91 protein-coding genes and 1 riboswitch (2 of these 92 running past the window's edge) are annotated in these 115,343 nt (G+C 69.8%); of the genes, 52 read left to right on the top strand and 39 right to left on the bottom strand.

Annotation, left to right across the window (positions count from 1 at the left end):
* A protein-coding gene (locus DKM19_RS26120) for an RNA polymerase sigma factor (RefSeq protein ID WP_204358227.1) crosses the window boundary here: on the top strand, nt 1-109 show its 3' end. It extends 857 nt beyond the left edge of the window; only the last 109 of its 966 coding nucleotides appear in the window; its start codon lies beyond the left edge, outside the window; it ends in the stop codon at nt 107-109.
* Between the two features lie 189 nt (nt 110-298).
* Here DKM19_RS26120 and DKM19_RS26125 read toward each other — a convergent pair whose 3' ends face one another.
* Nucleotides 299-955 (bottom strand): NAD(P)-dependent oxidoreductase, encoded by a 657-nt coding sequence (locus DKM19_RS26125; RefSeq protein WP_110699029.1) that lies wholly within the window; start codon nt 953-955, stop codon nt 299-301.
* A gap of 185 nt (nt 956-1,140) precedes the next feature.
* On the opposite strand from DKM19_RS26125, the gene DKM19_RS26130 reads away from it, so the two are divergent.
* The 4 genes from DKM19_RS26130 (at nt 1,141) to DKM19_RS26140 (ending at nt 5,893) form a co-directional block, all read left to right on the top strand.
* Nucleotides 1,141-1,530 (top strand): helix-turn-helix domain-containing protein, encoded by a 390-nt coding sequence (locus DKM19_RS26130; protein ID WP_110699030.1) that lies wholly within the window; start codon nt 1,141-1,143, stop codon nt 1,528-1,530.
* Between the two features lie 136 nt (nt 1,531-1,666).
* The gene (locus DKM19_RS53085; RefSeq protein WP_369986510.1) at nt 1,667-1,807 is read left to right on the top strand and encodes a hypothetical protein; all 141 of its coding nucleotides are present in this window, start codon (nt 1,667-1,669) and stop codon (nt 1,805-1,807) included.
* A gap of 391 nt (nt 1,808-2,198) precedes the next feature.
* On the top strand, nt 2,199-4,496 hold the full coding sequence (locus tag DKM19_RS26135) for a catalase (RefSeq protein WP_110699031.1): 2,298 nt from the start codon (nt 2,199-2,201) through the stop codon (nt 4,494-4,496).
* A 152-nt stretch (nt 4,497-4,648) separates the two neighbouring features.
* Nucleotides 4,649-5,893, top strand: coding sequence for an iron-containing redox enzyme family protein (locus tag DKM19_RS26140; protein WP_239513594.1), 1,245 nt, complete (start codon nt 4,649-4,651; stop codon nt 5,891-5,893).
* A gap of 141 nt (nt 5,894-6,034) precedes the next feature.
* Here the strand turns inward: DKM19_RS26140 and DKM19_RS26145 are convergent, their stop codons facing one another.
* From DKM19_RS26145 to DKM19_RS26155, 3 genes are all read right to left on the bottom strand, one after another.
* Nucleotides 6,035-7,387 carry a serine protease gene (locus tag DKM19_RS26145; RefSeq protein WP_110699032.1) on the bottom strand — a complete coding sequence of 451 codons (1,353 nt, stop codon included), beginning with the start codon at nt 7,385-7,387 and terminating at the stop codon, nt 6,035-6,037.
* A gap of 110 nt (nt 7,388-7,497) precedes the next feature.
* Nucleotides 7,498-8,910 carry an LCP family protein gene (locus tag DKM19_RS26150; protein ID WP_239513595.1) on the bottom strand — a complete coding sequence of 471 codons (1,413 nt, stop codon included), beginning with the start codon at nt 8,908-8,910 and terminating at the stop codon, nt 7,498-7,500.
* 398 nt (nt 8,911-9,308) lie between these two features.
* Nucleotides 9,309-10,028, bottom strand: coding sequence for a transglutaminase family protein (locus DKM19_RS26155; RefSeq protein ID WP_204358228.1), 720 nt, complete (start codon nt 10,026-10,028; stop codon nt 9,309-9,311).
* Between the two features lie 351 nt (nt 10,029-10,379).
* Between DKM19_RS26155 and DKM19_RS26160 the strand changes: the two genes are divergently transcribed.
* The 4 genes from DKM19_RS26160 (at nt 10,380) to DKM19_RS26180 (ending at nt 16,318) form a co-directional block, all read left to right on the top strand.
* On the top strand, nt 10,380-13,223 hold the full coding sequence (locus DKM19_RS26160; protein WP_204358229.1) for a M14 family zinc carboxypeptidase: 2,844 nt from the start codon (nt 10,380-10,382) through the stop codon (nt 13,221-13,223).
* A gap of 237 nt (nt 13,224-13,460) precedes the next feature.
* Nucleotides 13,461-14,465 carry a YihY/virulence factor BrkB family protein gene (locus tag DKM19_RS26165; RefSeq protein WP_110699033.1) on the top strand — a complete coding sequence of 335 codons (1,005 nt, stop codon included), beginning with the start codon at nt 13,461-13,463 and terminating at the stop codon, nt 14,463-14,465.
* A gap of 182 nt (nt 14,466-14,647) precedes the next feature.
* A complete protein-coding gene (locus DKM19_RS26170) occupies nt 14,648-15,175 on the top strand; it encodes a DinB family protein (RefSeq protein ID WP_110699034.1) in 528 nt (175 codons plus the stop codon).
* 306 nt (nt 15,176-15,481) lie between these two features.
* Entirely contained in the window at nt 15,482-16,318 is an 837-nt protein-coding gene (locus DKM19_RS26180; RefSeq protein ID WP_110699035.1) for a trans-aconitate 2-methyltransferase, read from the top strand.
* 21 nt (nt 16,319-16,339) lie between these two features.
* Here DKM19_RS26180 and DKM19_RS26185 read toward each other — a convergent pair whose 3' ends face one another.
* Nucleotides 16,340-17,431, bottom strand: coding sequence for a cation diffusion facilitator family transporter (locus tag DKM19_RS26185; protein WP_239513596.1), 1,092 nt, complete (start codon nt 17,429-17,431; stop codon nt 16,340-16,342).
* Between the two features lie 75 nt (nt 17,432-17,506).
* Here DKM19_RS26185 and DKM19_RS26190 point away from each other — a divergent pair, with 75 nt between their 5' ends.
* Nucleotides 17,507-17,866, top strand: a complete 360-nt coding sequence (locus DKM19_RS26190; RefSeq protein ID WP_110699037.1) for a metalloregulator ArsR/SmtB family transcription factor — start codon at nt 17,507-17,509, stop codon at nt 17,864-17,866.
* A gap of 247 nt (nt 17,867-18,113) precedes the next feature.
* On the opposite strand, the gene DKM19_RS26195 is transcribed toward DKM19_RS26190, so the two are convergent.
* Together DKM19_RS26195 and DKM19_RS26200 are read right to left on the bottom strand one after the other, a co-directional pair.
* Nucleotides 18,114-18,767 carry a flavin reductase family protein gene (locus DKM19_RS26195; protein WP_110699038.1) on the bottom strand — a complete coding sequence of 218 codons (654 nt, stop codon included), beginning with the start codon at nt 18,765-18,767 and terminating at the stop codon, nt 18,114-18,116.
* A 149-nt stretch (nt 18,768-18,916) separates the two neighbouring features.
* Nucleotides 18,917-19,540 (bottom strand): TetR/AcrR family transcriptional regulator, encoded by a 624-nt coding sequence (locus tag DKM19_RS26200; protein ID WP_110699039.1) that lies wholly within the window; start codon nt 19,538-19,540, stop codon nt 18,917-18,919.
* 131 nt (nt 19,541-19,671) lie between these two features.
* On the opposite strand from DKM19_RS26200, the gene DKM19_RS26205 reads away from it, so the two are divergent.
* The 6 genes from DKM19_RS26205 (at nt 19,672) to DKM19_RS26230 (ending at nt 26,752) form a co-directional block, all read left to right on the top strand.
* Nucleotides 19,672-20,646 (top strand): aldo/keto reductase, encoded by a 975-nt coding sequence (locus DKM19_RS26205; protein WP_110699040.1) that lies wholly within the window; start codon nt 19,672-19,674, stop codon nt 20,644-20,646.
* Nucleotides 20,647-20,776: 130 nt separating this feature from the next.
* On the top strand, nt 20,777-22,210 hold the full coding sequence (locus DKM19_RS26210; RefSeq protein ID WP_239513597.1) for a cell wall metabolism sensor histidine kinase WalK: 1,434 nt from the start codon (nt 20,777-20,779) through the stop codon (nt 22,208-22,210).
* 192 nt (nt 22,211-22,402) lie between these two features.
* Entirely contained in the window at nt 22,403-22,531 is a 129-nt protein-coding gene (locus tag DKM19_RS52570) for a hypothetical protein (RefSeq protein ID WP_255415437.1), read from the top strand.
* Between the two features lie 4 nt (nt 22,532-22,535).
* A complete protein-coding gene (locus tag DKM19_RS26220; protein ID WP_110699042.1) occupies nt 22,536-23,771 on the top strand; it encodes an NAD(P)/FAD-dependent oxidoreductase in 1,236 nt (411 codons plus the stop codon).
* 183 nt (nt 23,772-23,954) lie between these two features.
* The gene (locus DKM19_RS26225; RefSeq protein ID WP_239513598.1) at nt 23,955-24,416 is read left to right on the top strand and encodes a (2Fe-2S)-binding protein; all 462 of its coding nucleotides are present in this window, start codon (nt 23,955-23,957) and stop codon (nt 24,414-24,416) included.
* Nucleotides 24,413-26,752 carry a molybdopterin cofactor-binding domain-containing protein gene (locus tag DKM19_RS26230; protein WP_204358230.1) on the top strand — a complete coding sequence of 780 codons (2,340 nt, stop codon included), beginning with the start codon at nt 24,413-24,415 and terminating at the stop codon, nt 26,750-26,752. The genes DKM19_RS26225 and DKM19_RS26230 overlap by 4 nt, the downstream gene beginning before the upstream one ends.
* Nucleotides 26,753-26,805: 53 nt before the next feature.
* On the opposite strand, the gene DKM19_RS26235 is transcribed toward DKM19_RS26230, so the two are convergent.
* The 7 genes from DKM19_RS26235 to DKM19_RS26265 all read right to left on the bottom strand — a co-directional run bounded on the left by DKM19_RS26235 (nt 26,806) and on the right by DKM19_RS26265 (nt 38,843).
* Entirely contained in the window at nt 26,806-31,398 is a 4,593-nt protein-coding gene (locus DKM19_RS26235; protein WP_204358231.1) for a ThuA domain-containing protein, read from the bottom strand.
* A 580-nt stretch (nt 31,399-31,978) separates the two neighbouring features.
* Nucleotides 31,979-33,430: an NAD-dependent succinate-semialdehyde dehydrogenase gene (locus tag DKM19_RS26240; RefSeq protein ID WP_110699045.1), complete on the bottom strand. Its 1,452-nt coding sequence runs from the start codon at nt 33,428-33,430 to the stop codon at nt 31,979-31,981.
* Entirely contained in the window at nt 33,430-34,404 is a 975-nt protein-coding gene (locus tag DKM19_RS26245; protein ID WP_110699046.1) for an alpha-ketoacid dehydrogenase subunit beta, read from the bottom strand. The genes DKM19_RS26240 and DKM19_RS26245 overlap by 1 nt, the downstream gene beginning before the upstream one ends.
* 43 nt (nt 34,405-34,447) lie before the next feature.
* A complete protein-coding gene (locus DKM19_RS26250) occupies nt 34,448-35,479 on the bottom strand; it encodes a thiamine pyrophosphate-dependent dehydrogenase E1 component subunit alpha (RefSeq protein ID WP_204358232.1) in 1,032 nt (343 codons plus the stop codon).
* Nucleotides 35,463-36,713 (bottom strand): Xaa-Pro peptidase family protein, encoded by a 1,251-nt coding sequence (locus DKM19_RS26255; RefSeq protein WP_110699047.1) that lies wholly within the window; start codon nt 36,711-36,713, stop codon nt 35,463-35,465. The genes DKM19_RS26250 and DKM19_RS26255 overlap by 17 nt, the downstream gene beginning before the upstream one ends.
* A gap of 58 nt (nt 36,714-36,771) precedes the next feature.
* Nucleotides 36,772-37,719, bottom strand: coding sequence for an NAD(P)-dependent oxidoreductase (locus DKM19_RS26260; protein WP_110699048.1), 948 nt, complete (start codon nt 37,717-37,719; stop codon nt 36,772-36,774).
* A 59-nt stretch (nt 37,720-37,778) separates the two neighbouring features.
* Nucleotides 37,779-38,843, bottom strand: a complete 1,065-nt coding sequence (locus DKM19_RS26265; RefSeq protein WP_204358233.1) for a S9 family peptidase — start codon at nt 38,841-38,843, stop codon at nt 37,779-37,781.
* Nucleotides 38,844-38,894: 51 nt separating this feature from the next.
* Between DKM19_RS26265 and DKM19_RS26270 the strand changes: the two genes are divergently transcribed.
* The gene (locus DKM19_RS26270) at nt 38,895-40,097 is read left to right on the top strand and encodes a Xaa-Pro peptidase family protein (protein WP_110699052.1); all 1,203 of its coding nucleotides are present in this window, start codon (nt 38,895-38,897) and stop codon (nt 40,095-40,097) included.
* A gap of 213 nt (nt 40,098-40,310) precedes the next feature.
* Here DKM19_RS26270 and DKM19_RS26275 read toward each other — a convergent pair whose 3' ends face one another.
* The gene (locus DKM19_RS26275; protein WP_110699054.1) at nt 40,311-43,970 is read right to left on the bottom strand and encodes a LuxR C-terminal-related transcriptional regulator; all 3,660 of its coding nucleotides are present in this window, start codon (nt 43,968-43,970) and stop codon (nt 40,311-40,313) included.
* 1,168 nt (nt 43,971-45,138) lie between these two features.
* On the opposite strand from DKM19_RS26275, the gene DKM19_RS26280 reads away from it, so the two are divergent.
* Complete coding sequence (locus DKM19_RS26280) at nt 45,139-46,707, top strand: NAD(P)/FAD-dependent oxidoreductase (RefSeq protein WP_162641766.1); 1,569 nt, start codon at nt 45,139-45,141, stop codon at nt 46,705-46,707.
* Nucleotides 46,708-46,993: 286 nt separating this feature from the next.
* Nucleotides 46,994-48,853, top strand: coding sequence for an asparagine synthase (glutamine-hydrolyzing) (asnB, locus tag DKM19_RS26285; protein WP_110699059.1), 1,860 nt, complete (start codon nt 46,994-46,996; stop codon nt 48,851-48,853).
* A 2-nt stretch (nt 48,854-48,855) separates the two neighbouring features.
* Here asnB and DKM19_RS26290 read toward each other — a convergent pair whose 3' ends face one another.
* Together DKM19_RS26290 and DKM19_RS26295 are read right to left on the bottom strand one after the other, a co-directional pair.
* Nucleotides 48,856-49,281 carry a MarR family winged helix-turn-helix transcriptional regulator gene (locus tag DKM19_RS26290; RefSeq protein WP_110699061.1) on the bottom strand — a complete coding sequence of 142 codons (426 nt, stop codon included), beginning with the start codon at nt 49,279-49,281 and terminating at the stop codon, nt 48,856-48,858.
* A gap of 105 nt (nt 49,282-49,386) precedes the next feature.
* Entirely contained in the window at nt 49,387-50,229 is an 843-nt protein-coding gene (locus DKM19_RS26295) for an NAD(P)H-binding protein (RefSeq protein ID WP_110699063.1), read from the bottom strand.
* 99 nt (nt 50,230-50,328) lie between these two features.
* On the opposite strand from DKM19_RS26295, the gene DKM19_RS26300 reads away from it, so the two are divergent.
* On the top strand, nt 50,329-50,826 hold the full coding sequence (locus tag DKM19_RS26300) for a MarR family winged helix-turn-helix transcriptional regulator (RefSeq protein ID WP_110699065.1): 498 nt from the start codon (nt 50,329-50,331) through the stop codon (nt 50,824-50,826).
* 149 nt (nt 50,827-50,975) lie between these two features.
* On the opposite strand, the gene DKM19_RS26305 is transcribed toward DKM19_RS26300, so the two are convergent.
* Genes DKM19_RS26305 through DKM19_RS26320 form a run of 4 tightly spaced genes read right to left on the bottom strand, consistent with a single transcriptional unit; the run spans nt 50,976 to nt 55,054 of the window.
* Entirely contained in the window at nt 50,976-52,145 is a 1,170-nt protein-coding gene (locus DKM19_RS26305) for an LVIVD repeat-containing protein (RefSeq protein WP_110699067.1), read from the bottom strand.
* A 3-nt stretch (nt 52,146-52,148) separates the two neighbouring features.
* Entirely contained in the window at nt 52,149-53,267 is a 1,119-nt protein-coding gene (locus tag DKM19_RS26310; protein ID WP_162641767.1) for an ABC transporter substrate-binding protein, read from the bottom strand.
* Between the two features lie 60 nt (nt 53,268-53,327).
* Nucleotides 53,328-54,167, bottom strand: coding sequence for an ABC transporter permease (locus DKM19_RS26315; RefSeq protein WP_110699071.1), 840 nt, complete (start codon nt 54,165-54,167; stop codon nt 53,328-53,330).
* Nucleotides 54,164-55,054 carry an ABC transporter ATP-binding protein gene (locus tag DKM19_RS26320; RefSeq protein ID WP_110699073.1) on the bottom strand — a complete coding sequence of 297 codons (891 nt, stop codon included), beginning with the start codon at nt 55,052-55,054 and terminating at the stop codon, nt 54,164-54,166. The genes DKM19_RS26315 and DKM19_RS26320 overlap by 4 nt, the downstream gene beginning before the upstream one ends.
* A gap of 339 nt (nt 55,055-55,393) precedes the next feature.
* Here DKM19_RS26320 and DKM19_RS26325 point away from each other — a divergent pair, with 339 nt between their 5' ends.
* Together DKM19_RS26325 and DKM19_RS26330 are read left to right on the top strand one after the other, a co-directional pair.
* Entirely contained in the window at nt 55,394-56,308 is a 915-nt protein-coding gene (locus DKM19_RS26325; RefSeq protein WP_110699075.1) for an ABC transporter substrate-binding protein, read from the top strand.
* Nucleotides 56,305-57,381 carry a LacI family DNA-binding transcriptional regulator gene (locus tag DKM19_RS26330; protein ID WP_110699077.1) on the top strand — a complete coding sequence of 359 codons (1,077 nt, stop codon included), beginning with the start codon at nt 56,305-56,307 and terminating at the stop codon, nt 57,379-57,381. Before DKM19_RS26325 ends, DKM19_RS26330 begins: the two co-directional genes overlap by 4 nt.
* 97 nt (nt 57,382-57,478) lie before the next feature.
* Here the strand turns inward: DKM19_RS26330 and DKM19_RS26335 are convergent, their stop codons facing one another.
* The 3 genes from DKM19_RS26335 to DKM19_RS52795 all read right to left on the bottom strand — a co-directional run bounded on the left by DKM19_RS26335 (nt 57,479) and on the right by DKM19_RS52795 (nt 63,686).
* On the bottom strand, nt 57,479-58,609 hold the full coding sequence (locus tag DKM19_RS26335; RefSeq protein WP_110699078.1) for an FAD-dependent oxidoreductase: 1,131 nt from the start codon (nt 58,607-58,609) through the stop codon (nt 57,479-57,481).
* A gap of 428 nt (nt 58,610-59,037) precedes the next feature.
* Nucleotides 59,038-59,535, bottom strand: a complete 498-nt coding sequence (locus DKM19_RS26340) for an inorganic diphosphatase (protein WP_110699080.1) — start codon at nt 59,533-59,535, stop codon at nt 59,038-59,040.
* Between the two features lie 440 nt (nt 59,536-59,975).
* Nucleotides 59,976-63,686: a S8 family serine peptidase gene (locus tag DKM19_RS52795; protein WP_110705992.1), complete on the bottom strand. Its 3,711-nt coding sequence runs from the start codon at nt 63,684-63,686 to the stop codon at nt 59,976-59,978.
* A 500-nt stretch (nt 63,687-64,186) separates the two neighbouring features.
* On the opposite strand from DKM19_RS52795, the gene DKM19_RS49760 reads away from it, so the two are divergent.
* The 6 genes from DKM19_RS49760 (at nt 64,187) to DKM19_RS49770 (ending at nt 73,852) form a co-directional block, all read left to right on the top strand.
* Nucleotides 64,187-66,550 carry a CehA/McbA family metallohydrolase gene (locus DKM19_RS49760; RefSeq protein ID WP_162641769.1) on the top strand — a complete coding sequence of 788 codons (2,364 nt, stop codon included), beginning with the start codon at nt 64,187-64,189 and terminating at the stop codon, nt 66,548-66,550.
* 488 nt (nt 66,551-67,038) lie between these two features.
* The gene (locus tag DKM19_RS26355) at nt 67,039-67,812 is read left to right on the top strand and encodes a carotenoid biosynthesis protein (protein ID WP_239513599.1); all 774 of its coding nucleotides are present in this window, start codon (nt 67,039-67,041) and stop codon (nt 67,810-67,812) included.
* Between the two features lie 205 nt (nt 67,813-68,017).
* Nucleotides 68,018-68,527, top strand: a complete 510-nt coding sequence (locus DKM19_RS49765; RefSeq protein WP_162641770.1) for a hypothetical protein — start codon at nt 68,018-68,020, stop codon at nt 68,525-68,527.
* 78 nt (nt 68,528-68,605) lie between these two features.
* Nucleotides 68,606-71,323, top strand: a complete 2,718-nt coding sequence (locus tag DKM19_RS26365; protein WP_110699086.1) for an AAA family ATPase — start codon at nt 68,606-68,608, stop codon at nt 71,321-71,323.
* A gap of 106 nt (nt 71,324-71,429) precedes the next feature.
* Nucleotides 71,430-73,511, top strand: a complete 2,082-nt coding sequence (locus DKM19_RS26370; protein WP_110699088.1) for a prolyl oligopeptidase family serine peptidase — start codon at nt 71,430-71,432, stop codon at nt 73,509-73,511.
* Nucleotides 73,512-73,702: 191 nt separating this feature from the next.
* Entirely contained in the window at nt 73,703-73,852 is a 150-nt protein-coding gene (locus tag DKM19_RS49770) for a hypothetical protein (protein ID WP_162641772.1), read from the top strand.
* Nucleotides 73,853-74,064: 212 nt separating this feature from the next.
* Here DKM19_RS49770 and DKM19_RS49775 read toward each other — a convergent pair whose 3' ends face one another.
* Nucleotides 74,065-74,808: a DUF6461 domain-containing protein gene (locus tag DKM19_RS49775; protein ID WP_162641773.1), complete on the bottom strand. Its 744-nt coding sequence runs from the start codon at nt 74,806-74,808 to the stop codon at nt 74,065-74,067.
* 603 nt (nt 74,809-75,411) lie between these two features.
* On the opposite strand from DKM19_RS49775, the gene DKM19_RS26385 reads away from it, so the two are divergent.
* Nucleotides 75,412-75,825 (top strand): spore-associated protein A, encoded by a 414-nt coding sequence (locus DKM19_RS26385; protein ID WP_204358235.1) that lies wholly within the window; start codon nt 75,412-75,414, stop codon nt 75,823-75,825.
* A 275-nt stretch (nt 75,826-76,100) separates the two neighbouring features.
* Here the strand turns inward: DKM19_RS26385 and DKM19_RS26390 are convergent, their stop codons facing one another.
* A complete protein-coding gene (locus DKM19_RS26390; protein WP_110699095.1) occupies nt 76,101-77,387 on the bottom strand; it encodes an esterase-like activity of phytase family protein in 1,287 nt (428 codons plus the stop codon).
* A 348-nt stretch (nt 77,388-77,735) separates the two neighbouring features.
* On the opposite strand from DKM19_RS26390, the gene DKM19_RS26395 reads away from it, so the two are divergent.
* Nucleotides 77,736-79,163, top strand: coding sequence for an NAD(P)/FAD-dependent oxidoreductase (locus DKM19_RS26395; RefSeq protein ID WP_162641775.1), 1,428 nt, complete (start codon nt 77,736-77,738; stop codon nt 79,161-79,163).
* The gene (locus DKM19_RS26400) at nt 79,160-80,554 is read left to right on the top strand and encodes a glycosyltransferase family 2 protein (protein ID WP_239513600.1); all 1,395 of its coding nucleotides are present in this window, start codon (nt 79,160-79,162) and stop codon (nt 80,552-80,554) included. Before DKM19_RS26395 ends, DKM19_RS26400 begins: the two co-directional genes overlap by 4 nt.
* Here the strand turns inward: DKM19_RS26400 and DKM19_RS26405 are convergent.
* Nucleotides 80,487-81,101, bottom strand: a complete 615-nt coding sequence (locus tag DKM19_RS26405; RefSeq protein WP_110699097.1) for a glycerol-3-phosphate acyltransferase — start codon at nt 81,099-81,101, stop codon at nt 80,487-80,489. The two genes, DKM19_RS26400 and DKM19_RS26405, sit on opposite strands and share 68 nt — an antisense overlap.
* 40 nt (nt 81,102-81,141) lie before the next feature.
* Here DKM19_RS26405 and DKM19_RS26410 point away from each other — a divergent pair, with 40 nt between their 5' ends.
* Complete coding sequence (locus tag DKM19_RS26410; protein ID WP_239513601.1) at nt 81,142-81,786, top strand: spheroidene monooxygenase; 645 nt, start codon at nt 81,142-81,144, stop codon at nt 81,784-81,786.
* 23 nt (nt 81,787-81,809) lie between these two features.
* On the opposite strand, the gene DKM19_RS26415 is transcribed toward DKM19_RS26410, so the two are convergent.
* The 3 genes from DKM19_RS26415 to DKM19_RS26425 form a co-directional block, all read right to left on the bottom strand.
* Nucleotides 81,810-82,871, bottom strand: coding sequence for a phytoene/squalene synthase family protein (locus DKM19_RS26415; RefSeq protein ID WP_110699101.1), 1,062 nt, complete (start codon nt 82,869-82,871; stop codon nt 81,810-81,812).
* A gap of 37 nt (nt 82,872-82,908) precedes the next feature.
* A complete protein-coding gene (locus DKM19_RS26420; RefSeq protein WP_110699103.1) occupies nt 82,909-84,372 on the bottom strand; it encodes an NAD(P)/FAD-dependent oxidoreductase in 1,464 nt (487 codons plus the stop codon).
* A gap of 429 nt (nt 84,373-84,801) precedes the next feature.
* Complete coding sequence (locus tag DKM19_RS26425) at nt 84,802-85,572, bottom strand: hypothetical protein (protein WP_110699105.1); 771 nt, start codon at nt 85,570-85,572, stop codon at nt 84,802-84,804.
* A 263-nt stretch (nt 85,573-85,835) separates the two neighbouring features.
* Between DKM19_RS26425 and DKM19_RS26430 the strand changes: the two genes are divergently transcribed.
* The 4 genes from DKM19_RS26430 to DKM19_RS26445 all read left to right on the top strand — a co-directional run bounded on the left by DKM19_RS26430 (nt 85,836) and on the right by DKM19_RS26445 (nt 89,022).
* Entirely contained in the window at nt 85,836-86,243 is a 408-nt protein-coding gene (locus DKM19_RS26430; RefSeq protein ID WP_110699107.1) for a helix-turn-helix transcriptional regulator, read from the top strand.
* The gene (locus DKM19_RS26435; protein ID WP_110699109.1) at nt 86,240-86,884 is read left to right on the top strand and encodes an SRPBCC domain-containing protein; all 645 of its coding nucleotides are present in this window, start codon (nt 86,240-86,242) and stop codon (nt 86,882-86,884) included. The genes DKM19_RS26430 and DKM19_RS26435 overlap by 4 nt, the downstream gene beginning before the upstream one ends.
* A 95-nt stretch (nt 86,885-86,979) precedes the next feature.
* The gene (locus DKM19_RS26440) at nt 86,980-87,471 is read left to right on the top strand and encodes an SRPBCC family protein (RefSeq protein WP_110699111.1); all 492 of its coding nucleotides are present in this window, start codon (nt 86,980-86,982) and stop codon (nt 87,469-87,471) included.
* Between the two features lie 471 nt (nt 87,472-87,942).
* Nucleotides 87,943-89,022, top strand: coding sequence for an enolase C-terminal domain-like protein (locus tag DKM19_RS26445; protein WP_110699114.1), 1,080 nt, complete (start codon nt 87,943-87,945; stop codon nt 89,020-89,022).
* 153 nt (nt 89,023-89,175) lie between these two features.
* On the opposite strand, the gene DKM19_RS26450 is transcribed toward DKM19_RS26445, so the two are convergent.
* Nucleotides 89,176-89,673 carry a helix-turn-helix domain-containing protein gene (locus DKM19_RS26450; protein WP_204358236.1) on the bottom strand — a complete coding sequence of 166 codons (498 nt, stop codon included), beginning with the start codon at nt 89,671-89,673 and terminating at the stop codon, nt 89,176-89,178.
* 291 nt (nt 89,674-89,964) lie between these two features.
* Here DKM19_RS26450 and DKM19_RS26455 point away from each other — a divergent pair, with 291 nt between their 5' ends.
* The 7 genes from DKM19_RS26455 (at nt 89,965) to DKM19_RS52575 (ending at nt 96,929) form a co-directional block, all read left to right on the top strand.
* Nucleotides 89,965-90,816, top strand: a complete 852-nt coding sequence (locus DKM19_RS26455; protein WP_110699118.1) for an enoyl-CoA hydratase/isomerase family protein — start codon at nt 89,965-89,967, stop codon at nt 90,814-90,816.
* Nucleotides 90,817-90,818: 2 nt separating this feature from the next.
* Nucleotides 90,819-92,198, top strand: coding sequence for a CaiB/BaiF CoA-transferase family protein (locus DKM19_RS26460; protein ID WP_110705994.1), 1,380 nt, complete (start codon nt 90,819-90,821; stop codon nt 92,196-92,198).
* Nucleotides 92,195-92,749: a DUF302 domain-containing protein gene (locus DKM19_RS26465; RefSeq protein ID WP_204358237.1), complete on the top strand. Its 555-nt coding sequence runs from the start codon at nt 92,195-92,197 to the stop codon at nt 92,747-92,749. Before DKM19_RS26460 ends, DKM19_RS26465 begins: the two co-directional genes overlap by 4 nt.
* A gap of 78 nt (nt 92,750-92,827) precedes the next feature.
* Nucleotides 92,828-93,811 (top strand): ketopantoate reductase family protein, encoded by a 984-nt coding sequence (locus tag DKM19_RS26470; RefSeq protein WP_110699120.1) that lies wholly within the window; start codon nt 92,828-92,830, stop codon nt 93,809-93,811.
* Nucleotides 93,812-93,902: 91 nt separating this feature from the next.
* Nucleotides 93,903-95,090: an alpha-hydroxy-acid oxidizing protein gene (locus DKM19_RS26475; protein WP_110699122.1), complete on the top strand. Its 1,188-nt coding sequence runs from the start codon at nt 93,903-93,905 to the stop codon at nt 95,088-95,090.
* Between the two features lie 207 nt (nt 95,091-95,297).
* Nucleotides 95,298-96,647 carry a penicillin-binding transpeptidase domain-containing protein gene (locus DKM19_RS26480; RefSeq protein WP_110699124.1) on the top strand — a complete coding sequence of 450 codons (1,350 nt, stop codon included), beginning with the start codon at nt 95,298-95,300 and terminating at the stop codon, nt 96,645-96,647.
* Between the two features lie 150 nt (nt 96,648-96,797).
* Nucleotides 96,798-96,929, top strand: a complete 132-nt coding sequence (locus DKM19_RS52575) for a hypothetical protein (protein ID WP_255415438.1) — start codon at nt 96,798-96,800, stop codon at nt 96,927-96,929.
* Between the two features lie 50 nt (nt 96,930-96,979).
* Here DKM19_RS52575 and DKM19_RS26485 read toward each other — a convergent pair whose 3' ends face one another.
* On the bottom strand, nt 96,980-98,137 hold the full coding sequence (locus DKM19_RS26485; RefSeq protein ID WP_110699126.1) for a phosphoribosylaminoimidazolecarboxamide formyltransferase: 1,158 nt from the start codon (nt 98,135-98,137) through the stop codon (nt 96,980-96,982).
* 34 nt (nt 98,138-98,171) lie between these two features.
* A riboswitch (ZMP/ZTP riboswitch) is annotated at nt 98,172-98,256 on the bottom strand.
* Between the two features lie 165 nt (nt 98,257-98,421).
* Here DKM19_RS26485 and DKM19_RS26490 point away from each other — a divergent pair.
* Nucleotides 98,422-98,574, top strand: coding sequence for a hypothetical protein (locus tag DKM19_RS26490; RefSeq protein ID WP_162641776.1), 153 nt, complete (start codon nt 98,422-98,424; stop codon nt 98,572-98,574).
* A 17-nt stretch (nt 98,575-98,591) separates the two neighbouring features.
* On the opposite strand, the gene DKM19_RS26495 is transcribed toward DKM19_RS26490, so the two are convergent.
* Nucleotides 98,592-99,059 (bottom strand): MarR family winged helix-turn-helix transcriptional regulator, encoded by a 468-nt coding sequence (locus DKM19_RS26495; RefSeq protein WP_204358238.1) that lies wholly within the window; start codon nt 99,057-99,059, stop codon nt 98,592-98,594.
* 83 nt (nt 99,060-99,142) lie between these two features.
* Between DKM19_RS26495 and DKM19_RS26500 the strand changes: the two genes are divergently transcribed.
* Nucleotides 99,143-101,239 carry an MMPL family transporter gene (locus tag DKM19_RS26500; protein WP_110699132.1) on the top strand — a complete coding sequence of 699 codons (2,097 nt, stop codon included), beginning with the start codon at nt 99,143-99,145 and terminating at the stop codon, nt 101,237-101,239.
* Between the two features lie 125 nt (nt 101,240-101,364).
* Here DKM19_RS26500 and DKM19_RS26505 read toward each other — a convergent pair whose 3' ends face one another.
* Nucleotides 101,365-102,864, bottom strand: coding sequence for a phosphoesterase (locus DKM19_RS26505; protein ID WP_239513602.1), 1,500 nt, complete (start codon nt 102,862-102,864; stop codon nt 101,365-101,367).
* Nucleotides 102,865-103,205: 341 nt separating this feature from the next.
* Between DKM19_RS26505 and DKM19_RS26510 the strand changes: the two genes are divergently transcribed.
* Complete coding sequence (locus tag DKM19_RS26510; protein WP_110699136.1) at nt 103,206-104,138, top strand: SDR family oxidoreductase; 933 nt, start codon at nt 103,206-103,208, stop codon at nt 104,136-104,138.
* 232 nt (nt 104,139-104,370) lie between these two features.
* Here the strand turns inward: DKM19_RS26510 and DKM19_RS26515 are convergent, their stop codons facing one another.
* Nucleotides 104,371-105,192, bottom strand: coding sequence for a helix-turn-helix domain-containing protein (locus tag DKM19_RS26515; RefSeq protein WP_204358239.1), 822 nt, complete (start codon nt 105,190-105,192; stop codon nt 104,371-104,373).
* Nucleotides 105,193-105,269: 77 nt separating this feature from the next.
* Here DKM19_RS26515 and DKM19_RS26520 point away from each other — a divergent pair, with 77 nt between their 5' ends.
* Complete coding sequence (locus DKM19_RS26520; RefSeq protein WP_204358240.1) at nt 105,270-106,019, top strand: dienelactone hydrolase family protein; 750 nt, start codon at nt 105,270-105,272, stop codon at nt 106,017-106,019.
* A 158-nt stretch (nt 106,020-106,177) separates the two neighbouring features.
* Here DKM19_RS26520 and DKM19_RS26525 read toward each other — a convergent pair whose 3' ends face one another.
* Nucleotides 106,178-106,615 (bottom strand): cupin domain-containing protein, encoded by a 438-nt coding sequence (locus tag DKM19_RS26525; RefSeq protein WP_110699140.1) that lies wholly within the window; start codon nt 106,613-106,615, stop codon nt 106,178-106,180.
* A gap of 41 nt (nt 106,616-106,656) precedes the next feature.
* Between DKM19_RS26525 and DKM19_RS49780 the strand changes: the two genes are divergently transcribed.
* Entirely contained in the window at nt 106,657-106,806 is a 150-nt protein-coding gene (locus DKM19_RS49780; RefSeq protein WP_162641778.1) for a hypothetical protein, read from the top strand.
* 257 nt (nt 106,807-107,063) lie between these two features.
* Here DKM19_RS49780 and DKM19_RS26530 read toward each other — a convergent pair whose 3' ends face one another.
* From DKM19_RS26530 to DKM19_RS26540, 3 genes are all read right to left on the bottom strand, one after another.
* On the bottom strand, nt 107,064-108,134 hold the full coding sequence (locus DKM19_RS26530; protein ID WP_110699142.1) for a ferritin-like protein: 1,071 nt from the start codon (nt 108,132-108,134) through the stop codon (nt 107,064-107,066).
* 326 nt (nt 108,135-108,460) lie between these two features.
* Nucleotides 108,461-108,871, bottom strand: a complete 411-nt coding sequence (locus DKM19_RS26535; protein ID WP_110699144.1) for a cupin domain-containing protein — start codon at nt 108,869-108,871, stop codon at nt 108,461-108,463.
* 19 nt (nt 108,872-108,890) lie between these two features.
* Entirely contained in the window at nt 108,891-109,646 is a 756-nt protein-coding gene (locus DKM19_RS26540) for an SDR family oxidoreductase (RefSeq protein ID WP_110699146.1), read from the bottom strand.
* A gap of 657 nt (nt 109,647-110,303) precedes the next feature.
* Between DKM19_RS26540 and DKM19_RS26545 the strand changes: the two genes are divergently transcribed.
* The 4 genes from DKM19_RS26545 to DKM19_RS26560 form a co-directional block, all read left to right on the top strand.
* Entirely contained in the window at nt 110,304-110,969 is a 666-nt protein-coding gene (locus DKM19_RS26545) for a HAMP domain-containing sensor histidine kinase (protein ID WP_162641779.1), read from the top strand.
* Between the two features lie 28 nt (nt 110,970-110,997).
* Nucleotides 110,998-112,227 carry a PAS domain-containing sensor histidine kinase gene (locus DKM19_RS26550; RefSeq protein ID WP_162641780.1) on the top strand — a complete coding sequence of 410 codons (1,230 nt, stop codon included), beginning with the start codon at nt 110,998-111,000 and terminating at the stop codon, nt 112,225-112,227.
* Between the two features lie 218 nt (nt 112,228-112,445).
* Nucleotides 112,446-114,485 carry a cellulose binding domain-containing protein gene (locus DKM19_RS26555; protein ID WP_110699152.1) on the top strand — a complete coding sequence of 680 codons (2,040 nt, stop codon included), beginning with the start codon at nt 112,446-112,448 and terminating at the stop codon, nt 114,483-114,485.
* A 343-nt stretch (nt 114,486-114,828) separates the two neighbouring features.
* Nucleotides 114,829-115,343: the 5' end (the start) of a DPP IV N-terminal domain-containing protein gene (locus tag DKM19_RS26560; protein ID WP_110699154.1), read on the top strand. The gene runs 1,702 nt beyond the window's last position; only the first 515 of its 2,217 coding nucleotides appear in the window; it begins with the start codon at nt 114,829-114,831; the stop codon falls past the right edge of the window.

Below are 115,343 nucleotides of genomic sequence, written 5' to 3' on the forward strand. Positions count from 1 at the left end.
CAAGGTCTACGGGGTGACGCGTGAGCGCATCCGGCAGATCGAGTCCAAGACGATGACCAAGCTGCGCCACCCGTCGCGGTCCCGGGCGCTGCGCGACTATCTGACCTGACGGCTCCCCGCCTCCTCGCCGGGAAGCCGGCCGGATCGTTCGGCTCACCGGGCGGCCGGCTCACACCGGCTGCCGCCACCGCGCGTCGCCCGGGCCGCGGAACCGGTGTGCGAGCGACGGGCCACTCAGGTGAGGGCCGCGGAGCCGGTGTGCGGGCTTCAGGTGGGCAAGAGCGTCTCCGGCGGACGGTCAGTAGCCGACGGTGAAGCGCCGGTTGTGGTGCCTGGGCGTTTCGATCTCGTCGAGCAAGGCGATGGCGTAGTCCTCCCCGCTGATGGAGGAGTCACCCTGCTCATCGGTGATCAGCACGTCCGTGCCGACGCGGTACCGGCCCAGCCGCTTGCCCGGCACGTGCGAGCCGAACCCGATCGGCGGGCTGAGGTAGAACCAGTCGACGTCCGCGGGAGTCCGCCGCAGAACGTCGAGGAACTCCATGTGGAGCGTGACCTCCGGGAGAAACTCCGGCGGGATGGTGGGTTCCTGCTGGACGAACACCTGCTCGCCCCCCTCGGCGCGCAGGAGGCTGCTCGCCCCGCCGACGACGGCGATGCGCACCTTGTTCTGCCGCGCGACGTCGACGAGGGTCGGTACCGTGTCCAGCAGGGACCTCCCGTCGTTCGTCGGACGGCTGCGGATGGCGCTGATCAGCACGTCGGCGTCCACGGTGAGCTCGTGGACGCGCTCCGCGTCGTAGAGCGAGCCGGTGACCGCCCGGACGTTCTCGTGCTCCGGGACCGCGTCCACGTTCCGGGCGACCGCGGTGACCTGGTGTCCGCGACGGACCGCCTCATCCAGGATCCTGCTGCCCGCGTATCCCGTCGCGCCGAAAAGTACCAGCCTGACCATATGGGTCTCCCTGAGGTGTCGAGCGGTGTCAGCGGGCTGTCGCGCCCGCGTCGTGGTGGGGGCGTACGTGTCCCGGGCGGGAACGCCTCGATGGGTGGGGGCGCTCATCGGGCGTTCCAATGGTTACTTCTTGTGTGTAACACCATCATGCGGAAGCATGGAGGAAACCGGAAGGAGGCACTTTGATGTCAGTCACGCACACGGATGTGCCCAAGAGCATCGAGCTGATCGACGACTGCCCGGTCCGCGAGGTGCTCGACAGGGTCGGCGACAAATGGAGCGTGCTGATCGTTGTCCTCCTCGGCCGGCGCACGCACCGCTTCAGCGAGCTGCATCGCGCCATCGAGGGCATCAGCCAGCGCATGCTCACCCTGACGCTGCGCGCGCTGACCCGCGACGGGCTGGTCACCCGCACCGCGTACGCGACCGTGCCTCCCCGGGTCGACTACGAGCTGACCGAGCTCGGCCGGACCCTGCTCGTTCCCCTCACCGTGCTGGACGAGTGGGCCAACACGCACCGCGACCACATCCGGGCCGCCCGCGAGCACCACGACCGCGCCGCCGCTCCCCGGTAAAGGAGCGCCCCTCTCCCCGCGGCACGGGCCCGGCAGGGACGAACATCCTGTTGGGGATCCGCGAGCAGGTCTCCGCAGGGGGCCTGATCCCCTGCGTCCCCGCACCCCGCAGAACCGGTAGCCGTAGTTTCTCGCCGTGCCGTCGATGGTCGTGCTGTCGATCTATCGGCGCCGGCGCTGCTTCCCGGAGTCCAAACCCGTCGGCGCCCCGCACAGGCCCCCCGACGTGGAAGGCGGACCCGGCCGTGGCCTTCGCCTGTTCATCGCCGAACGGTAAAGCGCAAACCTGCTCCGGTTTGATGTTTGCCCACCATGAGGCGGGTAAGGGCCTGGCCGCATCTGGAAAGGAGCGCCGATCGTGGAGTGTGGGAGTTCCAGGCACGGTGCGCCTGGACGAGTAATGCCCACGCGACGGTGACGGATCCGTTGCGGCCCGCACCGGTCGTTGACGACGGCCATGACGTCGTCGGTCACGGTCGGCGCAGGCCTCCCTCACATCCTGTGGACGGCGGCCGCCCAGCCAGGTGCCGAAGCAGAGGGGTCGCGTAGCGCTATTGCTGGTTGCTGGTGGTCTGACCTGCGTCATCAGCACGTCAGCGTGTTGACGGCCCAACTCGATTCTCGATAACGGTGACAGTCTCCTGTCGCCATAGCTCAAGGGGGAAACGATGGAAGAGTCTCACCCGGTGAAGGAAACGGTCGACAAGGTCATCGACACGGTGGCCGGTGCCGTGTCCGGCGGTGGACCGTCCGGCACGGTTCCCGGTCGGCCGGGCAGTGAATCGCCGTCGCTGGATGAGCCGACCGAGCCCCGGGAGCCTCCGGCGCCCAAGCCCGACCAGAGCGGGCCGCAGGCGTTCACCGCCACGGGGCAGGCCGCCGACGTGCCACCGGCGGCGCGGGCACAGGGAGGCGAGTATCTGACGACGGCTCAGGGCCTGCGACTGGTGGACACCGATCATTCGCTCAAGGCCGGTCCCCGGGGACCGGTGCTGCTGCAGGACCATCACCTGCGCGAGAAGATCATGCATTTCGATCACGAGCGCATTCCCGAGCGCGTCGTGCACGCTCGTGGAGCCGCCGCACACGGCGTCTTTCGCGCGTACGGCACGGCCTCGACGGTGACCAAGGCGGCGTTCCTCGCCAAGGACGTCGAAACCCCGATCTTCCTGCGTTTCTCATCGGTGCTGGGGTCGCGGGGTTCGGCCGACACCGTGCGTGACACACGTGGGTTCGCGACGAAGTTCTACACCGGCGAGGGCGTCTTCGACCTGGTGGGCAACAACATACCGGTGTTCTTCATCCAGGACGCGATCAAGTTCCCCGACGTCATCCACGCGGGCAAGCCACACCCGGACCGGGAGATCCCCCAGGCCCAAAGCGCCCACGACACATTCTGGGACTTCGTCTCCCTGCACACCGAGGCCACCCACCACACGTTGTGGAACATGTCCGATCGCGGCATTCCCCGCTCCTATCGGACGATGGAGGGCTTCGGTGTCCACACCTTCCGGTTGGTCGACGCCGCGGGGGCGACGACGCTGGTGAAGTTCCATTGGAAGCCCAAGGCCGGGGTGCATTCGCTGCTGTGGGAGGAGGCCCAGCTGATCAACGGCATGGATCCGGACTTTCACCGGCGTGACCTCGCCGACGCGATCGAGGCCGGTGCCTATCCGCAGTGGGAGCTGGGCATCCAGGTCTTTCCCGACACCCCCGAGCAGACCTTCGAGGGTATCGACCTACTGGATCCGACGAAGATCGTGCCCGAGGAGCTGGCACCGGTCCAGCCGGTCGGCCTGCTCACCCTCAATGCCAACCCGGTCAACTATTTCGCCGAGACCGAGCAGGTCGCCTTCCACCCGGGCCACCTGGTGCCCGGCATCGACGTCACCGACGACCCGCTGCTCGCAGGACGCCTGTTCTCCTATCTGGACACCCAGATCACCCGCCTGGGCGGCCCCAACTTCGCGCAGATCCCGATCAACCGCACGCACGCCCCGGTCAACGACATGCTGCGTGACGGGTTCCACCAGACGGCGGTGCACTCCGGTGTCGCACCCTATAAGCCCAATTCGCTGGACGGCGGTTGCCCCTTCTTCGCCGGGCAGCAGGAGGGCGGATACCGGGAGACGCCCGTGCAGGTGCCCGCGGCAGGGAAGGTGCGTGAGGCCCCGGCGTCGTTCGCCGACCACTTCAGTCAGCCTCGCCAGTTCTGGTTGAGCCTGACCCCGGTGGAACGCGAGCACGTCATCGCCGCATACACCTTCGAGCTCGGCAAGGTCTACGAACAGGCGATCAAGGAGCGTACCCTGAGGGTGCTCGCCGAGATCGACCCCTACCTGTGCGAGCAGGTGGCCCAGGGCCTGGGCCTGCCCGCTCCCAAGTCGGCGGGTCCGCTGCCATCCGTCGAGCCCAGCCCCGCGCTCTCCCAGCTCGGGCGGACCTGGCCCACCACGGGGCGGATCATCGGCATCGTCGCCGACGACAGCAGCGATCTGCAGGCGGTCCGCGCCGTCCGCCAGCAGGTCCTGGACGGCGGCATGGTGCCGCTGGTCATCTCTGCGGCGGGCGGCCTGCTCGGGGCCGACAGCAGTGATCCTGTCACCGTGCAGCGCACATTCGCCACAGCCCGCTCCGTCGAGTTCGACGCCCTGCTGCTGGCCGGCGCGCCCGCACCGGGCAAGGACGCCTACGGCGCCCGGGACGCCAAGGCCGGCAACGGCACGCCCGCCGGAGCGCTCACCGACCCGCGAGTGCTGCTGATGCTCAGCGAGGCGTTCCGCCACGCCAAGCCGCTCGGCGGCTGGGCGAACGCCGAGCAGGCGCTCACCGCCGCGGGGATCGACACGGCGGCACCCGGCGTGCTCGTCGCAGACAGTGGCGAGGCAGCGCTGCAGGAGGTCGTCCGGCTGCTGGGACAGCACCGGGTCTGGGAACGCTTCCCCACCGCGGCCGACATCGTCTGACCGCTGCGCAGCACGGGTCCCGGCCTCCTCTCTGCTGGAGGCCGGGACCCACGGCTTATGGATCCCGGCAAAGGATTCGGGGCCCTCTCCTCTCACGTCGGCGCTCATCGGCCTCGATGTGGAGAAGGCCCCGAGCGGGCTGATCATCGAAGATGAACCACACCGGATCCGGCGAGGAGTACCGGCCGGGGAGCGAAATCCTCGTCGAGAAAACCCAAGCGCGATCATTGCCCCTTCTCGCAATCACCCGTATGGGAGATCACGCTTTTGAGCGTTCTCACCATTCGTCCCATGGGCGGGTTAGCTTCCAGGAGGCGAGGGCAGAGGGGCGCGCGGTACAGGTGTTCGACGAGGGGAAGATCGTGATGCGGCTGCCCATGCCTCGAGGTCCCGTCAGCGGCGCACTCTTCGAAAGGCTGACCCGCCCGCCTCACCGTTTCGATCTGCCGCCGGTGCCCGCCGGAAAATCGTCCCTTGAGAACGAGGATCTCCAACTCGCGCTTTTCGTCTGCTACGAGCTGCATTACCAGGGCTTCGACGAGGTGGACGAGGGGTGGGAATGGGATCCGTCGCTGCTGGCGGCCAGGCAGATACTAGAGCGGCGGCTGGAGGACGATCTCACGCAGGCCGTATCACACCCGTTTCCGGTTCCGTCCGCGCGTCCGCTCCTCACGCTGCCCATGCGCATGCGCCGCACCCTGGTCGACCTGGTGTCCGCCGCCGACGACGGCTCCTGCCTCGCGACCTTCCTGGAAAAGAAGGCCGACCTGGAGCAGTTCCGGGAGTTCGTCACTCATCGGTCGATCTACCACCTGAAAGAGGGCGACCCACACACCTGGGCGATTCCCCGGCTGCGCGGCCGCGCCAAAGCCGCCCTGGTGGAGATCCAGGCCGACGAGTACGGCGGCGGCCGGCTGGAGCGGATGCATTCGGAGCTGTTCCGTGCCACCATGCGCGCACTGGACCTGGACGATTCCTACGGCGCCTACCTCGACCGGGTACCGGCGATCACGCTGGCGCTCTCCAACGTCATGTCGTTGTTCGGCCTCCACCGGCGTCACCGCGGCGCCCTGCTGGGCCATCTGGCGGCATTCGAGATGACCTCCTCGATCCCCAATCGCCGCTACTCCAGGGGGCTGCGGCGGCTGGGCGGGGACGCGGCGGCCCGCCGCTTCTACGACGAGCATGTGCGGGCCGACGCCGTCCACGAGCAGATCGCCGCCCACGACATGTGCGGCGGGTTCGCCGCCTCCCATCCCGCCCTGTCGGGAGACGTGCTGTACGGAGCCGCCTGCGCCCTCGCACTAGACCGGCTCTTCGCCGAGCACGTCCTGCGGCGCTGGACGCACGGGGCCACGTCACTACGCGAGGCGGACCTGATGGTGGGCAGCCGATGACGGACCTCGACCACGTGCCGCCGTCGCGCTGGGACGACGATTCGGCTCCGGAGGCGCTGACCGCCTCCCTGCGCCGGCTCGGCGGCAACGTGCGGATCTTCGTCGTCGACGGCTCACCGGCTACGCTCTTCGACCGGCGACCTAGGCCTTGGCCTTCGGTGTCCTGTCCTTGCCCGCGGTGATGGCCCGCTTCGTGTCGCCGATGTAGGAGGCGACGTAGGGGTGCTGGGGATAGAGCCGCTGCGCCTTACGGAACTTGGGCAGGGCCGCCTTGAACCGCTGGGCGAAGAAGTCGTCGAGCGCGTCGTTGTAGACCAGGGAGGTCTGGGACCGGGACGCGTCGACGCCCGCGGCCGCGAGCCTCTTCTTGATGATGCTCACGGGCAGGATGAAGCTGTGGTTCTCGGCCGACTCCCCCGTCGCCGGATCGACCGATCCCGCGATCAGCGTTCCGATGACCTTGCCCTCCTGGCTGAGCACCGGCCCACCGGAGTTGCCCCGGTACGAGGGCGCCTGGGCCTGGATGTACGGCACGCCCAGAACGGTCGTCCGTTTGGCGTTGTAGGCCCCCTCGGTCAGCGCCGGGTACAGCCTGGACCGCAGGTCGAAGATCTGCGTGCTGATGCTGACCAGTCCCGGAAACCCGTTGATGTAGAGCGTGTCGCCCACCCGCACGTCGACGTCGTCACCCAGCGGCACGGTCGGCAGGTTCTTCGCACCTGCCAGCTTCAGCAGGGCGAAGTCCTCCCCGGGGTAGCTCCGGCCACGGGCGACCAGGGCCACGGGCGTGACCTTGACGCTCCTGTCCATGCCACCGCCGGGCAGGGCGCCGGCGACACCGACGCTCTGCCTGAGCCCGGTCACCCGCATCGTCTCGGTGTTGAAGCGGGTGAACACCGCCGTGGCCAGCCTGACCAGCTCGTCGTCGGGCTGGGCGATTCCCATGATCTGCTTCAGGAAGCCCTTGACGTCCCCGTTGTTGATCTTGGGAAGGGCCTGGGCGGCGAAGGTCTTTCTCAGCTCGGCCTTGGTCGCCCCGACGCAGTGCGCGGCGGTCACCATGTGCCCCTGCGGCGTCACCCACCATCCGGTACACAGCCCGAGGCTGCTCACCTTGACGGTCCTGGCCGGCCCGGCCGGCGCGAAATAGCGGCCGACGTTCGACCGGGCCGTCCGCAGCACCCATTTCACCTGGCTCTGGTGGTCGGACGGGATACGCCCGGCCTTCGCGTGCTGCCTCGCCTTGGCGAACAGCGCGGTGAACGACGTCCTCGCGCTCGCGGTGGGTACGGTCACCCTCGCCGCGTACTCCGTCTGGACCAGCTGGACCGCGGGATCGGTCTGCGCCGCCAGCCGCGTGCCGATCGCCACCCCGTGCGGGGCCTGCTGCCGCAGCCCGGGCGGGGCCTCTGCCAGCGCGCTTCCCTGCGTGATCGTGACCCCCGCCAGAACCACCCCTGCCGCCGCCAGCGCCCGCCGCGTTGATCTGTTCATGGGTTCCACCCCCTGTAGCGTGTGCGGGGAGTGTCCGACGGTCCGCTTTATCGTGACTTGCCAGGCGCTATCACGATCTATGAAAGGCGCCGACAAACTCGGCGGGGACGCTACCGGCAGGGATTGGTGTTGCTGTCGACGACCTGATCCTTCAGTGAGACAGGAATCTTGTTGAGGACCCGGACCCCCGGCCAGTCGGTGCCGATGACCAGCTGGATGATCGGGCCGGTGGGGGCCTCGGCGACCGGCTTGGCCGGCACGTACGCCTCCACGCTCAGCGGCTTCATCTTGCCGGCGACCGGGACGCGCTTGTCGCCGGAGAGCCTGGCGGCCACCACGTCTCCGTAGGCGGTGCCCTCGGCGTCGTTCTTGGCGTAGCGCAGTGTGGTGACGGGCACGTTCCCGGTCGCCGGGCGGGCGCCACCGACGTGGGTCACCACGAACCCCTGCTCCGCCAGCCCGTCGGCCGCCTCTTTGGCCCTGCCGTCGGTGTCGGTGCCGTTGAAGACCTGGACCCGGACCTGCTCGTTCTTGACGGCCGGTTTGGCGGGGGCGTTGGGGGCGGCGGTGGGGAGCACCTCGGTGTCGCTGCGGATCGCCTCGAACAACCGGTCCGCGTCGGGCTGTCGCCACTCGATCTGCGCGGGCCTGGGCTCATAGGGCTTCCAGGGCACGGTGACCGACTCCAGCCCCTTCTCGGTCAGGGATTTCGCGCTCCTCGCGATCTCGCCGAGCCGGGCGATGCTGAGCTCGCTGTCCATCGTCACCGAGGCCGTGGCGGCCGTGAGGAAGTTGCCCAGCTTGCCGAGATCGGTGAGCAGGGAGGTGCTGGTGGCCTTTTTCATCACCTGGGTGAGGAAGACCTGCTGGCGCTTGATCCGGTCGGTGTCGCTGCCGTCGCCGAGCGCGTAGCGGGCGCGGACGTAGGCGAGGGCGGTCTCGCCCATCACGGTCTGCTCGCCCTTCTTCAGGTCGAGCTTGGCCTTCTTGTCGAACACATCCTTGGGCAGGCAGATGTCGATGCCGCCGAGGGCGTCCACGATGCCCTTGAAGCCGGAGAAGTCAACCTTGACGAAGTGGTTGATGCGGATCTGGGTGAGCGACTCGATCGTCGCCCACGTGCAGGCGATACCGCCCTCGTTGAAGGCCGCGTTGATCTGCTTCAGGCCGGCGGGAACCATCACGCCGGTCTTGGGGTGCTTGCAGGCGGGCACCTGGACCATCGAGTCGCGGGGAAAGCTGAGCAGGGTCGCCTTGTCGCGGTTCGGGGAGAGGTGGAGCAGGATGATCGTGTCGGTCCGCTCGCCCAGCGTCGTCTGGCCGTACTTCTTGTTCTCCGCGCTCTCCCGGCTGTCGGAGCCGACGACGAGCACGTTGAGCGCTCCGGTCTCGGGCGGACGGTCCGGGCCGAGCTCGATCTTCTCGCGCCCGATGCCGCTGTCGAGATCGTGGTAGATCTTGTAACCGCCCAGAGTGACGGTGACCATGACGCCGGTCAGCGCGATACCGATCCACGCGCCCACGCTCAGCCGGTTCTTCGTACGACCCTGATCGGGGGACGGATCGCCGCCCGGCGCGCCGTCCTCCGGAGGCGGTCCGCCGTCATCGGCAACGCGCCGGGCCCGGCGACCCTTTGCCGCGGCCCGGCGGCCTTCTGCTTCTGGCCGGTGGTCACTCATGCGGTCCCCTAGCTTCGCGGTGACGTCCGGCACTGCTCCAGCCTGCTCATCACGCCCGAAGGGTCAAGAGATTCGCACCGGAAGCTGTGATGACACGAATTCGCTCGAGACCGTCCCTGCCATCGCCATGATCATACTCAAATAACGATATTTCCTGGAACGTTATAGAAATTAGGTTTATTTGCGACCAAAGCGGAGGAGTTTTTCCGCAACGTCGCTACGGTGCCGGGCCCGGCAGCGGGTCATGCGGATCGGCGGCTCATGAGCGGGTTCGCGACGGTCCGGGCCGGTCGGCACAGGGTCTGACCATGCGCCTCGAACAGTTCGTCGCGGGAGTCGAAGTAGCCCAGGTCGGCCAGCACCTGGGCCGACAGATCGCACGATGAGCAGGTCACGCCGTCCCAGTCGACCGCGGTGCGGGCGATCGCGTCGAAGAGGGTCTCTCCACCGGCGTTGGTGAACCCCTCCCCCGTCTGCAACGCCGCCAGATCACCGTAGAGCCCGGAGGCGGAGATCCACCGTCCGTCAAGGTGGAACTCCGGCCAGGCGAGCACCACCCGGCGAGGGATCAGCGCGTGCATCCGGGGGAAGCGGGGATACCAGAACCGGCCGTCCACCAGCAGACCCCTGACCCTGGTCTCGATCCCGCAGGCGCGTGCCACGGCTTCCAGCACCGCCATCCGCTGGCTGCACGAGCCCCGGCCCAGCGCGAGCGTCACGGAGACCGGCTGCCGGTCGTCCATCCCGTAGACCGGACGGACCCGCGCGGCGACAAGGCGATGGGCCGCGATCAGCAGGTCCCGCTCATCAGCGATGCCGGCGGTTCGGATCTCGGCGATCAGGTCCAGCACTCGAAGGTCTTCCCAGTCGAGGATCGGCGTGGCCTCTCGACCGCCATCGACCGCCTCGCGGCGCGAGACGGTCAGGGGACGTCGCCATGGTTCCAGAAGCCGTGAGGTCACCCCTTGATTATGTCTGCTTGATCACAAGTTAGGCCTGATTGGTCACGATTTCGGGGAGTTCGAGAAAGGTCGAGACACCACGACCCCCTGCCGGCCAGCACGAGAGAGAAGAGGCTTCGTGCCAGGTCCCCGGCATCGTCTCCGCCTTTCACGCGACACCGTCCCCGGTTCCCAAATGGGCTATTACGCGGAAAAACAGGATAGTTCAGACGCTTAGGGCGATCTTGACCACTTTATTGCGATTTTATACCATCCGCATCGTCTACCTCTGGCGCCACAGTGGCGTCGTTTCCAAGGGTGGTCCCACTCCGGGCAAGGGGTGGGCCGCCCATGCCCCCTTGAGGAGTCGACATGCCGCCCAGCACAGCGAGGCGCGGAAAACCTTCCTACAGGAAGGTGGCAGGGGCCGCGGTCGTCGCACTGACCGCGCTCATGTTGCCGTTGAGCCAGGCCGCGAACGCGGATCGGGACAACCACTCGCACCCGGATCGTGACCACACGCAATGTAGCTCCGACCTGAACGCCCACCTTGGTTCCGTACCGAGCCCCGAGAAGTTCTTCGGTTTCCCCCTCGGCAAGGGCCAGCCCCGAGTGGTCACCTCCGACGAGATCCGCAAGTACGTCGACGCCGTGGGGCGCGCGTCCGACCGCGTGATCACCGGCACGATGGCGCACAGCGTCTCCGGCCAGGCGCTGCCCTACGCCATCGTGTCCGACAAGCAGAACGTGACGCCGGGCCAGCTGAAGAAGATCGCTGAGCAGATTCAGTCGCTGCGTGACCCGCGGTCGCTGCGGGCGGACAAGGCCGCGCGCATCGCCAAGGACACCCCTGCCATCGTGTGGGTGGCGGGCAACGTCCACGGCGGCGAGACGAGCGGCGCCGACGCCTCGCTCAAGACCCTGTACGAGCTGGCCGGCGGACTGTCCTGCGACGTTGAGAAGCGCAACGACAACACCGTCACGGTCATCGTGCCGACCCAGAACCCCGACGGCCGCAACGCGAACCGCCGGCAGAACGACTACGGCTTCGACCTCAACCGCGACTGGTTCGCCCGCACCCAGCCGGAGACCGACGGCAAGCTCGAGATGCTGCGGAACTACCCGCCGCAGATCTTCGTCGACGCGCACGAGATGGGCGGGCAGCAGTACTTCTTCCCGCCGAACGCCGACCCGATCCACCACGAGATCGCCGACCAGCCGGTGGACTGGATCAACCGCATCGGTGAGGCCAACAAGGCGGCCTTCGGCTTCAACGGCGCCTGCACCGACCTGGTCACCGTGGAGTGCTACTTCAACTACGCGCGATACGACCTCTTCTACATGGGGTACGGCGACACGGTGCCGGCCACCGGGTTCGGCGCGGCCGGCATGACCTTCGAGAAGGGCAGCGCCTCGTCGGTCGAGGACCGCGTGCAGCAGCAGTTCAACACGCAGTGGGCGACCACCGGCTGGGCGGCCGACAACAAGAACGAGATCCTGAACGGCTACTACAAGATCTGGCAGACCGCGCTCGCCGAGGGTGCCTCGGGCGCGCTTGAGCCCAACGAGGTCGTGCAGCCGACCAACACCGTCCAGTTCCCGGTTCCCGACGTCAAGATCCGCTCGTACTTCCTGATGCCCGACCGCCAGATCGGCGACGTCCGCAAGCTGGTCGAGAGACTGCGCGGCATGGACGTCGAGGTCTACGAGGTCAAGAAGGCGCTCACGGTTCCCAACGCCCAGATCTTCGGCGGCCGTAGCGCCAAGAACCTCAGGGTTCCCGAGGGTGCCTACTGGATCCCGATGGACCAGCCGCAGAAGCACTGGATCCAGGCGCTGATCGGGGAGAACCCCTACGCCCCCTTCCCGTACTTCTACGACGTCTCCTCGTGGAGCAACCCGCTGCTGATGGGCATCAACACCATCTACACCGGTGACAAGCTCTCGCCGAAGACCGACCGGGTGAAGAGCCTCGAAGGCGGCATCGACTCGTCGGCCTCGTCGAGGGGCTCGTACTCCTACCCGCTGGACTCGGCCGCCGCGTCGGAGCTCACGTTCAAGCTTCTCAGCTCGGGTGTGCCGCTCTCGCGTGACCTCAAGACCGGCGTGATCAGCCTGTCCGCCCGCGCGGTGAAGCAGAACGACCTGGACAAGCTCGCCGGATCGCTCGGCGTCACCGTCAAGGGCAGCTCCAGGTCGGCCTCCGGCACCGCGCTTCGCCTGCCCGACACCGGCCTGTTCGCCGGCACCGGCATCTCGACGACCTCCGGGTCGCACGGCGAGGCACGCTACGTGCTCGGCAGCCAGTGGGGTCTCGACCTCAAGCCGGTGACGACCGCCGACATCAACGGCAACACCCCGGCGTTCACCGAGCGCACCGCGCTGATCGTCCCGGACGGCAGCAGCTCGAACGGTGGCCTGGACGCGCAGGGCCTGGCGAACCTCAAGGCCTGGGTGTCCGCGGGCGGCACGTACGTCGGACTGCGGAACGAGGGCACCCGCGTCGCGCGCGCCGCGGGTCTGACCTCCACCACGGAGAAGCCCAAGCCGACCGGCTACCAGGTCGTCGGCTCGCACTTCCGGGTGGACGTGGCCAATGAGAACCCGGTGGGAATCGGCCGTCCGGCTGAGGACTTCCAGTTCAACAACGGCGACCCGATCCTGAACCCGACCCAGACGGGTACGAACATCCTCACCTACCCGTCGGACGACACCTTCTGGGCCAACGGCTACACCGTGAAGTCCGACGCCCTCATGGGCACGACGGCGCTGGTCGACGAGCCGACCGGTGCGGGTCACGCCGTGCTCTTCGCCTACAACCCGCTGTTCCGCGCCTACAACGACAACGGCCTTCACCTGGTCGCGAACGCGCTGCTCTACCCGGAGACGGCGACCGCCTCGGCGCAGCAGCGGACGGTGGCGCCGCCGACCGACGTGGACGCTCTCCGTACCGCGGCGCAGAAGGTCGAGGAGCCGGCCAACATCGGCGGCGAATGGCGTCCCATCACCATCCAGGTCGCCGACGCCGACCAGGCGCGGACCGAGGCCATCGTCCGGAAGTACACCGACACGGCGACCTCGGCCAAGGCCGACGGTTCGACCTACATCACCATTCCCAACCCCGAGGGCCTGGCGGCGGACGAGCACCCGTTCCTCCGCGAGCTGATCCAGTCACTGGAGAGCACCGGCGTCCCGCTGCGTTCGGTCGTGGGCTGATCACCCTCCTCCTTTAGCGGCAGATGAGTTCCGGCCGGGTCATCACCCGGCCGGAACTTTCTCGTTGGGGCCGCAGGAGATGAGACCCAGGACCGGGAAGCGTCGACCCGGCCGTCATCCCAACCCGAACGAGCAAGCTCGGCCGCGTCGCCGCCAAGCGCGTGACCCGAGAAGGGCATGCGAGTGGCCTGACGGGGTAGCGACGGCGAAGTCGAGGCACGGCCTGGGAGGGCGTCGATGAGCGATCAGCCGTCGAGAACCGGAGCCCGCCCGCCTGCGGGATCGGGCGACGCCGTCGCCGAGAGGGCGCCCGACCGCCCGACCGAGCTGTCCAGACGGTCGTGGTGGGGTGTGCTCAAGCGCACCGTGAGGGAGTTCCAGGAGGACAACCTCACCGACTGGGCCGCCTCGCTGACCTACTACGCCGTACTGTCGATCTTCCCGGCGCTGCTGGCCGTGGTCTCCCTTCTGGGACTGTTCGGCCAGTCGGCCACCAAACCCCTCACGGACAACCTCAGCGCCCTGGCTCCCGGCCCCGCTCAGCAGATCATCGACACGGTGCTCAGCGCCCTGCAGAGCAGCCAGCGCGCCGCCGGAATCGCGACCGTCATCGGCGTCGCCGTCGCCCTGTGGTCGGCGTCGAGCTACGTGGCGGCGTTCATGCGAGCGGCCAACGTCATGTACGAGATGCCGGAGGGCCGCCCGATCTGGAAGACCCTCCCGCTCCGGCTGGCGATCACCACCATCCTGGTGATCCTGATGGCCGCCGGCGCGGTCGCGGTCGTGTTCACCGGCGGCCTGGCCGACCAGGCCGGAAAACTCCTCGGCATCGGCCAGACGGCGCTCACCGTCTGGAGCATCGCCAAGTGGCCCGTCCTGGTGGTCATGGTGACGCTGGTCCTGGCCCTGCTCTACTGGGCCGCCCCCAACGTCGCGCACCCCGGCTTCCGCTGGATCACCCCCGGCAGCATCCTGGCGGTGGCGACCTGGATCATCGCCTCCGCGGGCTTCGGCTTCTACGTCGCCAACTTCGGTTCGTACAGCAAGACCTATGCCGCCATGGCGGGTGTCATCGTCTTCCTGATCTGGCTCTGGATCACCAACGTCGCCGTCCTGCTCGGCGTGGAGTTCGACGCCGAACTCGCCCGCGGCCGTGCCATCGAAGCCGGACACCCTCCCACCGAGGAGCCGTACGTCGAACCCCGAGACACCACCAAGATCGACAAGGGCGATCCGTCCTGAGACCGGGACCGCGACATGCGGCCATGACGCCGGACGGTTACCGTCCACCAGTGGACCTCCGATCCCGGCGTCGATCCCGCAGGTGGCTCCGTAGCCGAGTAGCGCCGGACCATTGGATGACGACCCGGCCCATCCCGGATAATCGTTTTCCAGGTGGAGCGACGGCCTGCCAGGATCAGCCGATGCACGTATCCCGATGCGAGCTGCTGCGCTGGCAGTTCGACCTGACCTGGTCCCTGTTCGACTACCACCTGGAGCGACTGGAGCCCGAGGACTTCCTGTGGGAGCCCGCGTCCCACTGCTGGACCGTACGTCCCGACGTCGACGGGACATGGGTGCCGGACTGGGCGGAGATCGAACCCGATCCCATCCCGGTTCCCACGATCGGCTGGGTGAGCTGGCATATCGGCTGGTGGTGGAGCGTGACCATCGATCATGCTCAGGGACGGACCCCGCGAGAGAGGGCCGAGATCACGTGGCCGGGTGACGGAAGGACCGCCGTCGCGTGGTTGCGCGACCTCCGTACGCACTGGCTGGCGGTGCTGGATCGCCTCACCGACGCCGACCTGGACGCCACCGCCCCGTTCCCCTGGCCGAAGGACTCCGAGCACACCGTCGCCCACATGGTCGCCTGGGTGAATTCCGAGCTGATGAAAAACGCCGCGGAAATCGGCCAACTCCGGCTGCTGCGTGCCGCGTCCTCGGTGTGAGCGGTTCACTGAGACATCACCCGGTGAGCGCGAGTTGATACTCGATGGTCCGATGGATGGGCCGGTAGCCGAGCTCGTCGTTGATCGCACGCATCCACGTGTTGCCGTCGGCGGTGTCGGCCGGGCTCGGGACGGCGCTGCCGCGCCGGCCGGATCGCCTCGTACTTCATCCAGCGCCCGGGGACATCAGCCGGCTCAGCGGGCTTTCCGCAACGGGTTGCCGTCCGGCGCCGGGCATGTCGCGCCGGCGTGGGCGGCCGGAGAAAACTCCTGACCGAGCGCTGAGGCAGTCGATAGCCTGCGGTCATGACAGGGAGTGATCGTGAGCGGTTACGCGCGTCCTTCACCGAGGACGCCGAGCTGTACGACCAGGCGCGTCCGGGTTATCCGCCGGAGCTGTTCGACGACCTGGCTGAGCTGACCGGGATCGGACCGGGCTGCCGGGTGCTGGAGGTCGGCCCCGGGACGGGGCAGGCCACCGTGCCGCTGGCCGAGCGCGGCTGCCACATCGTCGCGGTGGAACTGGGGGCGGAGATGGCGGCGCTGGCCCGCCGCAACCTGGCCCGCTTCCCGTCGGTCCAGGTCGTGACCGCGGCGTTCGAGGACTGGCCGCCGCCGGCCGAACCGTTCGACGTGGTGGTCTCCGCGACCGCGTTCCACTGGATCGATCCGGCCGTGCGCATGGTGAGAGCGGCGGATTCCCTGCGCGCCGGGGGCGCGCTGGCCACGATCGCCACGCACCACATCAAGGGAGGGAGCACTGACTTCTTCGCCGAGGCGCAGACCTGCTACGAACGCTTCGACCCGGCGACGCCCCCGGACCTGCGTCTCCAGCCCGCGGCTGAGATCCCCTACGACGACGGCGACGAACCGGAGCCGTCGGGCCCGTTCGGACCGCCGGTCTTCCGCCGGCACGAATGGGAGCAGACATATTCGACCGCCGAATACCTGAACCTGCTGCGCACCTACTCGAACCACCGGACGCTCGAACCGGTTTCCCTGGTCGGCCTGCTGGACTGCCTCACGCGCCTGATCAACGACCGCCACGGCGGGCAGATCACCAAGCGCTACCTGTCCGAGTTGCGCGTGGCGCGTCGAGGTCCTGCCCACGACCTGCCGGACGCGCTCAACCGGAGGGGATGATCCGCACAGCGAACTCTCCAACTATCGGTGGACGGTCAGAAGGGTGTGGTGGTCGGTGCCGTCGGAACCGTCCGGGTCGGCGTGTACGGTGGCCGCGCTCAGGCGAGGCAGATTGTGGATCAGCTCGTGCTCGGCCCGCACCGCCACGGCGTGCGCCTGGACCAGCGACAGGTCGTGGTCCACCACGATGTCCACCTCGGCGCGGAGCGCGTGACCGATCCAGCGGAGCCGTACCGACCCCACGTGCCGGACGCCCGGTGTCGAGGTGAGGATCCGTTCGGCCTGGTCGACCAGGGCGGGGTCGACGGCGTCCATCAGCCGGTGGTAGATCTCCCGGGCCGCGTCCCGCAGCACGAAGCAGATCGCGACGGTGATCAGCAGGCCGACGATCGGGTCGGCGATCGGCCATCCCAGCGCCGCGCCGCCCGCGCTGAGCAGTACGGCCAGGGAGGTGAAGCCGTCGGTGCGGGCGTGTAGCCCGTCGGCGACCAGCGCGGCCGAGCCGATCTGGCGGCCGACCCTGATCCGGTAGCGGGCCACCCACTCGTTGCCGAGGAAACCGGCCACTCCGGCGGCGGCGACCCAGCCGAGCGCCTGCACGTCCTGGGGGTTGATCAGGCGCTTGATCGCCTCGTATCCGGCGAACGCGGCCGAGGCCGCGATGACGGCCACGATGATGATCCCCGCCAGGTCCTCGGCTCTGCCGTAGCCGTAGGTGAAGCGCCGGGTGGCCATCCGCCGCCCCAGGGAGAACGCGATCGCCAGCGGCACCGCCGTCAGGGCGTCGGCGAAGTTGTGCAACGTGTCGCCCAGCAGCGCCACCGAGCCGGAGAACGCCACGATCACCGCCTGGATGAGCGCGGTGGCCGTGAGTACGACGAAGGAGATGGCCAGCACGCGCATGCCGCGACTGCTGGATTCCAGGGCCGTGTCGGTCTTGTCGGCGCTGTCATGGCTGTGCGGCGTGAGGGCGTGACCGGCTCGCGTCATCAATCGCCCGAACCGGCCGCCTCCGATCGGCTCTCCGTGCCCGTGCCCATGGCCGTGCCCGTGCCCGTGCCCGTGGTCGTGCCCGTGGTCGTGGTCGTGGTCGTCGTGTCCATGAGGGGACAAAGAACCGGCATCCTGCTGGTCGGACATCGCTACCCCACTTGCGATCGGTGGCCTTTGCCCGGAGTATATGTAGTCATGTATGCACGCGACAACGAATCAGGTGCCAACCTGTTGCAGGAGCAACCCACTGGTGCCCAGGTGGAGGCCGCCGTCGAGGCCTTCCGGATGCTCAGCGACGCCACCCGGCTGCGCCTGATGTGGCTGCTGGCCTCCGGCGAGTACGACGTGGGTTCGCTCGCCGAGGCCATCGCCGTCGCACGCCCCTCGGTCTCCCAACACCTGGCCAAACTCCGTCTCGCCGGTCTGGTCCATGCCCGGAGGGACGGCCGCCGCGTGCTGTACCGCGCTCGCGACTCCCACGTGCGCAACCTCATCGGTGAGGCGCTCTTTCACGCCGATCACGAGGTCTCCGGCATCCCCCGTCACGAGGACTGAGATGGTTCCGGCCGGGACCGTTCGCGACAATGACTGGACAGGCCTTTTCAGGCTGAGGGTGTGGATGAAGGGAATCGTCGTGATCGACTACAGGACCGCCCAGCAGGCCTGGTCCCGGACCGGCGCACCCCGGTAGATCGTCGGTGAGCCGTTTCAGATAACGGACCCGTCAGGATGTCCTGCCGCGTTCGAGGCGGAAGAGGGCGTGGGCGGCCCTGACGACCGTACCGACCCGCGGCGGAGGGGTTCATCGGCCCGGCCTTGGCGTCTGGGAGCGGAAGCTCTGGCCGAGCTCGGGGCCGAGCCCGAAATAGTGGCGGAAATTGTAGATCAGCGGGCTCCACAGGGCCGGGTCGACGTGCTGGGTGCCGGGCACGACAATGCGCGGGTCGGCGTGGACCTTGAGCACGTGGGCTTCCACGATGAGGAAATCGTCGGAGGCGTCGGGCTGGACCCGTACGGCGCGGGCCTCCATCTGGATCGGGCATTCGGCGACCCGGGGCGGGCGAACCAGATCGGAAGGCTCAGGTCGCAGGCCGGCGGCCCCGAACTTGTCCGGCTCGAAGCGGAACGCGCCCTGCTTGTGCGCCGGGACCGGGTCGCGCCCCGTCAGCGGGGCGAGGCGTTCCACCGCCGGCCACTGCCGCGGCTGCGGCAGGTTGATCACCAGGTCGGGCCGGGCGGTCAGGTTCTGCCCGGTCCGGCCTTCGGCCCCCAGTCCCAGGACGACCACCTGCCCGAGCGCCCAGGCGGAGGACATCGGGGCGAGGTTGAACGAGCCGTCCTCGTTCTCGGTCGACAGCAGCACGACCGGTGTCCCGAAGTACAGAATGCTCGGCGTGATGGTCATGTGGTCGGCCGATATGTCAGTGGTGGTGCCACAGCGTGTCGCGATGTTCATGGGCTCGACCGTACGAGCGGATTACTTCGACGGCCGACGAAAGATCATGGGTCTTAGACCGATTTTCGAGGGGCCGGCCCCGGGAGCGCTGCGGAGATTTCCTTCGGCGCCGGAATTCGATCTTCAGCCGCCCTTGATCCGCCTTTCCATCACCGGCGCAGGCGCAGGAGATGGCCGGTGATGTGGTCGCGGGCGGCGGTGGCGGCGCGGGCGGCGAGGCTGTCGGTGTCCCGGGGCGGGCGGGCGCCTCTCGGGAGCAGGGTGGCGTAGCCGTGCGTGGTGGACAGGTGAACGTAGACGAAGTCCGCGGTGTCGGCCCAGGAGGTGTCGTCGGGCAGGACGGCCGAGGCCAGGGCCATGAGGGTGTCCATGAAGCGGCGGCTCTGCTCCTGGACGGTCTGGTGGTGGGGGCCGGTGAAGTCGTGGACGTAGACGAGGTCGATGCCGGCGCGGTGGTCCAGGACGTAGCGGGTGTAGGCGCCCGCGGTGGCGGCGAGCCGGTCGACCGGGTCTGGCCCCGCCTCCTCCGCCGCCCGGGCGAAGACGTCGGTGATGGCGGCGATGACGGCGGCCGCGCAGGCGGCCAGCAGCGCCTCACGATCGGGAAAGTGGCGGTAGGGCGCGGCCGACGACACACCCGCGCGGGCGGCGACCTTGGCCACGGAGAAACCCTCGACGCCCGTCTCCGCCAGGAGCGCGATGCCTTCGCGGATCAACTCGGCACGCAGGTCGCCGTGGTGGTAGCCGCGTCGCGGTGTCGTGGGGCTGCTCACGACGGACGATTCTCCCCGATGTTAGAGTATTCTTACTTAATGTAAGAGAACTCTAACATCAATGAAAGCGTAGGTCGGAGCCCGTTTCATTGACGAGGGCGGGCCCCGGCCGCGGAGAAAGAGGAAGCATCATGCAGCAGCGGGACCTCGGGCGGCAGGGCCTGACGGCGTCGGCGCTGGGATACGGCGCGATGGGAATCTCCCTGGCATACGGCCCCTCGGACAAGAAGGAGGGGGCCGCGACGATCCGCCGGGCCCACGAGCTGGGTGTGACGTTCTTCGACACGGCCGAGCTGTACGGGCAGGGCGAGAACGAGCGGATCGTCGGGGCCGCGCTCGCACCGGTCCGGGACGAGGTCGTCATCGCCACCAAATTCGGGTTCGACCTGACCGGCACCCGGCAGAGCGGTGTCGACAGCCGCCCCGAGCACATCCGCGAGGTCGTCGACAACAGCCTGCGCTACCTCGGCGTCGACGTCATCGACGTGCTCTACCAGCACCGCGTCGACCCCGACGTGCCGATCGAGGACGTGGCCGGGACGGTCAAGGAGTTCATCGACGCCGGCAAGGTCCGCTACTTCGGCCTGAGCGAGGCGGGCGAGAACACCATCCGCCGCGCGCACGCCGTCCAGCCCGTCTCGGTCCTGCAGACCGAGTACTCCCTGTTCGAGCGCGAGGCCGAGATCCTCTTCCCCGCCCTGCGCGAACTCGGGATCGGGTTCGTCCCCTACTCGCCGCTCGGCCGGGGCTTCCTCACCGGCCAGGCCAAGCCCGGCGCCGAATACGACTCCACCGACATGCGCCGCCGGGACGCCCGCTTCCAGCCCGGCAACTACGAGAAGAACCTTGAGGCCACCCACCGGCTCGCCGAGCTGGGCGTCGTCAAGGGCGCCACCGTCGCCCAGCTCGCCCTGGCCTGGCTTCTCGCCCAGGGAGACGACATCGTCCCCATCCCCGGCACCCGCAGTTCCCAGCGACTGGAGGAGAACGTCGCCGCCACCGGCCTCACCCTCGACGACGCCGACCTGAAGCTCATCGCCGAGATCCTCCCGTCCGGCGGCTTCGGCGCCCGCTACGCCGAGGCGCATCTCCCCACCTGGGACTGATCCACCACGACAACCGCGCCACCGGCCCGGGCGGCGAAAGGCGGAGGACAACCCCGCCCGAGGCCAATGCTCCCCCCCTTCGCAGCGTCATGTGACCCATGTGGTCCACTGGCCAAGGGGGGGTCGGAGGATGAACGCGAGACGCCGAATCTCGATTACAACCCGTATCACTCTGTTCACCGGAGTGGTGGCGGCCCTGTTGTGCGCGCTGATGGCCACGGTGCTCATGGTCGCCATCCACCGCTTCGCCACGGCGTCCCTCACCGAGGAGATCGTCGCGGACGGCGGCCGCATAGCCATCCAGGTGGAGCGGGGCCGGGTGGACTACCCGCTTGCGCGGCGCCAGTCCCGCAGGCTCCAAATCGTCGACGCACAGGGCCGGGTCATCGCCTCGACCCAGATACTTCAGGGCAAGCCGCCCATGGCGACGTTCACCCCCGGTGACGAGAAAGTCGCCACCTCCATCGTGTGCGGCGGGGTCTTTCCCGCCCACGAATGCAACATCGTGGCCGCGCAGCGGGCCCACCGGCCGGACGGGGAGTGGATCGTCTACAGCGCCTCCCCGGTAATTCCTTTCTGGATCGATCCGTGGCTGGCCTCGGTGATATGCGGGGGCGCGCTGGCGCTCGCCGTGGCCATCACCTACCTCGGCCGCCGGATCGCCACCGCCTCTCTCAGGCCGGTGACCGCCATCCGGGCGGAACTCGACGAGATCAACGCGACCTCCCTGGGCCGCCGGGTGCCCGTACCGTCCAGCGATGACGAGATCCACGATCTGGCCGAGAGCGTCAACCACACGCTGGGCCGCCTGGAGGCCGCGGTGGAACAGCAGCGCCAGTTCGCCTCGGACGCCTCCCACGACCTGCGCAGCCCCATCGCCGCCATGCGCGCCGAGGTGGAGAACGCCCTGCAGGCACCCCGGGAAACCAGTGTGACCCAGGTGGGACACGCCATCCTGGGCAGCCTGGAGCGGCTCCAGGCGATCGTGCAGGACCTGCTGACCATCGCCCGGCTGGACGCGGGAAGTCCGGGCGCCCGCGACCCGATCGACCTGGCCGAGCTCGTCACCGCGGAGTGCCGGATGCGCCACCACATCGCCAAGGGGTACGAATGCCTGCTCGAACCCGGCCTCGTGGTGATCGGCGACCGGTTGCGGCTGGGTCGTCTCCTCACCAACCTCCTCGACAACGCCGAACGGCACGCCGACAGCATGATCACTATCAGCGTGCGGCGCGCGCCGGGCGACGAGTACGACGGTCAGCGCTTCCCGCACGGTATGGCGGTGCTGGAGGTGATCGACGACGGACAGGGCATCGACCCGGACAAGCGTGAACTGGTGTTCCAGCGCTTCGCCCGGCTGGACGCCTCCCGCAACAGGGACGCCGGGGGCACCGGGCTGGGCCTGCCGATCGCCCGGCAGATCGCCGAGACCAGCGGCGGCACCCTCCAGATCGAGGACAGCCCCCGCGGCGCGCGTTTTGTCCTCCGGCTCCCGCTTCACGTACCCGACCCCGTCTCCGCCCCGGCCCTGCAGCCGGACGGAATGGACGGTTCCCGCCAGTGAACGGAACGGATGATTCCGCCGTCGACGCGGATGTGCCGCGGTCGGCGTTCAACCCGCGGGCCGTGGAGATCACCCGCGCCTCAATCGAGCGGCACGTCGGCCGGCATCGGACGGACCTCCTGCCCGATGCGGGGCGGATGAGTGCCACGAACCGCTCCTGTCCCTCATTGCGGGCGCTGGATGATGCGTAAGGTGATCGGCACCACCGCGCTCGCCGGAGCCGATCCCACCCTGCTCGCCGGCCGGATCGAAGCCCTGTTCCGGCTGCTCATCGAACCGGACACCGACCACGAGGCACCCACGAACCCGACAGGAGCATGACGTCATGTCCGCACCCGCTACATTCGTGATCGCAGGCGGCGGCCTCGCCGCGGCCAAAACCGCCGAGGCCCTGCGCGAGCAGGGCTTCGACGGCCGGATCCTGCTGATCGGCGACGAGTCCCACCTGCCGTACGAGCGCCCGCCGCTGTCCAAGGACTACCTGCAGGGAAAGTCCGGACGAGAGAAGTTCATCGTCCACGACGGCGCCTGGTATCGCGATCATGACATCGAACTGCGCTCCGGCACCGCGGTGACCGGCATCGACCGGGGCGGCCATCAGGTCACCCTGTCCGACGGCGAGCGAATCGGCTACGACAAGCTGCTGCTGGCCACCGGTGCCACGCCCCGCCGCCTGACCATCCCGGGTGCGGACCTGGACGGCGTGCTGTACCTGCGTACCGTGCAGGACAGCGAGCGCATCCGCGACACCCTGGCCACCGCGTCCCGGGTCGCGATCATCGGAGCGGGCTGGATCGGCCTGGAGGTCGCCGCCGCGGCCCGGGCCGCCGATGTGCGGGTGAGCGTCCTGGAGGTCGAGCGGCAGCCGCTGCTGCGCGTGCTCGGCTCCCAGATCGCCTCCGTCTTCGCCGACCTGCACCGCGCCCACGACGTGGACCTGCGGCTGGGCGTGCAGGTCTCCGAGATCACGGGCGAGCACGGGAAGGTGCGAGGGGTACGGCTGGCGGACGGCACCCACCTCGAGGTTGACGCGGTCATCGTCGGCATCGGCGCGGCCCCCAACACCGATCTCGCCGTCGCCGCCGGGCTGGAGGTCGAGGACGGCGTACGGGTCGACGCCGGCCTGCGCACCTCGGATCCCGACATCTTCGCCGCCGGTGACGTCGCCAGCGCCTACCATCCGCTGCTGGGCGCCCACATCCGGGTCGAGCACTGGGCCAACGCCCTCAACCAGCCCGCCGTCGCCGCCCGCGCCATGCTCGGGCAGGAGGCCGCCTACGACAGGCTGCCCTACTTCTACACCGACCAGTACGACCTCGGCATGGAGTACACCGGCTACATTCCGCCCGACCACAACAACGACGTCGTCGTCCGGGGCGATCTCGGCTCCCGCCACTTCATCGCGTTCTGGCTCGACGACGGCAAGGTGGCGGCCGGCATGAACGTCAACGTCTGGGATGTCACGGACCAGATCAAGGCCCTGATCGGCTCGGGCGGCACCGTCGACCGCGACAAGCTCGCCGATCCCGACGTCCCGCTGCACGAGGCGGTCATCGGCTGACGCCCTCCGGCTCCCGCGCCCGTCCCGGGGAACGACCACGGCCCCGCGGGTTCGTCTACCGTGAGGAGATGCGGCAATCGAGTGGTGTTCGCAGGCCCCTTGACGGGTGGCGTCCTTCCGCGACATCGTTAGCAATCGTTTGCATAAATGTGCCAAGGCGCTTGAAGAGGGGTCCGGGACGACGTGACGCATGAGATGACCGTCAACGGGGTCAAGCGTTCGGTCGGCGCCGACGCGGAGACGAGCCTTCTCCATGTCCTCCGGGAGGATCTCGGCCTGAAGGGGCCGCGATTCGGGTGCGGTGCCGGGCTGTGCGGCGCGTGCTTCGTGCTGCTCGACGGGTATCCGACGCCGTCCTGCGACACCCCGCTCTGGGCGGCCGAGGGCAAGGACGTCGTCACCGTCGAGGGCCTCGGCGATCTCGACTCCCCCCACCCGCTGCAGCAGGCCTTCCTCGACGAGCAGGCCGGCCAGTGCGGATACTGCCTGTCGGGAATTCTGATCAGCGCCGCCGCGCTCCTCACCCGCAACCCCGCGCCGGACGAGCTGGAGGTGGCCGAGGCGCTGGACCGCAACCTCTGCCGCTGCGGCGCCCAGCGGCGCATGATCCGTGCCGTGATGCGGGCCGCGAAGGAGCTCCGATGACGTCCATGTCCGCCAGACCGGCCGTGACGGACCACGGCGCCCACGGCGCGGGGAACAACGCGGCCGGCCGTCATCCTGAGCCGTCAGGGGCCGCCGTCTCCCTGCCACGAGGCGTCACGGCGAACCCCCGGGTGTCGCAGTGGCTCGCGATCCACGGCGACGGGACCGTCCACGTGTTCAGCGGCAAGGCCGAGCTCGGGCAGGGCATCCTGACCGCCCTGGGCCAGATCGCGGCCGACGAGCTCGGTGTCGCACCGCATCGCGTCCTGGTCCTGGCGGCCACGACCGCCTCCGGGCCGGATCAGGGCTTCACCGCCGGAAGCATGTCGGTCGCCGACGCCGAGGCGCTGCGCATGGCGTGCGCCGAGGCCCGCGCCCTGTTTCTCCGGGAGGCCGCGGCGAGACTCGGGGTCGACGCGGACGAGATGGTCGTGGCGGACGGCGTCCTGCGGGACCGCGACGGCACCTGCAAAACCTCCTACTGGGACCTGGCGGCGCGCGTCGACCTCGACCGGGAGATCCTGGGCCTCGCGTCACCGAGGCCCGTGGCCGGACGCGCCGTGGTGGGCACGAGCGCAGCCCGCGTCGACCTGCCGGACAAGATGACCGGGCGGCCGCGCTTCATCCACGATCTCTCCCTGCCCGGCCGGCTCGCCGGCCGTGTCGTACGGCCGCCGTCTCCGGCCGCGCGACTGCTCGGGGCCGACCTCGCGCCCGTGGAGCGGCTGCCCGGGGTCGTCGCGGTCGTCCGGGACGGAGACTTCCTGGGGGTCGTGGCCGAGACGGAGACCGGGGCGGAGAGGGCGGCCGTCGCGCTGCGCCAGGCCTGCCGGTGGCGGGAGGAGGAGTCCCTGCCCCCGGAGGAGTCGATGCAGGCGGTGCTGCGCGGCGCGGAGACCGAGACGACCGTGGTCCGTGACGACGGTGCCGGGCCCGGGCCGGCCGCGACGCGCGGGAGCGGCGCCGAATCCGCGGCGGCCACGGCACCCGCCGGCACCACCGACACCGGAGACCCTGGCGACATCACCGACATCACTGACGCCGACAGCGACGGCGAGGCCCCGGTGGCGACCACCTCGATGGCGGCGACCTACACGCGCGGTTTCCTCGCCCACGCCTCCATCGCACCGAGCTGCGGCGCCGCGCTCTGGGACGAGGACGGGCTCACCGTCTGGTCGCACAGCCAGGGCGTCCACCCGCTGCGCCGCGCCATCGCCCAGGCGGCGGGCGTCGACATCGCCACCGTGACCGTTCACCATGTCGAGGGTGCCGGCGCCTACGGGCACAACGGCGCCGACGACGCCGCCTACGACGCCGTGCTCCTCGCCCGGGCGGTCCCCGGCAGGCCGGTGCACGTGGTGTGGAGCCGGGCGGACGAGCTGACCTGGAGTCCCCTGGGGTCCGCGATGGTCGCGGACGTCGCCGCGGGCCTGGCCCCTGACGGGCGGCTCCTGTCGTGGTCCTACGACGTGTGGAGCTACGGGCACACGGCACGTCCGGGGTACGCGGGATCCCCGGGGCTACTCGCCGCGGCGCACACCGAGCGGCCCCACCTTCTGCCCCCGTCCGCCGACCCGGCGCTCGCGGGCGGCGGCGGCACCGGGCGCAACGCCGTTCCCCTCTACGTGATCCCGCGCCGCTCCATCAGGGCGCATCGCGCCCTGACGACGCCGATCCGCACGTCCGCGCTGCGGACCCTGGGCGCCTACCTCAACGTCTTCGCGATCGAGTCCTTCATCGACGAGATCGCCGCCGCGGCCGGACGCGACGCGCTCGAATACCGTCTGGCGCACCTCACCGATCCGCGAGCGCGGGAGGTCGTGGAGCGGGCCGCCCGGGCCGCCGGCTGGCCGGGACAATCCACGGAGGACGGCGTCGCCCTCGGGATCGGCTTCGCGAGATACAAGGACAGGGGCGCGTACTGCGCGGTGGTCGCCGAGGTGGAGGCGGTGCACGACATCCGCGTGCGCCGCCTCACGATCGCCGTCGACGTCGGCCGCGTGGTCAACCCCGACGGCGTCGCGAACCAGATCGAGGGCGGGGCCGTGCAGTCCACGAGCTGGACCCTCAAGGAGCAGGTACGGTTCGACCGCACGCGGATCACCAGCGACGACTGGGAGAGCTACCCCATCCTCAGGTTCACCGAGGTGCCGGAGGTCGTGGTCGAGGTGATCGACCGGCCGGACGAGCCGTCGGTGGGCTCCGGCGAGGCGGCGCAGGGCCCCACCGCGGCCGCCATCGGCAACGCGGTGGCCGCCGCCGTCGGCGTGCGGGTCCGGGATCTGCCGATCACCGCCGAGCGCATCGTCGCCGCCATGGACGACTGGCGGGAATAGTTCTCCGCCTCCGGGGGGAACGGACTTCATCCCCCCCGGAGGCGGAGAACTACTTAGGAGGCGTAGACCTCGAACTCGGAGAGCTGGCCGGCGGGCCAGCCGCTGTTGGCGGTGAAGGTCAGGCGCAGGTAACGCCTGCTGGTGGCCGGGAAGGTGACGGTGGCCGTGTTACCGGAGGCGGGGTTGAAGGTGTAGGTCGCCGAGCCGACGACGCCGGTGAAGTTCGATCCGTCGGTGCTGCCCAGAACGGTGACCGCCTGGGTACGGGTGGCCCAGGCGGTGGCCGGGGGCAGCTTGAGAACGATGCGGCCGACGCTCACCGACGAGCCGAGGTCGACGGTGACCGACTGCGGGAAGGCGTTGTTGGCCGACTCCCAGTAGGTGCCGGCGTTGCCGTCCACGATGTTGGCCGAGCCGTAGGTCTGGGAGTGGCTGGTCTCCGTGGTCGCCCTGCCCTGGGCCAGGTTGGTGACGGGCGCCGAGCCGCCGGTGCCGGTCAGGGCCACGGTCAGCGGCCCGTTCGGGTCGTTGCTGGCCACGCTCAGGGTGCCGGTACGGGTGCCGGTCGCGGTGGGGGTGAAGGTGACATTGACGGTGCAGGAGGCTCCGGCGGCCAGGGTGGTGGCGCAGGTCTTGGTCTGCGCGTAGTCACCGGTGGTGGCGATGGTGCCGAGCGTCGCCGACGCGGTGCCGTTGTTGGTGATCGTTACGGTCTGCGCGGGGCTGGTGCTGGCGACCGTTCTGGCGGCGAACGCCAGGGTGGTCGGGGAGGCCGACAGCGACACGGTCTGGACGGGGCCCCCGCCGCCGGGGAAGATCTGGAATTCTGCGAGCTGGGCCGCGCTCCAGCCGGTGTTGGCGGTGAAGTTCAGCCGGATCTGGCGCGCGGTGGAGGAGGTCAGGGGGATCGTGACGCTGTTGCCGCTGGAGGGGTTGAAGGTGTAGCCGGCCGAGGCCTTGAGGGTGGTCCAGGTGGAGCCGTTGGTGCTGGCCTCGACGGACAGGGTCTGCGTCCTGGTCGCCCACGCGGCCGGCGGCGGCAGTTTCAGGGTGATGGAGCCGATGCTCTGGGTGGAGCCGAGGTCGGCCTGCAGCCACTGCGGGAAGGCGCCGCCGGCCTCCCAGTAGGTGGCGGTGTTGTCGTCGTTGGTGTTGCCGGCCGGGAATCCGCCGTTGGAGCTGCCGGCGGTCATCGTCGCGCCGAGCGCGAGGTTGGTGGTCGAGGTGACGCCGCTGCCGGTCAGGCCGACCGACAGAGGGCCGTTCACGTCGTTGCTCGCCACGTTGAGCGTGCCCGGACGGCTGCCCGAGGCGGTCGGAGCGAAGGTGACGTTGACCGTGCAGGAGGCTCCGGCGGCGAGGGTGGTGCCGCAGGTCTTGGTCTGCGCGTAGTCACCGGTGACGGTGACGCCGCTCAGGGCCGCCGCCGCGCTGCCGGTGTTGGTGACCGTGACGGCCTGCGCCGGACTGGTCGTGCCGGTGTTGCGCGTGCCGAAGGACAGGCTGGTGGGGTTGGCGCTCAGGGTGACGCCGTTGACGCTCCTGGCGATGAAGTCGGTCCAGTTGACGTTGATCAGCGCGCCGTTGTTGTCGCTGCCCGCCGGCTTGCGGACGACGAAGTACAGCGGCCCGCTGGAGGTCGGCGGGTTGGTCAGCGTCACCGGGAAGTTCTGGTAGGTCTGCCAGCCGCCGGTGCCGGTCACCGTGACCTTCCCGACCAGCGGACCGTCCACCGCGCCCGCCCGGACCTCGATCGTGCCGCCGGTGGAGCCGGAGGCCGCGCGGAAGCTCAGGCGTTCGATCCCCGACAGGTTGACCGGGTCGTGGCTCCAGTAGTCGCCATCCTCGATGAAGGCGATGTTGTTGAAGCCGCCCTGCGGATCGGAGGTCGTCTCCACCCGCACACCGGGGTCGCCGGTACCGGTGCCGCCGGAGGCGCGCCCGGTCGCGGTGAAGAACTCGGCCTGCTTGTGCTTGGGCTGCAGGAGCGTCTGGGCCCTGCCGGTCAGCGGCCCCGAGGAGCCGGCGCCGCCCCTGTCGGTGTAGCTGGCCTCCAGCACGTAGAAGACGTTGTCGCCCTCGCTGTGCCCGGAGGACAGGGTGGTCTGGACGGTGCCGGAGCAGCCGGTGTACTGGTCGAGCGGGTGACCGTGCGTGTCATGGCCCAGGATCGCCTGGATCTTCACGTTCGCGCAGTCGATCGTGCCGTCCTCGGGGTCGGTGACCGTGACGGTGAAGTTGACCCGGTCGCCGAAGGTGAACAGGCTGCCGTTGGGCGGCAGGTTGATCGTCACGGTGGGCGCGGTGTTGCCGACCACGATCGGCACGTTGGCGGTGGCGGTCTTGCCGCCCGCGTCCTTCACGGTCAGCACGGCGGAGAAGTTACCCGCCGCGGTGTAGGTGCGGGAGGGGTTCGCCTCGGTGGAGTCGACGCTGCCGTTGCCGTCGAAGTCCCAGGCGTAGGTGAGCGGCGTGCCGTCGGGGTCGGCGGATCCGGCGCTGGAGAACTTCACGGTCAGTGGCGCGGGGCCGGAGGTCTTGTCGGCCTTGGCCTGGGCGACCGGCGCCCGGTTGCCCTGCGTGTAGTCGATCCGATAGATGCCGGAGTCGGTGTTGTTGCCGCCGAAGCCCGAGCCCCACTCGATGAGGTAGAGCGCCCCATCAGGGCCGAACTTCATGTCCATCGGCTTCTTGAAGCTCATCGAGCCCAGCATCGGGTTGATGTCGGCCAGTTGTGAGCCGTCGGCGCTGAGCTGGAAGGAGTACAGGTGATTCTGGTTCCACTCACCGAAGACGGCCTTGCCGTCCCAGTAGGCGGGCCACTTGCGGTCCGACACCAGCGCCGGGTCGAAGCGGTAGGCGGGCCCGGCCATGGGCGCGCCGCCGCCGCCCAGTTCGGGGAACGCGGGGTCGGCGGCGTAGTGGTAGTAGACCGTGGCGGCCTTGACCGCGGGCAGGTCGGTGATGCCGGTGTTGTTGGGCGAGTCGTTCTTCGGCGCCGCGCAGTTGTACGCCTGCTTGGAGGTGTTCGTCGCGAAGTCGAAGTCGATGTAGGGCTTGTTGTTGCCGACGCAGTACGGCCAGCCGTAGAAGCCCGGGCCGTTGATGAGGTTCCACTCGACGGTGTTCTCCGGGCCACGCGTGGGGCTGGCGTTGCCCGCGTCCGGCCCGTAGTCGGCGACCAACGGCTTGTGCGTCTTCGGGTCGATGCCGATCCTGAACGGGTTGCGGAAGCCCATCCCGTAGATCTCCGGGCGGGTCTTGGCCGTGCCCGGCGGGAACAGGTTGCCCGCGGGGACGGTGTACGTGCCGCCGGGCTCGGGGTGGATGCGCAGCAGCTTGCCGCGAAGGTCATTGGAGTTCGCCGAGCTGCGCTGCGCGTCCCAGCTGTCCCGGCCCGCGCGCTCGTCGATCGGGGCGTACCCGTCGGAGGCGAAGGGGTTGGTGTTGTCGCCCACGGCCAGCCACAGGTCGCCCGTGGCCTTGTCGAACACCATGCCGCCGCCGTGGTGGCAGCACTCGGCCCGCTGCACCGGCACCTCCAGCACGACCTTCTCGCTGGTGGGGTCGAGTGTCAGGTCCGACCTGATGGTGAAGCGCGACAGCCGGTCCACGACCTTGTCCTGCGGGGAGTAGTACAGGTACGCCCAGCGGTTGGTGGCGAACGCCGGGTCGAGTGCCAGGCCGAGCAGGCCGCCTTCGTTGGCGGTGAAGACATTCAGGTGACCGGAGGTGACCACACCGCCGCCCGGCTTGACCGCCTTGAGATCCCCGACCAGGTCGATGTAGAAGACGGTGCCGTCCGCGGCGACGTCCAGCATCATCGGGTTGGAGGTGTTGTCGTCGAGCGTGACCTTGGCGAACGCCGAGTCCAGGCTGGCCGAGCAGTCGGCCGGCACCACGCCGGCCGCGGTCTGCAGGCCGCCCAGCAGCATCTTCAGGAAGTTCGGCTCGGCGAAAGACGCGTCGTCGTGGCCCAGCGCGGTGTACCACGAGCGGCCGCCGTCGTAGTTCTGGCACCAGCTGTTGGGGTGGTCGGCGCCCATCGTGCCGCCGCTGTAGCTGGTCTCGTCCATGGAGGTCAGGACGTGGACCGTGCCCCGCGGGTCGGTGCGGAAGTCGTACCACTCGTCGTTGCGGGTCCAGCGGGCGGGCAGCCCCGCGGTGGAGGGGTGAGTGGGATCCTCGACCTTGACGACGGCCTGCTGGGGCGTGGGGTGCTGCTTGAAGTACGCGCCGATCAGCTTGCCGTACCAGGGCCAGTCGTACTCGGTGTCGGAGGCCGCGTGCACGCCCGCGAACCCGCCGCCGCCCTTGATGTAGCTCTCGAAAGCGGTCTGCTGAGCGGCGTTCAGCACGTCACCCGTGGTGGACAGGAAGAGCACGACCTGGTACTTGGCCAGGTTCCCCACGGTGAAGGCGCCGGCGTCCTCGGTGGCGTCGACGGTGAAGCCATGTTCCTGTCCCAGTTGCTTGATCGCGGCGATGCCCGCCGGGATGGAGGTGTGCCGGAAGCCGGCGGTCTTGGAGAAGACCAGCGCGGAGAACGGTGCGTCCGCGGCGGCCGAGGCTTGCGCGGGGACTGCGAGAGAGGGGACTACGACGGTGGAGAGGAGCAGCAACAGGGTTGCGAGCATTCTTCTCATGCCGCACCTCGCACGCTGCGTAGGTGAACTCCGGTATGCATGTGCATTTCGACCTGACCTCATGCCTCAGTCAGGCAAAGCGCGCGCCGCCGCGTGTTGCCGGGGGGTGACGTGGGGGAACCGGAGGGATACCGCCTCCGTCGTGCTGTCGAACGGGATGGAAAAGCGCCAGTCACAAGCCTTTTCATAGCTCGACGATTAATTAATTTGGTTTTAACACGCTTACATCCCGCATGCATAGACACGAAATGATCACGAAATTCAGAGCCCCGAAGGTGAATATTTGCACCTGTTCTTCGCAAGCGGCTTGCGCGACGGCATGTGCATGATCCCGCTCGTGGGATGACGCGCTGGATCCGCCGCAAATACACGGGCAAGGCCCGTCCCGTCATGCCCGAGTCTCGGCGTCGCTTCTGCGGTATCGGCTGGAGGATCGCCCATCAGGGAGTCGCCTCCATGGGCGCATCCAGCGTCGAAGTGACCCGCTGTCGCTATTGCGGCAGCACCATCGCGACCCCCTGGACCCCGACACCGGCAGCCGCCACCGGCCCGGCACCCACGTCGCGGTCCAGGAGGCGGTTCACCACTGCACCGCGACGTACTTGGACTCCAGGTAGTCGAGCAGGCCGTCGTGGCCGCCCTCGCGGCCGATGCCGCTCTGCTTCACCCCGCCGAACGGCGCGGCGGGGTCGCTCACCACGCCCCGGTTCAGGCCGATCATTCCCGCCTCGAGCGCCTCGCTCACCCGCAGCCCGCGCGCCAGGTCGCCGGTGTAGACGTATGACACCAGGCCGTACTCGGTGTCGTTGGCGAGCCGGATGGCCTCGTCGAGGTCGTCGAAGACCACGATCGGGGCGACCGGGCCGAAGATCTCCTCCCGGAGGATCGCCGAGGACGGGTCGACGTTGCCGAGGACGGTGGGCCGGTAGAACCATCCCCGCCGGTCCACGGAGCCGCCTCCGGCCAGGGGCCGGGCGCCGCCGTCGATCGCGCCCTCGACCAGTTCGCTCACCTTGTCGACGGCGGCCTGGTTGATCAGCGGTCCGACCTGCGTCCCGGGTTCTAGTCCGGGCCCGACGACGAGGGCGTCCATCGCGGTGGCGAGACCCTTCGAGAACTCGCCCGCGACCCGGCTGTGCACGTAGAAGCGATTGGCCGACGTGCACGCCTCGCCGCCGTTGCGCATCTTGGCGATCATCGCGCCGGCGACGGCCTCCTCCACGTCCGCGTCGTCGAGCACGAGGAACGGCGCGTTGCCGCCCAGCTCCATCGAGGTGTTCACCACGCAGTCCGACGCCTCGCGCAGCAGGACCCGGCCCACCTCGGTGCTTCCGGTGAAGGAGAGCTTGCGCACCCTGGGGTCGTGCAGCATCGCCGACACCACCGCCCCGGAGCGCCGCGACGGCACGACGTTGACGACGCCGTCGGGCACCCCGGCCTCGGAAAGGATCGCGCCGATCGCGAGGGCGGTCAGGGGCGTGTCACTGGCGGGCTTGAGCACCATGGAGCATCCCGCGGCGAGGGCGGGCGCGATCTTGCGGGTCGCCATCGCGGCCGGGAAGTTCCACGGGGTGACGAGGACGCACACTCCCACCGGCTGCTGGAGCACGAGGATGCGGTTGGCCCCCGCCGGGGCCGTGGAGAGGGAGCCCGCCGCGCGCACGGCCTCCTCGGCGTACCACCGGAAGAACTCCGCGGCGTAGGCGACCTCGCCCCGTGCGTCCGGCAGGGCCTTGCCGTTCTCGAGCACGATCAGCGCGGCGAGGAGCTCCGCGCGTTCGGTCATCAGGGTGAACGCCCGCCTGAGCACCTCGGCCCGCAGGCGTGGCGGGGTGGCGGCCCAGGCGGGGCCGGCGGCCGCGGCGGCGCCCACCGCGGCCATCGCGTCCTCGACCGTGCCGTCGGCCACCCGGGCGAGGACCTCGGTGGTGGACGGGTCGTGCACGTCCATCGTCGAGCCGGTGCTCGCCGGTCGCCACTCGCCGCCGACCAGCAGGTCCGTGGGGGCGAGGGCGAGTGCTTCGGCGCTCATCACTCCATCACCTTCCGTACGGTGTCCACGATGCGCGTGACCGAGGGGATCGTCGCGTCCTCGAGCGTGTCCGAGGACGGGAGCGGGACGTGCGGGGTGGTGATCCGGATCGGGGCCCCGTCGAGGTCGTCCCAGATCTCCTCGACGACCACCGAGACGATCTCGGCGCCCCAGCCGCACAGGCGCGGGTTCTCCTCCACGGTGAACAGCTGCCCGGTCCTGGCGACGGCGTCGAGGATCGTCGCGGTGTCGAGCGGGACCAGCGAGCGGACGTCCACGACCGTCGCGCTGATGCCCGCCGCGGCGAGCACGTCGGCGGCCTTCAGTGCCCGGGGCACCATCGCGGCCAGCGCGAGGATGGTGCAGTCGGTTCCCTGCCGCCGCACCTTCGCGGTGCCCAGGGTGTCGACGATCTCACCGTCGGGGACCTCGCCCTTCATGGAGTAGAGCCCCTTGTGCTCGAAGAACATCACGGGGTCGGGGTCGCGGACCGCGGCCGCGAGCAGGCCGACGACGTCCTCGGGGGTGGACGGAGCCACCACCTTCAGTCCGGGAACGGCCATGGCCCAGTTCTCGAGGCTCTGCGAATGCTGGGCGCCGAACCGCAGCCCGCCGCCGTTTCCGGTCCTGATGACCAGCGGAAGCGAGATCTGCCCGTTGGTCATGTAGCGGGTCTTGGCGATCTCGTTCGCGATCAGGTCCCAGCACACGGCGAGGAAGTCGGAGAACATGATCTCGGCGATCGGGCGCAGCCCGGTCATCGCCGCGCCCATCGCGGCGCCGAGGATGGCCTGTTCGGAGATGGGCGTGTCGGCGACGCGCAGCGGCCCGAACCTTTCGAGCAGCCCTCCGGTCGCCTTGAACACGCCGCCCGCCGCGCCGATGTCCTCGCCGAGGAAGACCACGCTGTCGTCACGTTCGAGCTCTTGCGCGATGCCCCGTGCCACGGCGTCGCGGTAGGTCATCAGTGTCATGCCGGGCTTCCTTCGGGGCGGGTGTCGCGGTCGATGGGGGTCGTCAGTTGCGCCATGCCGAGCTCCCGTCAGCCCACACGTCGCGCTCGATGAGGGTCAGGTCCGGCTGCGGCGCGTTCTTCGCCGACTCGGTCGCGTCGTCCACCTCGCGCAGGACCTCCTCGTCGATCGCCTTCAGCACCCCCTCGTCCACGCCCTTGCGCACCAGGTGCGCCCGGTAGGTCACGAGCGGATCCCGCAGGAGCCACGGCTCGACCTCCTCGGCGGGACGGTACTTCGCGGGATCGGCCCGCGAGTGCCCGCCGTGCCGGTAGGTCAGCGCCTCCATCAGCACCGGCCCCCGGCCCGAGCGCGCGTGCCGGAGGGCGTCCTGCGCGGCGCCGTACATCTCGGTCGCGTCGTTGCCGTCGACGACGATCGGCTCGAGGCCGTACGCCGACGCGCGGTCGGCGGCCGGACGGGGTACGGCGGTGACGCTGCCGATCGGGGTGTACTCCATCCACTGGTTGTTCTCGCAGACGAAGACGACCGGGAGCTTCCAGGTCGCCGCGAGGTTGAGGGCCTCGTGGAACGCCCCGATGTTGGTCGTGCCGTCACCGAAGAAGCAGACCGCGACCTGGTCGGTGCCGCGCAGCTTCGCCGACCAGGCGGCGCCGTTGGCGATGGTCAGGTGGGCGCCGATGATGGCGTAGGAGCCCATGACGCCGTGCTCGACGCTGGTCAGGTGCATCGAGCCGCCCTTGCCTGCCATCAGGCCGGTGCCGCGTCCGAGCAGCTCGGCCATGATGGGCGCCATCGCGACCCCCCGGGCGAGGGTGTGCGCGTGCCCGCGGTAGGTCGCGAACGTCCAGTCGCCGGGGCGCATGCTCGCTCCGAACGCCGCCGCGATCGCCTCCTGCCCGAGGGACAGGTGGCTGGTGCCTTTGACGAGGCTCTGCAGGAACAGGTCGTAGGCACGCTTCTCGAACCTGCGCAGCCGTTCCATGGACCGGTAGAGCTCGAGCTCGGTCTCCGCGTCGACCTCGTGTCGGAAGGCGGGCGTCTCGGGCAGGCCTAGATCAGTAGGGGTTGGCAACGAACAGCTCCTCTGCCGGGAAGAGAGTGATGACCCGCGGGCCGTCCTCCGTGACGACGATTTCTTCCTCGATCCGCGCCGCGGAGTAGCCGTCGGAGGCAGGACAGTAGGTTTCGAGGGCGAAGACCATGCCCGCCTGGAGCTCGACCGGGTTCTCCAGCGAGTTCAGGCGGCTGATGATCGGTCGCTCGTGCAGCGCGAGGCCGAGACCGTGGCCGAACTGCAGGCCGAAGGCCGACATCTCGTCCTCGAACCCGAAGTCCTTGGCCTGCGGCCACAGTCGCGCTATCTCGTCGGTTCCGACGCCGGGCTTCACGGTGGCGATCGCGATGTCGATCCACTCCCGTGCCCGCTTGTAGGCGTCGCGCTGGGCGGGGGTGGAGCGGCCGACGGCGAAGGTGCGGTAGTAGCAGGTCCGGTAACCGTTGAACGACTGGATGATGTCGAAGTAGACCTGGTCGCCGGGCCGGATGATGCGGTCGGTGAAGTTGTGCGGGTGGGGGCTGCAGCGCTCGCCCGAGACCGCGTTGATGGCCTCCACGTCGTCGGAGCCCATGTCGTACAGGCGCTTGTTCGCCAGCGCGACGACCTCGTTCTCCCGGATTCCGGGCTTGAGCGCGTCGACGATCGTCTGGTAGGTGCCGTCGACCATCGCGGCCGCCGTGGACAGCAGCGCGATCTCGTCGGCGGACTTGATCTGGCGCGCGTCGAGCATCACCTGCTGGCCGTCGCGGATGTCGAGGCCGAGGCGTTGCAGCGCGAAGAGCATGGGGGGCTCGACGACGTCGACGCCGACAGGCAGGTGGGCGACGCCGGCGTCCTGGAGCATGCCCTTGATCTCGCGGGCGGCCCGGTCGAACAGTCCCGCCTCCGGTGCGACGGAGCCGCGCAGACCGAGCATCCCGGCGCGTGAGTTCTCCGGCCGCAGCCAGGGCGCGTACAGCTGGTGGTGTTTGGCCGCGGAGCCGAAGTCCCACAGGATCGGCTCGGCGTCACGGGGCAGCAGGGCGTAGCGGGCCATCTTGTCCCGCGCCCACTCACCGATCATCGTCGAGGTGATGTAGCGGATGTTGTTGATGTCGAACACGAGCATCGCGCCGAGTTCGGAGGCGTCCAGCGCGGCGCGCGCGCGGGCCAGGCGGTAGTCGCGGAGCCGGCCGAAGTCGACCCGCTGCTCGAAGTCCACGCCCATCCGTCCGGGGGCCGGCACGAGTGGCCCTGTGTTACTGCTCATCGCGTCTCCTCATGTGCCCGGGTCACCTGTCCGAGCGCGGCCCGGGCGCCCGCGCCGGTCATGTGCCCGAGCCGAGGCCGTCGTCGACCTCGGCGGTTTCTGGCTTCAGCTCCAGGCCCGCGGCGGCGGCCATCTGGTCGAGCAGGACGGAGAAGTCCTCCTCGCTCCGGCCGCCCCCGATGGTGGCCTGCACCAGCTGCTGGGTCAGGGCCGCCACGGGCATCGACACGCCCAGCTCGCGCGCCGCCTTGAGCCCGAGGTCGAAGTCCTTGCGCAGTAGAACGGGCGTGAAGGTGGGGGTGTAGTCGAGCTTCACGAGTGCCGGCGTCTTGTAGCGGGTGAACGCCGAGCCCATGACGCTGTTGTTGAGGAAGTCGAGGAAGGCCGCCCGGGAGACGCCGCCCTTCTCGGCGAGCACGGTGATCTCGGCGAGCGACTGTGCCACGACGCCGAGCAGCAGGTTGTGGCAGATCTTCACCAGCCTGGCCGCCTCCCCCTCCCCCACGTAGGAGGCCGAACGGCCGATCGCGCCGAGCAGCGGCGCGACCCTGTTGTAGACCTCTTCGGGACCGGAGACGACAAAGCTGAGCTTTCCCGACGCCACGACCTTGCCGTTGCCGCTCACCGGGCAGGCGAGAAACTCGGCCCCGTGCCGCTGAGCGGCCGCCCGCATGGCCGCCGACGCCTCCGTCGACACCGTGGAGCAGTCGACGATGATCGAGGGAACGGAGCCGCCTGCGGTGAGGAGGCCGCCCTCGCCGACCAGCACCTGCTCGAGGTCCTCCGATGAGGACACCATCGTGAAGACCACGTCGCGGTCGGCGAGATCGGCGATCGACTCGGCCACCGACGCGCCGTCGGCCACGAGTGCCTCGGCCTTCGACGACGTCCGGTTCCACACCGCCACGTCGACACCGGCCTGCGCGAGCCGGCGTGCCATGGCCGCCCCCATCCGGCCGGCTCCGATCCACCCGACGCGCAGCAGCGGGAGTGGTTCAAGGCTCATGCGGGCTCCTTGCAATCGATTGCTATGAATTTACTGAGAGGCTGATCGGGTGTCAAGGTTCACTCACCCGCTCCGAGCTGGGCCGCCATCCAGTCCGCCGTCTTCTGGCGGTGCTGTGCGGCGACGTTCATGCACCCGTGGTTGCCCTCGTCGAGGAGCAGCAGCCGGGTCTCTCCCCCCGCCTCCTCCGCGAGGCGGGCGGCGTCCTGCCACGGGATGAGCCGGTCGCGCCTGCCGGTGACCACGAGCAGCGGGCAGGTGATGGAGGCGGTCCGCCCCTTGAGGCTGAGTGTGTGCGCGATCTCGCGCGCGTGCTCGTCGCTCTCCGCCCTGGAGCGGGCGCGGAACGCCGCTCGCGTGAGGGCCGGCAGCTGCTCCCAGCAGCCGCCGAAGTCGTAGGGCCCGGCGAGCGCGACGCAGGCGCGCACCCGGCTGTCGCCGCTGGCGATGCGGGGGGCGTAGTAGCCGCCGAGGCTGACCCCCCAGACCCCGAGCCGGTCCGGATCGACGTCCGGCTCCGCCGAGACGGCGTCGAGGATCGCGGCGCCGGGAACCTCCCAGTCACCACGAATCGCCAGGTCATACTCGGCTTCGCCCTGCCCGGGGCCGTCGACGCTGAAGGTTCCCACGCCCCGCTCGAGGAAGAGCGCCTCGGTCGATCGGAACTCCTCCTTCGTCGAGTCCAGGCCCGGGACCATGACCGTCACCGGGTGCGGGCCGGGGCCGTGGGGCAGGCGGAGAACACCGACGAGGTGTGATCCGTCGAACGGGATCTCGATCCGCCGGCCCGGCGGGTCGAGGTGCGGGAGCGCGGCGTCGAGGCAGCGCACCGCGGCCAGGTGCGCCTCGCGCATCTGGCCCGGATCCTGGACGAAGAGGAACTTGCCGAAGTGATAACAGACGGCGGCCTGGACGTAGTGCTGGCCCGCCGATCGGAGGCGGCCCTCCCCCATGGCCTCGGCGCCGAGAGCCTCGTACTCCGCTCCCACCTCCGACCACGCGGAGCACCAGCCGTCCCAGTCCTTCAGACCGGACGTCACGCGCTCGAAGTCCGCGACCGCGACTCCGTTCGTCGTGAACCTCGGAGCCCAGTGCGAGACCGCCGAGGCGACAAGCTCGTCCATGATCTTCTCCTCTCATTGCAATCGGTTGCATACTGCTCGATGATGTGAGCCATGTCAACGCTGCTCTCTGGATCACCACTCATCGCCCCAGCCCCTTTCAGCACCGGGGAGCTGCATTCCCGGCGCGCGCTCATCCGCGCCGCCGCCGCGGCGCACGGCGCGGACGTCGTCCTCGCGTACGGTGCGAACCGGACCGGCAGTGCCATCCCCTGGCTCACCACCTGGCCGGTCACCCGCGAGGCTCTTCTTGTGCTGCCGCCGGACGGAGCGGGGCATCTGCTCGTGGGATTCCACAACCACGTGCCCGACGCCCGGCGCACCGTTCTCGGCTCCGGCCTCGACGACGAGGTCGGCCCGATCGGCGACGACCCGGCGCAGGCCGCACTGCAGGCTCTGCGGCGGCTCGGTCCCGCGTGCCGGGTCGGCCTCGTCGGTCCGGTCCCGGCCCGGATACGCGACGCCGTCGGCGAGTGGGCGAGCGCCGTCGTGGTGCTGGACGAGCACTACACCCGCCTTCGCATGGTCAAGTCCGACGAGGAGCTCCGGTGGCTGGAGCACGCGGCGGCGCTGACCGACCTGGCCGCCGCCGCCCTGCTCGACGCCGCCGGGCGGGGGGCGAGCGAGCGGGAGATGGTCGCCGCCGCGGAGCACGCCTACCGCGCGGAAGGAGGCACGCACCACATCTGCTACGTCACGACGACCTCGATGAGCGCACCCGACCGCTGCGTTCCGGCCCAGTGGCCGGGCGAGCGCGTAACGCGGCCCGGTTCCGTCGTGGTGTTCGAGCTCAGCGCCGGATGGGGTCAGGACCACCCCGCCCAACTGCTGCGCACCGCGGTGGTCGGCGCCGAGCCGACCGCGCTCTACCGTCGCCTGCACACCGTCGCCGAGACGGTCCGCGACGAGGTCATGGGCCGCCTGCGCGCGGGTGTCCTGCCCGCCGAGCTGCTGTCGAGCCTGCGGCACGTCCGCGCCGAAGGGCTGTCGACCGTCGACGACCTCCTTCATGGACTCGGCGGCGGCTACCTGCCCCCAGTGCTGAGCGGGCGCGATCTCACCCCGAGTGGCCTGCACGCCGAGCCGCTGCGCGCGGGGACGACGCTCGTGGTGCAGCCCAACGTCTGCACTCCCGACTTCACCGCCGGCGTGCAGACCGGCGAGATGGTCGTGGTCACCGACACCGGCTGCCGCTCCCTGCACCGGTTCCCGCCCGGCCTGCTCACTCTTCCCTTCGACGGTCATCAGCCCATTTGACGGTTGTTCGGTGGCCGGAGTCTCCGCCGGCCCCGGCTGAAGACATCCCGTCAGGCCGGTTACCCCCGGAAAAGCGGCGTCTCCGCATCCCGTGAACCGCTGGGAGATTCGATGAACGCCGCCCTCTTGGACTCGCCCTGACGTAGCGGTGGGGGCCGACGGGGCGCCGACGTCTCGGGCCGGTGTCCGGCCGTTCGGCCCGGGCCGCGGCGCTTACAGCTCGCCGGGCTTCAGCTGGCGCCGTGACGTCACGCCCAGCTTGCGGAACACCTTCTTGAGGTGATAGTCGACCGTGCTGGGTCTGATGAACAACTCCTCCGCGATCTCCTGATTGGTGGCGCGCCCGGCGGCCAGCTGGGCGATCCGCCTCTCCTGCGGGGTGAGGTCGCCGGGCTCCCCGGCCGCTCCACCGGAAACGCGCTCGCCCGTCGCGATCAGTTCCATCCGGGATCGTTCGGCGAACGCCTCCGCGCCCATCTCCACGAACATCTCATAAGCCGTACGGAGGCTGAGGCGGGCGTCGTTGCGGCGCTTTCGCCGCCGCAGCCACTCGCCGTGCACCAGATGAGCACGGGCCAGATCCGCCGTCATGCGCGTTCTTTCGAGATGCCGTACGGCCCGCAGATGAAGTTCCTCAGCGCCCGCCTGCTCCCCGACCAGGGCCTGCGACCTTGCCAGGAGTCCCAGTGCCCACGGCGTCCCGGCCACGACGGCCTTCGCCTCCAGCAGCCCCAGCGCCTCCAGCGCCCGTTCGCGCTCTCCGCAACGGACGCCGGCCTCGATGAGATCGGGAAGCAGATGATGGTCCAGGTTGAGCACGTCCTGCTCGCAGAACCGGCGGGCCGCCTCGAAGGCGTCACGATAGCGGCCGCGGCCGAGCGCCAGAACGGTGCGGGCGCTCTGCGCCAGGCCGGCCGCGGCTCCGGCGAACTCCTCGGCCATGCGGTCGAGGTGCTCCGCCGCCTTGAGAGCCTGGTCGTCGCCCTGCCAGGCGAGTATCTCCGCCATACCCAGGGAGTCCCAGGCCACGCCATCCCCCGACGGCCTGCCCGGAGCCGGGACATTCGCCGCCTGTTCCGTCATGAGCGCCGCGCGGAGCCGGTCGAGTGCGCCGTCCCTGCCCGCGCCGGAGGACACCCGCCGCGACCACTCGTGCAGGGCGCCGTCGTCCCACACGATCCGGGCCGCGACGGCGCCGAGCGCGTACCACTCGGGAACGCCGTTCTCGAGCACGCGGGGGTGTGCCAGGGCCTCAAGTGCCGCGCGCAGGAGGGGAACGGCCTCGGCGTAACCGACCGCGATGAGCGTGGCGCAGCCCCTGAGCAGCAGGTCCGCGGCCGTCTCCGCGCCGGGCGCGGGAGGCTCGAGGGTGAGCGCCTCCCGCGCTAATTCCTGCGGGCTCACCCCACGCGTGACGTGGCGCGTGAGGAAGAGCGTTTCCATGGCTGTGAGGAGCTTGTCGCGGCGTCGCCGGACGTCGAGGTGCTCGTAGGAGCGGGCGCTCGCCAGCAGCAGCGCCGGCAGGCCGGCCGTCGAGCCGCCCGCCTGCGCCTGAGCCGTTTCCTGTATCTCCGCGACCAGAGCGCGAAGAAGGGAATCGCTCGCCTCCGGCTCCGCCGCGTCCACCAGCGAGCGGGCCATCGCGGACGCTCCCCGGGTCTGGATGCCGAGGCCGATTCTCACCGTGGCCATGACGGCGAGAGTGTCCGCGACGGCCTGCGGCCCACCTATCAGGCTGGTGATCTGATCTTCGTCGTAGCCCAGGAGGTAGGTGTCCCACCGATCGTGAAGCTCGCGCGCCCGCTCGCGGTTCCCGCTTGCCAGATGGGCCAGCGCCAGATCGGGCACCAGCCCGAACTCCAGAAGGAACTCCGTGTGGTCACCGAGCAGGTGCAGGGCCCGCTCTCCCGCCTCTACGGCCTCACCGAACCGGTGGAGCGGGACCAGCGCACCGCTGAGCTCGGACAACAGGTATATCTGGTAGTACGTCATGCCTCTGGCCTCGGCGATGACAAGCCCACGCTCGGCCTCGGCGACCGCCTCGGCCATCCGATCCAGCCCATACAACGTGTGCGACTTCTCCGCCAGGACCGGAACCAGCAACTGGGGCCGCCCTGCGCGCTCGGACACCGCGATCGCCTGGTCGAGATACCCAATAGACCCGCCAAAATTACCGGAAAATTGGGCATTCTTGGACATTGAGCGCAGGGTGTTGCTCTCCCCCTCCGGATCCCCAGCGGACCGGAACAACTCCAGTGCCCGCATGAAGTGCGACTCGGCGGCGGCGGCATTCCCCATTCGCGCCCGCATGGCCCCGACAGTCCGCTCCAACTCGGCGATCAGGACGACTTCCCCAGTGCGCACAGCCGCCTCCAGGGCCGCCAGGGAGTGCGGAAGACCGTCTGCCGCGATGTCGGAACCCGCGCTCATCGGACGCGAGTCCAGGACGATCAGCGCGACGGCACGGTCCAGACCCGCAGCCGCGGCCTGACGCAGCACCGCGGTCAGTGTGCCGCGCTCGCGCCGGTACCAGACCCCAGCGGCCGCGATCGTCTCGAACGCCTCCGGGGTGATCCCCTCCCCCGGGGCCTCCAGCTCGGCGATGGGCGGCCGCCCGTACAGCAGGTAGGCGTTGCGGGCCGAGTGTCCGTAATGCTCGGTCAGGCGCTGCCGCGCCAGGGCGGACTCTCCCGCCTGCTCCAGCAGTTCGGCGGCGAAAACACGGATGAGGTCGTGCACGACATAGCGGCCGGCGGCGTGCTCGGTGAGCAGGCTCGCCGTGCACAGCTCGCGCGACGCCGCCCGGGCCTTGGCGTGCGGCACCCCCAGGAGGGAGGCCGCCGAGGCCAGAGAGATCTCCGGCCCCGGGTGAATCGCCAGCAGCCGCAGCAGACGTGCAGCCTCGGGGCTGAGCACGCGGTAGGAGGCGGTGAACACCGCCCGCACATCTGCCTGCGGTTCACCCAGATCCAATGCGTGCAGTCGTTCACCGGCCGACGACAACTCGGCCGCGATGTCGGCCAGGGACAGGTGCGGGGCGATGCCGGCGCGCGCGGCCACGATCGACACGGCCAGCGGCAGCCGCCCGCACAGCTCGATGATCTCGGCCACCGCCTCCGGCTCGGCCGCCACCCGACGCTCACCCAGACGGCGTACCAGCGCCTCCCGCGCCTCGGCGCCCGGCCACACCTCAAGGCTCATCAGATGAGCGCCTTCGCTCGCGACCAGACCGCCCAGTTGGTTACGGCTGGTCACGATCGTCAGACAGTCCGGGCCGCCGGGCAGCAACGGGCGGACCTGCTCGCTGTCGCGCGCGTTGTCCAGCAACACCAGCATCCGGCGCCCGGCCAGCAGGCTACGGAACAACGCCGACCGCGCTTCCACCGACTCGGGCACCCGCTGAACGCCCAGCGCCTCCAGAAAACCGCTCAACGCCGCCGAAGGGTCCAGCACGCTACCGCTCTGGTCGAACCCGTGCAGGTTCACATACAGCTGTCCGTCCGGGAAGCGGCCGGCCACCCGATGCGCCCAGTGCACCGCCAGCGTCGTCTTGCCCACTCCGGCCATCCCGCCGATCGCGCTGATCGCAACCGTGGCTCCCCCTTCGGTCCGCTCATCCAGCAGCCGCAACGCCTCGGCCAGTTCCCGATGACGGCCCGCGAACACCGGCAGGTCCGGCGGCAACTGCGCCGGACCCGGTTGCCGGACCACCCGTTCGGATCCGGCGGCGGCCACCAAGGCGGCCTCATCCGCCTGCGACAGCCCCGGCGCGGCCGGTGTCCGCCGCTGAGGCAGACGGCTGTGGCCCCGCTCCAGGTCACCGATCAGCTGTGCGCCGGCCCCCGACGCCTCGGCGAGCTCCTCCGTCGTCATCCCCGCCCGCGTCCACAGATCACCCGGCAACGCGTCAGAAGACCGAGTCTCCGCCACCCCACGTCACGCCTTTCCCGCCATCGCCAACATTCTCCTGCAGATGATGAGGCAGTGATCACCAGAACGGATAACGCCGGGGCGTATCTCAGCTGAACACCTGGCAGCGCAGCGCCGGATGGCACGCGATGACCCCTTCTCCCAAGGTCCGCAGGACATGTCGGACGGCGAACCCCATGAAACGTGTAGTCCTCGAGCTCCCCCTCCCGCGGGCGTCCGGCCCCTGACGACCTTCGGACAGGCCCGCGCGCACGAATCGAGGCGCCCCGGGCACGACCGGTCGTGCGGGCGGCCCGGTCGGACTATGAGCTTCACATGATTCCCGACGCGAACGCTCGGGTTTAGCGTCTCCGGTGAACGCCGACCGCCTCGGTGGCGGGGAGGGCCGTCGCGACGCGAGGGGGTGCGCATGCCCGACCCGGCGAACCGGCGGCCGGTTCGGCCTGTCCGTCCCGCGTGGCCGAGCCAGAAGCGAGCGCCGATCGAACTGCGCTCATCAGCGTCAGGACGAACCACCCGATGACCCGCAAATCGGTACCATGCTACCGTATTTACATGCCGATTCCGTGGTGGCCGGCGTGGGCAAGCCCTTTGCGGGCGGCCGCGCCGGCACTCGCCGACATCGTGACCATGGCGCCCTTCGCACGCGTGGCTTCCATTGCCAATGATCCGACCGAACCGGGCGCCACCGGGCGCGCCATCGGGCGTCGCCGTCGTCACCGACCAGGACTGGAAACCAGCGCGCAGGCGAATCCTTCTGATCTCAACTCCGCACAGGCATTGGCGCCGCCTTCCTCAACGGAGGCAACAAATACAAGGTGGAGAACCCGAGTCCATTGGGGACCTCCTTTTTCTCCCCCGAGCCGGCGAATATCCGCGCCTCCGATGAGAAACGGTGCAATAGGCATGGACAACCTCCTTCCAATAGTCAGTTGAATTCTCCGACAATGTGGCTCTGATTTTCGGGCACCGAGTCTTCACCATGAAGTCATCCGTCCCCTTTGGCATGCCCTGAATTTGATATGTCTAAATTCCGAAAACCTTTATTTGATAGTACGGAGATATGTCTTCTTCTTCGATAGGTGCGTCTTCATCGCAGCGCTCTTTCGACGTGGTCTTCGTCGGAGCCGGGCACAACGCCCTCGTCGCGGCGGCCTACCTCGCCAGGGCCGGTCGCAGCGTGGCTCTGCTGGAACGTGCCACTGAGCCCGGCGGCTTCGTACGCACCGAGGAACTGACCCTGCCCGGCTTCCTGCACGACACCTATTCCGCGTTGCATCCCCTCCTGGCCAACGGGCCGGTCTTCGCCGAACTCGGCGGCGAGCTTTCCGAGCTGGGCCTGCGCTACGTGCAGGGCGGGGTGTCCACCGGGGCGTCGCTGCCCGACGGCCGCAGCGCGGTCATCGCCACCGATCCCGGCGAGCTGGCCGCGGAACTGGACCGCTTGGGCGAAGGGGAGGCATGGAACGGGCTGCTCGCCGATCTCGCTCCCCACCTTGACTCGCTCCTCCCCCTGCTGGGCATGGAGCTGACCACGCCCGCGGCGACCTCGTTGCTGGACACGCTGTACGCGGACGGCACCATGAGCGCGCTGCCCTTTCAGGAGCTTGTCGCCGGCAGCGCGTACGACCTGATCACCGACCGGTTCCGCTCCGAGGAACTGCGCTCGGCATTCCTTCCGTGGCTCTCGCACGTGGGCCTCGGGCCACACGACGCCGCGGGTGCGCTGTGGGCCTCGGTGTTCGCCGCCACGCTGACCGCGGGCAATCCGGTGCCCGAGGGCGGCAGCGGCCGCTTGGTCGCCGCACTCGTCGCACTCGTCGAACGCCATGGCGGGGTGGTGGTGACCGGAGCCGAGGTGGATGAGATCCTGGTCGGCGAGGGACGCGCCACCGGGGTACGCACCACGGACGGTGCGACGTACACCGCCGCTCAGGCCGTCGTCGCCACGACCGCCCCCGGCCGGCTTTACGGCCGGCTTCTGCGCGACGCCCCCGGCATTCCGGTAGGCGTGCGCAGTCAGGCAGCGCGGTTCCGCTATCGGCGCGGCTGTTTCCAGATCAACCTGGCCCTGTCCGGCAAGCCGCACTTCGGCGATCCCCGCCTCGACCTGGGTGGCGCCGTCAACCTCGGCCGTGGCATCGCGGAGCTGATCACGTCCGCGCGCCAGGCCGAGGACGGTCTGCTGCCCGCTCACCCCTCCATCTCCTGGCACGAGCCCAGCGCGGTCGATCCCGGACGGGCGCCGGCCGGTTCGGCCGTCGTCCGTCTCCAGGTCATGGACCTGCCGTTGCACCCGGTGGGTGACGCCGCTCATGACATCACCGTCGAGGGAGAGTGGACGCACGCGGTGGCCGAGCGATTCGCCGACCGTGTGATCGCGGAAGCGGCCCAGCACGTGGCCGGGCTGGAGGAGATGATCCTGGCCCGCCATCTGCTCAGTCCCGCGGACATCGCGGCGGCGAACCCCAATGCCGGGCCAGGCGACGGCAACGCCGGGCACAACGCCCTGTCCCAGGGCTTCACTCAGCGCCCCATGGCGGCCCATCGCGGCGGATACGCCACCGCCGTACCGGGGCTCTACCTGATCGGCGCTGCCACCTGGCCTGGTCCGGGCGTGACCGGCGCGTCGGGCCGTGCCGTCGCCCGCACCCTCCTCTCCCCTTACCGACCCAGATGAACGAGTCCGATGTCCTCGGTGGTCCCGACCGATGCCCCGGCGGCCGCACGGCTGATCAGAGCCGCACGGAACCCGTCGGGCCGGTTTCCTCCAGAGAACTTCGACACATAAAAGCGCCTTCTTACAGGTAGCCGAATATTCCGAAATCCCGATTTCCGGTTAACAGCTGAGCGCGTACTTTTACGCGAAGTTCAGCGCGTTCCTCCGTATACGCTGCCGCGCGACCTTCAGGTCGACGACGCGCCGCTGTGCCTATGAGCATGACAACCAACGCGTGGAGATAAATATGTGTGGAATTGTCGGTTGGGTGGACTTTGCCCGAGACCTTCGGCAGGAAGCCGCAACCGTCCGTGCGATGACGGCCACCATGGCGCTTCGCGGCCCGGACGCCGAGGGAATCTGGCTTGACCGGAACGTCGGCCTCGGCCACCGCCGACTGGCCGTCATCGACCTGGCGCACGGCGCGCAGCCGATGACCGTCGAGCGGGATGGCAAGGTCGTCGCCACGATCACCTACAGCGGCGAGGTCTACAACTTCGCGGAGTTACGCGAGGAGTTGCGGGGACACGGGCACCGGTTCCGGACGACCAGCGACACGGAGGTGGTCCTGAACGCCTACCTGCAGTGGGGCGAGTCCTTCGTCGACCATCTCATCGGCATGTTCGCCTTCGGGCTCTGGGACGCCGTCGAGCACAGGCTCCTGCTGGTGCGCGACCGGCTCGGCGTCAAGCCGCTCTACTACCGACCCACGCCGGACGGCGTGATGTTCGCCTCCGAGCTCAAGGGGATCCTCGCCCATCCGGCGGCGCCGGCGGAGGTGGACAGCGAGGGGCTGCGCGAGCTGATGTCGTTCGCCGGCACGCCCGGCCACGGAATCTATCGAGGCGTGTACGAGGTGCTGCCGGGAGAGCTGATCCGGGTCGACGACCGTGGGCTGCGCAGACGGCGATACTGGCAGCTCACCACCGTTGAGCACGAGGACGACCTGCCGACCACGATCCGCACCGTCCGCGGTCTGCTCGAGGAGATCACCGCGCAGCAGCTCGTGGCGGACGTACCTCTCTGCGTGCTGCTCTCCGGCGGGCTGGACTCGTCCGCGCTGACCGCTCTCGCCCAGCACGTGTCCGGCGGCGCCGGTGCGCTGCGCACCTTCGCCGTCGACTTCGTCGGGCAGGCGGACAACTTCCACTCCGACGACCTGCGCTCGGCCCACGACATGCCCTTCGTCCGGGACATGGTCGCGCACACCGGCACCGTACACACCGACATCGTGCTCAGCGCCGGCGACCTGATGGACTCGATCAACCGCAGCCGCACCTTCGTCGCCGGCGACCTGCCGTCTGCCTTCGGCGACATGACCGTGTCGCTGTACCTGCTGTTCCGCGCCGTCCGCGAGCACTCCACGGTGGCGCTGTCCGGCGAGTCGGCCGACGAGGTGTTCGGCGGCTACCGGTGGTTCCACGATCCCGCCCTCGTCAACGCCGGCACGTTTCCCTGGATGGCCGCGCTCAACCCGAGCGACGAGGGCGGCAGCCAGAGTTCCATGAGTCTCTTCGAGCCGGGTCTGACCAAGTCTCTCGACCTGGTCGGCTATCGCGACGCCGCCTACCGTCAGGCGCTGGCGGAGGTCGAGCATCTCCCGGGCGCCGACGCGACCGAGCGCCGGATGCGGGAGATCTCCTATCTGAACCTGACCCGGTTCCTGAGGGGGATGCTGGACCGCAAGGACCGCACCAGTATGGCGAACGGGCTGGAGGTCCGGGTACCGTTCTGCGATCACCGGCTGGTCCAGTACATGTACAACGTGCCGTGGGCGATGAAGACGTTCGACGGCCGGGAGAAGAGCCTGCTGCGCGCCGCCGTCGCCGATCTGCTGCCGGCCTCCGTGCTGGAGCGCCGCAAGAGCGCCTATCCGACGGTGCAGGACCCGGCGTACGACCCCGCCCTGCGGGTCCGCCTCAACGAGGCGCTCGACGACCGGGACTCGCCGCTCCTGCCGCTCCTCGACACCGGGATGACCCGGATGCTGGGCTCCTTCGCGTACGAGGAGACCGAGCTCGCGACGATCGCCCGACGCGGCGTCGAGCTGGTGCTCAGCCTCGACGAATGGCTGCGCCGGAACCCGGTGCGCATCATCCTGGACTGAGTTCAGCCGGCCGCGTCTCCTGTCCGGTGGGCCTCGATGTTGTGGGTCATGCGCTCGAGGACGCCCACGGCCGTGAGGTACTCGTTCGTGGATATGCCAGACATCGACAGCTCGCGAAACGCGTTGACGCGTTCGGCGACCTTGGCCAGACGCCGACGGCCGTCGGAGGTGAGGGTGAGCCGATCCGAGGTGGGGCGGGTCACCCAACCGTCGGCGAGCACGGTTTCGATGACGGCGGTCAGGGTGGGGACATCGGCGTTGGCTGCGAGGGCCGACAGGACGTCGGTGTCCGAGATCTGAGCGGTGTCTTCGACGACGTTGAGGACTTGCCAGGCGATCCGGGTGAGGCCGAACTCGTCCAGCATGCCGTTCATGTGGTGGGTGAGGGCTTCGTCGGTGCGGTTGAGCCAGTAGCCGATGGGTTTCATGATCGGTGCTCCTCAGTGATGCGGCGGCACGGCAGCCAGGAGGGTGGACATGGGGAGGCCTCAAGGGAAGGAAGGGGCGCTCGCCTGAACGGAGGACCGGCGGGGTCAGCGCTGGGTGAAGGCGGCGGCGTTCTCACGTGCCCACTGCTGGAAGCTGCGGGCGGGCTTGCCGAGGAGGGTCTGGGTGGTGTCGGCGATGGCGGCGGGACGAGCGGACGCGGCGGACCAGAGGGCGAGCAGGGAAGCGGCCACCGGGGCGGGCATGTACCGGCTCATCTGCTGCTCGGCCTCGGCGTGAGTGATCTTCACGACGGGGATGTCACGTTCGAGGACCTCGGACAGAACGGCGAGCTGCTCGCGAAAGGTGAGCGACTGCGCGCCGGTGAGGGTGACCGAGCGGCCCTTGAGGGAGCCGCCGCTCAGGGCCTCGACGGCGATGTCCGCGAGGTCCTCGGAGTGGATGGGCGTGATGTCCGCGTCCGGGTAGGCGAGCCGGATCGGCAGGTTCCGGCCGATGAAGTAGGCCCAGCCGAGCGCGTTGCTGGCGAAGGCGTCCGGGCGCAGGAACGTGCAGGCGAGGTCGGAGGAGGCGAGGGCCTGCTCGACCCTGAGGCTGCGTGAGGCCAGCGGGTCGGTCTCGGCGCCGGGGTCGAGGACCGAGGAGGAGGACAGCAGGACGACGTGCTCGACGCCCGCGGCCTCCGCGGCCTTGATGAAGGCGTCGATGCCCTCGGGCTCGGGGTAGAGGAACACCTGGCGGACGCCGCGGAGCGCGGCTTCGAAGGTCTCCGGCCGGTTGAGCCCGAGCTCGGCGACCTCGACGCCGGCGGGAACGGTCAGTTCAGCGGGATTGGCGCTGGCGGCGCGGACGGAAACATCTGCGGAGTGGAGGCGGCAAATGATCGCTTGGCCGACCTTGCCACGGGCACCGGTGATGAGGATGGTCATGATCTTCTCCGTTCATGGTTTTACGCATATGCATGCTGACATGCATATATTTTCGCGTCAACACATGTCTTCGAAGGTTCACGGATATACGATGGGCACATGACGACGAGCGAGCCACGAACGGCCGACGAGCTGCTGGACGCCGTGGGCACCGCGTTCTCCAAGCTGCGCCGCACGTCACTGCTGGAGGTCGAAAACCCGATCTCGGCCAAGGACCTGAGCCGGACCCTCGTGCTCAACATCGTCATGGAGCACACCCAGGACTCCGGCAAGGAGATCACCGTCGGGGCGGTGGCCGAACTCCTGGCCGTGGATCCTTCGGTGGCCAGCCGAATGGTCACCGACAACATCAAGGCCGGCTACCTGATCCGCGCCGCCTCCCAACAGGACGGCCGCCGCACCGTCCTGCGGCTCAGCCCCGAAGGCGCCGAGCTCATGGCCCGCTTCCGTCGCCACCAGCGCTCGGCGTTCGAATACATCACCGCCGACTGGTCGGAACACGACCGCCTGGAGCTCGCCCGTCTGATGCTCAAGTACGTCGGCTCTCTGGCCCATCTCCGCAACCGAGGCCTGGCCGAAGACGCAAAGAGCTCTTAGTACGCCTTCGGCGCAGGCGCGGATGGACCACCCGGGACAGCCTCGCCGACCGAAACACCCTCTGATCCGCGGCTCAGTCGTTAGCGCTGATTCTCGGCCGGACAGTCCCGGGACCCCGATCCCGCGGATCGGCTCGGACAGGAGCACGTCTACATCAAGGCGGCGAGTTCGCCCCCGGGCTCCAGGACGAACAGCCCTCCGTTCGTGCGGTCGGTCACCCAGACGAGGCCGTCGCGATCGACGAACAGGTCGTTCGCCTGCGGGGCGGCCTGACCGGGCGGTGTCTGCGAGACCCAGTGCGCGATCTCGCGTGGATGGCCGGGATCCTCCAGGTCGTAGACCCGGACACCCGCGCTGAAATACGTCGCGAAGATCAGACGCCCGCTCTGGAACGACCCCTCACGGTTCTCGTGCAGGCAGTGCGGCCCGTAGCGCATGGGCAGCCCGGCGAAGTCGCCCTTCGGCTCCGGAAGGGCAGAGAGATACCGCGGGTTCGCCGGGTCGAGGACGTCGATCAGGTGGATGCGCCGTTCCGGAGCGTGTGGTCCGTCGTGTTGCTGCTCGTCGGTGACGACGAGCAGGTTCCGGCCGGGCAGAGGAAGGCACGTGTGCGTGGCACCGCCCTCCCACCGGCAGAACCCGATCGCCCGGGGACGGGAGGGGTCCTCGATGTCGAGGACCACGAGATTCGCGTCGTCGTAGCCGAGGTAGGCGAGGTCGCCGTCGAGGAGCGCGTGATGTGCGGCGTGCCGCTGTCCTTCCGGCCACGCCGGCTGTTCGCCCCCCGCCGTCCACTGACCGGGCCACCACCACCGGCCGGCCTCCACCGGATGGCGAGGGTCCGACATGTCGAGCATCATCCAGATCCGGTCGGTGAAGCCGTCCGGTGTGACGGAGAGGTGGGCGAACCGCCCGCCCTGCCACACGATCCGGTGAACGCCCTTGCCGGAGGACTCCCAGAACCCGATCTGCCGCGGCGCCGACGGATCGGCGAGGTCGTACACCGCGAGGCCCGCCGAGTGCGGCCCCAGCGGCCCGGTGGGCCGGTACGGAAAACGCTCGTGGTTGACCAGGAGCAGGCCGTCGGCGACCTGCACCTTGTGCGTGTGCGTGTTGTCCGGCGCCGGCCACTGGTCGATGAGCTTCGGATGCCGGGGGTCCGAGACGTCGAGGATCGAGGTGCCCGCCCTCGACGTCCCCGCGTGGCCGACGTACACGACGTCCTCGTGCCGCATCACCTGCATCCCGTCGCCCTTGCCGCCGAGATCGTGGTGTGCGAGCAGCCGGAGGTTCTTCGCCTCAGCCGTTTTCACGCGCATCGGTCACATGTCCGCGAGCGCTGGGTTGAGCGGCAGGCCCAGAGCCTTCTGCGCGCGCCAGAGCGGGAGGAGATAGGTGTACTGGCGCCAGTCCGTGCCATCGGGAACCGTCTTGTACGTGATCTGGTCACTGATGAACTTGTCCATGTCCGCCGGCTTGAACCCGCCGTCGCTCACGTGGTAGTCCGGCGCGTTCTCCGCCGCGTACGCGTCCGCGTACTCGGTCGGGATCTCGAACTTCTTGTCGCGCATGATGGTGAGCACTTCGTCTTTGTTGGCCTGGTCGGTGATGAACTGACGGGCCTTGAGCGTGGCGGCGAGGAACGCGGTCACGGTCTCCGGGCTCTCCTGGAGGAGCTTGTTCGCCGACCAGCCGCTCTGCGGCACCTCGCGAGTCTCCTCGAACAGGACCTTGCCGCCCGCCTTCTCCAGCACCGTGCGGTGGCGCAGCTGGATGCTGGCTCCGTCGACGGTGCCGGCGATCACCGACTGCAGGCGCTCGTTCGACTGCCCGCCGGTGCTGACGATCTTGACGTCCCTGTCGGGCTCGACGCCGTTGTCCCGGAGCAGCTGACGGATGATCGCGTCGTTGCGGCTGCCGAACTGGCCGCCGGTGATGGTCTTGCCCTTCAGGTCGGCGCCGGTGTTGATCCCCTTGCCCACCCCCAGGACGTTCGCCTCGCCACCGAGGTAGACCGAGAGGAACCGCAGGCCCTGACCGCTCTTCTTGGCGGCGGCGATCGCCGTGTCGGTGTCGTACAGGGCCAGGTCGAGCGAGCCGCCGATGAGCGGCGGCAGAGGGTCCTCGATCGTCTTGATGTCGACCGAGTCGATGCCGAACTCCTTGAAGTAGCCCTTGGCGAGCGCGACGTCGATGTCATGGTGGAAGAGGTAGTACGGGTTGTCCACCCCGACCACGAGGTTCTTCTTGACCTTGGTCTTGTCGATCGTCCCGCTGATGTCGTCGGCGCTCTTCGGCAGGCCGGCCTTGGTGGCGTCCATGGGCCCGCTGCTCGCGCCGCCGGCGCCGCCGCTGTCACCGCCGCTACCGCATCCGGCCAGCGAACCCGCGAGGAGGAGCAGCACGCCGACCGCTCCGATGCGTCTGGTGAATCTGTTCATTCGCTTGACTCCTGCTCTGCCGATGCGAGGTCTGGGTCTGTGGCTGGGGGGCGGCATCGTTTACGTGCGTGCGGTGTCCCTCCACGGCGCGGCGCGTTGCTCGAGCCAGCGCATGGACTGGATGAGGCCCACGGACATGACGGCGAGAAGGATCAGGACCGCGTACAGCATCGGCGCGTCGAACTGGTCGCCGGCCCGATCGAGCAGGAAGCCGAGGCCGTTGCCGCCTCCGCCGAGAAGCTCGCCGATCAGCATCCCGACGAGGCCGCGAGCGATTCCCTGGTTCACCCCCGAGATCACGAACGGCAGGGTGAACGGGAGGATGATCTTGGTGTACGTCTGCAGGCGGCTGGTCCCGAACACCCGTCCGGCCCGTAGCAGCGAGGGGTCGACGGTCTTCACGCCGGCCATGCAGTTGACCATGATCGGAAAGACGGCCGAGAGGACGATGATGGTCAGCTGCATCGAGTTGTCGAACCCCATGATGAGGATCAGCAACGGGATCAGGGCGACTCGGGGCAGCGACGCCATCGCCCAGACGTAGGGGCTCAGGATGAGGTCCGCGACCCTGCTCGCGCCCATCAGAAGGCCGACCGGGATGCCGATGACGATGGAGATGGCCAGCCCGATCATGAAGTTCGAGATACTGTGCGACAGCTCGGGCCAGATCGTCCCGTCGGCGAAACCGTTGTAGATGGCGGCGAACATCTCCGACGCCTTGGGGAAGAACAGCGCGTTGATCAGCTCGGCACGCGCGATGAGCTCCCAGATCAGGAAGAACACCGTGAGGTTGACGATGGTGATCGCCACGCTCCTGAACGGTGCGTACCTGCTGACGGTGATCGTCTCGGTCTGCGCGGCCCGCTGCGTGCTCTGATCGGCCGGCACGACGTGCGTCATCGGGTCTCACCTTCCTGCTGCGTGACGGATCCCGACTTGGCGCCGAGCGCCTCGTCCGAGAGAAGTGCCCAGAGGTGGCTGCGGATCTCACCGAACCTGGCCGATCGCTTGACGTCGTTGCGCTCGTCGAACCGGGGGCGCGGCAGGTCGACGTCGATGATCTCCCGGATCGTTCCCGGGCGGTTGGACACCACGACGATGCGGTCGCCGAGGGTGATGGCCTCGTCGATCGAGTGGGTGATGAACACGACCGTCTGCCGGGTCTCGGCGATGATCTTCTCCAGCTCGGCCTGCATGGCCTCTCGCGTCATCGCGTCGACGGCGCCGAACGGCTCGTCCATCAGCAGGATCTCGGGCTCGCCGACCAGCGCCCTGGCGATGCCGACCCGCTGGCGCATGCCTCCGGAGAGCTCGTGCGGATAGGACTTTTCAAAACCGACCAGTCCCACCAGCTCCAGGGCACTGGCGATCCGGCGCCGGCGTTCGGCCTTCGGGACGTGTCCCCGCCGGTTCTCGATCGCGAACTCCACGTTGCGCTCAACGGTCCGCCAGGGCAGCAGCGCGTAGTCCTGGAACACCATCGCGCGATCGGCTCCGGGGCCGCTGACCTCCGCGCCCCGCACCCTGACCACTCCGGAGAGGGGTTTGACAAACCCGGCAATCATGTTGATCAAAGTGGTCTTGCCGCACCCGGACGGGCCGACGATGGCCAGGAACTCGCCCTGCATCACGGTGAGGGAGATGTCGCGCAGCGCGATCAGCCGGGTGCGCTCGCGCTGGTTGTCATATCCCGCACTGACCTCGACCGCCTCGATCAGCGTGGATCCGACGGTACTCGCGCGCTCCCTGGCCGGATGATCGGTTTGATGAGACCCGACGTGCACCATTTCAGCTCCTTGCTCAACCAGTGCGCGGCGCTGGTGTGCCGGCGCGAACGGCTGTGACGCGATTCACACTGCAATCGTTTGCGGCACGTTATCGAATGATGACGATGGCGTCAATAACTTCTCACCCGACGGCTTCACCGTCCGATGCGGCCGGATCCCGACCGCCGACGACCGCCTACAGAGGGGTGATCACTCACGCCCCCGAGGTGATACTTGGTAACATCGCCCGGAGCGGCCGGATCTTCGAATTGCCGCGACTCCCGTCTTTCAAGCGCGGCGACTCGTATCCTCATAAAGCAGCAATCGTTTGCTATACCCTGTTATCGAGGAGGTGGAACCATGCGTACGTTGCGGATCGGCACGTTCAGCCCGTCCGTGGTGCTCGGCGTCGCCACGGCGACCGGAGCACTCGACACCGCCGGGCTCACGATCACCCAGGTGCCCGCACGCAACTCCCCCGAGCAGTTCGCCGCGTTGCTCGCCGGCGAGCTCGACGCGGTCATCACCAGCCCGGACAACGTCCTAGCCTACCGGTTCGTCGCGGACAACCCCCTCGGGCACACCAGCGACCTGCGGATCCTCGCCGCCGTGGACCGCGGGCTCGGGCTGTCGCTGTTCACCGCCCCGGGGGTGGAGGACATCGACTCGCTGCGCGGGGGCGTCCTCGGCGTCGACGTCCCCACCTCGGGTTTCGCCTTCGTCGCCTACGAGCTGCTCGCGCGGCAGGGCGTCAAGGCGGGGATCGACTGCGAGGTCGCCGCGCTCGGGTCGACCCCCCGGCGCGCCGAGGCGCTGGCCGAGGGCCGGTGTGCGGTGACCGTTCTCAATGCGGGAAACGACCTCCACGCCGAGCGGGCCGGCTGCCACAGGCTCTCACGGGCCAAGGAGATCGGCCCGTACGTCGGGACGGTCCTGGCGAGCACGGCGGAGCGGCAGGAGGAATGGCTCGCGGCGCTGGTCGGCGTGATCGTGGACACCTCGGGCCGGCTGGCCTCCGGGCATCTCCACGAGTGCGCGTCATCGGTCACCGCCCAGCTCATGGGGCTGGGCGACGACGACGTCCGGCGGTACGTCGAGCTGCTCGCCGACCCCGAGGAGGGGCTCGTCGCCGACGGCCGCGTGGATCGGGAGTCGCTTGACACGCTGGTGACGCTGCGGATGCGCCACCATGCCGGCTCGGCCGGCCTCGCCAACGCCCTGCGCCACGACACCGGACTCCTGGACGAGCGCTTCCTGCCCGGAGCCGCGCCGTGACGCCTCCCCCGCCTCCCGCCACGGAGCCCGGCGTCCACGCCGGGTCCGCGGTACGGCGGCCGACGCTCAAGGACGTGGCCAACGAGGCGGGCGTCCACCCGGCGACGGCCTCCCGCGCGCTGAATCCCGAGACGCGCCACCTGGTCAACGATGAGACGGCGCAGCGGGTGCACCGCGTCGCGGACTCCCTCGGCTACCAGCCGAACCCCATCGCCCGCAGCCTCAAGACGGCGCGTTCCTCAAGCATCGGCCTGGTCATCCCCGACCTCACCAACCCGCTGTTCCCGCCGATCGTCAGGGGCGTCGAGGACGTGCTCGGCGGCGTCGGTTACAACGCCTGGATCGTCAACACCGACAACGACCCCGCCCGCGAGACGGCCGCCGTCGAGTCCCTCCAGAACCGGAGCGTCGAGGGCTTCGTCTTCGCGACGGCACGCCTCCATCACCCGCTCCTGGAGCGGCTGGCGGCGATCGGGACCCCCACCGTCCTGGTGAACCGCAGGCTCGCGATGTCGGACATCCCCTCGGTGACGGGCGACGACGCCGGCGGGGTCGCGATGGCGATGCGCCATCTCGTCGAACTCGGCCACCGCAAGATCGTCCATCTCGCCGGTCCCCAGGACCTCTCCACCGGGGTGAACCGCCTGCGGGCCTTCCGGCAGGCGCTGGAGGACCACGGCCTGGAGAACTCCCCGTCACGCCTGAAGCTCTGTTCCGCGTGGGCCGAGGCCGCGGGCGCGAAGGCGGTCACCGAGCTCCTCGACGACGGGGTCGAGTTCACCGCCGTCCTGGCGGGCAACGACCTTCTCGCACTCGGGTGCTACGACGCCCTGGCGGAGCGTGGGCTGTCGTGCCCGGACGACGTCTCCGTCGTCGGTTTCAACGACATGCCCTTCGTCGACAAGCTGAGCCCTCCGCTCACGACGGTGCGCATCCCCCACTACGAGGTCGGCGCCGAGGCCGCGCACCTGCTCCTGGAGCGACTGCGAGCCCCGAGCCGATCGGCGCGGTCCATCCTGCTGCCGCTCACGCTCGTGAACCGGAAGTCCACCGCCCCTCCCCGCCGGCTCTAGACGAGCGGTTCCCAAGTGATCAGTGGTCGTAGGCGATCGGTGATCGGGTCGCCGCCGGCGGAGGCTTCGGCAACCGTCGCGCGGCAGGCCCGGGAGGTCAGTTGGCGACGGGCGGGCGGTTCAGCGCGAAGCGCGCGTCGGGCCGCTCGCCGGTGAGGGCGAGGTCGGCGAGAATCCGTCCGACCGCCGGAACGAACTTGAAGCCGTGCCCGGAGAAGCCCGCCGCCACGACGACGGGACCGACTCGGTCCAGGACGAAGTCGGAGGTCGGCGTCGTGGTGTAGGTGCAGCTGATCGGGGTGAGGGCGTCCGCGTCGACACCGGGCAGCCATGCGCGGACGTACTCACGCAGGATGCGCAGCTGGGCGGGCTCCGGCTGGAAGTCGCGGTCGTCGGGGTCGACCACCGGACCCGTGCCGTGAAATCCGGCCTTGACGCCCTCGCCGGGCGTCCCGAGGCCGTACACACCGCTCAGGTACCCCGTGGCCTTCAGCGACTCCTCGTCGAGGTGGTGCACGAAGCTGGGCCACGCCACGTCGTCGCGCAGCGGGGCGAAGTGCGCCGGCTGCTCCTGCGTGATGCGCAGCGGCGGCAGCGCCACGAGTCCGCCAAGCAGCTTCTCCGCCCACGCTCCGGCCGCGACGACGACTCTCTTCGCGCGGTAGACGTCCTCCCCCGCCACCACCTCGACGGCGTCGTCGCCGCGTACCGTGATCGAGGTGACCGGCGTCTCGTGCCGGACGACGGCGCCCAGCCGGGCCGCCTGCGCCTGGAGCGCGGACACGGCGTCGTCGGCGTGCAGCCGCCCGCCCGCCGGATGAAAGAGCACCCTGCCGTCATAACGCAGGCCGGGCCAGCGCTCGGCGGCCTCCTCGGGGGCGAGCCACTCACCCGGCGTACCCTCCGCCTCGACCGCCTCGGCCAGCAGGCCGAGATCCGCCGTCCGCCCGTGGTCGACTCCGCCGGTGCGGGTGAGCAGGGAGGCGCCCGAGGCGGCCTCAAGCTCCCGCCACAATCCCTCGGCCTCCTGGGCGAGCCTGATGTAGGCGGGCTCGATGTAGGAGACACGGAAGATCCGGGACGCCCCATGCGAGGCTCCGCGCACGTGCCCCGCCTCGAACCGCTCCAGCAGCGCCACGTCGACCCCACGACCGGCCAGCCGCCACGCGGCCGCCGACCCCATCCCCCCGCCGCCCACGACGACGACGTCCACCTCGTGCCTGGTCATCCAGAACTCTTTCCGATTTTCGTGCCACTCGACGCGGACGGCGAAGCTCTCGCGACGACATGTCCCTAACGTAAACGGACGTTCCCGATAGGACGAAAGTAGCTATTTCCTACCTATTTTACATAAAACAACCAGCCGTTCGGCTCCCGTGTAGTCGGCCATGGGCTGACCGTGCCGGCGAGGGGGGACCTCGCCGGCACGGCCGGCGGCGGTGGCCGGTCGGTCAGGCCGACGGGCCGACGATGCGGTAGCCGCCCTCGGCCAGGGTGCGGGTCATATGCTCGGCGTACCACTGCGGCCACGCCTCGTCGTGCCGTCCGCCGAGGTCTTCTGCCTCCCACCGGGATGTATCGCATGGGCTTAGCCGCCAGCACGGTGTGGGCGTACGGCACCGGGCCGGCATTCCTCAACCCGGCGGCCGCCGTCCTTCACACCGCGCCCGAAGGCGCCCCCGAGAGGCGGCTCACGGCCTGGGAGACCACGGCCTCGGCCTCCGCACGCGATTCCCAGCCGCGGACGTTGGTGCTTTTGCCGGGTTCGAGGTCCTTGTAGACGTCGAAGAAGTGGCCTATTTCGTTGAGCACGTAGGCCTGGACATCCTGGATGTCCTGGATGTTCGCGAAGCGGGGGTCGTTGGCGGGCACGCACAGGACCTTGGCATCGGGTCCGCGTTCGTCGTGCATCCAGAAGACCCCCACGGGGCGGACGTTGATCACGCAGCCCGGGAACGTCGGGCTCTCGCCGAGCACGAGGGCGTCGAGGGGGTCGTCGTCCTCGGCCAGGGTGCCGGGCACGAACCCGTAGTCGTAGGGGTAGGCGGTCGAGGTGAACAGCAGCCGGTCCAGACGGATCCTCTGCTTGGCCGGGTCCATCTCATACTTGTTGCGCGACCTCTGCGGCGTCTCCACGATCATGTCGAAGCGCATTCCAGGCCCCCTTTCCGGCTGCGCGGCCTCCGTGGTTCCCGGCCGGCGCGTACGCCCGGGTATTCACCCGCACCCGGTGGTACGGCGTCTCCCGGCTCAGGCCTCGCCGAGGCGGAGTCGGCCCGCGTGACGACCGGACGGCCACACCGGCGTCCGGGAGCGCGGTGAGCGGGCAGGTCCTGACGGGATCCACCGCCGGACGGCACACCGTACTCATCATGATATGCCGCGCCATTTCCAATGGTCAGCGCCCGGGGGTGTGTCGAGGACCGGGCATGTCGGCGGTGAGAAATCCACTCCCGGAGAGGACCGGGCGCAGCGGGCGGTGGGGACGCCCGCTCCCGGATCCGGAGCCCGTACCCCCCACAGCCGATCATGCCCGTGTCCCCGGTCTGTGGCACAGACCGGGGACACGGGCGAGCAGGTGGAGAGGCGTCCGGCTACTTCAGGCCGAAGGCCCGGGTGATCGTCTGCTCGACGCCGTTGCCCTGCTTGTCCTGGGCCTGAGCCCGCAGGGTGACGTACTGGGCGCGGGAGGGAGCGTGCAGCTTGATCTCCCACCCGTCAGCGGTCTGCTTCGGGTGCTCCTTGCTCCAGGTGGCGCCGTCGTCGTAGGAGACGTCGAGGCCGGCGGAGCGGATCGTGGTGGAGGCGGGTCCTCCCGGGAGGTGGGACGGGGTGAGGGTCAGGGCGGCGGAGCGGGAGGCTCTGCCGGTCAGGTCTGTGTTCACGGTGTAGTCGAGCTGGACCAGCGGCAGGGGCGCGGGCGTGTCGGACCCGGCGGTCGCCGAGGTGAAGCGCCACGCGGTCTGCGTGTGGGTGGAGTACGGATACAGCGAGGCGTCGCGTTCGGTCGTGGTGACGAGCCGGTAGGCAAGCCTGCCGGGGCTCAGATCCACGCCGAGGGCGGGGCCGTCCGTCTGCGTGACGAGGGCGTCTCCCCGGTAGAGGGCCATCGACTGCTCGAGCTGGCCGTAGGCCGCGAGGCCCGCGTGGTCGGCGCCGGAGTCACCCCAGCCGGGCGCCTGGACCTGGAGATTGTCGCCGGTGCGCGTCGGGAGCGCGATCGCGTTGGTGATCCTCGGACGCTGGATCGGGCCGAACCACTGCTCGTAGGTGGTGCTTCCCGCCTTGTAGGACCGCTCCCCGGCGTACTGCAACGTCTTTCTGGCGATGTTCGCCTCCGACATCCACTTCACGCCGTCGGCGGTGACCCAGTCGGTGCGGTTGCGCCCCGCCCGGCTCAGGATCGTGTAGCCCATCTTGGTGTTCGTGTAGGGGGAGATGTCGAAGCGGTACTCGTCGACCTCGTCCGCCGGATCGTCGCGGAAGTCGACGTCGACCCGGGCCAGGTCACGCTGCTTCGGCTGGTAGGTCAGGTTGCCCGGAATGGCGCCGTCCCAGCGGCGAACCAGGTCGTAGAGGTATTCGGTGGCGGGGTTGGACTCCACGTGGAGCCGGACGGGGCCCTTCCCGAGCCGGGAGATGAGCTCCTCGCCCTCGTCCCTGGTCAGTGAGGCCACGGTCAGGAGGGTCCTGCGGATCGCGTCGCGAAGGCGTCCGTACTCGTCGTTGACGATCAGCAGCAGTTTCGCTCCGGCCGCCACGGCGGCGGGCACCTGGTCGTCGGTGTCGCCGTAGCGCACGACCGCGATCTTTCCCTTGACGTCGAGCCCGGCGTAGTCGGCCGGGTTGCCCGCACCGGCGAAGACGGCGTTGAGATCTTCCTTCCCCTCGGGCAGGAGCCCCGCCCCGGGCTGGATCCACAGGTCGTCGTAGGACTGCTTCCCAGAGGTGATCGACAGGAACGGCTGCTGCTTGCGCCAGCGGGTGGCGACGGACAGGTGGCCCTTCCTCACCTTCTTCGTGGGCTGCGTCCAGACGCTGTCGTACTCCGTGCCGAGGGTCATGGAGTCCTCGACGGAGGACGTGTCGCCCAGCGACCGGTAGTAGTCCACCCGGGTCTCGGCGTCGGCGGTCTCCCGGGGCGTGACGGCCTTGACCTCGCTCGCGGTGGCGGCGTCCAGGTTCACGACGGTGTCGTCCTCGACGGTGACCTCGGGGGCGTTGAGCAGGGCCATGCCGAGGGAGCTGGGGCCGTGGGTGCCTCGCACCTCACCCCACATCCACACCGAGTAGGTGCCCTCCGGCAGCAGGACGTCGATGGATCCCGAGCCCATGATGAAGCTGTAGTAGGAACCGGCCGGGTCGCCTTCCCGCAGGAGGTTGACCCATCCGTACATCGGGGCGCCGTCGCGGTCCTTGGCATTGACGACGAGGTGGTGGGGCTGGTCCTCGGTGCTGACCCCGACGACGGTGCGGGCGAGGACCGAGCCTCCGGCCGTGGCTTCGATCCGTCCGCTGTAGCTGTGCTTGTCCGAGGTGCGGTCCAGGTCGGCGGTGACCGTGACCGTGCCGCTCCCGTGCGCCGGGACGACGACCTTGGAGGCGGACAGCGACAGCAGCCCGGCCGGGGCGTCGGAGCCCTGGAACGCCAGATCGAGCGTGACGTCGGTGCCGGAGGTGTTGGTATAGGTCACCTTCCGCTCGGTCTTGCCGCCCGGCTCGTCCCCCAGCGGGTGGATGCCCAGATAGGCGGAGCCGGTGGCGAACAGGGTGCTCTTGGTCGCGGCCGCGATGTCCAGGCGACCGGCGCCGGCCTCGTACGGGGTGTAGGCCGGGGTGGCCTTGGTCGTGCTGATCAACGCGTCCTTGAGCTGCGCCCCGGTCCAGTCGGGGTGCGTGGCGGCCAGGAGCACGGCCGCGCCCGCGACGTGCGGGGTGGCCATCGAGGTGCCGCTTTTGGTCGTGTAGTAGCCCTCGCCCTGCCAGTCGTACTGGGAGCGGGCGGCCAGCACGTTGACGCCGGGTGCGGTGAGCTCCGGCTTGAGCGCGCCGTCGACCAGTCGCGGGCCGCGGCTGGAGAACTCGGCGAGTTGGTCGGAGGTGTCCACCGCTCCGACGGTGAGCGCCGCGTCCGCGGCGCCCGGGGCACTGACCGTGTGGTCGTAGGGGCCGGAGTTGCCCGCCGCGATGGTGAAGAGCGCGCCGGTCTCGGCGCTGAGCGCGTTGACGGCCTGGCTCATCGGGTCGGTGCCGTCGGTGGGCGAGTCGCTGCCGAGGCTCAGGCTGATGATCTTGGCGTGCTGGTCGCGGGCGGCCCACTCCATGCCCGCGATGATCCAGGAGTCCTGCCCCTGGCCCTGGTCGCTGAGGACCTTGCCCACGTGCAGGTCGGCGCCGGGCGCGACGCCCTTCTCCGTGCCGCCGGAGGCGACGCCGGTGCCGACGATCGTGGAGGCGACGTGGGTGCCGTGGCCGTACCGGTCGGTGACCTCCTCGCCGGGCACGAAGCTGGCCGTTTCGGCGATCCGGCCGGCCAGGTCGGGGTGTCCGGTGTCGATGCCGGTGTCCAGGACGGCGACGTCGACGCCCTGGCCGGTGTTGCCTGACGCCCACACCTCGGGGGCGCCGATCTGCGCCACCGTGTCGGCCAGGTCGACCTTGACCTTGCCGTCCAGCCACACCTTCGCGACGCCGCCCGAGAAGACGGGTCCGGCGTTCTTGCCGCGGGCCTGAGCCGCGACCTGGCCACCGGTGAGCGAGGCCCAGAAGTCCGCGGCCTTGTCGCGGTCCTCGGTCACCGCCGCACCCTGGATGCTGCTGAGCGTGCGGACCCTGGTGGAGCCCTCGGGCGCCGCCTGGGCACGCAGGCCGGCGGCGGCGTTCCCGTAGGTGACAATCAGGGGAAGGTGGTCGACATGGGCGTCGTCGTAGCCGTCGGCCAGCAGACGGGTGACGTTGAACAGGCGCTTGTCGAGCGACCCGGCGGCGATGTAGGGCATCGCGCTGTCGGGATAGACGAAGGTGTCCTTGCCCACGGTGACGACGTGGGCGGCGACGGGTTCGCCGTCGGGCCCCCGCACCGAGGTGGTACCGGTCCCCGAGCCCCCGGATCCCACGGTGACCTTGTCACCGGTGATCAGGGTGATGGTGCGGGAGCCTGCCGTGGGGGTCGCCGGGGTGCCGTTGTCCGGCTTTTCGGCGGTTGGGGCGGCAGCGAGCTGGGTGGTGGCGTACGTCGGCGGGGTGACCGCGAGTACCGCCAGGGCTACCGCGACAGCGAGCAGTCGCGGCGTGCCGGAGGGCATGAACGCCAAGTGTGTTCCTTGACTCGAGTTGTTCGGGGGATTCAAGCGGCGTGTTCGCCAAGGGACAATTTGTGGATGTTTTCGCAAACATGTCAAGAAAAATCGTGTAACACACTTGAGTCATATGTTCACTTTTCGGGCGAATCTGCTATAAATCGCACTTATATTGACAAATCCCCCAACTTTTGACTGACTGGGCAGTCAAATTAATGCCCGTGAAGTGCCACAATCGGGTCCGAGGGGTCTATCCGGGGGTTTATCCTCGTCAGCCGCGATGCGCCAGAGGCCCGCCCGGGTTCATGGAGTCCGCGGTTTGCCCGTGACGTCCCCTGTGCGGCGGGGCGGGCCGTCACGCGTCGCCACGGGGACGCGACCGCGCGAGGGAAAGCCTCGCCCGGCGTTCAGGTCCAGGTCATCCGGGGGCCATCGCCCGGGTGAAGGGTGGATCGGTCCACCTCTCCTCCGAGGCAGGACGTCCCTAACCAACAGACGGAGAACACATGCGCATCCGCGCGCTGTTCGTTACCGCCGCCGCGGGCGCGCTCGCCCTCGTAGTCGCCGCGAGCCCCGCTCTCGCAACCCCCGGCGCGGCAGACGACGCTCATACGGCGAAGGCCCCGGTCGTCACGGCACAGCACCCCGGTGCGCCCCACGAGCGCGAGCTCATCGGCGCACTGCACGAGCACAGCGGCTACTCCGACGGATGGCCCGGCTCCCGGCCCGCCGGTTACTTCGAGTCCGGGCGTGACAAGCACGACCTGAACTTCGTCGGCTCGAGCGAGCACACCTCGAACGTCAACTCGCCGTTCACCTTCAACGAGGAGTGCCTGGACCCGCGGGTCGCGCCGAGCTGCCAGAACGCCGATCCGGTCAACCCGCTCGACGCGCTGCGCAAGTGGGACGCGGAGCTCGAGCAGGCCAAGGCCGCGACCGACCCCGCGAAGGACTTCGTCGGCTTCCGCGGGTTCGAGTGGACCTCGGACCGCATGGGCCACATCAACGTCTACTTCTCGCGCGAGAACTCGCTGCCCGAGACCGACGGCGGCACCATCGCGATGGATCGCTTCTACGACTGGCTGACGACCACCGGCAAGGACGGCCTGGCGGTGTTCAACCACCCCGGCGACAAGACGCTGTGCGGCCCGCTGAAGTGCGACGTCCGCAGCGATCTCGGCTTCGGCTGGGAGGACTTCAAGTACTTCCCGAAGGCCGACGACCAGATGGCCGGCATCGAGGTCTTCAACGGCGGCAGCGACTTCGGCTCGGCGCCCGGGCACAACGCCCCGCCCGAGGGCTGGTACGCCCACGCGCTCGACAAGGGCTGGCACGTCGGCGCGATCGGCGCCGAGGACAAGGGGCACGACCGCACGGACGACTGGGGCGGCTCGCAGTACGCCAAGACCGTCGTCCTGGCCAAGGCCAACACCGAGAAGGACATCAAGAGCGCGATGGCCGACCGCCGCTTCTACGCGGTGCTCGACAACGCGCTGCGACTGGACTTCACGATCGACGGTCACACCATGGGCGAGCGGATCCACGCCAACGGCAAGCGTCCGCTGGCGATCGACGCGCACGTCCGCGGCTCGAGCACGCCGCTGCAGCTGGAGCTTGTCAGCAACGGCGGCAAGGTGGTCGCCAGCGCGACCGGCGACCAGCTCACCGCCTCGCTGAAGGCGGGCGACGACGCCTGGTACTTCCTCCGGGTCCTCCGCGACGGGCGCCCGGTCGCGTACTCCAGCCCGATCTGGGTCAACGACGGCAGGCAGGCGGGCACGCCCAAGGCGCCCAAGAGCGACCTGAGCACCACCGGCGGCCGCTGGCTGGCGGGCGACCTGAACGTCCACAGCTGCTTCTCCAGCGACGTCTACTGCGCCGGGACCGACCCTGCGAGCGAGGCCGACCCGTTCCGCCAGGGCGTCGACGTCCGCTCGCGCTTCGACGAGGCGGGCAGCCGCGGCCTCGACTACCTCGCGGTCACCGACGACAACGACGTCCGCTCGGCGAAGGCTCCGGGCTCCGGTAGCCACGGCGTGCTCGCGATCCCCGGCTACGAGGACCACGTCAAGGGCGAGGCCCACGTGCTCGGCGTGGACAAGCTGCTCGACAACGGCGACGGTTCCGCCGCCGCGATCAACGCGCTCGCGGACAAGGCGCGCGCGAAGGGCGGCCTCTTCCAGATCGACCACCCCGGCTCCAAGATCACCAAGAAGTTCGCCGGTTGCGACGCCTCGACGCTCACCTGGGGTTACGGGTTCGACGTGCGGCCCGACACGATCGAGGTCTGGAACCCGAGCTCGAGCATCCGCGCCGCCGAGGACTACCTCGACTGCTGGCTGCAGCGCGGCGCACGCGTCGCCCTGACCGGCGGCAGCGACGCCCAGACGCAGTACGCGCAGCCTCAGGGCGCCGGCTATCCCACCACCTGGGTACTCGCGCGCAACCGCTCGCAGGGCGCCGTGCTCGAGGCGCTGCGCGCAGGCCGCACCAGCGTGTCCGTGCTGCCGCCGTCCGCCGGCGGGAGCCCCCTCGTGATCGAGGGCAAGCGCGGCGGGCGCTTCGTGCCCGTCATCGGCGACGACGTCCGCCCGGGCGAGAAGCTGCACGTGCGCTCGCTCGACCCGCTCACCGACGGCTCGCTGCGCGTCCTCGCCAACGGCCAGACGCTGCTCGACCAGCACCTCACGCGCGACAAGGCGATCGAGTTCACCGCCCCGGCCCAGCCGGGCTGGTTGCGCGCCGAGCTGCGCCTCGGCAACGACCTGCTCGAGCAGACCCCGCTGTGCGGAGCGATCGACCTCGGCGCGAACCTGTGCCCGTACGACGCGGCGATGGTCGCGATGACCTCTCCCGTCTACGTCCGCTGATCCACCGATCTCGATGACGACGGAGGCCCCGGTCCGATGGACCGGGGCCTCCGTGCCACGTGGGAGGTCCCGCAAAGGCACTGACCGGAGATCCGCCGGAACCTTGAGATCTGAACGCTTGCCGCCGTCGCCGCGCGCTCCAGACCTTCTTGATCATGCAGAGCCGGCAGCCGGACCCGGCGATACAGGTCGTGGCCGAGATTGGCGGCCGGCCTGCCGGGCTCAAGGGTCGCCACGAATCTGGAGGCGAACCTGACCGGCGCCTGCCGCTGGACTGACCCTCCAGAGGGCACAGCACAGGGGTGAACGGCGGACGTCTCGGTCTCGGAGCGGTGAGACGCGCGATCCGGAGGAGGCCGTCCCCGGACGACCCGCGAACCGCGGACACCCCGCGAACGGCGATCGGCCCGCGGGCGACAAACGGTCCACGAGCGGCGTACGCTCTGCGAGCGGCCAGCGGCCTGCGAGCAACGTACGGCCTGCGAGCGGTGAGCGGCCTGCGAGCGGTCAGGGATCCGCGACCGGCGAGCGTGCTCGGCGGAGCGCTGCTCCTCGCGATGGTCGCCGCTCAGGTCGCGACGGGACTTCACCCGCAGCCGATCCGGCTGACCAGCACGGTCGTGCTCCTCCTGGCGGCCGGCGCCCTGGCCTTCGCCACCACGGCCCACACCCTCCCCAGGGCGGTCGCGGCGTTCGGCGCCGTGGTCGTGACCGGCTACGCGGCCGAGTGGATCGGCGTCAGGACGGGCCTGCCGTTCGGCGACTACGGCTACAGCGGCCTGCTCTGGCCACAGCTCGGCGGGGTTCCGGTGATCGTCGCGCTGGCGTGGGGCGGCATGGGGCTGGCGGCCCACGCCACGGCCGCGGCGGCGGCCCCGGAAAGCCGGGCGGGGCGGCTCGCGCTGGGGGCGCTGGCGCTCACCGCCTGGGACCTGTTCCTGGATCCGCAGATGATCCGGCTGAACCTGTGGACCTGGCACGACCCCGGCCCCTACCGGGGCGTGCCCGTCGGCAACTTCGCCGGATGGCTGCTGGTGTCCCTGCTGGTCATGGCCCTGATCGATCACATCGTGGCCGATCCCGCCGCGAGAAGCACCGGGCTGGTCTCGATCTACACGGTGATGGCGGCCATGGAGACCATCGGCTTCGCGGCGGTCTTCGACCCGCCGGACCCGCTGGTCGCGACCGCCGGAGGGATCTCCATGGGCCTGTTCGCCCTGCTCGCCTGGAGACGCGGGTGGCGGAGGCGTCGCGACCGGTGACGGGACCTGCGGCCGAAGCCGCGGCGGCCCCGAATTCGGGCGGCACCTCCACCGAGGACGTCCCGTCTCAACCCGGCCGCGACCGAAAAACGTGACGGTCCCTGGGGGACGTCTCCACGGAAGCTCCCCGCCAGAACCCGGCCCCTGCGTTCCGGGAACCTTCACCGGTGCGGCGAGGTAGGAGGGGGGACGACAAGGAGACGACATGCGATGGCCGGCAGCGACCCTGGTGCTCATCTTGGTGGCAGGCTGTGCTGCCTCCCCACCCCGGGCGAGCACGGCGGGCGCCTCGGAGACACCTCTGCCCTCGAAGAGCGCCACGACAACCGACTCCGTCGCCGTGAGTGACAGATCCGCGTGCGCCTCTCCCTCCCCCTCACCATCCCCGGAAACGACGGCGCTCCCGGAAGTACGGGGAGCGGCCCGGGACGCGGAGTTGTGGGGCCTGTTGTTCGCACCTCTGCCGTTCCCCACGGGGAAGACGGTCAAGATCGCCTGGCGGATGACCGGCAGCGGACCTCTCCGGGTCTCCGCCACGCACCCCGACGGGACTCGGGCGACGTTCGCGTTCGGACCGGAGGAACACAGTGGGTCGAACTGGAAGCGGCCGGGCGACGAGTGGGGAACCGGACTCGTTTTCCCGAAGGCCGGATGCTGGAAGGTGCGTCTGTCCCGGGACACGGGGACGGGCGAGGTCTGGCTGCCGGTGAGGTGACACCCCTCCTGCCGCCCCCACGGGCGCGGTCGATCGCGGTGGGCTCCCGCGTCGCCGTCTCGGCGTAAGATCACAGGAGTGTTGCTGGGGAGAGACCCGGAGCTCGGGGTCATCGATCGACTGGTGGATGAGGTACGGGCGAGCACCGGCCGGGCCCTCGTGCTGAGGGGCGAGCCCGGAATCGGCAAGTCGGCCCTGCTGGACCACGCGAGGCGGGCCGGGCGGGGAATGCGCGTGCTGCGGGTGGCGGGTGTCGAGGGTGAGGCCGAGCTGCCCTACTCCGCCCTTCACCTTCTGCTGCGTTCCGTCATCGACCGTATCGGCGAGCTGCCCGAACCTCAGGCCGCCGCGCTCCGTGGCGCCTTCGGGATGGAGCCCGCCGCCGGTGCGGACCGGTTTCTGGTCGGGCTCGCCACGCTCACCCTGCTGTCCGAACTGGCCACGGAGCTGCCACTGCTGTGCCTGGTCGACGAAGGTCACTGGATCGACACCGCGTCCGCCGACGCGCTGCGTTTCGCGGGGCGACGCCTTGAGCACGACCCGGTCGGCCTGATCGTGGCGACCAGGGAACACAGGGAGCACGACCGCTCGCCTGACCACGCGCGGTCCTTCACGGACCTGCCGGTCATGGAGCTCGCCGGGCTGCCGCACGACGCGGCGACGGCTCTGCTCGCCCAGGAGGCTCCGGAGCTGCCGGAACGGCTCCGCGACCGGGTGCTGGCCGCGGCGGGCGGCAACCCGCTCGCGCTGCTGGAACTGCCCAAGACCGTGGGCGAAGAGGACCCGTCGGGCACCGATCCGCTGCCGATCAGCGAACGCCTGCAACACGCCTTCACCGGGCAGATCGACCGGTTGGAGGAGACGACCAGGAGGCTGCTCGTCATCGTCGCGGCGGAGGGCACCGGTGAGCTGGGCACGGTCATGCGGGCGGCCGACCGGCTCGGCGTGCCGACGACCGCCCTGGCCGAGGCCGAGCAGGCCGGGCTCATCGTCGTCACGGCCGGCTCGGTGCGGTTCCGGCATCCGCTGGTGCGGACCGCGGCCTATCAGGGCGCCCTGTTCACGCAGCGGCAGGCCGTACACCAGGCCCTGGCCGAGACCATGGAGGGGAGCGATCCGCACCGGTGGGCCTGGCACCTGGCCGCCGCGGCGTTCGGGCCGGATGAGCGAGCCGCCGCCGCCCTGGAGCGTACGGCGGAGAGCTCCGTACGGCGAGACGGCCAGGCCGCGGCCGTCGCGGCCTACGAGCGGGCGGCACAGCTCAGCCAGGACGGTCCGGCGCAGAGCCGGCGGCTGTCGGCCGCCGCGGTGGCGGCGATCGAGGCCGGCCAGTTCCAGCGCGCCGAGGGACTGTGCGACGCGGCCGAGCGGCTGACCGGCGAGCCGCTCGTCCTCGCCCGGCTGGCCAACACCCGCGGCCGGCTGGAGTTCGAGCGCGGCAGCCCGCGCGTCGCCGCGCGACTCACGATCGACGGAGCCGCCAAGATCGCCGTTGAGGCGCCGGAGGACGCCGCCGGAATGCTGGTGGTGGCCACCTACTACGCCGGGCACGGCGTGGACCTCCCGCTGGCGAGCGAGGCGGTGGCGCTCCTGGACACGCTCGATCTGCCGGCCGACCACGACTTCCAGCCGTACATGAGCCAGGCGCGCGGCTTCCATAAGATCATCACGGGTGAGGCCGCCGATCATGCCATGTTCTTCGCGCTCCGCCCCACCTCGGTCTGGGAGCAGACCTGGACGGCGCGCGTGCTCAACGTCGCCGGACACGCCTCGGCGGCGCTGGAGATGTCCATGGCCATGGTCGCCGAGACCCGCGCGGCCAGGCTCATCGGGCACCTGGCCAACGCGCTCTTTCACCAGGCCTGTGCTCAGGCGCTGCTCGGCCGGCACCAGGCCGCGGCCGAGTCGGCCGAACAGGCCCTCACGATCGCGGCCGACACGGGCCAGGGCTCGGTCGCGACCTACCTGCGCGGGTTGCTCGCCTGGCTGGCGGCGCTGGACGGGGACGACCAGCGCTGCGTCGCGTACGCCGACGAGGCGATCCGCTATGCCGACGACCACCGCGCCCCGCCGAGCGCGGCGGACGCGACCTGGGCACTGGCCCTGCTCGATCTCGGTCACGGCCGGTACGAATCCGCGCTGAGCCGCATGGAGAACCGGTGGCGGTCCTGGCTGTACAGCACCGCCTGGGCCCGGAGCACCGCCGACCACGTCGAGGCCGCGCTCCGGGCCGGGGAGCCCGGCATCGCGGCCCGGCTGGTCGGTGAGCTCGAAGCCGACATCGGGCAGCATCTCGACCCGTGCGGCCCGTCCATCGTGGCCCGTTGCCGTGCTCTGGTCAGCCCGGCCGAGGAGGCCGAACACCACTTCACGACGGCCCTGAAGCCGGGGGCATGCGAGGACCGGCCGTTCGAACGGGCGCGCACTCTGCTCGCCTACGGCGAGTGGCTCCGGCGTGAACATCGCAAGACCGAGGCGCGGGTCCAGCTCCGGGCCGCCCTGGAGCTCTTCCAGCGCACCGGCGCGAAGCTCTGGGCGAGCCGCGCGCAGGCCGAGCTGCGGGCCACCGGCGACCGTTCCGTCACCCGTGTCCCCGCCGAGTCCAGCCCGATCGGCCGGCTGACCCCCCAGGAGCTCCAGGTCGTACGGCTCGCCGCGACCGGCGCCACCAACCGCGACATCGGGGCGCAGATGTTCCTCAGCCCGCGCACGGTGGCCCAGCACCTCTACCGGGCCTTCCCCAAGCTCGGCATCACCACCCGTACCGAACTCGCCGCTCTCGACCTCGATCTGTGATCGGCACATCCGCTGCGGCGCATGGCCCGTCAGGCGAGTCAGGCGGAGGGGCGCGTGATCCAATGTCCGACAATTCGCCAGATCTCCGGCATATGATCATGCGCATATGAGCAATATCACTGAACCTCCGATCGCCCGGGTGGACGTCGTGCGCGAGACCCTCCACGGCATCACACTCGAGGACCCCTACCGGTGGATGGAAACCGAAGGCGAGGAGTTCCACCACTGGCTGGACGGCCAGGCCGGGCACGCCCGCGAGCACCTGGACGCCCTGCCGCACCGCGCCGGCCTGCTGACCCGGATCCGCGAACTGGGCAGCGCGCTCACGAGCTACTTCGGCCTGGCGATGGCAGCCGACAAGGTCTTCGCCCTGGTGCGCGAGCCGGACGCCCGCGTGCCGGTGCTGACGGTGACCGAGGCCGACGGAGCGCGCAGGGTCCTGTTCGACCCCGGAACGGTGCCCGGCGACGGGCACCACGCCATCGACTGGTACGTCCCCTCCCCCGACGGCCGCCACGTCGCCTGCGCCGTCTCCGCCTCCGGGTCGGAGGACAGCTCCATCCACGTGATCGACGCCGACTCCGGCGCCCTGCGGGAGACGATCCCGCCCACGACGCGTTTCGCCTTCCTGAGCTGGCTGGAAGATGGCCGGTCGTTCGTCTATCACCGCTACGTGGAGCAGAACCGCTTGGACAGCCGCTCCTTCCTGCATCACCTGGGCGCCGACCCGGCGCAGGACCAGGTGGTGCTGGCCCGCGGCCTCAACCCCCACGTCGAGCTGGCCCCGCAGGACCGGCCCTTCCTGGTGGTGCCGCACGGCGAGTGGATGCTGGCGATCATCTCCCACGGCGCGCTCAGTTCCTGGCCCTGGACCAGCGAGCAGCTGAGCGACTGCACCATGTACGTGGCGCCGCGGACCGGGCTGGCCAACCCGGACGCCTGCCCGTGGCGGAAGGTCGCGGACGTGGCAGACGGCGTGACCGCCTTCGCCACCAGCCACGACACCCTCTACCTGGTCTCCCACCGGGACGCGCCCCGCTCCCACGTGCTGGCCGTTCCGCTTGCCGCACCCGATCTGTCCCGAGCCCGGGTGGTCGTGCCCGCGGGTGAGCGGGCGGTGGAGACGGTGCGGGTGGTGGGCGACCGGCTGCTGGTGCGCGATCTCGACGGCGGCGTCAGCCGGATGCGGCACGTGCCCCTGTCCGGCGGAGAGCCCGCCGACCTCCCGATGCCGGTGGACGGCACCATCCTGGAGTGGACCACCCACCCCGAGCGGCCCGAAGCCCTGCTCCTGGTGGCCGGCTGGACCGACGCGCCACGGCTCTACCGCTACGACGGCCAGTCCCTCCAGGACACCGGGCTGGCGCCCCGCTCACCGGTGGACTTCGGCGACGTGCACGCCCGCACCCTGTACGCGCCCGCGCAGGACGGGACGCCGATCCCGCTCACCGTCATCCACCACAAGGACCTGGAGCTGGACGGCGACAACCCGGCCATGCTCACCGGCTACGGCTCCCACGGGTTCATCGACCTGCCGGAGTTCCATCCCGAGATGCTCGCCTGGTACGAGCGCGGCGGCGTCTACGCCGTCGCGCACCTACGCGGCGGCGGCACCTACGGCCGCGAATGGCACGAGGCCGGGCGCGGCGAGCGCAAGGAGGCCACCATCACGGACTTCATCGACTGCGCCGAACACCTCATCGCCCTCGGCTATACCCGTCCGGGACGGCTGGCCGCCGAGGGCGCCAGCAGCGGCGGCATCCCCACCGGCGGCGCGCTGGTGCGCCGCCCCGATCTGTGGGCGGCCATGGCGATGCACGTGCCGACGGTCAACGCCACGCGCAACGAGTTCACCGAGAGCGGGCCGATCAACGTGCCCGAGTTCGGCAGCGTCACCACTGAGGAGGGCCTGCGTGCCCTGCTGATCATCGACGCCTACCTGCGGGTTCAAGACGGCGTGCCGTACCCGGCGGTGCTGCTGACCACCGGCCTGCGCGACGCGCGGGTGCCGCCGTGGCAGCCGGCGAAGCTGGCCGCCCGCCTGCAGGCGGGCACGGCCTCCGATCGGCCGGTGCTGATGCGCGTCGAGGAGCACGGCTGGCATGGCGCCGGCTCGACCCGAGACCAGGAGCAGGCGCTGCTCGCCGATGTGCTGGCCTTCATCCTGCACGCGTCCGACGGGTCATGATGACGACAGACATGTCGGGTACGGCACACGCACGCGCCCTCAGCCACGTCACGGCCCGGTTGATCCCGGCCTGCGTGTGACGCTCAACTTCCATCCCGACCGCCTGGTGGGCGAGCCGGCGGTCCTCGCCAGGCCGGCAACGGGCGAGGGTACGTTTGCTCACCGCCGCGCGGGCGGCCAGTTCTTCCATTGTGAACCCGCGCGACGCGTCCGTGACCCTGGCCAAGGACGCCACCGCCACGTGGAACGACGAGGCCATGCGCGCCGCACACGAGATCAACGGGCCGCTCTACGCGACCTCGGTCCTCACCACCGACCGGGTGTTGGACACCCTGCGATGACAAAGCCCTGTCAACCGATGCCCCGGCTTGAGAGGAGAAACACATGACGACGTTCGTCCTCGTACCCGGCGGTTGGAAGGGCTCATGGGCGGATGAGGCGGTGGTTCCGCTGCTGGAGCGTGCCGGTCATGCCGTTCACGCCCCTGACCCTGACCGGTCTGCGGCCAGACGACGACAACGCGACGGTCGCGACCGCCAACCTCGACTGGGGGTTAAGCAGCGCCATGATCAGACTCAGGGCCGCCTGCCGCTTTCAGTTGCTCGAGTATAGCGCCGAGGCTCTTCCCGGGCTGAGGCTCTTGTGACGGTGGCAGGTCGGCGATCGCGCCCACCAGGAGCGGTCCGTCCAGTAGGTCGGCGGTGAACGTCACGCCGGTGAGGCGGGCCGCCATCGCGAACATCCGCGCGAGGCCATGTCCGAACAGGTCGTCGTAGTGTTGGTCCCAGTCCTCATCTGAGCCCTCCTCGAGAGGCAGGCCGAACTCGCGCATGAGGCCGGCGAGCCGGTCGGTGTCGGCACCGGAGCGACGCTCGGGAAAAGTCGGGTCGAAAGCCGTGAGCAGCATGCCGTCCGCGGCGTAATGAAAGTAGTCGCAGGCATAGTTATGCCGCAGGACGGACACCACGTCGGTGCCGGCCGACAGACGCTCCAGCGTCGGGTCGTTCGTCCCCGACCAGCCCCACAGCTCCACCGCCGCGCACCCATCGCCGGTTGCGACCACTCCGACATAACCACCTCCCTCACCACCCTCGGTCGCCACCGTGAAGTCGGAGACCGCCAGCCCCAGCTCGGTGAAGCTCATCCGCGTGCTCGTACGGGCGCCGAACCGGCGCAGCACCTCGGCCGGGTCGAGCCCACGCACCAAGGTCACGCAATAGATCTCGCCGAGCAGGTCGCCCCGATCGCCGTACGGCGGTTGCAGCCACTGGAACGGCGTCAGCGCATCGATTGTCATGTCGCGATCTTGGCAGGCCCCACCGACATAGTCAGGCCGCCCTGACCGTCGACACGGCGGCCGGCATGTGCACGATCAGGCTCCGCCGTACGCCTGGCCCCATGCAGGAGGCTCCGACGAAGTGAAGGGTAGAGGCGTTCGCCCAGCTCCGGACGGGTCCGATCGGGTATCGGATTCCGGCTGACGCGACCGATGTCCGACATCGATTCCCGACACGCGCTCCGGACAGTTTCGACCTGGGCTTCTGCACTCGCCCAGCTCGGTGTCGTCGAGCGGATCGTCTACTCGCGCGCGTCCACCGCGACCCAGCCCCTGCTGCGGCAGCGACACATCCTCGCCACCAAACCCGCGTGCGGCGAGCCCGCTACCGGCGACAACGCATCGGAGATCACTGAGTACGGCTGGCGTGTTAAGTCATCTGACGCAGCTCTTCGGTCGCGGTCGAATTAAAAACATCGACCAGATGAATCAGCTGCAAATCACCGGTTAACAGTCCGGATTTCCCTTGAGGCGATTTAAGTAATCCGTCGGATTCATCCAAAGATCGCGTCCCCATAACGTTTTCCATGGATGACGACCCATTCATTCGACGAAAGGTCCCCAGTGAAAAACATATTGAAGCGAGCCGGACTGCTCGCAGGCGCCATGGCCATGTCCGCCGGGATTGTCGGGGCCATGACGTCGCCCGCCTCCGCCGCCACCCCGGCCGGCATCTGCGGCGCCGGTTACTCCGTGATCGATTCCCATGCCGTCGGCGCCTACGCGACGGTCTACCTGCTGTACAAGAGCGGCGGCGACAACTGCGTCGTCACCCTGCTGAAGAACCCTGACGGCAAGAAGCACCAGCTCGGAGCCTATCTCCGATACAAAGGTGGCCCGATGGTCAAGGACGTGAACAACTACACCACCTACGCCGGCCCGGTGCGGGTGCACGCGCCGTCGAAGTGCGTCGAGTGGAGCGGCCTCTCCGGCATCGACGACGGCACCTACGTGAGCCCCTGGGAGCACTGCGGCTGACCCGTCGCCCGGTGTGCGGACCCCGCTCCCCAGCGAATGGGGGGCGGGGTCCGTTCGATCGCTGATTTCCGCCCGCCGGGCCTGGACATCGGTGGTGTGGCGTATGGCGAAAAAGGCAAGAGGCGCTTCGAATCATCGGCCGCGTCGTTGGGCGTGGCGACGCTCGCGAGCATGCCGATCGGCTCGCCCGTCCAGGCCGCGCGGGCGGATCCGATCGAAACGCCGTCGGCCCGGACCATTATTGGTCCGGGCCGACGGGAGATCTCAGCTGGTGATCATCCGAGCGCGCGGGGCAGCTTGATGACGAGCAGGCGGCTGGGCACGCCGGTGTCGATCAGCTTGCCGTTCTCGTCGAACTCGCCGAGACCGAAGTCGTTGTCGTTGGCGACCGCGATGGTGGTGCGGTCGAGCACGGCGACGCCCTCCAGCTTTCCGGGGACCTTGGAGATGGCCGCCAGGTCGACGGTCAGCTTCTTGGCCAGCGGCTTGACCTTCGACGGCAGCGCCGTCTCCAGGCTCGGCTTCGTCCGCGCGAGGTCGTACTTGCCCCAGAGCAGGTTGGTGGCGCCGCGCAGGTCCGCGGTGTAGAGGCGGGCGACGTTGTCGGTCCGCTCCTCGACGAGGAGCTTGCCGCCACCGAGACCGACCACGGAGGAGATCTTCATCGCGCTCTGGTCACCCGCGACCTTGGGGTCGAACTTGGTGACGTCCTCGAAGACGTAGGCGTACTCGCCGACGGGCTTGCCGGTCCGCAGGTCGACCGCGAGGATCCGGGTGACCTTGGAGGTCTTGCTGATGTCCTTGTCCGGGTTCTCCAGCGGGCTCTGCAGCGCGACGTAGAGCCGGTCGCCGGAGATGCCGAGTCCTTCGAAGCCGCGGTTCTGCTGCCGCTTGAGGAAGATGCCCGGCAGCGTCTCGTGCACCGGGTAGCCGGTGTGGGTCAGGTGGAGCCCCTTGGGCACGTAACGGGCCAGGATCCGGCCGTTCGCGGCGACCCGGACCAGCGACGGGCTGTACTCGTCGACCAGCCAGAACTCACCCTTGGACGTGCGGATGATGTCCTCGGTGTCCAGGCCGTTCGGGTCGTACGGGAGGGTCGCCTTGCCGTCCCAGCCGTACGGCTTCTCGTCGTGGTCCTTCTGGTTCGACAGGCCCGTGATCGGCTTGCCCGCCGAGGTCTTCAGGGTGATCGTCTGTGCGATCTTCGCCTTGCCGTGCTGTACGGAGACGCGGACGATGGCGGGGGCGAACCCCGGCGCCGGGAAGGTCCGGCGCTTCTCTCCGTCGATCTCCGGCTGACCGTTGGGGCCGCGGTCGGTGACCATCCAGTACTCACCGGAGCGTCCCGCGGGGTACAGGCCGCTGCCCACTCCGCCGAGCTTGACACCGTGATCGTCCTTGACGAGGTGACGCTCGAAGTCGGCCAGGGCGGGCGCGGGCAGCGTCACGTCGCTGATCACGCGCGGCGCCCCGGAGGTCGCGGTGGCCGTGGCCGGTCCGGCCGCGGCGAAGGCGAGCGCCGCGGCCATCGAGGCGGCCAGGGCAGCAGGTACAACTCGCATCAAGGATGCCTTTCTGGCGTATTCAGGTATAGCGGTGCACAAGCTAGCGAGAGCACCTAGACATCGGATGGCCCCGGCATGTCCAGATCATGAACACGATCACGAACGAACACGGGCACGAACGGACACGGGCATGGGCACGGACACCGTCACGGCCACCGGCGACGTCGCCTCACATCCGTCCCCGCCGAGGACACATACGTGCCCGGCTCCTGGACGTCAAAGCGAACCTGACCGGGACCGGCCGATCCGATGACCCGTCGTCGGGCACAGCAGTGACGTGGACAACGGCCGCCCGGTGGGAACGCGTCATCACCGGGGACATGAGAGTGCTGGGCGGAGGCGCGGATGGTGGAAGTGATCGTGGTCGGCGGTGGGGTCGGAGGCATGGTCTCCGCCCTGCTGCTGGCCCGGCAGGGACATCGGGTGCGCCTGTACGAGCAGCGGTCCCGGCTGGGCGGCAAGCTCGCCGAGCACAGCCGCGACGGCTTCACCTTCTCCCTCGGTCCCTCCCTTCTGACGCTGCCCGACGTCTTCACCGACCTGGGAGTGGAGCTCGATCTCGTTGAACTCCCGGAGCTGTGCCGCTACCGCTTCGCCGACGGCTCGACCCTGGCGGCGTATCGCGACCCGGACAGGATGGCCGCGGAGGTGGAACGTCTCGCGCCCGGTGAGGGCCGCAACTGGCTGGCCTTCCACGAGTGGGCGCGCGGATGCCTCGACGCGTCGCGCCGCACCTTCTTCTCCGGACCGCTCACCCGGCCGTCCACCGGGGCCCGCCTGCCCGACCTGCTGGCGGTCGCGCCCGGCCGGACCCTCGACGGCCTGGCCCGCCGCTTCTTCGACGACCCGCGCCTGCGCCAGTACGCCGACCGCTACGCGACCTACGCCGGCTCCAGCCCGTACCGGGCGCCGGCGGCGCTGGGCTGCATCCCGGCGATCGAGCACGGCGAGGGCGGCTGGTACGTGCCGGGAGGGCTGCCCCGCATCGCCGACGCCCTGGCCGCGCTGCTGGAGAAGGCGGGCGTGGAGGTCGCGCTCGGCGCCGAGGTGACGGACGTCCTCGCCGACGACCGTCGCGTCCTGGGCGTACGGCTGGCATCCGGCGAGCGCGAGCGCGCCGACGTCGTGGTCGCCAACACCGACGCGGCGGCGCTCTACGGACGGCTGCTGCCCGATCGCCGGCGCCTGCGGCGCATCGCGGGGCTCGGCGCCTCCTCCTCGGCCTTCCTGCTGCTGGCCGGCGTGGACGGCAGGACCGAGGGGCTGGCGCACCATTCCATCGTCTTCTCCGCCGACTACCGGCGGGAGTTCGCCGACATCTTCGACCGGCGCAGGCCGCCGGAGGACCCGACCGTCTACATCGGCTGCTCGGCCGTGGACGATCCCTCGCAGGCGCCCCCGGACGCCGAGAACTGGGTCATGCTGGTCAACGTCCCGGCCCGAGACCCGGCCAGGTGGCCGATGTCTCCCGAGGCGTACCGCGACCTGGTGCTCGACCGCCTGGCCACCCGGGGCCACGACCTGTCGGGACGGCTGCGCTTCGTCGACCTGTTCACCCCGGCCGACCTGCGCGAGCGGTACGGCGCGTGGGGCGGCTCGATCTACGGCGGCGCCTACTCCGGGCGGCTGGCCCCGCTGCGCCGCCCGGGCAACCGCGGCCCCCGGCGGGGTCTGTACCTGGTGGGAGGCTCGGTGCATCCCGGCGGCGGGCTGCCGCTGGTGGCGATGGGCGGCCGCATCGTCGCCTCTCTCGTGCAGGAGGACCTCTCGTGAGACCGCTCACCGCGCTCGGGTCCGTGAGACCGCTCACCGTGCTCCGGTCCGTGAGACCGCTCGCCGCGCTCCGGGCAGCGGGACGGTCCGTGGGACCGCTCGCCGCGCTTCAGGCCGTCGCCGCCCTCGCCGTGGGGGTACGGCTGGCCCGCGGGCGCACCCGCCTGCCCGCGCTGACCCCCGTCGAGACGACGACCGCGCGGATCTCGGTGGTGATCCCCGCCCGCGACGAGGAGCGCCGCATCGGCCCCTGCCTGTCGGCCATACTCGCCGATCCCGCCGTCACCGAGGTCATCGTCGTCGACGACGAGTCGGGCGACGGCACGGCGCGGCTGGCCGCGGAGCTGGGGGCGAAGGTCGTCTCCGGTGCGCCCCTCCCCCGGGGCTGGGTGGGCAAGCAGTGGGCGTTGCGGCAGGGGGTCGAGGCGGCGGACGGCGACGTCGTGGTGACCCTGGACGCGGACACCCGACCGACGCCGGGCCTGTTCGGCGCGGTAGCCGCGGCCCTGGACCGCTACGACCTGGTCACCGTGGGTCCCAGGTTCGTGTGCGACGGAGCCGCGGAGCAGGCGCTGCACGCCTCGTTCCTCGCGACGCTGGTCTACCGGTTCGGCCCGATCGGGCCGTCCACTCCCCCAGCTCCGCACCGTGTCGTGGCCAACGGCCAGTGCATGGCGTTCCGCCGTACGGCGATGCTGGCCGCCGACGGGTTCGCGCGGATCCGCGGGTACACGACCGACGACGTGGCGCTGGCCAGGGCCCTGACCGCGGACGGATGGGCCGTCGGGTTCCTGGACGCGGGCGGCCTGCTCGAGGTCGACATGCACGAGTCGGTGGCCGAGGTGTGGCGGGAGTGGGGACGGTCACTGCCGCTGCGCGACGTCACGGGGCTCCGCTGGCAGGCCGCCGACCTGGCCGTCGTCTGGCTCACCACCGCGCTGCCCGTCCTGCGGCTGGCGGCCGGGCGGCCCACCCGGCTCGACCTGGCGCTGCTGGCCGTACGGCTTCTGTTGACCGGCGCGCTGCGCGGCAGCTATACCCGTCCGGGACCGGGCGTGCTGTTCTCCCCCCTGCTGGACCCGCTGACCGCCGCCCGGCTGACGCAGGCCACATTCCGTCCGGTACGCACCTGGCGGGGCCGTACCTATCCCCCGCTCACGGCCGACGCAGACCTGGCGGTCACGGCCGATGCCCACCCGGCGATCGCGACCGGCACCCGGCGTCCGGCGCCCGAGGCCTGCCGTCCGGTGGTCGCGGCCGGCACCGACCCAACATTCATAGCCGACGCTCACCCGAAGGTCACGACCGGTGCCGACCCGACGGTCACGGCCGATGCCCGGCCCGCTCCAAGCGGCCGGTCCGCGCCGCCTGACCGAAGCGCAGCCCGATGAGACCTATCAGCAGGCAGGTCCACGCCACGTGCTCGACCGGCGCGAAGAGCAACTGGAGCGGCGGGACGCCGAACACCCCGGCCCGCGCTCCGATCGTGAAGGAGCGCGCCGCCATGCCGATCGCGACCACGGCGGCGACCCCGAGCAGGAAGCCCTGGGGGCAGATGACGGCGAAGCCGCCCACGAAGGTGAGGATCGACCGGCCGCCCCTGAAACCGGCGAACACCGGCCAGGCGTGCCCGGCCATCGCCGCGGCCACCGCCAGATACACCGGCGCCACGCTGTCGCCGCTCACCCCACCGGAGTCCGTGGTGTGCAGGCCGCTGACCACCAGGGCGAGCAGCCCGGCGAGCGTGCCCTTGAAGACGTCGCCCACGAAGACGGGCATGGCCGCCTGCCAGCCGATCCGCTCCTGGACGTTCCAGAATCCGGGGTTGCGGTCCCCCACCTCACGGGGGTCGAAGCCGTACACGCGGCAGACCGGCACCGCGACCGGCACGGATCCGAGAAGGTAGCCGCCGATGACCGCGACGAGCAGAGGAACCATCGCTTCTTTCCACCTCACCAGGTACATGGATGTGGGAGCCATGCGCTACATGGCGTTCGACCGGCCGGTGCTGAGGAGCACGCCGGGGCTGTCGTTCTGGCGGCTGCTCGGCTCGGGCCGCGGGACGTCGATGAGCCTGGGCGCGGACCTGCGCCGCTGGGCGCTGTTCGCGGTGTGGCGCGAGGAGCGGGCCCTGGAGGAGTTCCTGAAAAGCTCTCCCGTGGCGGCGCGCTGGCGGCGCGAGGCGCGGGAGTCCTGGCAGGTACGGCTCACGCCCCTGACCTCGCGCGGCCGGTGGGGCGGGGTGGAGCCGTTCGGCCCGGGCATCGGGGGGACGCCGGGGCCGGACCCCGGCGGGCCGGTCGCCGTACTGACACGGGCCTCGATCCGGCCCTCCCGGCTGGTGCCGTTCTACCGTTCGGTCCCGGGGGTGGATCGCCTCCTGCGAGAGCAGGACGGCTGCCTGGCCTCGGTCGGCGTCGGTGAGTGGCCGCTGGCCCGGCAGGCCACGTTCTCGCTGTGGCGCGACGCCGGAGCGGTGCGGGACTTCGCCTACCGAGGGCACGCCCACCGGGGGGTGGTCGGCAGGACGCGGGCGGAGAACTGGTACTCCGAGGAGTTGTTCGCCAGGTTCGTCCCCTACGGCAGCGAGGGGACGTGGAACGGGGCCGACCCGCTCGCCTGACCGGTCCGCCTCGCCCGCTCGGCTCACGGCGCCCGGACCGTCATCCGGCGCTCGGTACGGTCGGCCACGGACGCCGCGAGCAGATGCCGCGCGAAGATCGCCAGCTTGCGGTGCCCCGGCACGGTGACCCTGGTCCCGAGAACGTCGTGACCGCCTGCCTCGATCCGATCGAGGATCCCGCCGTACAGCTCGCAGGCCGCCCTGATGCACGGCCGTGAGGAGGGGGTCAGCAGGTCGACGCCCTCCATGGCCAGCCGGTAGTGGCCGCGCGCCCGCCTGACCTCGAAGGCCAACAGCTCGCGCAGGGCCGGGGTGAGGCCGCGGCGCCCCAGGTCGGCCTCGCGCACCCCGAACGCGTCCAGGTCCTCCAGCGGCAGGTAGATCCGGCCGCGCGCCAGATCCTCGGCCACGTCACGCAGGAAGTTGGTCAGCTGGAACGCCAGCCCGAGCTGGCGGGCCGGCTCATGGGCCTGCTCCTCCCTGCCCGGCAGCGGTTCGAGTACGGGCAGCATCATCGTGCCGATGGCCGCCGCCGAACCCTCCATGTAGCCGAGCAGGTCGTCGTAGGTGGCGTAGCGGCTGACGGTCAGGTCGGCTCGCATCGACCGGAGGAAGGCCCTGATGTCACCGTGGTCGATGCCGAACGAGCGCACGGTCTGCACAAACGCCGGAAGCACCGGGTCACCGCCGAAGCCACGGAAACCGCCGGGCCCGCCGAGCGCGCCGGAACCACCGGAGCCGTTGGAATCGCCGGAGCCGCTGGAACCGTCAGGGCCGTTGGAACCACCGGAGCGATTGGAGCCGGTGGAGCCACCGAAGCCGCTGGAACCGTCAGAGCCGTTGAGCGCGCCGGAGTCGCCGGCCAGTACGCGGGTGAGCCGGGCGGTCAGGCCGTCGAGGGCCGCGGCACGGTCGCCCGTCACCGTGAAGGAGTCCACGATCTCGTCGGCGTAGCGGGCGAAGCCGTACAGCGCGTGCACGTGCGGCCGCTTCCAGGCGGGCAGCAGCAGGGTGGCCAGGTAGTAGGAGCGGCCGTGGCGGGCGTTGAGCCTGCGGCAGAGCTCGTAACTGCCGGTCAGAGTCATCGGGGTGTTCCGTAGAACTCGTGACCACCGGTCGGGGTCATCGGGATGTTCCCAGGACGCGTTCCGCGGCCAGCTTGCCGGAGATCAGCACCGGTGGCACCCCCACCCCCGGCGCGGTGTACATGCCGGCGAAGTGCAACCCGGGGACGCGCCGGGCCACGCCGGACGGCCTGAACCAGGCGGTCTGGGTGAACCGGTGGTCCAGGGCGAACGGCGTGCCCGCCGAATGGCCGAGCCGCGCCCAGGCGGGCGGGTCGAAGGTGAGCCTCGGGGCGGTCGTCAGGTCGCCGTAGCCGAGGTCGGCGAGCCTGCGGAACAGGCGGTTCTCCAGTTGCGGGGTCAGCCGGTCCCAGTCGTTCGCGCCGTGCAGGTTGGTGGTCGGCTCCAGCACGGTGAGGGTGGCGTGGCCGTCGGGGGCGGCATCGCCGTCCGACTCCGGATAGGTGACCAGCAGGTTCGGGTCCGGCTGCGGCCGGCCTTCCTTGAGCGCGGAGAAGGTGGCGGCCCACTGCCGGCCGAAGTGCAGGGTGTGGTGGGCCTGGCCGGACAGTCGCCGGTCGAGCCCGAAGTGGAGCACCAGGCAGGAGGGTGAGTAGCGAGGACGGCGGAGCCGCCAGTCGTACGCCTCCTCGGGGAGCAGCCCGGCGTGGGCGCGGGGCAGGTCGCAGGCGACCACGACGTGCCCGGCGGCCAGACGCTCCCCGGTGTCGAGCCGGACCGCGCAGACCCCGCCGCCGGGCCCGGTCTCGACCTTGGCGGCCCGCACGCCGTACCTGATCTGCGCCCCCGCCTTCTCGGCCACGGCGGCCATGGCCTGGGGGATGGCGTGCATGCCGCCGTACCGCGGGAAGAAGACCCCGCCGACCGTGTCCATGTGGGCGACCACGGCGTAGATCCCGAGCGCCTGCCGGGGTGCCAGGCCCACGTACAGGGCCTGGAAGGTGTGCGCCTTGACCAGCCGGGCATCGGTGAGGTGGCTCTCCACGAGAGACTCCAGCCGCCGGAAACCGCCCAGGGCGGCCAGCCGCGCCAGAACGCGCGGCCGGGCCAGGTTGCGCAGCCGCGTCATGTCACGGTCGATGAAGGCGGGCCATTCGGCGGCGAACAGCTCGCCGAGCAGCGCCCGGAACCGCCGGTACCTGTCGGCCTCCGCGGCGCCGCACAGCCCGCGCACCTGCTCGATCATCGCATCCTCGCCGGGCACCACGTCCAGGTGGGAGCCGTCGTGGTAGCGCAGCCGGTAGTACGGGTCCAGCCGCCGCAGCGGGAGAACGCTCTCCATGTCCTCGCCGGCGGCCGCGAAGACATCGGCCAGGACGTCCGGCATGGTCAGCACCGACGGCCCGGTGTCGAAACGGTACTCACCCATGTTCGCGGTCCCGCAGCAGCCGCCCGGCACCTGCTCCGCCTCCACGATCGTGACGTCCCGCCCGGCGGCGGCCAGCCGGATCGCCGTCGCGAGGCCGCCGAGCCCGGCCCCGATCACCACGATCGGGCTCACGAGCTCCCCCTGGCCGCCAGGCCCGCGAACGCGGCCTCCGGTTTCGCCGTCTCCCCTGTCTCCCGCTGGATCGTCCCCTCGGGCCGGCGGTCCATCCGCCCCCGAAGACGATCTGCCTTTTGGGTGACGGCGACCATGGGCATCGCTCCTCCGCGTTGTTGGAGAGAAATTCGCAGGCGAGATCACGTTCGGACACGACCGTCCCGGCGACGGGCCGGGCAGGTCCGCAGTCGATCTACCTCGCGCGATCCATCCCCACGCTCACCTGCCGGTAAATCAATTCACGGCGCAAGAAGACGTAAAAACGATCACGGAATCGGCCGTATTTGTCGAATGTCCGATGGTTCGTCCCACGCCGGCGGAAGGAACGGGCCGACCGGGCGCGGTTACCGCCCTCCGCCTCGGTGGACCAACACGGTGCTCTGGTCCTCACCCGTCGAGAGTGAGGACCAGAGCACCCGAGCGCACGACAAGCGGGGCGGGAACGTCCTCGGCGGCCTCGGCCTCCGACGAGGCGATCATGGCGCGCAGGGCTTCGACGTCGAGGGGCGCGTCGTCGGAACCGTCCTCCGTCGCCGGGACCGCGGTCAGGCGGGCGTACTCCTCCGACTCGGTGGGCGCCTCGTGCACGAACCTGGGGCAGTCCGGCATCATCCCGGTGATCCCGGCCTGGATCCGGTAGTCACCCGTGGTCAGCCAGCGGGGGTTGACCAGCGTGACAAACGCGAAGGCCGGGCCGCTCTGCACCGGCAGCGGGACCAGGACGCTCTGGATCTGCTCGTCCCTCGCGAACGTGACGGTCCGGCCGGCGGTGCACGTGCCGGAGCCGTCGGGAGAGCTGCGGAAGACGACGTTCACGTCCACGGCGGCCGTCGCATGGATCATCTCCGGCCCGAGCAGCACGTCCTTCGGTACGCGGTTGGCATACCTGGCGCTCTTCGCCTCCGGGCTCGCCTCCCGCCATGCGATGTTCCCGTCCTCGTACCGGTCGAGACACCAGTCGTTCCGGGTCACGACCAGCAGCAGCTCCCTGTCGGGCGTGACGAAGCCACGCTTGGGGTCGCTCTCGTCGAACACCGTGACGGTCCCGTGGCTGCGGGACCCGTCGTGGGCCAGTCCGAGCACTGTGACGAGCACCGCGCGCCCCACGCGGTTGACCATCTGGTGGACGTCGGTCAGTTCGAAGGGCTGGTCGACCATTCCTCCCCCTTTCCCCAGGTGGGATCCTGTTAAGTGCATGCCCACCAGATGTCCCGTGGACCTCCTGCGCCAGCCCGGAGATACCCAAGACATCCCGCACGACTACGGAAGTAAGGCCGCGACGAAAGCATCGGCTTCCTTTGGCGCCGACATGGGGCAGCCTGTAGCAGCAGGAGGTGATGCGCGCCGGCTTGTGTGAACGCCAGTGCGGCACTAAGAATCAGCGGTGGATTATATAAGCGAAGGCCGGTATCGTCGCTGTCGTGCACGCCTTCGACATACTCGGTGACCCCGTGCGCCGACGCATTCTGGAGCTGCTCGCCGACGGCGAGCAGACCTCCGGGGCAATCACGGAGATCATCCGGGCGGAGTTCGCCATCTCCCAGCCGGCCGTCTCCCAGCATCTACGCGTGCTGCGTGACAGCGGGTTCGCGTCGGTGCGGGCTGAGGGTACGCGCCGGTTCTACGCCGTCGAGCCCGAGCCGCTGAGCGAGGTCGACGCGTGGCTGGACCGGTTTCGCCGGTTCTGGGAACAGCGCCTCGACGCCCTGGGAACCGAGCTGGCCCGGGGCAGGCGTGCACGCCACCTGGCCGGCGGGGAACCCATCCGAGTTGCGGGGTCCGGTGCCGACGGGCAAGACCCATGCACCACCGAAGGAGACATGACATGAAAGATGTTCTCGACGAGCTGGCTGCCGTGCGCCGGGCGATGGGCACCGGCAGCGTGCCCGCCGGCGAGGCGTACACCATCGAGCTGCGGCGTCGATACGACGCGGAGATCGATGACATCTGGGACGCCATCACCAACCCCGAGCGGCTGCAGCGCTGGTTCAAGCCGGTCACCGGGAACCTTCGGCTTGGCGGACAGTTCGCTTTGGACGGTGGAGAGCACGGCGAGATCCTCCGGTGCGAGCCGCCGCGTCTGCTGAAAGTGTCTTGGCTCTACGGGCCGGACGCCGACGCTTGGCCCGGCACCAGCGAGGTGGAAGTGCGCCTGGCCGCGGGCCCGGCCGGTGACACCGAGTTCGAGCTGATCCACGCAGCGGTCGTCGGGGAGCCCATGTTCCCTACCTACGGCCCCGGCGCCGGAGGCGTCGGCTGGGACCTGGTTCTCCTCGCCCTGGGACGGCTCCTGGCCGGCGGCGAGATCACCGGTCACGAGGATTTCGAGAAGTCGCCCGAAGGGCGCGAGTTCGGCCGCCGTAGCGCCGCAGCCTGGGGTCAGGCTCACCTGGCCGCCGGTGGCGAACCGGAGCACGTCGCGGCCGCAGTCGAGGCCACCACCAAGTTCTACGTACCCGATCCGACCTGACACTCCTGCTGCGGTGGACTGACCGGCTTCCTCGGCGCCCACGACAAGCAGGACTGCATCAAGTCGTCCCACACCACAAGGAAGAGCGATACCCCATGAAGTACACCGTCTCGACCGAGATCGCCCTGCCGCGGGAGACAGTGGTCCAGCTCCTAACCGACCCGGCACACCTGCCGAAGTGGCTGCGGGGCCTGGTGCTGCACGAGCCGCTGAACGGGAAGCACGGGCAGCCCGGCACCAAGTCGCGCGTCGTGATGCAGATGGGGAAGCAGAAGATCGAGGGCACCGAGACCATCACCCGCTGGGAACCGGCAGACCTGCACGAAATCCCGGAAGGCAGCGTCGTTCACTTCGACCGCGAGATCATCAGCAAGGGCACGTGGAGCGCCGTGCGCGAGCGGCTGACCGAAGCCGGTCCGGAGACGACGCTCTGGGAAAGCGAGAGCGAATACCGGTTCAGCAGCGTGATGATGCGACTGGTGGGACTTTTGATGCCCGGCGCCTTCCGCAAGCAGTCGGAACAGCACATGCAGGACTTCAAGCGCTTCGCCGAGCAAGGCAAGGACGTCCGAGAAGAGACGGACTGATCTGCCGTCACGCTCGGCGATGGCCATGTGGGCGGGTTCTGTGCGGTGGACGATGAGGACATGATCTTCGAGGAAGAGGCTGTCGAGACGTCGACTTGGCGGGGACGGTTGCGGCGTACGAACGGGCGTGGTGGTTTCGAGGCCCACTCGCATCCCGGACGCCGGCACCGGCCGCCTGTCGCGCCGGTAAATTCCTACTTCTTTCTCTCCGTCGACGCGCGCCGAGGCTGGTGTTCGCGGCGGCTTCCGAGCAGTATCCGGACGGGACCGGACAGATCACGGGCGTGGAAGCATCGTCGAGTGGGCCCCGACACCGCCGAGCGGATACGAATCCCCGGTGAAATCCCACTCAGACGCTCAGACGCTCAAACAGGAACCGGTGAACCGGGACGAGGGCGGAGCTCAGCTCGTAGCCGGTCGAAGAGTTCGAGCAGGCGGAGGTCCACTCGACGATCTGGGGGCGAACGCGGCATGACGATACTTCCGGTGATCTCGGGGGTGCGCGGGCGGCCGGTCGTCGCCCCCATGGCACGGCCCTTCACCACCGCATCGGGGTCGGTGCCGGCGGCTCCGCTCCTTCTGCTCGATGTGATCACCGAAAGCGGTGTCGTCGGGCACTCCTACGTGTTCGGATACGCCCCGGCGATGCTGCCGGCGATGGCCTCGATCGTCCGCGAACTCGCCCCCGAACTGGTCGGAAAGCCGATCGCGCCCACGCGGCGGATACAGGAACTGCAGGGGCGGTTCCGGTTGCTCGGCATGCAGGGGTTGCTCGGCATGGTCGTCTCGGGGATCGACATGGCGCTCTGGGACGCTCTCGGCAAGCTGACCGATCAGCCCGTGGCCGGCCTCCTCGGTGGCGAGCCGGTCGCGCTACGGGCCTATGACAGCTACGGCATGGTGGACCCGCAGCGGGACGAGCGGGTCCTCCGGGATTCCGTTGAGAGCGGATTCCAAGCGATCAAGATCAAGATCGGCTATCCGGACGCTGCCCGTGATGTGGCGGCCGTGCGGTGGGTTCGCGAGATCATAGGAACCGACGTCGAATTGATGGTCGACTACAACCAGTCGCTCGACCCGCCGGAGGCCTGCCGTCGCATCGAGCGACTCCGTGAGTTCGACCTCTACTGGGTGGAAGAGCCGGTCGCCGCCGAAGACCTCGCCGGTCATTCCTCTGTACGGCGAGCGACCGGCGTGAGAGTCCAGACCGGGGAGAACTGGTGGTTCCCGAGGGGATTCCAGGCGGCGATCGCGGCATCGGCCTGCGACTTCGCCATGTTCGACATCGTGAAGATCGGTGGTTTCACCGGTTGGATGCTCGCGGCGGGACAGGCGCAGGCCGTCTCGCTGCCCGTGTCCAGCCACTTCTTCGTCGAGGCGAGCGCGCACGCCATGGCCGTGACGCCTACCGCTGACTGGATGGAGTATCTCGATCTCGCGGGGGCGGTACTGCTCGACCCGTGCCGGCCGGTCGACGGTCACGTCACGGCGGCCGGCCCAGGCCTCGGGATCACCTGGAACGAGGAAGCGATCGCCCGGTACGCGGTATGACCGTCCGGCCCTCTCTCCGGCGCATGCCGGAGAGGTTCACGGCCACACGGCCCATGCCGGAGATGTCCATGGCCACGCGGTCCCCTTCCGACGCGCATCGCCGCGTGGGGGTGAGACCGGGGTCGACGCCATGGAGCGGGAGGCCGGTCACGATCATCCGGTGACGGGGTCCGCGAGGGGGGTCGGTTCGGGCGATCGCCAGGGTCGCATCCAGGCCTCCTCCTCGCGACGCACGGGTTGCCCGCAGTGGTCGCACTGCCCGCCCGGGGTGGTGGCGTGTCCGCAGGTTCGGTGGACGACCCGCATGGGTTCGACGGGCTTGTCGGGTGTGGTGTGTTCGTGGCCCCAGGCGGCGAGCGCGTGCAGCACCGGGAGCAGGTCCGCACCCGCGACGGTGAGGCGATACTCGTTGCGGGTGCGTCCGCCGTCGCGGTAGGGGACGCGGGTGAGCAGGCCGAGGTCGACGAGGCGGGTAAGCCGCGTCGACAGGATGTTGTCGGCGATGCCCAGGTCCGATCGGAAGTCCTCGAAGCGGGTCATGCCAAGCGTGGCGTTACGCAGGATCAGCAGCGCCCACCGTTCTCCCACGGCGTCGACGGCGCGGCCGATCGGGCAGGGCACGCCCGCACGCGCCCCTCGGTCGGTTGCCAAGGCTTTAACTCCTTTCGCCCATTGCTGGCTTGCGATAAGCAAGCCTGCTACATACGGTTTATCACATATCTGACTACTAATCCGCAGGTCAGAAGCTCGTCCGCCATTTCTGGGAGGCGGGAGCCGAGATCACGGCGGTGACGTCCGCCGCCCCTCGGCATCCAGGCCCGCCCGTCACGGCTTCGAGGACGAGTGCCCGTACCGCCGGCGCCTGGCCGTACAGGCCGCCGACCGCGTCGCCGGTCGCCAACGCCGCCGGTGCGGTGGCCCCGGCAGGAAGGAGCAGCCGCCATGCCAGACCAGAGAACCGAGGCAGGTCAGTCCTCCTCACCGGCCGCGGAGAGGTCGCAGACCCCGCCGGCCGGACAGGAGTCGCCCGTCGGCCGCCGATTCGACGATGCGGTCGCGGTGCTGACGCTCCGGCGCCGGCCGTACAACCTGCTCGACGCCGCCTTCGGCCGGCAGATCGTCGAGGCGCTCCACTGGGCGTGGACCGAGGGCGCCCGGGCGGTGGTCGTCGAGAGCGGGCTGCGCCATTTCTCCGCGGGCGCCGATCTCGACGCGATGCTGGCCACCGCGACGGACGGGAACGGCGTGCTCGGCTGGCGGTTGACCGATGTGCTGCGCGCCTTCGACGAGCTGCCGCTCCCGATCGTGGCGAGCGTGCACGGAATCTGCGTCGGAGGCGGGCTGGAGGTGGCGCTCGCGTGCGACCTCATCGTCGCGAGCGAATCCGCCAAGCTGGGCTTGGTGGAGGCCACCGTCGGCCTGCATCCCCTGATGGGCGCGATCCAGCGGATCACGCAACGGGCCGGCGCGACACGGGCGAAGGAGATGGTCATGCTCGGCCGCCGCTACGACGCGCGCACGATGGAACGCTGGGGGATCGTCAACCGGGTCGTCGCGGACGAACGGCTGAGCGCGGCGACGATGACGCTGGCCCGCGAGCTGGCGGCGGGGCCGACGGTGGCGCACGCGGCGACAAAAAAGCTGGTGTCCATCGCCGTCGACCAGGGTGTCCGCGCGGCCGACGAGGCCATGTCGGAGATCCAGGAGCCGATCTTCCGCTCCACGGACTTCCGCACCGGGGTGGACTCGTTGAAACAGAACGGTCCCGGCCTGGCGCGCTTCAGGGGGTGTTGACCATGTCCGCACCGCTGACCGGCATCCGGGTCGTCGATTTCACCCGCGTGCTCGCCGGACCGCTCTGCGCGCAGACGCTGCTGGAGCTCGGAGCCGAGGTCATCAAGGTGGAACCGCCGGGCGGCGACCTGTCCCGGCGGGCGTTCCCCCGCGAAGCCGAGATCTCCGGCTACTACGCCCAGCAGAACGCCGGCAAGCGCAACGTCTCGATCGATCTCAACGCGCCGGGTGCGCGGGAGATCGCGCTGCGCCTGTGCGACCGCGCGGATGTGATCGTGGAGAGCTTCCGGCCGGGCACGCTGCCCTCGTTCGGACTGGACTACGACACCGTCGCCGCACGCAACCCGCGTGTCGTCTACGCCTCGATCAGCGGCTACGGCCAGCACGGCGCGTGGCGTTCCCGGTCGGCCTACGCCCCGACCATCCAGGCCGAGACCGGGATCACCGCGATCACGATGGACCAGTTCGGCGCTCCGGAGGGACGGCCGCGCACCGACTCGCTGTCGCACGCCGACGTCTACACCGGGCTGCATGCCGCCGTCGCCGTCCTGGCCGCGCTGGACCACCGCGACCGCACCGGTAAGGGGCAGTACATCGACGTGGCCATGGCCGCGGTCATGCTGTCGGTCAACGAGCGCCTTCACGTGGATCTGTCGGGACAGGACCTCGGGGCGGAGGCTCCGATCCTGGGCGCCTCGGACTGCCCGTTCTTCGTCAGTCCGGAGGGAGCGACCTTCGTCAGCCCGATGAGCCTGGTGGGCAGCATGTCGTTCCCCTTCTACCTCGCCGCCATGCGACGCGCCGACCTCGCCGACGACCCGCGATTCCGAACTCCCGAAGCACGGCGGGAGCATCTGGACGAACTACACGCCATCGTCCAGGAATGGATCTGGACGTTCGACGACATGGCCTCTCTCGACGTGCAGTTCGACGAGGCGAAGATCGCCACCGGGCAGCTACGCACCGTCGGCGAGTTCGCCGACAGCCAGTGGGTACGCCAGTGGACGGCCATCCGCTCGGTTCCCGACCGCAACGGCGGCCGGATCACGGTGCCCGGCCCGCCCTGGCACTTCAGCGCCGCCGGCGAGCCCGGCTCACCGGAGAGAGTGCCCGCCAGACAGGGCGAGCACAACGACGACGTCCTGCGCGAACTGGGATTCGACGAAGGCGAGATCGGTTCGCTGCGTCGCCTGGGCGCGCTCACCGAACCCGGCCGGAGCCTCGTCGAACCCAGCCGGAGCGACGGCAACGGGCGCGAGCGGGCGAACGACCCGGGGCGAGCCCGCACGGAGGAAAGGAGTCCGGACAAGGCAAACCGTCACACCGTCCCTCGCACTCGCCGGAGCGCGAACAGCCACGAAACATCACCGGAGAGATCATGACCCAGCAGACAGGGAGCAGGATCAGCACCGTCCCGCACGAGGTGAACCGCCTGACCGTCCGCGTCGACGCTCCGTTCCAGGAGTTCCGCGAGCGTTACGAGCGCGCCGTTCCCCCGTTCGACGCCGCACGCTTCGAGCAGCTCATCAAGGAGAACGCCGACTGGGACACCGTTCTGCGGGCGACGACCCAGAACGCGCCACACGATTTCATCATCTACTGGAAATTCGACGCCACGCCGATAATGCGGCTGGCCGGTGACCGGTGGCTCTGCGTCGAGTATCTGATGGGGAACCACACGATCGCCCAGCGGATGTACCACCATGATCCTGCCATCATGCTCTACGCGCCGCTGCGCACGATGATCTACGAGGACTCGGCGGGCGCGACCCGTTTCGCCGTGGACCAGCCCAGCACCCGGTTCTCCAGCTTCGGCGACCCGGACATCACCGAGGTCGGCCTCGAACTGGACCGCGAGCTCGCCGCCCTGCTGGAACACCTCGAGGCACCCGTACCCGCCGAGCTCGTCCGGGGACGGGTGTCCCATGGGTGAGGGTTTCGCCGCGTCCTTTCCGCCCCGCGCCGGCCGCCGCCCACGGGTCCGCGCCGTCGCGCCGGGGGCGGAGGCGCGATGAGGATCCTGGTCATGGGCGCCGGCGCGGTCGGCGGCTACTTCGGCGGCAGGCTCGTCCAGGCGGGCCGGGATGTGACCTTCCTGGTCCGGCCCGGACGGGCACGCCTGCTCCGTGAGCGCGGACTACGGATCGTGGGCCTGGGCGAGAAGACGACGCTCACCCCGCGAACGATCCTGACCGGCGAGATCACCTCGCCCTTCGATCTGGTCCTGCTCTCGGTCAAGGCCACCGGGCTTCGGGGGGCGATGGAGGACCTGGCGCCCGCGGTCGGCCCGGACACGCTGATCCTGCCCGTCCTGAACGGCATGCGGCACCTCGACGACCTGGCCGAACGGTTCGGGGACCGCGCGGTGCTGGGCGGGGTGGCGAAAGTGGCCACCACGCTCGACGCCGACGGTGACATCGTCCGCCTCGCCGAGCTGCAGAGCCTGACCTACGGCGCCCGTGGCACGGCCACCCAGGAACCGCCGGCCGGCGTGCACCGCGCGCTCGGCGGCGCGGGGTTCGACACCGCGCTGTCCGGCGACATCGTCGGCGAGATGTGGGCCAAGTGGGTGTTCATCGCCGCGACCGGCGCGGTGACCTGCCTGATGCGCGGAACGGTCGGTGAGGTCGTGGCCGCCCCCGGCGGCGCCGGGTTCGCCGAGGCGGTGGTCGCCGAGTGCGCGGCCGTCGCCGCGGCGGCCGGTCACCCCGTGCCGGAGAAGGAGCTTGGGAACACGCGCGACACGGTCACCGCACCGGGCTCCCCCTTCGCCTCCTCGCTGTACCGTGACCTGGTGCACGGCCACCGCATCGAGGGAGAGCACATCTTCGGCGATCTCATCTCCCGGGCGCGGCGGCTCGGGGTGGCGGTCCCCCTGCTGGATCTGGCCACGCTGCACCTGCGGGTGTACCAGGGCCGCCTCGAAAAAGACTCGGGGCAGGCGCTCGCCGGCTCCGTCCCATCGCTGGATGCTCGTGAGAGCCGTACGGCGTGAGCTGTCGACGTCCCCCGCCAACCCTGACCGGCCGTGTCCCGGAAAGCCCGGCCCCACGGCGGCATTCCGATCCCAGTGGAAAGGCACCCACATGACCCCCCAGTTCGGCGACTACCAGAACGAGATCTACTTCGACGGCCTCCGCGGCGTGGTGCCGGGGCTGCCGATGACCTTCACCGAGCTCGAGGCCAGGGCCGAGGCCGTGATGTCACCCTCGGTGTGGTCATACGTCGCGGGAGGCGCCGGCGACGAGCACACCCAGCGTGCCAATGTCGCCGCCTTCCGTGGCTGGGGTCTCATCCCCCGGATGCTCGTGGGAGCCGCACGGCGTGAGCTGTCGGTGGAGCTGTTCGGCATGAAGCTGCCGACCCCGCTGCTCATGTCCCCGGTGGGGGTGATCGGCCTGTGCGCGCAGGACGGGCACGGAGACCTGGCCACGGCCCGGGCGGCGGCTCGCACCGGAGTTCCGATGATCGCCTCGACGCTCTCGGCCGACCCGATGGAAGCCGTGGCCGGGGAGTTCGGCCAGACCCCCGGCTTCTTCCAGCTCTACACTCCCACCGATCGGAAACTGGCGGAAAGCCTGATCGGTCGCGCCGAGGCCGCCGGTTTCAAGGGCATCGTCGTCACCCTCGACACCTGGGTCACCGGCTGGCGCCCCCGCGACCTGAGCACCGGCAACTTCCCCCAGCTGCGTGGGCACTGCCTCGCCAACTACACCTCCGATCCGGTCTTCCGCGCCCAGCTCGCCCGTACCCCGGAAGAGGACCCGCGCGCCGCCGCCGCATACTGGGCCAGGGTCTTCGGCAACCCTCTCACCTGGGACGACCTGCCCTGGCTGCGCTCGCTCACCGACCTGCCCCTCATCCTGAAGGGCATCTGCCACCCCGACGACGCCCGGCGGGCCAAGGACGCCGGCGTCGACGGCATCTACTGCTCCAACCACGGCGGCCGGCAGGCCAACGGCGGTCTGGCAGCCCTCGACGCCCTCCCCGCCGTGGTCGACGCCGCGGACGGCCTGCCCGTCATATTCGACTCCGGCATCCGCTCGGGAGCCGACGTGATCAAAGCCCTCGCACTCGGCGCCACCGCCGTCGGCATCGGCCGCCCCTACGCCTACGGCCTCGCCCTGGGCGGCACCGACGGCATCGTCCACATCCTGCGCGCCCTCCTCGCCGAAGCCGACCTGATCATGGCCGTGGACGGCTACCCCACCCTCGCCGACCTGACCCCCCAGTCCCTCCTCCGAACGCCGGGCACCGGCACCCAGCCTCTTTAACCCGCACCTGGTCAACAGGCCCCGAGCAGAGGCTTTCCAGCTCGGCAGGATCACCGGCCTTCGCTGTCTCTCCGACGGACTGATAAACCCCAACCGGCGTGTCCACTTGATCGCGCAGAGGGCCGTCGTCGTCATTTCGGCCGTTTGCCCGGGCCACGCCATTCCCGGATGATCAAGACATAAAGTGAGATTCACCGAAGGGCGACGATGAAGGCACTGCTGGTTCTCCTGATTTTCCTGAGCGTCGCCGCGGTGGGTGCGTTGGTCACGGTCCTCCTGCTGTTACGGAACCCGGCGGACGGCGATCCGGGTGCGGAGCGCGTGGCCTCAGGCTCCACCGCCACGGCCTCCGCTTCCCCCGTGGCCCGAAAGAGCGTGCTGCTGGATGTCGAGGGCGCCGTCATCGAGGAGTTCTCCGGTGACTGCGTGGGCAGCGGGTATCCCTACCTGTGCCGGTATGTCAGAGATCGGCTTCTCGTCGAGGACCAGCGGCTGCTCACCCGCGACGGCCTGACGATCCAGACGACGATCGACCCGCGGCTCCAGCGGACGGCGCAGCGGGCCATCGACGCCCAGGTCCACCGCGAGGACCCGCAGGTCGCCACCCAGGTCATGATCGTCCCAGGCGAAGGCGCCATCAGGGCCATGGCCACCAGCCGCGGGGACGGCGACGGGCCCGGCTTCCAGCAGGGCACCACCGCGATGCCCTACACCCTGGCCACCGCGCTCGCCGCCGGTCTGCGCTACGACGACGGCTTCCTCATCTCGGACGAGTACCGCGCCCAGGGCTTCGCGGCGTTCAAGGACTGCCGGGGCCAGGCCGTCGGTGATCCGATCCACTCCGTCTCGAACCGGGAGAAGGGCAGGGGGGATCGGTTCGTCACCATGCGATCGGGCACCCGAGAAGCGGTGAACACCTTCTACATGCGCCTGGAGGAGAAGGTCGGCCTGTGCGAGACCGTCAGGATGGCCGAGCAGCTCGGGCTCAGGCGCTCCGACGGAATGCGGCTCCAGGAGTACGAGACGTTCACGCTGGGCATCAACGAGGTCGACCCCGTCTCGGTGGCCAACTCCTACGCGACGCTCGCCGCCCACGGCCGCTTCTGCGAGCCGACGGTGATCACGGAGATCCGCGACGGGTCAGGTACCCCGCGCACCTTCCCGCCGCAGTGTAAGCAGGTCCTGGACCCGGCGGTCGCCGACGCGGTCACCGGAGTACTGTCGGAGGTCCTGGCGAAGAGCACGCTCAAGGGCGTCGGCCGCGAGGCGGCGGGCATGCCCGGCGCGGTCGACAGCTTCACCGCCGCCTGGTACGCCGGTTACACCCCCGGCCTGGCCTCGGCCGTCAGCCTCGGCGACCCTCGCGGTGCGTTCCGGCACCCGCTGGTCGACGTCACCATCGGCGGCCGCCACTACCCGCAGGTGGACGGCACGTCGATTCCCGGCCTGATCTGGAAGAAGGCGATGACCGAGGCGGTGCGAGGAACCCAGAAGACCGGCTTCACCCGGCCGGACACCGAGCGCTTCGGCGCCTGCCGCGACGCCTGCCCGAACTGACCCCCACGGGCCCGAACTCGCCCGCTCCGACGCTCGCGAGCACCGCGACTCGAAGGACGTCCACCGATATCTGATGGAGGGCGGATTCTTGAGTCGGACGAAGAGGCAAGCAAGGCCCGCTACCTCTATCGAATCACCGAGGACAACAAGATGATCAGCGAGGAGGAGATCGTCGGCCACGCCTACCGTCCCGTGTGGGAGACCATCGAAGGGGAACTGGTCGGGGCGGGTTTCGTCCAGGCCGACGCCCCCGAGGGGTTCCTCGCTTGGCGCCTCGCCTGAGGTCAGGCGGGGACTTCGAGGTCCCCGTTGGGCGCGGGGACCTCGTCGTCTCAGTGGTGGAACAGGCGGAGGCCGGTGCGGGCCAGAGTGATCTGGTGCTCGCGGCAGGCCTCCCGCACCTCCGCGGATCGGATCGATCCGCCTGGCTCGGCGATGTAGCGGACGCCGTGGCGGTGCGCGTGGTCGACGTTGTCGCGGAACGGCAGGGCGCCGTCTGATACGAACGCGACCTTGTCCAGGCCCGCGAGCCACGTTGCGCGCTGCCGGTCCGTCAGCTCGGGCGCGGGTGTGGACAGCGCCTTGGACAGGCGCAGGCTCTCGTCCGGGGTGAGGTCGCCCTCGATGAAGCGGATCTGCCAGTTGATCCGGTCCTGGCGCCGGATGTCGGGGTGGAAGGCGAGGGCGCGCACCGCCGGGTGGCGTCGCAGCCACCAGGTGTCGGTCTTCGCGCCGGCCAGGCGGGTGCAGTCGACGCGGGACTGCTGACCGGCGCCGATCCCCAGGGTGGCGCCATCGCGCAGGTAGCACACGGAGTTGGACTGGGTGTGGCGCAGGACGACCAGGCCCAGCAGGAGGTCCTCCGATGCGGCGGTCGTCAGTGTGCCGCACACGACGTCGTCCAGGAGCGCGGTGGAGAGCGTGACCTCGTCGCGCTGCTGGGTCAGCCGCAGGCCGAACACCTCCCGTGCCTCGCGGCGCGGGGGCGTGTAGGTCTCGTCCGCTTCCATGACCAGGAAGCGGCCGTTCTTCTTCTTGCTGAGCGCCGCAACGGTGCCCGGAGCGTAGCCGGGGGCGATGATGCCGTCGCAGACCACGCGGGTCAGCAGTTCGGCGAGCTCGGCGTCGACCGGGTGTGAGACGGCGGCGAAGTCTCCGTAGGAGGATTTCGGATCGGCGTCGCGGGCCCGCAGGTAGGCGCTGGTGAGCGCTCCGACACTGGCGCGGTCGATGCCGTGGAGCTCGGCGGTGACATCGTCGACGGGCCCAGAAAGGGCCGCTCCGGCGGGCGAGACGTGCTTGAAGGACGTAGCGGCCGGCCGTCTCAGGGCCTTGCCCGCTTCGCTCACCAGTTGCCAGCCGTTGAGCGCGTCGAGCATGTTGATATAGGACGGGCTGCCGTGCAGCACCCGGACCGGCCACCGGCCGGGGCGCATCGGTGCGGCGGCTGCCGCTTGCTGCTGCGGGTTGATTCCGTAGCGCAGATCCACGTCGTGGTCTCCTGTGTCAGTCGGACATCACTGACGCAGGCGCCCAGGCGGTCGACGCTCACGCGAGAATGCGGTCGCTCCCCGGTGGTTGTCCACCTTCGCCAGTCGCGGCCCAGAAACGATCCTATTAGGGATGGAAGTCCGCTCCCGGTACGGACCCGAGCAACCGGTCTCATGCCCGACCACCGTCAGACCTTCTGAAGCACCAGGATCTCGTGGATCACCAGCTCTTCCCCGTCGAGGGACACCGGTTTCAGGACGAGGTCGTCCTTGTGGAAACGGCTGTGGCAGCTGAAACAGGCCGGGCCTCCCCCGTGGCCGACCGCTCGTTCCTGCAGCCAACCGACCGGGAGCGATTCTGGGAGCTCAACTGGCGGATGTGCCGGTGGATCGAGAATGGATTCCCCCACCTGGATGGCTACGTCCCGAAGCCGTAGTCCCTGGAGGCAGGCACTCAGGAGGTGGCCTCCTGCCGGGCCGTCACCGTGGCCTCGGTGCTGCTGGCCAGGAACCTGCCGATCACCTGGCGCTCCTGCGGGCTGAACTCCTCGATCGCCGAGGTGAGGTGGCGGCCCAGCGGGGCGAAGAACTGCCCGGCCAGGCGGATCGCCTGCTCGCGCAGCACGACCTCGACCTTGCGCCGGTCGGTGGTGCTGCGCCGTCGTTCGACGTGGCCGACCTGCTCCAGCCGGTTGATCAACGCGGTGGTGGCCGGGGGGCTCAGGTTGAGCTCGGAGCCGAGCTCTCCCGGCGTGAGCGGCCGACCCGCGGTGAAGGCGTCCAGGATGACCACCACCGCGTTCAGGTCGGTCCGATGCAGGCCGTGCTCGACGGCGAAGCGCTCGACGAATCGGTCGCTCTCCACGTTGAACCGGCGCATCGCCAGCATCAGCTCGAACGCGTCCGGTGTGTCTGCCGTCACGATCCTCCTCCGTATTGCCCCCGGGGGCGTGACCCCCTTACTCTTTCCATCATAGAAATATTCCATGATGGAAAGAGTTTCCCATGTGGCGAGCAGATCATAGTGGGTGGGACGTTCTGTGGAGCCGCTCCGGCAGGTGGGTCGTCATTGCTCTCGCCCTCACGGTGTCCGGTCTGGCCCTGGCTTTCGGCGGCGCGTCCACGGTGAGCACCGATCCGGCCGGCGCCCTGCCCCGAGGGTCCGAGTCGGCGGCGGTGGCACGCCTGCAGCAGGATCTTCCCAGCGGGGAGGTGCTCCCCGCACTGGTCGTCTACAGCCGGGAAGGGGCGCTGACCGGCGAGGACCGCGCGGCCATCGCGGCGGACGCCGAGCGGCTGGCCGGGCGCGCCGTGGGCGGGAAGGTGCCGCCGCCGGTGGTGTCGCCCGGCGGGGACGTCGCGATGCTGACCGTGCCGCTGCCGGGTACGCTGCCCAACGCCGAGCTCACCGAGACGGTGGCGGAGATCAGAGCCGAGGCGCGTGCCGGCCTGCCGTCCGGGGCACGCGTGGAGGTGACCGGCGGCGCGGGCTTCAAGGTCGACCTGTCGGCGGTCTTCGCCGGGGCCGACATCACGCTGCTGGCCGTCACCGCGAGCGTCGTGGCGCTGCTCCTGCTGCTGACCTATCGCAGCCCGTGGCTGTGGCTGGTGCCGCTCACCGTCGTCGGGGTGGCCGACCAGGTCGCCGCCAAGACCGTCGCCCTGCTCACCCGCGTGACCGGGCTGACCGTCGACGACTCCACGTTGGGCATCACCTCGGTCCTGGTGTTCGGGGCTGGCACCAACTACGCCCTGCTGCTCATCGCGCGCTATCGCGAGCAGCTCCGCGTACACGACGATCGCCACCGGGCGATGTCCGGCGCGGTGCGCTCGGCCGCGCCCGCCATCCTGGCCAGCTCGGCCACCGTCGCCCTGGCGCTGTGCACGCTGCTGTTCGCGCTGTCACCTTCCAGCCGCGCCATCGGCATGGCGGGCGCGATCGGCATCGTGGTCGCCGTGGCCTACGCGCTCCTCGTGCTGCCGGCCGCGATGGTGCTGTTCGGCAGGGGGCTGTTCTGGCCCTTCGCCCCGAAGGCCGGCCAGGCCGACCCCACGCGCACCGGACTGTGGCGGCGCGTCGGCACGGGAGTGTCGCGCCGCCCGATGACCATGACCCTGCTGAGCCTCGGCACCCTGGCCGTGCTGGCACTGGGAGCCTGGGGCGTGCAGAGCGGCCTGTCGCAGACCGAGCAGTTCCGCGAGCGGGTGGAGGCCATCGCCGGACAGGAGACCCTGAGCCGGGCCTTCCCCGCGGGAAGCGCGCAGCCGGTGACGGTGATCACCAGAGGCGCCGCCCTCGATCAGGTGCTCCGGGCCGCCAGGGGAACCCCCGGGGTCACCGCTGCCGCTCCGGGCGAGCGCACCCCGGACCTGGCCGGGATCAGCGTGGTGCTGAAGGCCGAACCAGGCAGCGAGGCGAGCTTCGCCACCGTCGAAGAGCTGCGCGAGGCGGTCCACGCCGTGCCCGGCGCGCAGGCGCTCGTGGGCGGCCAGGAGGCGGCCGACCTGGACGAACGCCAGGCCGCCACCCGCGACCAGCTCGTGATCATCCCACTGGTGCTGGCCGTGGTCATGCTCGTACTGCTGCTCCTGCTGAGGTCGGTCGTCGCGGCCCTCACGCTGGTCCTGACCGTGATCGTCAGCTTCGCGGCCGGCTTCGGCGCCGGCTGGTTCGCCTTCAGGACCTTCCTCGGCTTCCCCGCCATGGACCTCGGGGTGCCGCTGCTCGGCTTTCTGTTCCTGGTGGCGCTCGGCGTCGACTACAACATCTTCCTCACCCATCGGGCCCGCGAGGAGGCCGCGCGACAGGGCACACGTGCCGGCATCCTCACCGCCCTGGCGGTCACCGGCGGCGTCATCACCAGCGCGGGCATCGTGCTCGCCGCGGTCTTCGCCGTCCTGGGCGTGCTGCCGCTGATCACCCTCACCCAGCTCGGCGTCATCGTCGGCTTCGGCGTCCTGCTCGACACCCTCCTGGTGCGCAGCGTCCTGGTGCCCGCCCTGATCACCCTGCTGGGAGAGCGCTTCTGGTGGCCCAGCAGGGTGGGTACGGCACGCAGGCCCGAAGAACGGGAGGGGGCGCTGGTGGAGCGGCGCACCTGAGAGAAGTCACCGACCGGCGGCTCACCACCACGGTGACGGAGGCCGTCCTCCCCCTCGATGGTCCGCCACCGCTGTGACGAGGGCCGCCCTCCCCGTTTCGAAGGGAGGGCGGCCCGGTCGGAGTTCTAGCGGAGCTGGACGAAAACGGGGTTGGAGTAGAACCACAGGTCGTCCCAGGGGCTCTCCTTGCCGTCGGCGAGCGGCTCGGCCTCGTCGGTGCTCGTGCCGCGCACGCGGGCGTAGAGGTCGCTCTCCACGTTGCGCAGGGTGTGGCGGATGACGTACTCGTCGCCCTGCTTGCGCCAGTCACGGGGGCCGAACCGCGCCACGACCTTCGTGGTGGGGTTGGTGTCGGCGTCGAGGTTGGCGTTCGGGCCGGTGACCTGACCGGTGATCAGGTCGACGCGCCGGACCTCCGGGCGCTCGCCGTTGCCGTTCTTGCCCTGCAGCGGCCGGAACCTGATCTCGATGTCGACATCGGTGCGGTTGCGGCGGTTCACGGTGAGGGTCTCACCCGTGGTGGCCTCACGGCCCTGGTTGCTCAGCGTGACGTCGAGGCTGGTGATCAGGTCTCCGGTCCCGACCCAGATGCGCCCGTTGCGGAGCCCGTCCATGATGTCGGCGTAGTCCTGCCTGGCGTACACGTAGGTCTTGCTGTACTCGCCCGGCCAGAAGTCGGAGCCGCCGCGCGTCCAGTGCACGTGCGAGTCCGAGGTCGCGGTGATCCACCAGCGCCGGCCCTCACCGAGCAGCGAGTCCCAGAGCCCGCCGACGCGAGCCGTCATCTGGTCGAAGCCGCCGTAGGTCGGGTGGCTGCCGTACGACCCGCGTGCGCCGCCGTTGAGCGGGGCCGCCTGGTGACCGGGAGCGCCCTCGAAACCGATGTAGATCTCCGGGGCGGCGTTGTTGCCGTTGCGGAACTCACGGGGAGTGTCCTGCCCGTAGACGCCGAGGCCGGTCGCCGAACGGGAGGCGTGGTGAGCGATGACCAGCGGCTGGCGCGGCATGCCCTTCGCGGCCTTCAGGAACTCGACCATCTTGGCCTCGGTGTCGCGGCCCGGGTCGGCGGGGAAGGGGTCGAGCTTGGCGAAGCGGCTCTCCAGCTCGAACAGCTGCTGCGCCTCGTCCGCGTGGTGAGGGATCATCAGCGTGTGGTGGTCAAGGGCAGGGGCGTCGAACTCCATTCCCCAGAACTGCAGCACCTCGGGCACAAGGATGCGCGAGCGCAGCAGGTCGGGGTAGGCCTGCTCAAGGTTGATCTTCGAGTGCGTCGGCCCACCGTGGTCGGTGCACATCGCCCAGCTGAGACCGAAGTTCTTCGCCATGATCGCGTTCGTGACGATCGGGTAGACGGCGTCGCCACCCTTCTGGAACTTCGGCGGCGTCGTCTTCGTGTCGAACGAGCCGCTGTACTCCGAGTGCACATGGTGGTCGCCCGCGCGCCACGCCCGGTTACGGGAGTCGCCGGGCTTGCCCTGCTTGCGCTCGTCATCGTCAGCCCACGCCGGTCCACCGGTCGCCAGCGGACTCGCGGCGACCAGCGTCGCTCCGAGGCCGGCATATTTGACCAACCGGCGCCGCGAGATCTGCGCGCGCTCGGAATCCTCGGTATTCCTGTCCTTCACGGTGAAACCCTTCATTCATCTGCCAGGGGTGCCAACGGATGAGTTTCGAAGGACAAACCAAACGCGGCATGAACAGAGATCGGGGCGACCGATAACAACCAGTACCAACATGCTGAAACCGCCTCCGTGGTCACCGGTGACGGCTCCCGGAGCGCCAAACCACCCGGCGGACGGGGACGGGCCGCTCGGCCGCCCGAGATCACCGGGCGAGACCGGCCGCGCCCGGATGCGCCGCGCTTATCCACGGACTTTTGATCCGCGGATAACAGTGACATGGATCCGCCTTACGGCGCCTGCGACGCTCGGCTCGGCCGAGAGCATTCGCTGACCAGGGAGTTGTCATGAAGGACGTATCCGTACCCGATCTGACCGGGAGGCTCGCCGTGGTGACCGGCGCGAGCGACGGCGTCGGCCTCGGTCTGGCCGTACGTCTGGCTCAGGCGGGTGCCGAGCTCGTGCTGCCGGTCCGCAACCCCGTCAAGGGAGGCGCCGCCGTCACCCGGATTCGCTCGGCGGCTCCCGGCGCCGTGGTCTCTCTCCGCGAGCTCGACCTGGCCTCGCTGGATTCCGTGGCGGCGCTCGCGGACACGCTGAACGGCGAGGGCCGGCCGATCGGCATCCTGATCAACAACGCGGGCGTCATGGCGCCGGCCACCCGCCACACCACGGCCGACGGCCTGGAGCTGCAGTTCGGCACGAACCACATCGGCCACATGGCGCTGGTGGGACGGATCCTGCCGCTGCTCCGAGCCGGCCGGGCCCGGGTCACCACCATGTCGAGCAGCGCCGCCCGTACCGGCAAGATCGACTGGGAGGACCTGCAGAGCGAGCGGAAGTACTCACCGACAGGCGCGTACGGGCTGTCGAAGCTGGCCAACCTGATGTTCGGCCTCGAACTCGACCGGCGCAGCCGGGCCGGCGGCTGGGGCGTCGTCAGCAACGTCGCGCACCCCGGCACGACCTTGACGAACCTTTACGCGTCCGGCCCCAACCTGGGCCGTGAGCGCCCCGCCCCCTATGAGTCGCTCATGAAGCGACTCCTCCGTCTGGGCCTGTTCGTGCAGACCGTCGACAGAGGCATCCTCCCCGCCCTGTACGCCGCCACCAGCCCGCAGGCGCAGGGCGGCCGTTTCTACGGCCCCGACGGCCTCGGCCAGTTCACCGGCGGCCCGACCGAGCTGGCCGTCTACAAGCCGGCCCGCGACGAGGCCGACGCGGCTCGGCTCTGGGACGTCTCCGAGCGGCTGGCCCGGGTCGAGTTCACCGCCGCCTGAGGTTTTCGCCGGCGGTCGCCTCCCCGGAGCGGGAAGACCCGCCTCGTCTCCGGAGCAGGGAGGCCCACCTCGCCTCACGGATCGGGCCAGGGCAGCCCCAGGGCAGCTCGCCGAAGGCTTGGTGGTCAGCTCCGGAAGTCCTTCGGGGGTTGACGTGAGCACTCGTCCTGTGGAGTCGCGGGCCGGTGGCGGAGCGGACGTGCGACCGGCGTCCGCGTGAGGTGAGGCTCATCTACAACAGCTGGGAGATCCAAGCCTGGAGCTGGTCGGCGGCGTTGAAAGTAACCAGTTTCTGCTCGGGATCGTCGGCGAGTTGGAGCACAACGTGCTCCAACTCGATCTCCCCGAGGGCGGGATGGCGTAGCCGCTTGGTGCCCGAGCTCAAGGGCACGACCCTGTGCTGTGGCCACCACTCTCTTACCTCGGGGCTCGCCGCGTGCAGGCGCTCGAGCAGCGTACTGAAGCCGGGGTCGCCAGGGTGCCGTGCCGCGGCGCTGCGGAATCGGCCGAGCAGTGCGGATGCTTCGGCCGGCCAGTCGACCATCACCTGGCGGGCGCCTGGGTCGGTGAACATCCACCAGAGCAGGTTGCGGGCTTCCGGCGGCCGGGAGGGCCAGTCGGTCCACAATGCGCGGGCGGCCCGGTTGGAGGCCAGCACGTCCCAGCACCGGCCGGTGACATAGGCCGGGCACGGGTCGAGCCGGTCGACGAGCGAGACGACGGCAGGTGAAAGCGTTTCAGCGACGGAGGGCGTTTCGGCGGGTGGGGCTCCGTGGATGAGTTCGTGGATATGGCTGCGCTCGGCGGCGTCGAGCAGCAGGGCCGCCGAGAGCGCGTCGAGCACCTGGCGGGAGGGGCGCATTTCGCGGCCCTGTTCCAGGTAGGTGTAGTACGTCGAGGAAATGGCGGCGAGTTGGGCCACCTCTTCCCGGCGCAGGCCGCGGGTGCGGCGGCGAGCCCCCGTGGGCAGACCGACATCGGCGGGCTGGAGCCGCTCGCGGCGGGAGCGGAGCAGCTCTCCCAGCTCCCTGGTCCTGATCGTGGACTGAGGCATCCTGGTACTTCCATTACTAGGAAAAACATCCTGTGGATACCAGTTTAGGCCGTGGCTATGTTGGCGCCATGAACGTCATGAACACAAACGTCGGCATGACCGGGCCGTACGCTATCCGCACCGAACACGTCGACATCCCTGTGGGCGACGGGCCGCCGATGGCGGCCTACATCGCCCGGCCAACGGCTCCCGGCCCGTTCCCGGGCGTCCTGGTGGGCATGGAGCTCTTCGGCGTCGATGCCGGTGTCCGCGACGTCTGCGACCAACTCGCGGGGCTCGGGTTCGTGGCCCTCGCTCCGGATTTCCACCACCGGACCGCCCCCGGCAGCGAACTGCTCCGCGACCACGCGGGGCGGGAGCGAGGCTTCGAACTGCTGGGGCTGATGACGCGCACCACGGTTCTCAGCGACGTGCGCGCCGCCATCGACCACCTTCACGCGGTCGGTAGCGAACGCGTCAGCATGGTCGGGCTGAGCCTGGGCGGTCACATCGCCTACCTCGCGGCCACCGAGTTCGGCCTCGCCGCGGTAGTCGTCTTCTACGGCGGCTGGTTGCCGACCACCGACATCCCGATCAGCCGGCCCGAACCGACACTGTCACTGACCCCAAAGATCACCGGGCGTGTCCTCTTCCTCGTCGGCGAGATGGACCACGTCGTCCCGCCCGAACAGCAACGCGAGATCACAGACGCACTGCGCGAGGCCGGCATACGTCACGAGATGGTCGTCTACCCCGGTATTGGGCACGGCTTCCTCCATGCCGATCCGACCACGGCATCCGACGCGTGGCGTCGCGTCCACGCGCTGCTGACCGGCGTCGAAGGCTAGCCACGGAGGTTTCCAGGGCGGTGTCGCGTGAGGGAAGCCGGCCCTGTTGCCCAGGCTCACCGCCCCCGAAAGATGGGCCGCCCTCCTTCCCCGCCCATGTGCTCCGCCGTACCCCCGAAGGACTTCCGGAGCCGACCACTTAGCTCTTCCCGGGCCGTTCAGGACCGCCGAGGGGCACGGCGGTCCCGGCGCCGGGCGAGCTCTTCCTCGTCGACCAGGGTGAGCATCGGCTTGCCGGGCTCGCACATCATGGTGACGGTGAACCGGAGCGGGACGTCGTCGCGGTTGTTGCCGTCCTGGTAGTGGATGACGTCGCCCCCCGGCTCCCAGAACGCCTCTCCCGCGCGCACGGCCCGCTCCGGCTCGCCCTCCAGCTCGAACAGCATCTCGCCTTCCAGCACGTAGCCGAACGCCGGGCCGGTGTGCCGGTGCGGCGGCGTACCGGGATCGCCGGGCGGAAACTCGACGACGATGGTCATCACGTGGGCTCCCGCCGGGATGAAGGGCGGTTCCGCCTCCTGCAGCGTGGTGATCGCCGTCTGCCACGCGGTTGATCTCGGCTTCCGCCCGGTGGTTGTCGGATCACTGTCGGACATGAGAAGTACCTCCTTGACGAATCGGTGGCGGAGCCGGGCCGATGCCCGGCGAGGACGCGCTACTTCCCGGCCGGTCGGTCGGCGTGGCGGGTCTCGCCGAGAATCGCGTCACCGACCGGCAACGGGACCCGCTCGCCCGGTTCCGTTCCGAGGTGACGCTCGTGCTCCACTGCCATCCGATCACCGGCTGAGACAGGGAAGCCCTCCGGTCTATGCCAGCTTCGGCAAAATTCTTCGGATCGCGGATCACCTGCGCTGAGATGTCACAGCCCGGGGCGCCGCCCCGCCCTTCAGGAGACGGCCTCGGCACCACCGGGCGTCGCAGGCCGGGAGTCCGGCGGCATCATCTGGGGCGACTACACCGGTGACACGGGGATTGCGGCCTATCACTCCCATACGGGGTCGGCGGCGTCGCGGAGCACGACCATCCGCTGCCGGTCGCCGACGCTCACCGGAGCGACTCGGGTGACGGATATTCGAAGGTGGGGCCGGCGGTCGTGCCGTCCTCGTCGGGCATCCGCGCCAGGGCCTGGGTCTGGGCCTTGAGCGCGTACATCGTGCCGGTGGCCTCCGCGAGCAGGTTCGGGCTGCCGTTGAACGCGTGCTGCAGCAGGTGAAGCAGATCACGGTAGGTGTGGTTGAACTCCTCCTGCGCGATGCGGATCGCGCTGCCCGCGGCGTGGTCGGCCAGACGCGGATTGTGCCGCATCGGCCGCACCCCGGCCCAGTCCACCGAGATCGCCTCACCGGTGGGCCCGGACCGCGGAGTGTCACCGCGCCGGTAACGCCGTCCGGCCTTGAGCTCCTGGAACCGGTAGTAATGCGCCACCTCCCCGCGCTCGGGATGAAAGACGTCCTGATCGCCGTCCCACACCCCGCCGCCGGCGCTGCCCTCGCCCTGCTCGACGATCTCCCGCAGCGCCGCCAGCGCGGAGTCCAGGCCGTCGACCGCGACCAGCTGCCCGGCGGTGTGCCGGAAATGAGCGGCGCTCACCTGCCGGGCCGGATCACCGCTGAAGACCGCGCCCTCACCGAGGGCCTCGCTCAACTGGCGCAGGCCCTGTTCGATCGCGGCGTAGAACTGCCCGATCGTCTCGTAGTCCTCGCCCTCGGCCGGCCCGCCGGGCGGCGCCGGCCGCTCCAGCCGCAGGAACATCTCCAGCGCCTCGGGTCCGAAGGGCACCAGCGCCACCTGCAGGGAACGGTCACCGTGCGGCAACGTCCGGGGGTGTGGCGCCAGCATCCGCGGTGTGTCCAGTTGCGGCCGGCCGCCGACGGCGTTGAGCAGGTTCGCCGCCAGCGCCAGGTGCAGCATCTCCTCGATGAAAACGCCGCCCACCACCTCGACGGCTTCGGGGTTGCGGTCGGGCTCCAGCGAGTACAGCGCGTACAGGTACGGCGGCAGGGTCGCGTGTTCCAGCTCGATCGCCCACTGCAGGTGCTCACGGAGGCTGTCGAGCGTGGCGATCCGGGCCGAAGGGTCAGGAGCGGCAGGCTCCTGCGATCGCGGGTGTCTCATGTGTCATACCTCGATTGTCGGAAGGGGCGGATTCCACCCGGCTGGTCTCGGGCAGGGTCGGTTCGACCTCGACCTCGCGAGGTCGAGGTCCCGCTGGATCTCACCGAGTACTGCGGCTCTGTCCCGCACGGTGCGCGGCGTTCCCAGGCACCAGGGGCCGGTACGGCGTGCAGCTGTCCGGGGTGCTGGACCGCGCCGGCGGTTCGACCGGCGGCGTCGTCGAACTCGGCGATCAACGCCGATGCAGTCGGAGCAGAACCCCGTGAAGGCGTTTACGTTGTCCGCCGGCCGCCTGTTGCCGTCATGCCGCGATGGTTCGGCCGTGCTCAGGACGGGCGAGGGGCGCGGCGGTCCTTGCGCCGGGCGAGTTCGTCGTCGTCCACCAGGGTGAGCATGGGCTTGCCCGGTGCGCACAGCATGGTGACGGTGAACCGGAGCGGGACGTCGTCGCGGTTGTTGCCGTCCTGGTAGTGGATGACGTCGCCGCCCTGCTCCCAGAACGCCTCTCCGGCGCGTACGACCCGCTCCGGCTCGCCCTCCACCTCCAGCAGCATCTCGCCTCCCAGCACGTAGCCGAACGCGGGACCGGAGTGCCGGTGCGGCGGCGTACCGGGGTCGCCGGGCGGATACTCGATGACCACGGTCATCGCGTGGGCGCCCTCCGGGATGAAGGGCGGCTCGGCCTCCTGCAGCATGGTCAGCGCCGTCTGCCAGGCGGTTGATCTCGACGTGGGCATGGAACTGCCTTTCGTTGATCTACTTTCCGGTGGCGGTCCGGTCGAGCCAGTCGCGGTATCGGATCTGGCCCAGGGTGGCGCCGTCACCGGGCACCAGCGTGCTCTCCCCCGGCACGCTGCCGAAGTAGCGCGCCTGCGGGTCGGCGACCACCTCGCGCGGGTCACCCCAGGCGGCCAGGGCCTTGCGGAAGAACTCATCCATCCGGAACCGCTCGGGCCCGCCGACCTCCACCCTGCCGTTCAGCGGCGATCCCACCGCGACCCGGCCGACCGCCTGGGCGACGTCGTCGCCCGCCATCGGCTGGAACAGCACAGGCGCGATCCGCACCTTGTCGCCGTCCGTGGCCTCGTCCGCGATGCTCCGGACGAACTCGAAGAACTGCGTCGCGTGCACCAGCGAGAACGGGATCGGCGACTTCTCGATCAGCGCCTCCTGAGCGATCTTCGCCGCGAAGTAGCCGTTCTCCGGCATCCGCTCCGTGCCGACCACCGACACCGCGACGTGGTGACCGACGCCCGCCGCCGCCTCCGCCGCCAGCAGGTTGCCGGTGGAGGTCTGGAAGAACTCCAGCACCGCGGCCCGCTCGAACGACGGGGAGTTCGACACGTCGACCACCACCTGCGCGCCGGCCAGCACCTCGGCCAGCCCTTCGCCGGTGAGCGTGTTCACCCCGGTGCTCGGCGCCGCCGCGACCGCCTCGTGACCGTGCTCCCCCAGCTTTGCCACGAGCTTCGACCCGATGAGGCCGGTCCCGCCAACTACCACGATCTTCATGATGAGCCTTCCTGTCCGCCGGGGCCCTTGCTCGCCCTCGGTCGCCAGCTAAGACAGGGCGGGCCTCCGGGCTGTGACAGATCCCGCGAAAAATTTCCGGGGCCCATGCCGCCTACGTCGGCTCGTGGCCGGTCCGGCCCTTGCCGGAAGGCCCGGGTCCGGCTTCCGGTACGGGGCGTGGCTCGCTCCCGTCGCTTCGTGAGTCCGTCCCGGCGGATGACAGACTCCCGTGACATACGCCATGACGATCGTTTACGCACATCTGTCACAGGACGACGGCCTGCCCTGTCATAACTGATGCCCGGGTGGCGACACCTGTCCGGCGGCAAGGATTCGCTACGAACGTCCGCGGTTGGCGGGACTGACGTGATCGGGCCCATGCCGTGGCAGAGCCGGCCGTGCAGGACCCCGGACGGTGGCCGCCGTACCGAACATCGCCCTCAACGATGTGCCGCATCTACCCCGCGGCGACCATCGGGCTCCATCTCCCACAAAATCGCATGAAAGGAAATCTGTGTTGTGACAACACACTCAGGCCCCCGGCTCGGCCGTGGGGCTCTCCGCCCGGCCGATGAAGGCCGGACCGCGTCGGCGATCCCGATCCCCTCCGACATAGTGCGCGAGCTTCAGTGCGAACTGCAGAAAAAGCAGCGTTTCGTGTCCGACACCTCGCACGAGCTACGCACGGCGGTCGCGGGGCTGCGCACGGAGGTGGAGGAGGCCCTCCTGCATCCCGATGAGACCGACCTCTGCCACCTGCTCGCCAATGTGCTGAGGAACGTCGAACGGCTGAACGCGATCATCACCGATCTGCACGTCCTCTCCGAACTGGAGATCGGCCCGCCCAGCGAGCCACAGCGAATCGACCTCGCCGAACTCGTCCATGACGAGATCGCCCGCAGAGCCGACTGCATCGCGGTCCGGCTCCGGCTGGAAACGGGCGTGACCATCGCGGCCATCCCGATCCGGATCAGCCGGGTGCTCACCAACCTGCTGGACAACGCCCAACGGCACGCCCAGCGCAACATCGAGGTCCGGGTGAGCCACGACGGCGACTGCGCCGAGCTGACGGTCACCGACGACGGCGAAGGAGTCGCAGAATCCGAACGGGAACGCATCTTTCAGCGCTTCACCCGCCTGGAAGCCGCGTGCCGGCTTGACCACACCGGCACCGGACTGGGTCTGGCCATCGCCCGCGACATCGCCCAGGCCCACATCGGCAGCCTGCATGTCCGGGAGGCCGAGACCGGCGGCGCGTGCTTCGTGCTGCGACTGCCCCTGGCGGGTTCGGTCGCCCCGCTGGGCACGGCGCCGGATCCATGAGCTCGCCGAACGTCAGAAGAGGACCCTGATGGTGCACAACGTCAACGTCACCGCCCTGTTCGCGGCCATTTCCGGCCCCTGCCTGGTCATGACCCTGGATATGATCGTCGTGGCCGTCAACCAGGCCTATCTCGACCTCTGCGGACGGCGGCGCGAGGATGTGCTGGGTCGGCATGTCTCCGATCCGCTTCCCCGGGACCGCACCGACCCCGGTGACCGGTGCGCGCTGCGGCACCTCGAAGCGTCGGTGGGCCGGATTCGTGCGACCGGCGAGGCGGCGACACCGCAGAAGTACGTCACGGCGCCCTCCGGCGGCGCGCGCCAGGATCGGCGCGGGAGCACGATCGGCCCTTCCGTCCCCGGCCCGAGCGGAGCGGTGATGCTGTTCGTCCACCACACGCAGGATGTGACCGAGCTCGACCAACCGCCCCCGCACACAGGCTCGCCCGGGCTCGGGCCGGGCACGCGCAAGAAGGCGACGGAGGCGCGGCTCTGCGCACGCTCCACAGAACTGCGGCAGCTGAACGAGCAGGTCAGGGAGGCTCAAGCCCATGCGAAGCACGTGCTGGACCGGCAACGTCAATTCGCCGCCGACGCCTCACACGAGCTGCGTACGCCGCTCGCCGCGCTGCGCGTGCAGATGGAGGCGGCGCAACTGTACCCGGAGGACGTCGACCTGCCCGAGCTGCTGAACAACGTGACGAACGACCTCGACCGGCTGGAGAGCATCGTCGACGACCTGCTCATGCTGGCCACGATCGAGTTCGACCTCGACAGAACACGAGAGGAAGTGGATCTGACCGCTCTGGTCGAGACGGCGGCGACTCGGTGGACCGGCCGTCGTGACGTGCGGCTCAACGTCGAGCCGGCGGTGACGGTGGAGGCCGCGCCCTGGCAGCTCGCCCGTTTGCTCGCCAACCTGCTGGACAACGCCCGACGTCACGCCACCCGCAGTCTGAAGGTCGACCTGCGCCGCACAGGCGGCCACGCGGAGCTGGCGGTGGCCGACGACGGAAAGGGAATCCCCCCGGCCGACCGCGAACGCGTGTTCCAGCGATTCGTCCGCCTGGACACCGCCCGCAGCCGCGACCGTGGAGGCACCGGGCTGGGCCTGGCCATCGCCCGCGAAATCGCCCGCGCCCATCATGGCAGTCTGCACGTCGAGAGCGCGGTCGACGGCGGCGCGTGCTTCGTGCTCCGCCTACCGCTTGTCCGCCAGGCCGGGACGGCGACCCCGTCAACAGGATCGAGTTCTTGAGACCCCGGATGCTCGACCGCGTCGATCTCCTGCGAGTTCGCGTGCTCCAGGACGACCGACGGCGCACCACGCTCTGTCATCACCGCATCGGGAGTGGGCCGGAGTCTGAAAGTTTCACCGCCGGTTGACGGATATGAGACGACCGCTCATGATCATGTTGCCTCCGGGGTCAGGAGGGGGTGTCGAGTGAATGCCACTATCCGTTGCGAGGTGCATCGATGCCAAGAACTCTGTTACGGGCCGCGTCCGCGGTCCTGCTGACGCTGGCCGTCCTGAACGTCCCCACAGTGCACGCCGACGAGGTCGCCCCGGTCGCGGTGACCGTCAACGCCCGCGCCGCGCTCGCCTCCGTCCCCGAAACCGGTATCGGTACCAACCATGCGATCTGGGACACCAATCTGGGCACCGACGAGACCGCCGACCTGCTCAAGGGCGCGGGCATGAAGCTGCTGCGCTATCCCGGCGGCTCGTACTCCGACATCTACCACTGGGCCGACCACACCGCCCCCGGCGGCTACGTGGCTCCCAACACCGACTTCGACACCTTCATGCGCGGCGTGCGGCGCACCGGAGCGCAGCCGATGGTGACCGCCAACTACGGCACCGGCACGGCGGAGGAGGCCGCGGCCTGGGTGCGGCACGCCAACGTCACCAAGGGCTACGGCGTCAAATACTGGGAGATCGGCAACGAGAACTACGGCAACGGCCGCTACGGCTCCCCTTGGGAGGCGGACAACCACGCCGACAAGAGCCCGGCCGAGTACGCACGCCATGTCGTGGCCTACTCCGACGCGATGAAGGCCGTCGACCCGACCATCAAGATCGGCGCGGTGCTGACCACGCCGGCCAACTGGCCCGACGGGATAGTCGCCGAAGGCGACAGCGGAACCTGGAACGAGGTCGTCCTGGCCGCCGCCGGGTCGAAGATCGACTTCGTGATCCTGCACTGGTATCCCGGCGCCTTCGACAAGACCGCGCACATTCCGGACATGATCCAGCTCACCCGTCAGCAGATCGCGAGGTACGCGGGGCCGGGTTCCGAGCGGGTCGGCATCGCGATGACCGAGTTCAACACCGGGTCGAGCAGCAACGGCGCGACGACCCAGCCCGGTGCGCTGGCCGCCGCCGACGCCTACTCGACGCTGCTGGCCCAGGGGGTGTTCACGGTCGACTGGTGGAACGTCCACAACGGCATCGGCAGCGTCACGCAGGTCGAGGGGCACACCGACTACGGCGACTTCGGCCTGCTGTCGAGCGGGGCGTGCACCTCCGACGGCAGCGTCTGCGAACCGGCGGTGAACACACCCTTCGCGCCGTACTACGCGCTCCAGATGGTGAGCAGGTTCGCCCGCCCCGGCGACCGGTTCATCCGGGCCGCAACCGACCAGGCAAAGGTCAGCGCACACGCCGCGCGCCGTCCCAACGGTGATCTGGCCGTCCTGCTGATCAACACTTCGTCCGACACGTCCTACCCCGTCGCGATCGGCTACTCCGGCTTCAGCCCGGCGTCCGGGGCTCCCACCGTGCTGACCCACACCAACGGCGCCACGAGCATCGCCGGCTCGGCCACGGGCAGCGCGACCAGCCAGACGTTGCCACCGCTCTCGCTGACCACGATCGTCCTGCGTCCCGCCTCCGCCCAGGCCGGCCTGCCGGGCACGCCGGGGCAGCCGACGGCCTCGGACGTGACGGACAGGACCGCCACGATCTCCTGGCCCGCCGCCTCCGCCGGCGCGCGCCCGATCGTGAAGTACGAGGTCCACCGCCAGAACGGAGCCGTCAGCGAGCAGATCGGCGAGACCGCCGGCACCTCGTTCACCGTGAAGAACCTGAGGCCGGGCACGCGCTACACGGTCAACGTGATCGCACGGGACAGCGGCGGTGGCGTCTCGTCGCCCTCCTCACCGCTGACGTTCACGACCGGCACACCCGCTTCCGGCTCGTGCTCGGTACGCCTGACCAATCAGTCCGACTGGGGCAGCGGCTACGTCGGCGCCATCGACATCACCAACAACGGTGCGCCGATCAACGGCTGGACCCTGAACTTCAGCTGGCCCAGGACGTGGCAGCGCCTGGACAGCGGCTGGAGCGCCGTCTGGACGCAGAACGGGCAGGACGTCAAGGCCGTCAACGACTCCGGCAACGGCTCGCTGGCCACCGGCGCGTCGGCCACGATCGGCTTCGTCGGCAACTACAGCGGCCCGAACGTGCTACCTGCCACCTTCACCCTCAACGGAACCGTCTGCACGACCCGGTAGCGACGGCGGGGGCCGTTCTCACGCTCACGGACGACCCCCGCCCCCGGGCCGCCTGCGCAGGCACCGGTGACGTTCTCGACCTGCGCCGGAAGTGGACCGGACGGTGACCGGGGACGGGCCGGTCCGGCATGTCAGCGATCTGTCAGCGCGCGCTCAAACGGCTGTCAGCGTGCTCCGCGATGGTCGTGGTGAACCGGCTACGACCATCGCGGACGCGCACGACCGCCGCGCCCCCTGGCAGATCGTTCGTCGCGTCGCGGCCCGCCCATCACGCGGCCCCGCGACGCTGCGAACCGACTCGCCTGCCTCCGTCGCCCCATCCTGGATGGAAGGAAAGTCACCCATGAAGACGGCACGACTCGACGCCTCGGCCTATCAGGCCGCCGAACGGTTGCTGCGGCACAACCGCGGCGGCCTTGTCCTCGGGGACAGGATCAGCCCGCAGTGGATCGATGGGGGCGCCCGTTTCTGGTACGCGGTGGACACCTCGGCGGGAAGACGGTTCGTCCTCGTCGACCCGGAGGCGGGCACCCGCGAACCGGCGTTCGACCACGGAAGGCTCGCGACCGCGCTGGCGGCGGTGTCGGGGCAGGACGTGGACGCGGCGGCGCTGCCGTTCGGTGCCATCGCGCCGACCGGCGAGGCGGTCGAGTTCGACGCGTTCGGCGCGCACTGGCGATGCTCGCTGGACGACTACGCGTGCGAGAAGGCCATGGGCAGCCCGCCCGGTAACCCGCTCGAGATCCCGTCGCCGGACCGGAAGTCCGTGGTGTTCCGCCGCGGCCACGACCTCTGGACGCGCTCACTGGAGGACGGCGGGGAGCGGGCCCTGACGTCTGACGGCGACGTGGACCACGA

The organism is Streptosporangium sp. 'caverna', from assembly GCF_003203775.1.
Taxonomy (GTDB): domain Bacteria; phylum Actinomycetota; class Actinomycetes; order Streptosporangiales; family Streptosporangiaceae; genus Streptosporangium; species Streptosporangium subroseum.

What these genes read in the sequence shown, in the direction of transcription:
- DKM19_RS26125 (WP_110699029.1), bottom strand. Translation starts at nt 955, where the DNA reads ATGGTCAGGCTGGTACTTTTCGGCGCGACGGGATACGCGGGCAGCAGG.
- DKM19_RS26130 (WP_110699030.1), top strand. Translation starts at nt 1,141, where the DNA reads ATGTCAGTCACGCACACGGATGTGCCCAAGAGCATCGAGCTGATCGAC.
- DKM19_RS26135 (WP_110699031.1), top strand. Translation starts at nt 2,199, where the DNA reads ATGGAAGAGTCTCACCCGGTGAAGGAAACGGTCGACAAGGTCATCGAC.
- DKM19_RS26140 (WP_239513594.1), top strand. Translation starts at nt 4,649, where the DNA reads ATGAACCACACCGGATCCGGCGAGGAGTACCGGCCGGGGAGCGAAATC.
- DKM19_RS26145 (WP_110699032.1), bottom strand. Translation starts at nt 7,387, where the DNA reads ATGAACAGATCAACGCGGCGGGCGCTGGCGGCGGCAGGGGTGGTTCTG.
- DKM19_RS26160 (WP_204358229.1), top strand. Translation starts at nt 10,380, where the DNA reads ATGCCGCCCAGCACAGCGAGGCGCGGAAAACCTTCCTACAGGAAGGTG.
- DKM19_RS26165 (WP_110699033.1), top strand. Translation starts at nt 13,461, where the DNA reads ATGAGCGATCAGCCGTCGAGAACCGGAGCCCGCCCGCCTGCGGGATCG.
- DKM19_RS26170 (WP_110699034.1), top strand. Translation starts at nt 14,648, where the DNA reads ATGCACGTATCCCGATGCGAGCTGCTGCGCTGGCAGTTCGACCTGACC.
- DKM19_RS26180 (WP_110699035.1), top strand. Translation starts at nt 15,482, where the DNA reads ATGACAGGGAGTGATCGTGAGCGGTTACGCGCGTCCTTCACCGAGGAC.
- DKM19_RS26190 (WP_110699037.1), top strand. Translation starts at nt 17,507, where the DNA reads ATGTATGCACGCGACAACGAATCAGGTGCCAACCTGTTGCAGGAGCAA.
- DKM19_RS26195 (WP_110699038.1), bottom strand. Translation starts at nt 18,767, where the DNA reads ATGAACATCGCGACACGCTGTGGCACCACCACTGACATATCGGCCGAC.
- DKM19_RS26205 (WP_110699040.1), top strand. Translation starts at nt 19,672, where the DNA reads ATGCAGCAGCGGGACCTCGGGCGGCAGGGCCTGACGGCGTCGGCGCTG.
- DKM19_RS26210 (WP_239513597.1), top strand. Translation starts at nt 20,777, where the DNA reads ATGAACGCGAGACGCCGAATCTCGATTACAACCCGTATCACTCTGTTC.
- DKM19_RS26220 (WP_110699042.1), top strand. Translation starts at nt 22,536, where the DNA reads ATGTCCGCACCCGCTACATTCGTGATCGCAGGCGGCGGCCTCGCCGCG.
- DKM19_RS26230 (WP_204358230.1), top strand. Translation starts at nt 24,413, where the DNA reads ATGACGTCCATGTCCGCCAGACCGGCCGTGACGGACCACGGCGCCCAC.
- DKM19_RS26235 (WP_204358231.1), bottom strand. Translation starts at nt 31,398, where the DNA reads ATGAGAAGAATGCTCGCAACCCTGTTGCTGCTCCTCTCCACCGTCGTA.
- DKM19_RS26240 (WP_110699045.1), bottom strand. Translation starts at nt 33,430, where the DNA reads ATGAGCGCCGAAGCACTCGCCCTCGCCCCCACGGACCTGCTGGTCGGC.
- DKM19_RS26245 (WP_110699046.1), bottom strand. Translation starts at nt 34,404, where the DNA reads ATGACACTGATGACCTACCGCGACGCCGTGGCACGGGGCATCGCGCAA.
- DKM19_RS26255 (WP_110699047.1), bottom strand. Translation starts at nt 36,713, where the DNA reads ATGAGCAGTAACACAGGGCCACTCGTGCCGGCCCCCGGACGGATGGGC.
- DKM19_RS26260 (WP_110699048.1), bottom strand. Translation starts at nt 37,719, where the DNA reads ATGAGCCTTGAACCACTCCCGCTGCTGCGCGTCGGGTGGATCGGAGCC.
- DKM19_RS26265 (WP_204358233.1), bottom strand. Translation starts at nt 38,843, where the DNA reads ATGGACGAGCTTGTCGCCTCGGCGGTCTCGCACTGGGCTCCGAGGTTC.
- DKM19_RS26270 (WP_110699052.1), top strand. Translation starts at nt 38,895, where the DNA reads ATGTCAACGCTGCTCTCTGGATCACCACTCATCGCCCCAGCCCCTTTC.
- DKM19_RS26275 (WP_110699054.1), bottom strand. Translation starts at nt 43,970, where the DNA reads ATGACGACGGAGGAGCTCGCCGAGGCGTCGGGGGCCGGCGCACAGCTG.
- asnB (WP_110699059.1), top strand. Translation starts at nt 46,994, where the DNA reads ATGTGTGGAATTGTCGGTTGGGTGGACTTTGCCCGAGACCTTCGGCAG.
- DKM19_RS26290 (WP_110699061.1), bottom strand. Translation starts at nt 49,281, where the DNA reads ATGAAACCCATCGGCTACTGGCTCAACCGCACCGACGAAGCCCTCACC.
- DKM19_RS26295 (WP_110699063.1), bottom strand. Translation starts at nt 50,229, where the DNA reads ATGACCATCCTCATCACCGGTGCCCGTGGCAAGGTCGGCCAAGCGATC.
- DKM19_RS26300 (WP_110699065.1), top strand. Translation starts at nt 50,329, where the DNA reads ATGACGACGAGCGAGCCACGAACGGCCGACGAGCTGCTGGACGCCGTG.
- DKM19_RS26305 (WP_110699067.1), bottom strand. Translation starts at nt 52,145, where the DNA reads ATGCGCGTGAAAACGGCTGAGGCGAAGAACCTCCGGCTGCTCGCACAC.
- DKM19_RS26310 (WP_162641767.1), bottom strand. Translation starts at nt 53,267, where the DNA reads ATGAACAGATTCACCAGACGCATCGGAGCGGTCGGCGTGCTGCTCCTC.
- DKM19_RS26315 (WP_110699071.1), bottom strand. Translation starts at nt 54,167, where the DNA reads ATGACGCACGTCGTGCCGGCCGATCAGAGCACGCAGCGGGCCGCGCAG.
- DKM19_RS26320 (WP_110699073.1), bottom strand. Translation starts at nt 55,054, where the DNA reads ATGGTGCACGTCGGGTCTCATCAAACCGATCATCCGGCCAGGGAGCGC.
- DKM19_RS26325 (WP_110699075.1), top strand. Translation starts at nt 55,394, where the DNA reads ATGCGTACGTTGCGGATCGGCACGTTCAGCCCGTCCGTGGTGCTCGGC.
- DKM19_RS26335 (WP_110699078.1), bottom strand. Translation starts at nt 58,609, where the DNA reads ATGACCAGGCACGAGGTGGACGTCGTCGTCGTGGGCGGCGGGGGGATG.
- DKM19_RS26340 (WP_110699080.1), bottom strand. Translation starts at nt 59,535, where the DNA reads ATGCGCTTCGACATGATCGTGGAGACGCCGCAGAGGTCGCGCAACAAG.
- DKM19_RS52795 (WP_110705992.1), bottom strand. Translation starts at nt 63,686, where the DNA reads ATGCCCTCCGGCACGCCGCGACTGCTCGCTGTCGCGGTAGCCCTGGCG.
- DKM19_RS49760 (WP_162641769.1), top strand. Translation starts at nt 64,187, where the DNA reads ATGCGCATCCGCGCGCTGTTCGTTACCGCCGCCGCGGGCGCGCTCGCC.
- DKM19_RS49765 (WP_162641770.1), top strand. Translation starts at nt 68,018, where the DNA reads ATGCGATGGCCGGCAGCGACCCTGGTGCTCATCTTGGTGGCAGGCTGT.
- DKM19_RS26370 (WP_110699088.1), top strand. Translation starts at nt 71,430, where the DNA reads ATGAGCAATATCACTGAACCTCCGATCGCCCGGGTGGACGTCGTGCGC.
- DKM19_RS49775 (WP_162641773.1), bottom strand. Translation starts at nt 74,808, where the DNA reads ATGACAATCGATGCGCTGACGCCGTTCCAGTGGCTGCAACCGCCGTAC.
- DKM19_RS26390 (WP_110699095.1), bottom strand. Translation starts at nt 77,387, where the DNA reads ATGCGAGTTGTACCTGCTGCCCTGGCCGCCTCGATGGCCGCGGCGCTC.
- DKM19_RS26395 (WP_162641775.1), top strand. Translation starts at nt 77,736, where the DNA reads ATGGTGGAAGTGATCGTGGTCGGCGGTGGGGTCGGAGGCATGGTCTCC.
- DKM19_RS26405 (WP_110699097.1), bottom strand. Translation starts at nt 81,101, where the DNA reads ATGGTTCCTCTGCTCGTCGCGGTCATCGGCGGCTACCTTCTCGGATCC.
- DKM19_RS26410 (WP_239513601.1), top strand. Translation starts at nt 81,142, where the DNA reads ATGCGCTACATGGCGTTCGACCGGCCGGTGCTGAGGAGCACGCCGGGG.
- DKM19_RS26415 (WP_110699101.1), bottom strand. Translation starts at nt 82,871, where the DNA reads ATGACTCTGACCGGCAGTTACGAGCTCTGCCGCAGGCTCAACGCCCGC.
- DKM19_RS26425 (WP_110699105.1), bottom strand. Translation starts at nt 85,572, where the DNA reads ATGGTCGACCAGCCCTTCGAACTGACCGACGTCCACCAGATGGTCAAC.
- DKM19_RS26435 (WP_110699109.1), top strand. Translation starts at nt 86,240, where the DNA reads ATGAAAGATGTTCTCGACGAGCTGGCTGCCGTGCGCCGGGCGATGGGC.
- DKM19_RS26440 (WP_110699111.1), top strand. Translation starts at nt 86,980, where the DNA reads ATGAAGTACACCGTCTCGACCGAGATCGCCCTGCCGCGGGAGACAGTG.
- DKM19_RS26445 (WP_110699114.1), top strand. Translation starts at nt 87,943, where the DNA reads ATGACGATACTTCCGGTGATCTCGGGGGTGCGCGGGCGGCCGGTCGTC.
- DKM19_RS26455 (WP_110699118.1), top strand. Translation starts at nt 89,965, where the DNA reads ATGCCAGACCAGAGAACCGAGGCAGGTCAGTCCTCCTCACCGGCCGCG.
- DKM19_RS26460 (WP_110705994.1), top strand. Translation starts at nt 90,819, where the DNA reads ATGTCCGCACCGCTGACCGGCATCCGGGTCGTCGATTTCACCCGCGTG.
- DKM19_RS26465 (WP_204358237.1), top strand. Translation starts at nt 92,195, where the DNA reads ATGACCCAGCAGACAGGGAGCAGGATCAGCACCGTCCCGCACGAGGTG.
- DKM19_RS26470 (WP_110699120.1), top strand. Translation starts at nt 92,828, where the DNA reads ATGAGGATCCTGGTCATGGGCGCCGGCGCGGTCGGCGGCTACTTCGGC.
- DKM19_RS26475 (WP_110699122.1), top strand. Translation starts at nt 93,903, where the DNA reads ATGACCCCCCAGTTCGGCGACTACCAGAACGAGATCTACTTCGACGGC.
- DKM19_RS26480 (WP_110699124.1), top strand. Translation starts at nt 95,298, where the DNA reads ATGAAGGCACTGCTGGTTCTCCTGATTTTCCTGAGCGTCGCCGCGGTG.
- DKM19_RS52575 (WP_255415438.1), top strand. Translation starts at nt 96,798, where the DNA reads ATGATCAGCGAGGAGGAGATCGTCGGCCACGCCTACCGTCCCGTGTGG.
- DKM19_RS26500 (WP_110699132.1), top strand. Translation starts at nt 99,143, where the DNA reads ATGTGGCGAGCAGATCATAGTGGGTGGGACGTTCTGTGGAGCCGCTCC.
- DKM19_RS26510 (WP_110699136.1), top strand. Translation starts at nt 103,206, where the DNA reads ATGAAGGACGTATCCGTACCCGATCTGACCGGGAGGCTCGCCGTGGTG.
- DKM19_RS26515 (WP_204358239.1), bottom strand. Translation starts at nt 105,192, where the DNA reads ATGCCTCAGTCCACGATCAGGACCAGGGAGCTGGGAGAGCTGCTCCGC.
- DKM19_RS26520 (WP_204358240.1), top strand. Translation starts at nt 105,270, where the DNA reads ATGAACACAAACGTCGGCATGACCGGGCCGTACGCTATCCGCACCGAA.
- DKM19_RS26525 (WP_110699140.1), bottom strand. Translation starts at nt 106,615, where the DNA reads ATGTCCGACAGTGATCCGACAACCACCGGGCGGAAGCCGAGATCAACC.
- DKM19_RS49780 (WP_162641778.1), top strand. Translation starts at nt 106,657, where the DNA reads ATGCCCGGCGAGGACGCGCTACTTCCCGGCCGGTCGGTCGGCGTGGCG.
- DKM19_RS26530 (WP_110699142.1), bottom strand. Translation starts at nt 108,134, where the DNA reads ATGAGACACCCGCGATCGCAGGAGCCTGCCGCTCCTGACCCTTCGGCC.
- DKM19_RS26535 (WP_110699144.1), bottom strand. Translation starts at nt 108,871, where the DNA reads ATGCCCACGTCGAGATCAACCGCCTGGCAGACGGCGCTGACCATGCTG.
- DKM19_RS26540 (WP_110699146.1), bottom strand. Translation starts at nt 109,646, where the DNA reads ATGAAGATCGTGGTAGTTGGCGGGACCGGCCTCATCGGGTCGAAGCTC.
- DKM19_RS26550 (WP_162641780.1), top strand. Translation starts at nt 110,998, where the DNA reads ATGGTGCACAACGTCAACGTCACCGCCCTGTTCGCGGCCATTTCCGGC.
- DKM19_RS26555 (WP_110699152.1), top strand. Translation starts at nt 112,446, where the DNA reads ATGCCAAGAACTCTGTTACGGGCCGCGTCCGCGGTCCTGCTGACGCTG.